115 protein-coding genes, 1 tRNA gene and 1 pseudogene (2 of these 117 only partly in view) are annotated in these 111,528 nt (G+C 60.6%); 56 read left to right on the top strand and 61 right to left on the bottom strand.

All coding sequences use genetic code 11. The annotated features are described in order from the left end of the window. The 4 genes from EDF70_RS09180 to EDF70_RS09170 all read left to right on the top strand — a co-directional run. A protein-coding gene (locus EDF70_RS09180; protein WP_132273041.1) for an Ig-like domain-containing protein crosses the window boundary here: on the top strand, positions 1-1,591 show its 3' portion. It extends 158 nt beyond the left edge of the window; only the last 1,591 of its 1,749 coding nucleotides appear in the window; its start codon lies off the left edge, out of view; the stop codon is at positions 1,589-1,591. A gap of 186 nt (positions 1,592-1,777) precedes the next feature. After that, positions 1,778-3,667 (top strand): ABC transporter ATP-binding protein/permease, encoded by a 1,890-nt coding sequence (locus tag EDF70_RS09175; protein WP_132273040.1) that lies wholly within the window; start codon positions 1,778-1,780, stop codon positions 3,665-3,667. A 21-nt stretch (positions 3,668-3,688) separates the two neighbouring features. Next, positions 3,689-3,829, top strand: a complete 141-nt coding sequence (locus tag EDF70_RS29960; protein ID WP_153353174.1) for a hypothetical protein — start codon at positions 3,689-3,691, stop codon at positions 3,827-3,829. Positions 3,830-3,980: 151 nt separating this feature from the next. After that, positions 3,981-5,003, top strand: coding sequence for an LLM class flavin-dependent oxidoreductase (locus EDF70_RS09170; RefSeq protein WP_132273039.1), 1,023 nt, complete (start codon positions 3,981-3,983; stop codon positions 5,001-5,003). A 45-nt stretch (positions 5,004-5,048) separates the two neighbouring features. Here the strand turns inward: EDF70_RS09170 and EDF70_RS09165 are convergent, their stop codons facing one another. After that, on the bottom strand, positions 5,049-5,342 hold the full coding sequence (locus tag EDF70_RS09165; RefSeq protein ID WP_132273038.1) for a hypothetical protein: 294 nt from the start codon (positions 5,340-5,342) through the stop codon (positions 5,049-5,051). 136 nt (positions 5,343-5,478) lie between these two features. On the opposite strand from EDF70_RS09165, the gene EDF70_RS09160 reads away from it, so the two are divergent. The 4 genes from EDF70_RS09160 to EDF70_RS30630 all read left to right on the top strand — a co-directional run bounded on the left by EDF70_RS09160 (position 5,479) and on the right by EDF70_RS30630 (position 7,888). Then, positions 5,479-5,733, top strand: coding sequence for a hypothetical protein (locus EDF70_RS09160; RefSeq protein ID WP_132273037.1), 255 nt, complete (start codon positions 5,479-5,481; stop codon positions 5,731-5,733). 265 nt (positions 5,734-5,998) lie between these two features. Continuing rightward, positions 5,999-6,697, top strand: a complete 699-nt coding sequence (locus tag EDF70_RS09155) for a phosphatidylserine decarboxylase (protein ID WP_132273707.1) — start codon at positions 5,999-6,001, stop codon at positions 6,695-6,697. Between the two features lie 45 nt (positions 6,698-6,742). Continuing rightward, positions 6,743-7,597: a CDP-diacylglycerol--serine O-phosphatidyltransferase gene (pssA, locus tag EDF70_RS09150; protein WP_132273036.1), complete on the top strand. Its 855-nt coding sequence runs from the start codon at positions 6,743-6,745 to the stop codon at positions 7,595-7,597. Between the two features lie 162 nt (positions 7,598-7,759). Beyond that, positions 7,760-7,888 (top strand): hypothetical protein, encoded by a 129-nt coding sequence (locus EDF70_RS30630; protein WP_281033560.1) that lies wholly within the window; start codon positions 7,760-7,762, stop codon positions 7,886-7,888. Between the two features lie 21 nt (positions 7,889-7,909). Here the strand turns inward: EDF70_RS30630 and EDF70_RS09145 are convergent, their stop codons facing one another. The 5 genes from EDF70_RS09145 to EDF70_RS09125 are packed head-to-tail and all read right to left on the bottom strand — an operon-like array spanning position 7,910 to position 10,282. Continuing rightward, positions 7,910-8,533 carry a LysE/ArgO family amino acid transporter gene (locus EDF70_RS09145; protein ID WP_132273035.1) on the bottom strand — a complete coding sequence of 208 codons (624 nt, stop codon included), beginning with the start codon at positions 8,531-8,533 and terminating at the stop codon, positions 7,910-7,912. Positions 8,534-8,585: 52 nt separating this feature from the next. After that, on the bottom strand, positions 8,586-9,353 hold the full coding sequence (locus tag EDF70_RS09140) for an SOS response-associated peptidase (protein ID WP_132273034.1): 768 nt from the start codon (positions 9,351-9,353) through the stop codon (positions 8,586-8,588). A gap of 44 nt (positions 9,354-9,397) precedes the next feature. Beyond that, entirely contained in the window at positions 9,398-9,724 is a 327-nt protein-coding gene (locus EDF70_RS09135; protein ID WP_132273705.1) for a YnfA family protein, read from the bottom strand. Next, the gene (locus EDF70_RS09130; RefSeq protein WP_132273033.1) at positions 9,724-10,038 is read right to left on the bottom strand and encodes a type II toxin-antitoxin system RelE/ParE family toxin; all 315 of its coding nucleotides are present in this window, start codon (positions 10,036-10,038) and stop codon (positions 9,724-9,726) included. The genes EDF70_RS09135 and EDF70_RS09130 overlap by 1 nt, the downstream gene beginning before the upstream one ends. Beyond that, on the bottom strand, positions 10,022-10,282 hold the full coding sequence (locus EDF70_RS09125; RefSeq protein WP_132273032.1) for a type II toxin-antitoxin system ParD family antitoxin: 261 nt from the start codon (positions 10,280-10,282) through the stop codon (positions 10,022-10,024). The genes EDF70_RS09130 and EDF70_RS09125 overlap by 17 nt, the downstream gene beginning before the upstream one ends. A gap of 83 nt (positions 10,283-10,365) precedes the next feature. Here EDF70_RS09125 and EDF70_RS09120 point away from each other — a divergent pair, with 83 nt between their 5' ends. From EDF70_RS09120 to EDF70_RS09055, 14 genes are all read left to right on the top strand, one after another. Beyond that, positions 10,366-10,791, top strand: a complete 426-nt coding sequence (locus EDF70_RS09120) for an NUDIX domain-containing protein (RefSeq protein ID WP_132273031.1) — start codon at positions 10,366-10,368, stop codon at positions 10,789-10,791. A gap of 56 nt (positions 10,792-10,847) precedes the next feature. Beyond that, positions 10,848-11,285 carry a TIGR02301 family protein gene (locus EDF70_RS09115; protein WP_132273030.1) on the top strand — a complete coding sequence of 146 codons (438 nt, stop codon included), beginning with the start codon at positions 10,848-10,850 and terminating at the stop codon, positions 11,283-11,285. 103 nt (positions 11,286-11,388) lie between these two features. Further along, positions 11,389-11,646 carry a hypothetical protein gene (locus EDF70_RS09110; protein ID WP_112732297.1) on the top strand — a complete coding sequence of 86 codons (258 nt, stop codon included), beginning with the start codon at positions 11,389-11,391 and terminating at the stop codon, positions 11,644-11,646. Positions 11,647-11,705: 59 nt separating this feature from the next. Continuing rightward, a complete protein-coding gene (locus tag EDF70_RS09105) occupies positions 11,706-12,440 on the top strand; it encodes a hypothetical protein (RefSeq protein ID WP_132273029.1) in 735 nt (244 codons plus the stop codon). Positions 12,441-12,576: 136 nt separating this feature from the next. Then, a complete protein-coding gene (locus tag EDF70_RS09100; RefSeq protein WP_132273028.1) occupies positions 12,577-13,419 on the top strand; it encodes a folate-binding protein YgfZ in 843 nt (280 codons plus the stop codon). Between the two features lie 44 nt (positions 13,420-13,463). Continuing rightward, on the top strand, positions 13,464-14,042 hold the full coding sequence (locus EDF70_RS09095) for an HD family hydrolase (protein WP_132273703.1): 579 nt from the start codon (positions 13,464-13,466) through the stop codon (positions 14,040-14,042). Continuing rightward, positions 14,039-14,575 (top strand): tyrosine phosphatase family protein, encoded by a 537-nt coding sequence (locus tag EDF70_RS09090; protein WP_132273027.1) that lies wholly within the window; start codon positions 14,039-14,041, stop codon positions 14,573-14,575. Before EDF70_RS09095 ends, EDF70_RS09090 begins: the two co-directional genes overlap by 4 nt. A gap of 158 nt (positions 14,576-14,733) precedes the next feature. Continuing rightward, on the top strand, positions 14,734-15,594 hold the full coding sequence (locus EDF70_RS09085; RefSeq protein ID WP_132273026.1) for a mechanosensitive ion channel domain-containing protein: 861 nt from the start codon (positions 14,734-14,736) through the stop codon (positions 15,592-15,594). A 360-nt stretch (positions 15,595-15,954) separates the two neighbouring features. After that, entirely contained in the window at positions 15,955-18,618 is a 2,664-nt protein-coding gene (locus EDF70_RS09080; RefSeq protein WP_132273701.1) for a DUF2339 domain-containing protein, read from the top strand. Beyond that, positions 18,615-19,271: an HD domain-containing protein gene (locus EDF70_RS09075; RefSeq protein WP_132273025.1), complete on the top strand. Its 657-nt coding sequence runs from the start codon at positions 18,615-18,617 to the stop codon at positions 19,269-19,271. The genes EDF70_RS09080 and EDF70_RS09075 overlap by 4 nt, the downstream gene beginning before the upstream one ends. Positions 19,272-19,274: 3 nt before the next feature. Next, entirely contained in the window at positions 19,275-20,132 is an 858-nt protein-coding gene (locus EDF70_RS09070) for an MOSC domain-containing protein (protein WP_132273024.1), read from the top strand. Between the two features lie 217 nt (positions 20,133-20,349). Further along, a complete protein-coding gene (locus EDF70_RS09065; protein WP_132273023.1) occupies positions 20,350-21,246 on the top strand; it encodes a DMT family transporter in 897 nt (298 codons plus the stop codon). Between the two features lie 212 nt (positions 21,247-21,458). Further along, positions 21,459-22,436 carry a flagellin gene (locus EDF70_RS09060; RefSeq protein WP_132273022.1) on the top strand — a complete coding sequence of 326 codons (978 nt, stop codon included), beginning with the start codon at positions 21,459-21,461 and terminating at the stop codon, positions 22,434-22,436. 115 nt (positions 22,437-22,551) lie between these two features. Further along, positions 22,552-23,778 carry an MFS transporter gene (locus EDF70_RS09055; RefSeq protein WP_132273021.1) on the top strand — a complete coding sequence of 409 codons (1,227 nt, stop codon included), beginning with the start codon at positions 22,552-22,554 and terminating at the stop codon, positions 23,776-23,778. Here the strand turns inward: EDF70_RS09055 and recO are convergent. Further along, entirely contained in the window at positions 23,766-24,527 is a 762-nt protein-coding gene (recO, locus tag EDF70_RS09050) for a DNA repair protein RecO (protein ID WP_132273020.1), read from the bottom strand. The genes EDF70_RS09055 and recO overlap by 13 nt on opposite strands. 195 nt (positions 24,528-24,722) lie before the next feature. On the opposite strand from recO, the gene EDF70_RS09045 reads away from it, so the two are divergent. Next, complete coding sequence (locus EDF70_RS09045) at positions 24,723-25,109, top strand: hypothetical protein (RefSeq protein WP_132273019.1); 387 nt, start codon at positions 24,723-24,725, stop codon at positions 25,107-25,109. A gap of 144 nt (positions 25,110-25,253) precedes the next feature. Here the strand turns inward: EDF70_RS09045 and era are convergent, their stop codons facing one another. The 8 genes from era to rpoZ form a co-directional block, all read right to left on the bottom strand. Next, positions 25,254-26,252, bottom strand: coding sequence for a GTPase Era (era, locus tag EDF70_RS09040; RefSeq protein WP_245519103.1), 999 nt, complete (start codon positions 26,250-26,252; stop codon positions 25,254-25,256). A gap of 6 nt (positions 26,253-26,258) precedes the next feature. After that, positions 26,259-26,978: a ribonuclease III gene (gene rnc / locus EDF70_RS09035; protein ID WP_132273697.1), complete on the bottom strand. Its 720-nt coding sequence runs from the start codon at positions 26,976-26,978 to the stop codon at positions 26,259-26,261. Continuing rightward, complete coding sequence (gene lepB / locus EDF70_RS09030) at positions 26,975-27,724, bottom strand: signal peptidase I (protein ID WP_132273018.1); 750 nt, start codon at positions 27,722-27,724, stop codon at positions 26,975-26,977. The genes rnc and lepB overlap by 4 nt, the downstream gene beginning before the upstream one ends. Before the next feature lie 98 nt (positions 27,725-27,822). Next, the gene (acpS, locus tag EDF70_RS09025; protein ID WP_132273017.1) at positions 27,823-28,227 is read right to left on the bottom strand and encodes a holo-ACP synthase; all 405 of its coding nucleotides are present in this window, start codon (positions 28,225-28,227) and stop codon (positions 27,823-27,825) included. 16 nt (positions 28,228-28,243) lie between these two features. Beyond that, a complete protein-coding gene (locus EDF70_RS09020; protein ID WP_132273016.1) occupies positions 28,244-28,825 on the bottom strand; it encodes a DUF2062 domain-containing protein in 582 nt (193 codons plus the stop codon). A gap of 72 nt (positions 28,826-28,897) precedes the next feature. Continuing rightward, positions 28,898-29,050: a DUF3563 family protein gene (locus tag EDF70_RS09015; protein WP_132273015.1), complete on the bottom strand. Its 153-nt coding sequence runs from the start codon at positions 29,048-29,050 to the stop codon at positions 28,898-28,900. A 183-nt stretch (positions 29,051-29,233) separates the two neighbouring features. Beyond that, positions 29,234-31,474: a bifunctional (p)ppGpp synthetase/guanosine-3',5'-bis(diphosphate) 3'-pyrophosphohydrolase gene (locus EDF70_RS09010; protein ID WP_132273014.1), complete on the bottom strand. Its 2,241-nt coding sequence runs from the start codon at positions 31,472-31,474 to the stop codon at positions 29,234-29,236. 150 nt (positions 31,475-31,624) lie between these two features. After that, a complete protein-coding gene (gene rpoZ / locus EDF70_RS09005) occupies positions 31,625-32,023 on the bottom strand; it encodes a DNA-directed RNA polymerase subunit omega (protein WP_132273013.1) in 399 nt (132 codons plus the stop codon). Positions 32,024-32,309: 286 nt separating this feature from the next. Here rpoZ and EDF70_RS09000 point away from each other — a divergent pair, with 286 nt between their 5' ends. Further along, on the top strand, positions 32,310-32,885 hold the full coding sequence (locus EDF70_RS09000; RefSeq protein WP_132273012.1) for an NYN domain-containing protein: 576 nt from the start codon (positions 32,310-32,312) through the stop codon (positions 32,883-32,885). A gap of 47 nt (positions 32,886-32,932) precedes the next feature. On the opposite strand, the pseudogene EDF70_RS30310 reads toward EDF70_RS09000, so the two are convergent. After that, a pseudogene (locus EDF70_RS30310) lies at positions 32,933-33,115 on the bottom strand (hypothetical protein). A 119-nt stretch (positions 33,116-33,234) separates the two neighbouring features. Between EDF70_RS30310 and EDF70_RS08995 the strand changes: the two are divergent. After that, positions 33,235-34,296 (top strand): trifunctional transcriptional activator/DNA repair protein Ada/methylated-DNA--[protein]-cysteine S-methyltransferase, encoded by a 1,062-nt coding sequence (locus tag EDF70_RS08995; protein WP_132273011.1) that lies wholly within the window; start codon positions 33,235-33,237, stop codon positions 34,294-34,296. Between the two features lie 35 nt (positions 34,297-34,331). Here the strand turns inward: EDF70_RS08995 and EDF70_RS08990 are convergent, their stop codons facing one another. The 4 genes from EDF70_RS08990 to dapA all read right to left on the bottom strand — a co-directional run bounded on the left by EDF70_RS08990 (position 34,332) and on the right by dapA (position 36,266). Beyond that, entirely contained in the window at positions 34,332-34,631 is a 300-nt protein-coding gene (locus EDF70_RS08990) for a VOC family protein (RefSeq protein WP_165931973.1), read from the bottom strand. Beyond that, positions 34,604-34,741 (bottom strand): hypothetical protein, encoded by a 138-nt coding sequence (locus EDF70_RS30305; protein ID WP_165931972.1) that lies wholly within the window; start codon positions 34,739-34,741, stop codon positions 34,604-34,606. Before EDF70_RS30305 ends, EDF70_RS08990 begins: the two co-directional genes overlap by 28 nt. A gap of 22 nt (positions 34,742-34,763) precedes the next feature. Then, positions 34,764-35,240 carry an SsrA-binding protein SmpB gene (gene smpB, locus EDF70_RS08985; RefSeq protein WP_132273010.1) on the bottom strand — a complete coding sequence of 159 codons (477 nt, stop codon included), beginning with the start codon at positions 35,238-35,240 and terminating at the stop codon, positions 34,764-34,766. A 141-nt stretch (positions 35,241-35,381) separates the two neighbouring features. Beyond that, complete coding sequence (gene dapA, locus EDF70_RS08980) at positions 35,382-36,266, bottom strand: 4-hydroxy-tetrahydrodipicolinate synthase (protein ID WP_132273009.1); 885 nt, start codon at positions 36,264-36,266, stop codon at positions 35,382-35,384. 395 nt (positions 36,267-36,661) lie between these two features. On the opposite strand from dapA, the gene EDF70_RS08975 reads away from it, so the two are divergent. Beyond that, positions 36,662-38,707 carry a lytic transglycosylase domain-containing protein gene (locus EDF70_RS08975; RefSeq protein WP_245519143.1) on the top strand — a complete coding sequence of 682 codons (2,046 nt, stop codon included), beginning with the start codon at positions 36,662-36,664 and terminating at the stop codon, positions 38,705-38,707. A gap of 241 nt (positions 38,708-38,948) precedes the next feature. On the opposite strand, the gene EDF70_RS08970 is transcribed toward EDF70_RS08975, so the two are convergent. The 6 genes from EDF70_RS08970 to EDF70_RS08945 all read right to left on the bottom strand — a co-directional run bounded on the left by EDF70_RS08970 (position 38,949) and on the right by EDF70_RS08945 (position 45,665). Then, a complete protein-coding gene (locus tag EDF70_RS08970) occupies positions 38,949-40,025 on the bottom strand; it encodes a porin (protein ID WP_132273007.1) in 1,077 nt (358 codons plus the stop codon). A 367-nt stretch (positions 40,026-40,392) separates the two neighbouring features. Next, positions 40,393-41,451, bottom strand: a complete 1,059-nt coding sequence (locus EDF70_RS08965) for a porin (protein WP_132273006.1) — start codon at positions 41,449-41,451, stop codon at positions 40,393-40,395. Between the two features lie 40 nt (positions 41,452-41,491). Next, complete coding sequence (locus EDF70_RS08960) at positions 41,492-42,418, bottom strand: site-specific integrase (RefSeq protein WP_132273005.1); 927 nt, start codon at positions 42,416-42,418, stop codon at positions 41,492-41,494. Positions 42,419-42,570: 152 nt separating this feature from the next. Next, a complete protein-coding gene (locus EDF70_RS08955) occupies positions 42,571-43,662 on the bottom strand; it encodes a porin (protein WP_132273004.1) in 1,092 nt (363 codons plus the stop codon). A gap of 586 nt (positions 43,663-44,248) precedes the next feature. After that, positions 44,249-44,338: transfer RNA gene (locus EDF70_RS08950), tRNA-Ser, on the bottom strand. Positions 44,339-44,444: 106 nt separating this feature from the next. Then, positions 44,445-45,665, bottom strand: a complete 1,221-nt coding sequence (locus EDF70_RS08945) for an FAD-dependent oxidoreductase (protein WP_245519102.1) — start codon at positions 45,663-45,665, stop codon at positions 44,445-44,447. Between the two features lie 248 nt (positions 45,666-45,913). On the opposite strand from EDF70_RS08945, the gene EDF70_RS08940 reads away from it, so the two are divergent. Both EDF70_RS08940 and EDF70_RS08935 read left to right on the top strand, forming a co-directional pair. Further along, positions 45,914-46,264, top strand: coding sequence for a hypothetical protein (locus EDF70_RS08940; RefSeq protein WP_132273002.1), 351 nt, complete (start codon positions 45,914-45,916; stop codon positions 46,262-46,264). Between the two features lie 99 nt (positions 46,265-46,363). Then, positions 46,364-47,485, top strand: a complete 1,122-nt coding sequence (locus EDF70_RS08935) for a pyridoxal phosphate-dependent aminotransferase (protein ID WP_132273001.1) — start codon at positions 46,364-46,366, stop codon at positions 47,483-47,485. Positions 47,486-47,748: 263 nt separating this feature from the next. Here EDF70_RS08935 and EDF70_RS08930 read toward each other — a convergent pair whose 3' ends face one another. Next, complete coding sequence (locus EDF70_RS08930; protein ID WP_132273000.1) at positions 47,749-48,024, bottom strand: sel1 repeat family protein; 276 nt, start codon at positions 48,022-48,024, stop codon at positions 47,749-47,751. Between the two features lie 523 nt (positions 48,025-48,547). Here EDF70_RS08930 and EDF70_RS08925 point away from each other — a divergent pair. Together EDF70_RS08925 and EDF70_RS29950 are read left to right on the top strand one after the other, a co-directional pair. Further along, a complete protein-coding gene (locus EDF70_RS08925) occupies positions 48,548-48,883 on the top strand; it encodes a DUF2147 domain-containing protein (protein WP_132272999.1) in 336 nt (111 codons plus the stop codon). 151 nt (positions 48,884-49,034) lie between these two features. Further along, positions 49,035-49,196, top strand: coding sequence for a hypothetical protein (locus EDF70_RS29950; RefSeq protein ID WP_165931971.1), 162 nt, complete (start codon positions 49,035-49,037; stop codon positions 49,194-49,196). A 6-nt stretch (positions 49,197-49,202) separates the two neighbouring features. Here the strand turns inward: EDF70_RS29950 and EDF70_RS08920 are convergent, their stop codons facing one another. After that, positions 49,203-49,517 (bottom strand): hypothetical protein, encoded by a 315-nt coding sequence (locus EDF70_RS08920; protein WP_132272998.1) that lies wholly within the window; start codon positions 49,515-49,517, stop codon positions 49,203-49,205. A 237-nt stretch (positions 49,518-49,754) separates the two neighbouring features. Between EDF70_RS08920 and amn the strand changes: the two genes are divergently transcribed. From amn to EDF70_RS08905, 3 genes are read left to right on the top strand one after another with little or no spacing between them, the layout of a single operon-like run. Continuing rightward, positions 49,755-51,254 (top strand): AMP nucleosidase, encoded by a 1,500-nt coding sequence (gene amn / locus EDF70_RS08915; protein ID WP_132272997.1) that lies wholly within the window; start codon positions 49,755-49,757, stop codon positions 51,252-51,254. A gap of 47 nt (positions 51,255-51,301) precedes the next feature. Further along, positions 51,302-51,580: a hypothetical protein gene (locus EDF70_RS08910; protein WP_132272996.1), complete on the top strand. Its 279-nt coding sequence runs from the start codon at positions 51,302-51,304 to the stop codon at positions 51,578-51,580. After that, entirely contained in the window at positions 51,577-52,005 is a 429-nt protein-coding gene (locus EDF70_RS08905; RefSeq protein ID WP_132272995.1) for a type II toxin-antitoxin system VapC family toxin, read from the top strand. The genes EDF70_RS08910 and EDF70_RS08905 overlap by 4 nt, the downstream gene beginning before the upstream one ends. Before the next feature lie 13 nt (positions 52,006-52,018). Here EDF70_RS08905 and EDF70_RS08900 read toward each other — a convergent pair whose 3' ends face one another. Next, the gene (locus EDF70_RS08900) at positions 52,019-53,011 is read right to left on the bottom strand and encodes a lysylphosphatidylglycerol synthase domain-containing protein (protein WP_132272994.1); all 993 of its coding nucleotides are present in this window, start codon (positions 53,009-53,011) and stop codon (positions 52,019-52,021) included. 80 nt (positions 53,012-53,091) lie between these two features. On the opposite strand from EDF70_RS08900, the gene EDF70_RS08895 reads away from it, so the two are divergent. Next, complete coding sequence (locus EDF70_RS08895) at positions 53,092-54,111, top strand: glycosyltransferase family 2 protein (protein WP_132272993.1); 1,020 nt, start codon at positions 53,092-53,094, stop codon at positions 54,109-54,111. Then, positions 54,086-55,612 carry a glycosyltransferase family 39 protein gene (locus EDF70_RS08890; RefSeq protein WP_132272992.1) on the top strand — a complete coding sequence of 509 codons (1,527 nt, stop codon included), beginning with the start codon at positions 54,086-54,088 and terminating at the stop codon, positions 55,610-55,612. The genes EDF70_RS08895 and EDF70_RS08890 overlap by 26 nt, the downstream gene beginning before the upstream one ends. A 21-nt stretch (positions 55,613-55,633) precedes the next feature. On the opposite strand, the gene EDF70_RS08885 is transcribed toward EDF70_RS08890, so the two are convergent. After that, positions 55,634-56,989 carry an aspartate aminotransferase family protein gene (locus tag EDF70_RS08885; protein ID WP_281033559.1) on the bottom strand — a complete coding sequence of 452 codons (1,356 nt, stop codon included), beginning with the start codon at positions 56,987-56,989 and terminating at the stop codon, positions 55,634-55,636. Positions 56,990-57,071: 82 nt separating this feature from the next. On the opposite strand from EDF70_RS08885, the gene EDF70_RS08880 reads away from it, so the two are divergent. Beyond that, positions 57,072-58,406, top strand: a complete 1,335-nt coding sequence (locus tag EDF70_RS08880; RefSeq protein WP_132272991.1) for a glutamine synthetase family protein — start codon at positions 57,072-57,074, stop codon at positions 58,404-58,406. Positions 58,407-58,422: 16 nt separating this feature from the next. Here EDF70_RS08880 and EDF70_RS08875 read toward each other — a convergent pair whose 3' ends face one another. From EDF70_RS08875 to EDF70_RS08865, 3 genes are all read right to left on the bottom strand, one after another. Then, the gene (locus EDF70_RS08875; RefSeq protein WP_132272990.1) at positions 58,423-58,809 is read right to left on the bottom strand and encodes a tautomerase family protein; all 387 of its coding nucleotides are present in this window, start codon (positions 58,807-58,809) and stop codon (positions 58,423-58,425) included. Between the two features lie 143 nt (positions 58,810-58,952). Beyond that, on the bottom strand, positions 58,953-59,438 hold the full coding sequence (locus EDF70_RS08870; protein ID WP_132272989.1) for a hypothetical protein: 486 nt from the start codon (positions 59,436-59,438) through the stop codon (positions 58,953-58,955). A gap of 160 nt (positions 59,439-59,598) precedes the next feature. Continuing rightward, positions 59,599-60,504, bottom strand: coding sequence for a diacylglycerol kinase family protein (locus EDF70_RS08865; RefSeq protein ID WP_132272988.1), 906 nt, complete (start codon positions 60,502-60,504; stop codon positions 59,599-59,601). Between the two features lie 291 nt (positions 60,505-60,795). Between EDF70_RS08865 and EDF70_RS08860 the strand changes: the two genes are divergently transcribed. From EDF70_RS08860 to EDF70_RS08850, 3 genes are all read left to right on the top strand, one after another. Then, positions 60,796-62,004 carry an MFS transporter gene (locus EDF70_RS08860; RefSeq protein WP_245519101.1) on the top strand — a complete coding sequence of 403 codons (1,209 nt, stop codon included), beginning with the start codon at positions 60,796-60,798 and terminating at the stop codon, positions 62,002-62,004. Between the two features lie 103 nt (positions 62,005-62,107). Then, positions 62,108-63,124, top strand: a complete 1,017-nt coding sequence (locus tag EDF70_RS08855) for a zinc-binding alcohol dehydrogenase family protein (RefSeq protein ID WP_132272986.1) — start codon at positions 62,108-62,110, stop codon at positions 63,122-63,124. Between the two features lie 96 nt (positions 63,125-63,220). Continuing rightward, positions 63,221-63,637 (top strand): DoxX family protein, encoded by a 417-nt coding sequence (locus EDF70_RS08850; protein WP_132272985.1) that lies wholly within the window; start codon positions 63,221-63,223, stop codon positions 63,635-63,637. A gap of 55 nt (positions 63,638-63,692) precedes the next feature. On the opposite strand, the gene EDF70_RS08845 is transcribed toward EDF70_RS08850, so the two are convergent. The 9 genes from EDF70_RS08845 to EDF70_RS08805 form a co-directional block, all read right to left on the bottom strand. Next, positions 63,693-64,313 (bottom strand): L,D-transpeptidase, encoded by a 621-nt coding sequence (locus tag EDF70_RS08845; RefSeq protein ID WP_132272984.1) that lies wholly within the window; start codon positions 64,311-64,313, stop codon positions 63,693-63,695. A 223-nt stretch (positions 64,314-64,536) separates the two neighbouring features. Further along, positions 64,537-65,631, bottom strand: a complete 1,095-nt coding sequence (locus tag EDF70_RS08840) for a hypothetical protein (RefSeq protein WP_132272983.1) — start codon at positions 65,629-65,631, stop codon at positions 64,537-64,539. A gap of 112 nt (positions 65,632-65,743) precedes the next feature. Continuing rightward, entirely contained in the window at positions 65,744-66,853 is a 1,110-nt protein-coding gene (pqqE, locus tag EDF70_RS08835) for a pyrroloquinoline quinone biosynthesis protein PqqE (RefSeq protein ID WP_132272982.1), read from the bottom strand. Continuing rightward, positions 66,850-67,182, bottom strand: coding sequence for a pyrroloquinoline quinone biosynthesis peptide chaperone PqqD (gene pqqD, locus EDF70_RS08830; protein WP_132272981.1), 333 nt, complete (start codon positions 67,180-67,182; stop codon positions 66,850-66,852). The genes pqqE and pqqD overlap by 4 nt, the downstream gene beginning before the upstream one ends. Beyond that, a complete protein-coding gene (gene pqqC, locus EDF70_RS08825; protein ID WP_132272980.1) occupies positions 67,179-67,961 on the bottom strand; it encodes a pyrroloquinoline-quinone synthase PqqC in 783 nt (260 codons plus the stop codon). The genes pqqD and pqqC overlap by 4 nt, the downstream gene beginning before the upstream one ends. Continuing rightward, on the bottom strand, positions 67,942-68,865 hold the full coding sequence (gene pqqB / locus EDF70_RS08820) for a pyrroloquinoline quinone biosynthesis protein PqqB (protein WP_132272979.1): 924 nt from the start codon (positions 68,863-68,865) through the stop codon (positions 67,942-67,944). The genes pqqC and pqqB overlap by 20 nt, the downstream gene beginning before the upstream one ends. 15 nt (positions 68,866-68,880) lie before the next feature. Further along, positions 68,881-68,976, bottom strand: coding sequence for a pyrroloquinoline quinone precursor peptide PqqA (gene pqqA / locus EDF70_RS08815; RefSeq protein ID WP_132272978.1), 96 nt, complete (start codon positions 68,974-68,976; stop codon positions 68,881-68,883). Then, on the bottom strand, positions 68,973-69,227 hold the full coding sequence (locus EDF70_RS08810) for a hypothetical protein (protein WP_132272977.1): 255 nt from the start codon (positions 69,225-69,227) through the stop codon (positions 68,973-68,975). The genes pqqA and EDF70_RS08810 overlap by 4 nt, the downstream gene beginning before the upstream one ends. A gap of 160 nt (positions 69,228-69,387) precedes the next feature. Next, positions 69,388-70,218 (bottom strand): oxidoreductase, encoded by an 831-nt coding sequence (locus tag EDF70_RS08805; protein WP_132272976.1) that lies wholly within the window; start codon positions 70,216-70,218, stop codon positions 69,388-69,390. Positions 70,219-70,331: 113 nt separating this feature from the next. On the opposite strand from EDF70_RS08805, the gene EDF70_RS08800 reads away from it, so the two are divergent. Next, a complete protein-coding gene (locus tag EDF70_RS08800; RefSeq protein WP_132272975.1) occupies positions 70,332-71,216 on the top strand; it encodes a LysR family transcriptional regulator in 885 nt (294 codons plus the stop codon). A 36-nt stretch (positions 71,217-71,252) separates the two neighbouring features. Here the strand turns inward: EDF70_RS08800 and EDF70_RS08795 are convergent, their stop codons facing one another. Further along, complete coding sequence (locus tag EDF70_RS08795; RefSeq protein ID WP_132272974.1) at positions 71,253-72,917, bottom strand: electron transfer flavoprotein-ubiquinone oxidoreductase; 1,665 nt, start codon at positions 72,915-72,917, stop codon at positions 71,253-71,255. A 249-nt stretch (positions 72,918-73,166) separates the two neighbouring features. On the opposite strand from EDF70_RS08795, the gene EDF70_RS08790 reads away from it, so the two are divergent. The 4 genes from EDF70_RS08790 to EDF70_RS08775 all read left to right on the top strand — a co-directional run bounded on the left by EDF70_RS08790 (position 73,167) and on the right by EDF70_RS08775 (position 75,596). After that, the gene (locus tag EDF70_RS08790; RefSeq protein ID WP_132272973.1) at positions 73,167-73,955 is read left to right on the top strand and encodes an SDR family oxidoreductase; all 789 of its coding nucleotides are present in this window, start codon (positions 73,167-73,169) and stop codon (positions 73,953-73,955) included. A gap of 193 nt (positions 73,956-74,148) precedes the next feature. Further along, positions 74,149-74,874, top strand: a complete 726-nt coding sequence (locus EDF70_RS08785; RefSeq protein ID WP_132272972.1) for a hypothetical protein — start codon at positions 74,149-74,151, stop codon at positions 74,872-74,874. A 73-nt stretch (positions 74,875-74,947) separates the two neighbouring features. Then, the gene (locus EDF70_RS08780) at positions 74,948-75,151 is read left to right on the top strand and encodes a hypothetical protein (RefSeq protein ID WP_132272971.1); all 204 of its coding nucleotides are present in this window, start codon (positions 74,948-74,950) and stop codon (positions 75,149-75,151) included. A 79-nt stretch (positions 75,152-75,230) separates the two neighbouring features. Further along, a complete protein-coding gene (locus EDF70_RS08775) occupies positions 75,231-75,596 on the top strand; it encodes an NINE protein (protein WP_132272970.1) in 366 nt (121 codons plus the stop codon). Between the two features lie 7 nt (positions 75,597-75,603). Here EDF70_RS08775 and blaOXA read toward each other — a convergent pair whose 3' ends face one another. Next, positions 75,604-76,428 (bottom strand): class D beta-lactamase, encoded by an 825-nt coding sequence (gene blaOXA, locus EDF70_RS08770; RefSeq protein ID WP_132272969.1) that lies wholly within the window; start codon positions 76,426-76,428, stop codon positions 75,604-75,606. 104 nt (positions 76,429-76,532) lie between these two features. Between blaOXA and EDF70_RS08765 the strand changes: the two genes are divergently transcribed. From EDF70_RS08765 to EDF70_RS29945, 7 genes are all read left to right on the top strand, one after another. Continuing rightward, positions 76,533-77,408 carry a LysR family transcriptional regulator gene (locus EDF70_RS08765; protein ID WP_132272968.1) on the top strand — a complete coding sequence of 292 codons (876 nt, stop codon included), beginning with the start codon at positions 76,533-76,535 and terminating at the stop codon, positions 77,406-77,408. Between the two features lie 149 nt (positions 77,409-77,557). Further along, on the top strand, positions 77,558-78,850 hold the full coding sequence (locus tag EDF70_RS08760) for an Hsp70 family protein (protein ID WP_132272967.1): 1,293 nt from the start codon (positions 77,558-77,560) through the stop codon (positions 78,848-78,850). A gap of 70 nt (positions 78,851-78,920) precedes the next feature. Then, on the top strand, positions 78,921-79,550 hold the full coding sequence (locus EDF70_RS08755; RefSeq protein ID WP_132272966.1) for a hypothetical protein: 630 nt from the start codon (positions 78,921-78,923) through the stop codon (positions 79,548-79,550). Further along, the gene (locus EDF70_RS08750; RefSeq protein WP_132272965.1) at positions 79,519-79,944 is read left to right on the top strand and encodes a hypothetical protein; all 426 of its coding nucleotides are present in this window, start codon (positions 79,519-79,521) and stop codon (positions 79,942-79,944) included. The genes EDF70_RS08755 and EDF70_RS08750 overlap by 32 nt, the downstream gene beginning before the upstream one ends. A gap of 70 nt (positions 79,945-80,014) precedes the next feature. Next, entirely contained in the window at positions 80,015-80,917 is a 903-nt protein-coding gene (locus EDF70_RS08745) for a uracil-DNA glycosylase (protein WP_132272964.1), read from the top strand. 149 nt (positions 80,918-81,066) lie between these two features. Further along, the gene (locus tag EDF70_RS08740) at positions 81,067-81,258 is read left to right on the top strand and encodes a hypothetical protein (protein WP_132272963.1); all 192 of its coding nucleotides are present in this window, start codon (positions 81,067-81,069) and stop codon (positions 81,256-81,258) included. Between the two features lie 236 nt (positions 81,259-81,494). Beyond that, positions 81,495-81,635, top strand: a complete 141-nt coding sequence (locus tag EDF70_RS29945) for a hypothetical protein (protein ID WP_165931970.1) — start codon at positions 81,495-81,497, stop codon at positions 81,633-81,635. Positions 81,636-81,651: 16 nt separating this feature from the next. On the opposite strand, the gene EDF70_RS08735 is transcribed toward EDF70_RS29945, so the two are convergent. Further along, on the bottom strand, positions 81,652-82,587 hold the full coding sequence (locus EDF70_RS08735; protein WP_132272962.1) for a DMT family transporter: 936 nt from the start codon (positions 82,585-82,587) through the stop codon (positions 81,652-81,654). 541 nt (positions 82,588-83,128) lie between these two features. Here EDF70_RS08735 and pepN point away from each other — a divergent pair. Next, positions 83,129-85,777, top strand: a complete 2,649-nt coding sequence (gene pepN / locus EDF70_RS08730; protein WP_132272961.1) for an aminopeptidase N — start codon at positions 83,129-83,131, stop codon at positions 85,775-85,777. 63 nt (positions 85,778-85,840) lie between these two features. On the opposite strand, the gene EDF70_RS08725 is transcribed toward pepN, so the two are convergent. Further along, the gene (locus EDF70_RS08725; RefSeq protein ID WP_132273693.1) at positions 85,841-86,392 is read right to left on the bottom strand and encodes a TetR/AcrR family transcriptional regulator; all 552 of its coding nucleotides are present in this window, start codon (positions 86,390-86,392) and stop codon (positions 85,841-85,843) included. A gap of 109 nt (positions 86,393-86,501) precedes the next feature. Between EDF70_RS08725 and EDF70_RS08720 the strand changes: the two genes are divergently transcribed. Both EDF70_RS08720 and EDF70_RS08715 read left to right on the top strand, forming a co-directional pair. Next, positions 86,502-87,689: an MFS transporter gene (locus EDF70_RS08720; protein ID WP_132272960.1), complete on the top strand. Its 1,188-nt coding sequence runs from the start codon at positions 86,502-86,504 to the stop codon at positions 87,687-87,689. A 162-nt stretch (positions 87,690-87,851) separates the two neighbouring features. Next, the gene (locus tag EDF70_RS08715; protein ID WP_132272959.1) at positions 87,852-90,200 is read left to right on the top strand and encodes a PAS domain-containing sensor histidine kinase; all 2,349 of its coding nucleotides are present in this window, start codon (positions 87,852-87,854) and stop codon (positions 90,198-90,200) included. A 235-nt stretch (positions 90,201-90,435) separates the two neighbouring features. Here the strand turns inward: EDF70_RS08715 and EDF70_RS08705 are convergent, their stop codons facing one another. Beyond that, on the bottom strand, positions 90,436-93,387 hold the full coding sequence (locus EDF70_RS08705; RefSeq protein WP_132272957.1) for a bifunctional [glutamine synthetase] adenylyltransferase/[glutamine synthetase]-adenylyl-L-tyrosine phosphorylase: 2,952 nt from the start codon (positions 93,385-93,387) through the stop codon (positions 90,436-90,438). A gap of 238 nt (positions 93,388-93,625) precedes the next feature. Here EDF70_RS08705 and EDF70_RS08700 point away from each other — a divergent pair, with 238 nt between their 5' ends. Then, a complete protein-coding gene (locus EDF70_RS08700) occupies positions 93,626-95,032 on the top strand; it encodes a gluconate:H+ symporter (protein WP_132272956.1) in 1,407 nt (468 codons plus the stop codon). Between the two features lie 238 nt (positions 95,033-95,270). Here EDF70_RS08700 and EDF70_RS08695 read toward each other — a convergent pair whose 3' ends face one another. The 4 genes from EDF70_RS08695 to EDF70_RS08680 all read right to left on the bottom strand — a co-directional run bounded on the left by EDF70_RS08695 (position 95,271) and on the right by EDF70_RS08680 (position 99,516). Continuing rightward, on the bottom strand, positions 95,271-96,662 hold the full coding sequence (locus tag EDF70_RS08695) for a HAMP domain-containing sensor histidine kinase (RefSeq protein WP_165932010.1): 1,392 nt from the start codon (positions 96,660-96,662) through the stop codon (positions 95,271-95,273). Between the two features lie 26 nt (positions 96,663-96,688). Next, positions 96,689-97,366, bottom strand: coding sequence for a response regulator transcription factor (locus EDF70_RS08690; RefSeq protein WP_165932009.1), 678 nt, complete (start codon positions 97,364-97,366; stop codon positions 96,689-96,691). Between the two features lie 162 nt (positions 97,367-97,528). Continuing rightward, the gene (locus EDF70_RS08685) at positions 97,529-99,109 is read right to left on the bottom strand and encodes a Do family serine endopeptidase (protein ID WP_132272955.1); all 1,581 of its coding nucleotides are present in this window, start codon (positions 99,107-99,109) and stop codon (positions 97,529-97,531) included. A 206-nt stretch (positions 99,110-99,315) separates the two neighbouring features. Further along, positions 99,316-99,516, bottom strand: coding sequence for a hypothetical protein (locus EDF70_RS08680; protein ID WP_112731693.1), 201 nt, complete (start codon positions 99,514-99,516; stop codon positions 99,316-99,318). A 389-nt stretch (positions 99,517-99,905) separates the two neighbouring features. Between EDF70_RS08680 and EDF70_RS08675 the strand changes: the two genes are divergently transcribed. Continuing rightward, complete coding sequence (locus EDF70_RS08675) at positions 99,906-101,687, top strand: PAS domain-containing methyl-accepting chemotaxis protein (RefSeq protein ID WP_165931969.1); 1,782 nt, start codon at positions 99,906-99,908, stop codon at positions 101,685-101,687. Positions 101,688-101,778: 91 nt separating this feature from the next. On the opposite strand, the gene EDF70_RS08670 is transcribed toward EDF70_RS08675, so the two are convergent. The 10 genes from EDF70_RS08670 to EDF70_RS08620 form a co-directional block, all read right to left on the bottom strand. Further along, positions 101,779-102,219 (bottom strand): cytochrome c-type biogenesis protein, encoded by a 441-nt coding sequence (locus EDF70_RS08670; RefSeq protein WP_245519141.1) that lies wholly within the window; start codon positions 102,217-102,219, stop codon positions 101,779-101,781. A 284-nt stretch (positions 102,220-102,503) separates the two neighbouring features. Further along, positions 102,504-104,501 (bottom strand): heme lyase CcmF/NrfE family subunit, encoded by a 1,998-nt coding sequence (locus EDF70_RS08660; protein ID WP_132272951.1) that lies wholly within the window; start codon positions 104,499-104,501, stop codon positions 102,504-102,506. Further along, the gene (gene ccmE / locus EDF70_RS08655) at positions 104,498-104,989 is read right to left on the bottom strand and encodes a cytochrome c maturation protein CcmE (RefSeq protein WP_132272950.1); all 492 of its coding nucleotides are present in this window, start codon (positions 104,987-104,989) and stop codon (positions 104,498-104,500) included. Before ccmE ends, EDF70_RS08660 begins: the two co-directional genes overlap by 4 nt. Continuing rightward, on the bottom strand, positions 104,986-106,158 hold the full coding sequence (ccmI, locus tag EDF70_RS08650) for a c-type cytochrome biogenesis protein CcmI (RefSeq protein WP_132272949.1): 1,173 nt from the start codon (positions 106,156-106,158) through the stop codon (positions 104,986-104,988). Before ccmI ends, ccmE begins: the two co-directional genes overlap by 4 nt. A 224-nt stretch (positions 106,159-106,382) precedes the next feature. Next, a complete protein-coding gene (locus EDF70_RS08645; RefSeq protein ID WP_132272948.1) occupies positions 106,383-106,787 on the bottom strand; it encodes a hypothetical protein in 405 nt (134 codons plus the stop codon). A gap of 213 nt (positions 106,788-107,000) precedes the next feature. Then, positions 107,001-108,398 carry a HAMP domain-containing sensor histidine kinase gene (locus EDF70_RS08640; RefSeq protein WP_132272947.1) on the bottom strand — a complete coding sequence of 466 codons (1,398 nt, stop codon included), beginning with the start codon at positions 108,396-108,398 and terminating at the stop codon, positions 107,001-107,003. Then, the gene (locus tag EDF70_RS08635) at positions 108,388-109,059 is read right to left on the bottom strand and encodes a response regulator transcription factor (RefSeq protein ID WP_132272946.1); all 672 of its coding nucleotides are present in this window, start codon (positions 109,057-109,059) and stop codon (positions 108,388-108,390) included. Before EDF70_RS08635 ends, EDF70_RS08640 begins: the two co-directional genes overlap by 11 nt. A gap of 63 nt (positions 109,060-109,122) precedes the next feature. After that, positions 109,123-109,320, bottom strand: a complete 198-nt coding sequence (locus EDF70_RS08630; protein WP_245519140.1) for a hypothetical protein — start codon at positions 109,318-109,320, stop codon at positions 109,123-109,125. Positions 109,321-109,742: 422 nt separating this feature from the next. Then, entirely contained in the window at positions 109,743-109,952 is a 210-nt protein-coding gene (locus EDF70_RS08625; protein ID WP_132272944.1) for a hypothetical protein, read from the bottom strand. A 15-nt stretch (positions 109,953-109,967) separates the two neighbouring features. Beyond that, positions 109,968-111,528: the 3' end of a glycoside hydrolase/phage tail family protein gene (locus EDF70_RS08620; protein ID WP_132272943.1), read on the bottom strand. The gene runs 2,246 nt beyond the window's last position; only the last 1,561 of its 3,807 coding nucleotides appear in the window; its start codon lies beyond the right edge, outside the window; the stop codon is at positions 109,968-109,970.

Raw genomic sequence — 111,528 nt, 5'->3', positions numbered from 1 at the left:
AGGCGGCAAGGCCGCTCAGGAACTTGTCGACCAGACGAAACCGCAGGAACAGCCCGCCCCGGCACAGACGGCGCAGGCACCGGCTGCCGCTTCCACGGCACCGGCTGCGACCGCCGCTCCGACCGTCGCCGGCAATGTCCCGACCTTCGACGTGTTGCGTGTCGAGCCCGACGGCTCCACCGTGATCGCCGGCCGCGCCGAACCGGGCACCACGCTCGAAGTGGCCGATAAAAATTCCGTACTCGCCAAGGCCGATGTCGCATCGGGTGGAGAGTTCGCTGCCATTCTCGACAAGCCGCTGCCGCCGGGCGACCATGAACTGGTTCTCAAGGTCACCGGCAAGGATGGCAAGACCGTCGTGTCCGAAGAAGTCGCCACGATTTCGGTTCCCGCCGTCAAGGGCGGCGAACTGCTCGCCATGGTCACCAAGCCGGGCGAAGCCAGCCGTCTGATCGCCACGCCGGCAACCGGCGGCGACAAGGCTGCCAAGACCGAACGGGTTGTTCTGCCGGTTGAAACCAAGACGCCTGAAACGACAAGCAAATCGGCAGCTCCCGAAGTTGCAACCGCAACACCCAATGCCGGTGGCACCGCGACCAAGGCCGATGGCGCCGGTCAGAAGCCGGACATTCAGGTGACCGCCGTCGAGATCGAGGGCGACCGCCTGTTCGTCGCCGGCATCGCCAAGCCACAGGCAAAACTGCGCGGTTATGCCGACGATGCCGTGATCGGCAACGCACAGGCTGCGGCCAACGGCCATTTCGTCATCGAGGGCAAACTGCCGCTTTCGGTTGGTGATCACCGCATCGCCGTCGATCAGATCGGCCCGGATGGCAAGGCGCTTTTGCGCGTCGCCGTTCCGTTCAACCGTCCTGCCGGTGATCAGGTCGCAGCCGTCGCCAGCCCGGCGATCTCGTCTGCCACCACCACACTGACGCCGATCGACGGTGGCGCATTCGACCGCCTGCGCAATCAGGTGGCGCGTGCCCACGAAATCCTGACAGGCCTCTACGCCAATGGTGCGACACCGACTGCCGAACAGCTGGCCGCTGCCCGCTCGGCCACCAGCATCGCGCTGAAGTCGCTGACGGAATATCGCCTGCCGGCCGATGCCAGTGCCGAAGCCCGTCGCATTGCAGAGATGACGATGGCCCAGGCCACTGCCGCGCTGAAAGCACTTGAAGCCCTGCCGCGCGATGTTGCCGATTTCGGCAAGGGCCTTGGCGAGATCCACATGATCATCGCCAGCGCAATCGGCCCTGTTGTCGATACACCGCCGAGCCAGCAGGCCACAGCGCCGGCCGAAGTGGCCGCCTCCACGCCTTCCAGCGAGGCACGTACGATCGAGCAGGCGCCGCTGACCAAGAGCGACAATGCATCGGTGATCATCCGCCGTGGCGATACGCTGTGGCAGATTTCCCGCCGCGTTTACGGTCAGGGCGTGCGCTACACGACGATCTACCTCGCCAACGAGGACCAGATCACCAACCCGGACCTGATCCAGCCCGGCCAGGTCTTTGGCGTGCCCGACAAGGCCCGCCCGGATGCCGAGGAACTGCACCGCAAGCGGCTGCAGCAGGAAAAATCCTGATAATCGCACCGGACTGACATCACATCCCCGCCTCCGTGGCGGGGATTTTTGTTTGTCTCGCAGTCGGTGGCGGATCGGCACCAGATGCCAAGTTTCACGCGGCTGTCATTGCATCCACCGGCCAACACGCCTATGTCGCGGACACAAGCGCTTCAGCGCCCCTTGTCTCCCAGGGACCAGCATTTCATGGCATCGAAGAAAAAGACCGTTTCGGCGGATAGCGGCAATCCGCTCGGCACACTCGTCAACCTTTGGCCCTACATGTGGCCGCAAGGTCGTGCCGACCTGAAGGCGCGTGTGCTGTGGGCGACCTTCTATCTGTTTCTGGCAAAGATTATTCTTCTGTCTGTGCCCTATTTCTTCAAATGGGCAACGGATGCGCTGAACGGCAAGCTCGACATGGTCGGTATCCTGCCCGCCTTCCTGCTCGGTGCGGTCGTTCTCGTCATCCTCTACAACTTCACCCGCCTCTTGCAGGTGGGCCTCAACCAGCTGCGCGACGCGCTGTTTGCCTCGGTCGGACAGCATGCGGTGCGCCAGCTCGCCTACAAGACGTTCGTGCACATGCACCAGCTGTCGCTGCGCTTCCATCTGGAGCGCAAGACCGGCGGCCTGTCGCGCATCATCGAACGCGGCACCAAGGGCATCGAAACGATCGTCCGTTTCACCATTCTCAACTCGGTGCCGACGCTGCTCGAGTTCGTACTGACGGCGATCATCTTCTGGGCCGCTTACGGCTTCTCCTACGTGGTCGTCACCGCCGTCACCGTCTCGGCCTATATCTGGTTCACCATCAAGGCCAGCGACTGGCGCATCGCCATCCGCCGTTCGATGAATGACAGCGACACCGAGGCCAATACCAAGGCGATCGATTCGCTCTTGAACTTCGAAACCGTCAAATATTTCGGCAACGAGGACATGGAAGCCAGGCGCTTCGATGCCTCGATGGCCAAGTATGAAAAATCGGCGACCGAAGTCTGGACCTCGCTCGGCTGGCTGAACTTTGGCCAGGGCGTCATTTTCGGCATCGGCCAGACTGTGATGATGGTGATGTCGGCAATGGCCGTGCAGCGCGGCGAACAGACGATCGGCGATTTCGTCTTCGTCAATGCGCTGCTGATGCAGCTGTCCATCCCGCTTAACTTCATCGGCTTCGTCTACCGCGAAATCCGCCAGGGCCTGACCGATATCGAGCAGATGTTCGACCTTCTCGAAGTCGAAGCCGAAGTGGTCGACTGTCCCGGCGCCAAGCCGCTGGCGGCGGGACCGGGCGCCATCGCTTTCAACAACGTGCACTTTGCCTACGATCCCGAACGGCCGATCCTCAAGGGCGTGTCCTTCGAAGTGCCGGCCGGCAAGACGGTGGCGATCGTCGGCCCGTCGGGCGCCGGAAAATCCACCATTTCCCGCCTGCTCTACCGCTTTTATGACGTGCAGGACGGGTCGGTAACGATCGACGGACAGGATGTGCGCGAGGTCACGCAAAAATCGCTGCGCTCGGTGATCGGCATGGTGCCGCAGGATACGGTCCTGTTCAACGATACGATCGCCTACAATATCCGTTACGGCCGCCCCGCCGCTTCCGACGAAGAGGTGAAGGCTGCATCCGACATCGCCCAGATCGGCACGTTCATCACCCACCTGCCGGAAGGTTTCGAGACCAAGGTCGGCGAGCGTGGCCTGAAACTTTCGGGTGGCGAAAAGCAGCGCGTTGCGATTGCCCGTACCGTGTTGAAAGGCCCGCCGATCCTCATTCTCGACGAGGCAACGTCTGCGCTCGACACAACGACCGAACACGAGATCCAGTCGGCGCTCGACGTGGTTTCGAAAAACCGCACGACGCTGGTGATCGCGCATCGCCTGTCGACCGTCATCAATGCCGACGAGATCATCGTGCTGCGTGCCGGCGAGATCGCCGAGCGCGGCACCCATTCGGCACTGATCGCCGCCGGCGGGCTTTACGCGTCGATGTGGAGCCGCCAGCGCGAGGCAACGCAGGCGGAAGAACATCTGCGCCAGGTGCGCGAAAAAGACGATCTCGGAGTCGTCATCCGCGGCAAGCCGGCTGGCGAATAAATTCTGGAGATGGGGAAAGACATGAAACGCAACAGAAAAACCCGCCTGATCGTGCTCGGCGCCGTCGGCATCGTTTACGCACTGGTGCTGATCTTCTGGGGTTCGCCGCTTCTGGCCTTTACCACCTGGATGGGCTGGGTCGATCCGCAAGCGGCACGCTGACGACGCACTGTTCACCGGTAGACGGCTGTGAATGTCTGGGGCCGCATGCCATCTGTGTCTCAACGTTCAAATGATGTGCTGCATCGGTGTGTTTGGATTTGAGGGCGCTAACCCGACCAATCCGCCATGTATGCCAACATAAGGCAAAGTCATGAAAAAGATCGGCTTTCTCTCCTTCGGCCACTGGTCTCCCTCGCCGCAATCCGGCACACGTTCGGCCGGTGATGCGCTGCTGCAATCGATCGATCTTGCGGTCGCGGCCGAAGAACTCGGTGCGGATGGCGCCTATTTCCGCGTCCACCATTTTGCCCGCCAGCTTGCCGCCCCCTTCCCGCTTCTGGCCGCTGTCGGCGCGCGGACGAAAAAGATCGAGATCGGCACCGGCGTCATCGACATGCGGTATGAAAACCCGCTCTACATGGCGGAAGACGCAGCCTCTGCCGACCTGATCTCCGGTGGCCGCCTGCAGCTCGGCATCAGCCGCGGTTCGCCGGAACAGGTGATCGATGGCTGGCGTTATTTCGGCTACCAGCCGGGCGAAGGCGAAAACGAAGCCGACATGGCCCGCCGCAACACCGAAATCCTGCTGGAAGTGTTGAAGGGCAACGGTTTTGCACAGCCCAACCCACGGCCGATGTTCCCCAACCCGCCCGGCATGCTGCGCCTCGAGCCGCATTCCGAAGGTCTGCGTGATCGCATCTGGTGGGGCGCCGGTTCGAATGCCACCGCACAATGGGCGGCAAAGCTCGGCATGAACCTGCAGAGCTCGACACTGAAGGACGACGAAACCGGCGAGGCTTTTCACATCCAGCAGGCCAAGCAGATCCGCGCCTATCGCGAGGCATGGAAGGAAGCCGGACACACGCACACTCCGCGGGTCTCGGTCAGCCGCAGCATTTTCGCGCTGGTGGATGATCGCGACCGTGCCTATTTCGGCAATGGGGCTAAGGAAGACGATTCGATCGGCTTCCTCGACGAAAAGACCCGCGCCATTTTTGGCCGCTCCTATGCCGGCGAGCCGGACAAGCTGGTCGAGGAGTTGAAAAAGGACGAGGCGATTGCCGAGGCCGATACGCTGCTCCTGACTGTGCCGAACCAGTTGGGCGTCGACTACAACGCCCATGTGATCGAGGCGATCTTGAAGCACGTGGCACCGGCCATGGGCTGGCGGTAAGATCTTAACCCTCAGTTCCGGCCTGGGATTAGACTTGGGCCGGGATCATTTTCCCGGATCGTTACCACGCTCCATCCTGTCGAAAACGAGTGGGGCGCTGGCCCCGAGCACGAAGGCGTTGTAGGCGTTGACCGCCTCAAGCATCACCGGCAGTGTGCCGGCGGCAAAAGCCATGGCGGTTCTTAGGAGCAGATAAGGCACGCTCCTGTAGCGCCTGGGGATTTTCCCCTCCGCCTTGCCCGTCGCGACGGCCACGGCACTGATCTCGACACAAAAGCTTCCCATCACACCGAGCCAATAGGGTCCGACCTCGCCAACCAGCGGAAAAACTGCAGCCATGGCTTAGCGGGCTCTGCCGCCGGAACCAGATCCGGAGCTGTCGCCCAAACGGAAATAGCGGGTATAGGGAGCAAGTTTTGCCGAAAGACGGTCCGCCAAATCACGGCGATGCGTAATGCGAAGGACCGTCAGAAAAATGTTCGTGGCGGCGAAAAAAGCGAATATGCCGACAAGCAATGAAAATGCGATTCTGGCAGCAACGTCTTCCATTATCCGCTCCCTCAGGCAAAAGCCGGATGTAAACATGGCGGCAGCAGCGACCGCCGTCAAACGCTATGGTTGCAACATCCAGATTTACGTTATTACGCGCTTGTCAGCCCGAAATCACATCGCCGCGCTGCAATTCATCTTTACCACAATTGCGCATGCACGGCGCAATCATCCGGGCTAGAAACGGTGAAAGTATAAAACTCAGCACCAACACGGCCAAATGAGATATTTGGCGTGTTCGGTGAGCTCCTGAACGGTCAGCACGATAATGATGCCGCCCCCCGAAAAGAACGGTATTGACCGTCATACCGCACATGATCGTCAGCCAGATGCCGTGCAATCGAGCTCTATCAACAAGGTGATCTTGCTCATTGCGGAACCACATTGCCGCAATCACGGTTTTTATGTAGTCAGTGAGCGCCGACAACGCAGGAGAACAACGGTTGATCAACCTACTCGACACCATTCGCAACACGCTCGTCCCCATCCACAAGGAGGGCTACCTGTTCGTGGCCGCATTCTTCGTGGTGTCGCTGGTTCTCGGCCTCATTGCCGAACCGCTGTTCTGGATCGGCCTGATCCTCACCGCATGGTGCGCCTATTTCTTCCGTGATCCCGAGCGCGTCGTGCCGCAGGACGAAGACCTCGTCATCAGCCCGGCAGACGGTCGCATCAGCCATGTCGTCATGGTCGTTCCGCCGGCCGAACTCGATCTCGGTTCGGAGCCGATGCTGCGCATTTCCGTGTTCATGAACGTGTTCGATTGCCACATCAACCGCGCACCGGTGCGTGGCCGCATTTCGCAGATCGCCTACCGTGCGGGCCAGTTCGTCAATGCCGAACTCGACAAGGCCTCGACCGATAACGAGCGCAACGGTCTCGTCATCGAAAGCAAGCATGGCAAGCTCGGCGTCGTGCAGATCGCCGGTCTCGTTGCCCGCCGCATTCTCTGCTTCGTGCAGCCGAACGAACCGCTGGAAGCCGGCGAGCGTTTTGGCCTGATCCGTTTCGGTTCGCGTCTCGACGTTTACGTGCCGGCCGGTGGTGAAGCCCGCGTTTCGATCGGCCAGCGCGCCATCGGTGGCGAAACGGTGCTTGCCGAATTCGGCTCGACCAAGGGCCCGGTCGTCAGCCGCCGCAACTGATACGGACCACATACCGCGTAACGGAGCCCCGTACGGAGAATGACAATGGAACAGCCAGCCGAGCCGCACACCAACGGACAGGAAGAAACGCATGAAAATGCGTCGACGGTCCGCAAGGACGACAGCGGCCGCGGCCCCCGTCTGCGGGAAATCCCGCTTCGGCTGATGATCCCCAATGTCATTACCGTGCTGGCCATCTGCGCGGGTCTGACCGGTATCCGGCTGGCCTTCGAAGGCCGGTTCGAACTGGCCGTCGGCATGGTTCTGCTGGCTGCCTTCCTCGACGGGATAGACGGGCGCATTGCCCGCCTCCTGAAGGCGACATCGAAATTCGGCGTGCAGATGGATAGTCTCGCCGACATCATCAATTTCGGCGTCGCCCCTGCCCTGGTGCTCTACGCCTATGTGCTGGATGGCGCCCGTTCGCTTGGCTGGATCGCAGCCCTGATCTACGCCATCGCGGCCGGCCTTCGCCTCGCCCGTTTCAACGTGATGGAAGAGCGGCCGGTCAAGGCGCAGTGGCAGTCGGAATTTTTCGTCGGCGTGCCGGCGCCGATGGGCGCCATGCTGGTCATGCTGCCGGTCTATCTCGGTTTTCTCGGCGTCCCGCTGGAGGGCTGGGTGGCTTATGCGGCCGGTGCCTATACCGTGTTGATGGGTTATCTTCTGGTCAGCCGCCTGCCGATCTGGTCCGGCAAATCGGAAACCCGCATCCGCCGCGATCTGATGCTGCCGGTCATTCTCGGCGTCGTCATTTATGTGGCGCTGCTGATGAGCTTCACCTGGGAAGTGCTGTCGGTGACGGTGATCGCCTATCTCTGCATGCTGCCGTTCAGTGCCCGTGCATGGCACCGTCGTTACGGTACGATCACCATCGAGGACGATCACGCTTCGCCGTGATCCCCTGCACTGCAAGGTGAATGCTGCATTGCAGCTACAGTCTGCGGCAAGATGACACCTTTATGAATATTCCTCCGGATCGCTATTACTTTCACCGTATTTCCGCCCGGATTTACGGTGAAAGCGGCGATTGATCACGAGATCGCTCCAGAGGAAAAGAAGATGAACAGCCCGAAGGCTCCGGCCGAAAAGACCCAGAACGACTTGCACGCCCCGTTGCGCCCGCTCGGCATCAAGGCCGTGGTTGCCGCAACGATGATGCTGAAGCGCAAGCCGGTCAAAAAATCCTGAGCTTGAACTTTCCAGCCGGTTTCAATTGCCGGCAAAAAAGCTGACCAGAAGGCCGATGGCGAGCATTGCCATGACGAGGCCGATCAACAGGTCCAGCACGCGCCAGGCCGATGGCCTGGCAAATAGCGGCGCCAGAAACCGTGCGCCATATCCCAGCCCGAAAAACCATGTGAACGACGCGACCACGGCACCAAGGCCGTAAGCCAGACGCGCCGCGCCCTCATGCGCCGCCGACAGGCTGCCTAGCAGCACGACCGTGTCGAGATAGACATGCGGGTTGAGGAAGGTGAAGGCAAGACAGGCCATGACCGCCGCTTTCAGCGGCATGCTCTGCGGCGCCCCCGCCACCATGGCCGACGGCACCCACGCGCGCTTGAACGCCATGAACGAATATGTCCCCAGAAACAACACGCCACCGATCGTCACCACGGCGATCAACATCGGCGACTGCGATACCAGCGTTCCGAGACCAGCGACGCCGGCGGCAATCAGCAGCGCATCCGATGCAGCGCAGATCAGGCACAGAATGAAGACATGGCTGCGGATCAGCCCCTGTCGCAGGATGAAAGCGTTTTGCGCGCCGATCGCGACGATCAGCGATCCACCGAGCGCGAAGCCGGAAAGAGCGGCGGGAAAAAGATCCATGGAGGGAAGTCCAGTCTGGGCATAGGGCGAGAAAGGGATCAGTACACGGAAATCAGAAAAGCGAAAGCTGGCTATCGTCAGGTTTCGGCTTCGGTTTGACCGCCGGCAGTGGCGCCACGTCCTGTGCCGGCAGTTGCAGATCGGCGCCCATGTTGGAGACCTTGTTGACGCGGTCTGATACCGGGATCGCCTCGAAAAAATCCTCGTCTGGCGCTGTCATCAGGTCTTTGACTTCGCGTGGTTCCTGCGTGCGGCAATCCAGCCAGCGGGTAAAATCCTCCGGGCCGATCGCCACCGGCATGCGGTCATGGATGCGCTTCAGCGAACGGTTGGCAGCAGTGGTCAGGATTGCCGCGGTATCGATTTCCGAACCATCGGCCGAGGCATAGGTTTCCATCAGCCCGGCAAAGGCGATCAGGCCGCCGTTTTTCGGGCGGATCCAGTAGGGTTGCGACTTTTCCTCGCCCGATGTTTCCGGCCGCCGCCATTCATAAAAGCCCGAGGCCGGCACCAGAATGCGGCGATGGCGCATGGCTGCACGAAACGAGGCCTTGCCGATTGCCGTCTCGGCGCGGGCATTGATCATCAGGCTCAGGTCTTTCGGATCCTTGGCCCAGCCGGGAATGAAACCCCAGCGCGCCAGAAAAGCGCGACGATCCGGCAGATTGCTGCCGGGATCAGGCCTTTCCGCCTGCATGACGACAAGAATAGGCTGCGTCGGCGCGATGTTGAAACGCGGCGGAAAATCCTCCACCAGCGCCACGCTGACGAAGTTCAGCACGTCATCGGGTGTCGATGTCAAAGCATAACGTCCGCACATGGTTTTTCATCGCATCGGCACGCAAGAGGGTCAAGCCGGCAGGCTCATGCACTGCGTGGCCCGAAGATGATGACGGCCGAGCCGATCAGGCAGAGAGCGGTACCGGCCTGATCCCAGCGATCCGGCATGCGACCTTCGACCGCCAGCAGCCAGAGGATGGAGGCGAGGATATAAATGCCGCCATAGGCCGCATAGGTGCGCCCCGCCGCCTCGCTTTCCACCAGCGCCAAAAGCCACGCGAACAGGACAAGGCTCGCCACACCCGGCGCCAGCCACCACACCGGCTTTTCCAGCCGCAGCCAACCCCAGACGGCAAAACATCCGGCGATCTCGAAGACGGCGGCGAACACGTAGAGGGTGTAGGTCTTGATCACTCGAAATCCTGTTTTTGCACGTCCTGCGCCATATGCATCACGCGCAGAATCACGATCCTGTCGGGATAGGTGCGATAATAGATGCAGCGTTGGCGATAGGGAAAGGCGCGCAGTCCCGGCGAGATGTGATCGCGGGGCGCCCCCGTGAAGTCCGCATAGGCAATCCAGATGATCTTGGCAGTGAGATCGGCGAGAAATTCCTGAGCGTAATGCGGGCTGTTTTCGGCAATGTATCGTCGAATACCGCGCAAATCCGCCTTGGCAAGCGGCGCAATGATCAGATGCTTTCGCGATCTACGGCCTGTCGTCATCTGTCATGACATCCGCAAGCAGGTCGGCAGCAGAGGTGTAATGCTGACCGAGCCCTGCTTCTATCTCCTGATCCGCGGCATCGATTGCCTGACGAAGAGATTGAATGCGCATTTCACGATCCGCAAGCATGCGAAGACCGGCCTTGACCGCTTCCGTTTCTGTCTCGAAATGCCCGTTGCTCACGAGATCCGAGAGGATGCCGTCATAGGTATCGCCAAGAGCGAAGGTTTTTGCGCGGGTCATCAAGAATGCTCCTTTGCCCAGACGCGAACCATAAATTACAACGGACTTGTAGTACAGATCACAGCTTGCCGCTCAGGAGCGCCATGTCCTCCACGCCCCACCCCGCCTCCTCCGCCATTCTCGAACGCGATGGCCGTTTTCTGCTGATCAGGCGAATCAATCCGCCATCGGCCGATCTGTTCGCCTTTCCGGGCGGACGCGGAGAACCGAGGGAAACACCGGCCGAAACTGCCGTGCGCGAGTTTTTCGAGGAAACCGGCATTTCCGTGCACGATCCCGAACTGTTTGCCACCTATGACCTGAAGAGCGAATCAGAAGACGGAGACCTGCTCAGCCACTTCTTCCTCTCCGTCTTTCTGGTCAAAAGCGACGAAACCATCGAGGCCATCGCCGCCGATGATGCCGCCGATCCCGGCTGGTACACGGCCGAGGAAATTCGCCATCTGCCGGTGCCGCCAAGCGTGCTCGAATGTGCCGAACGGCTGGCGGCGCGGGTTTCAAAAGGCTAAAAGAACGCTTAACGATGCCGGGCGATTCTCCGGCAGGACCGCCGTCTGGAATGCCGATGAAGTTTCGTAAACGCCTCGCATCTGTCTGCTTTGTCGCGCTGAGCCTTTCGCTCGCCGTGCAGCCGGCGCTGGCGCAGAAAAAGGCTGCAGCCCCTGCTGCGCCGACGGCCTCGACACCACCCGCGGAAAAGCCGACTCCCTATGACGACCGGCTGGCGCGGCTTTCGGAAATTCTCGGATCGGTGCATTACCTGCGCACGCTATGTGGAGAACGTCAGTCGAACTGGCGCGGCTCCATGCAGAAACTGATTGATTCCGAGACGGCGAATGAGCCAAAACGCCGCGAGAAACTGACGGCCGCCTTCAATCGCGGTTACCGGTCCTTCGCCTCCGTGCACACGACCTGCACGCCGGCTGCGCGCTCCGCTGAAGAGGCATACCGTGCCGAAGGAGCAACACTGGCTGCGGAAATCGCCGCACGCTACGGAAATTAAGTGTTTATTTACCTGTTTCGCTCGCAACCCGTGTCGTTTTGATAAAAGGCTGGTAATCTTGTTAACGCACCGGTAACAACCAGGTGCCGGAAAGAGGATCATTATGCAGACAGCCCGCAACGACATCGACGAGATGATTGTGCACGAAAAGATGCAGGTGGCGCTCGAATACCAGAACGAGGCCTGGGCCGACGGCCGCGCCGACGGTATCGAACCTGAAATCATCGCTGACGCTGCCATCGCTCTTGCCATGCGCGAAACCATTCGCATGCACGGCGAAGCTGGCGCAGAAGCCATGCTGCAATCGCTGCGCGAACGCATGCTGGCTGGCGAATTTTCTCCGCAGCGCATCATTCAGTAAGCGCGATTTTCAATAATCGTGTAAGATCGGGGCTTTCCAACAGGATCGCCAATAAAGCCATGCCCAATAGCCGTTTCCCCCGCATCCTGTTCGCCGCCGCGCTTTTCAGCGCGACAGCGCTGACGCAGGCACCCGTCGCCCTTGCCCTTTCCGGCATGGCGCAGAGTTCTTCCGTCGGGCATCAGGGCATACAGCCGGCAGACACGGCGCCCGGCAGCCACACGGGTACGGAAAACCAGCATAGTCAGGCGACCCCGCCGGCCGCCGACAAACCGGAAGCGCCGAAGCCTGACGCTGCGGCCGCCGCAGAGGCTGAAGCCGAACCGGCGATCAAGGCAGAAATCATTCACGATTTCAGCAAGTTGCCGGAACCGGTGCGCAAGCTACGCGAGGCGATCGTCGAGGCCGCTGCGTCCGGCGATGTCGAGCGCATGCGCCCGATCATGGATCCCGGCGCACAGAAAACCGATGGTCCCGACCAGAACGAAGACCCGATCGAAACGCTGAAAAGCTTTTCCGGTGATACCGAAGGTCTGGAAATCCTCGCCATCATGCTGGACCTGATGCAGACCGGCGTTGCCCGCATCGAGGCCGGCACGCCGGATGAGGTTTATGTCTGGCCCTATTTCGTCGGCAAGCCGCTCAACGAGCTGACCCCGCCGGAAAAGGTGGACCTGCTGCGCATCGTCACAGCCGGCGATCTTGCTGCCATGGACGAAGCGGGCGGTTACAATTTCTACCGCATCGGCATCTCACCCGACGGCAAGTGGAAGTTCATCGTCAGCGGCGACTGATTCTCGCGCTGTCGGCAGTACCCGGACACGGTGCGGCTTGCCGCGACCGTGTCAAAACCTTACCTCTATGACAGCCCATGACGCGCATTGATTTGCGCCGGGGATTTTCTGTTTCTGATCCGTGCGGGTGAAAATCATGCCGTTTGCCTTCCTTTCCGATCGTGCCCTGCTGTCCGTCACCGGCACTGATGCGCAGGATTTCCTGCACAATCTGATCACCACCGACATTGCCGGCCTGCCGGAAGAGGAAGCCCGCCCCGGCGCGCTTTTGACGCCGCAGGGAAAAATCCTGTTCGATTTCGTCATCTGGCGGATCGAGGGCGGTTTTGCCATCGAGATCGACCAGCCGCAGCGCGAGGCATTTGCGCGACGGCTGACCATGTACAAGCTGCGCGCCGCCGTGGAGATCACCCTTGTGGAAGAGATCGGCGTGACGGTTGCCTGGGGTGGCGAAACGCTGGTGGGCGGTATCACCGACGGCGCCTTCGCCAAATCCGGCATCGAGCTGCAACGTGCAGCGGGGAAACAGGCCGATGGCGAAGAGGCTGCCTATCAGGCGCTGCGCATCACTGCAGGACTGGCGCTGTCCGGCCACGATTTTGCACTGCAGGATGCGTTTCCGCATGATGTCCTGCTCGACAAGGATGGCGGGCTTTCATTCCGCAAGGGATGTTATGTCGGTCAGGAAGTGGTTTCCCGCATGCAGCACCGTGGCACCGCGCGTCGCCGCGTGGTGATCGTGTCCGCTGAGCAGGACCTGCCGGCGGCCGGCACCGAAATCATGGCGGGCGCCAAACCCGTCGGCACGCTGGGCTCCACCTCGGGCGGACAAGGCTTGGCAATCGTGCGCATCGACCGCGTCGGTGATGCGCTGGCAAGCGGCACACCGCTGACTGCCGCCGACATTGCCGTTTCGCTGACCTTGCCGGAATGGACCGGCCTCTCCTTCCCGACGGAGACCCAAGAGGCGGAAACGTGAGCGCTGGCGCTTCGACCACCAAGGCGACGCGCGCCTGGCAGCGCATGCTGTCCGGCCGCCGGCTCGATCTGCTCGATCCCTCGCCGCTCGACGTGGAAATTTCCGATATCGCCCACGGGCTTGCCCGCGTCGCCCGCTGGAACGGCCAAACACGCGGCGACCATGCCTTTTCGGTGGCGCAACATTCGCTAATCGTCGAGCAGGTGTTTTCGCTGGCCCAACCTGCGGCCACGCCGGAAGAACGGTTGATGACGCTTCTGCACGACGCACCGGAATATGTGATCGGCGACATGATCTCGCCGTTCAAATCGGTGGTCGGCGGCGGTTACAAGGCGGTCGAGGCGCGGCTGGAGGCGGCCATCCACCTGCGATTCGGCCTGCCCGCGCATCCGACGCGCGATCTGAAGATGCGGATCAAGCGTGCCGATACGGTTGCCGCCTTTTTCGAGGCGACCGAACTTGCCGGCTTTTCGCTGACCGAGGCGCGCAAGTTTTTCGGCGTGCCGAATGGCGTGACGAGAGAGATGCTGGAGATGGAGCCACTGCCGGCCATCCAGGCACAGCAGCGTTTTCAGGAACGTTTCGCCGAGATCGAACTTTTGCGCGGGAATACGGCGCGATGACTGCGATCATCGTCTGCCCGCTTGCCAAGATCGCCGAACTTGCGGTGCGCCACAAGGCGCGCGAAATGGTCAGCCTGATCGCCGAAAAGCAGGATTTTCACCGCCCGGCGGTAATCTCTGCCGACCGCCATCTGAAGCTCGCCATGAACGACATCGCCTTTGCCGGCACCGGCAATCTCATTGCCCCCAATGAGGCGCATGTGGAGCGGCTGATCGCCTTCATGGCCGGCTGGGACCGACAATTTCCGCTGGTTGTGCATTGCTGGATGGGCGTATCGCGTTCGCCTGCGGCGGCGCTGATTGCGGCACTCGCCATCCACCCCGAGGAAGACGATTTCGCGCTTGCTGCCCGGCTGCGACAAGTCGCCCCGCATGCGACGCCGAACACCCGTCTGGTGGAAATCGGCGACCGGCTTTTGAAGCGCGACGGACGCCTGATCGCCGCCGTCAAAGGGATCGGCCGTGGTGCGGACACAGACGGCACCGTGTCCTTCGTTCTACCGCTCAACCCTTCCTTGAGTACCGCTGCGTAATCCTGAAAACCGAGCATTTATTTGTTTTCATTTAATATTCCTAAAAATGAATAGGATGGTTGACGCGCGTCGATTTTGACCCAATTAAGCAGACCACAGCAATGCTGCGACATGGTTGCGCATTGCAGGTCAGCTCAGAGAAGGAGACTATCGCCGATATGGATCAGGCATCGGAACTCGTCGTCGCAACGCGGGCGGCACTCGCTCAGTTAAGCGCGCTTGCCGTGCAATATTCCTTTTCCGTCGTCGGTGCCGTCATTCTGCTTGTCATCGGCTGGCTGGCAGCCGGTCTGTTCAGCCGCTGGGCGCGCAATGGTCTTGGCCGTATTCACGGCATCGATGCGACGCTGGCGCAGTTCTTTTCCAACATCATCCGTTACGCGATCCTGGTCATCGTCGTCGTCATGGTGCTCGGCCAGTTCGGCGTGCAGACGGCATCGGTACTTGCCGCTCTCGGCGCCATCGGCCTTGCCGTCGGTCTGGCGCTTCAGGGCACGCTGCAGAATATCGCTGCCGGCATCATGCTGCTGGTGCTGCGCCCGTTCCGCGTCGGCGAATCGATCGAGACCGGTAGTGTCAGCGGTACGGTGATCGATGTCGGCCTGTTTGCCACCGAACTTCGTACCGCAGAAGGTGTCTATCGCCTCGCGCCGAATTCGACGCTGTGGAACGTGCCGATCACCAATTACAGCCGCCTCGACAAGCGCCGCAACGATATCAGCGTTTCGACCAGCGAAAAGATCGATATCGCGCGCGCTGAAAAGCTGCTGCACGATCTCGTCGCTGCCGATGGCCGCGTGCTGAAAGCCCCTGCCCCCACCACGTTCGTATCCGATTTCAGCGATGGCTCCGCCACCGTGACGGTGCGTTACTGGGCGAAAAGCGGCGAATGGTTCAATGTCAGCCGTGACCTCTCCAAAAAGGTCAAACTGACATTCGATGAACAGAAAACAAAAGAGCTTCCGTCCCAGACTGATAAACATGCGCCGGATGGCGAGAGCGGACCTTCGGCGGTCTGACCGCCGGACAAGCCCTCGGGCGCGTGCAGTCTTAAGGAAAGAAGCAAAGGGCGGGTTTCGCGAGGAAACCCGCCCTTTGCCGTTTTTCCACCCTCAACAGCCACGGTTGATAATTCGCAATTCCTTCACAATCGCGCATCGTTCGCCTTGCTCCTGCCGCAACATATGCGATTAAAAGACTGCTGCGCTTTCTGATTGGCGCCCGTCCGAACGCATCGAGGTGACCACATCGTGCTGCCCCTGTTCCCCTTCGTTATTTTTATCCTGATCATCGTCGGCCTTGTCTGGCAGCGGAACATAGCCAAACGCGTCGACCGGATGGAGAAGGAAATCAAGGCGCTGCAGGCGCGCATTACCGGCATGACGCTGGCAGCCCCTGTCTCCGATGCAGTCACGGAAACCGCGCCGGCCGAACCTGTCGTGACAGCGCAAACCGCGATCGACGCGCCGCAGGATGAGACGATCGCGGAACCACAGATCGCCGCGATGGCCTCTGAAGCCGAAACACCGGTTGTGCAGGAAGCCATTCTGCCCGCGCCGGAAACGGCACCCGTTGTCGCGACAGTTCAGGCACAGGAAGAGCGCGAAAGCCTCGAAAGCTGGCTCGGCGCCCGCTGGGCGGTCTGGGTTGGCGGTGTCGCCTTGGCCTTTGGCGGCCTCTTCCTCGTCAAATACACGATCGAAGCCGGCCTGCTCGGTCCCGCCGCCCGCCTCAGCCTTGCCGCCCTGTTCGGTCTCGTGCTGATCGCCGCCGGTGAACTGATCCGCCGCCGCGCCATGCCGGAACTCTCCGACCGTTTCGGCAATGCGATGATCCCCGGCGCGCTGACCGCCGCAGGCTCGGTGACGCTGATGGGCGCGGTCTGGGCCTCCTATGCCGTTTATGAATTCATCGGCCCGACGCCCGCCTTCATTGCTCTGGCGCTGGTGTCGTTTGCGACGATCGCGCTGTCGCTGCTGCATGGTCAGGCGCTTGCCGGTCTCGGCCTGCTCGCCTCGCTGGTGACGCCCGCGCTGGTCGCGACGGAGAACCCGAACGCCAACGCTCTCTTCGGTTTTCTGGCGCTCGTCTGGCTGGCCGTCAATGCCGCCTCGCGTTTCCGCCAGTGGACCGTGGTGCCGACGCTTGCCAATGTCGGGCTGGGCCTTTGGTCTTTCCTCTATCTTGTCGGCTCCGGGCACGATGCCAGCATGCTGCCGGCGGTCCTGGCACTGCTGGTCATGCTGGCCGGCACCTGCTTTTATTGGCCGGGCCGTTACGCCAGCCTGATCGGGCCGGAAAAAGCCGGCATATCGACATTGCTTGGCCGCATGCCTTTGCAGACCACGCTGTCCGTTTCGCTGGTCACCATGTTGTTTTCGCTTGGCATGCTCGGTTCGGAGCCGATGGGCGCCTTCGATCTTCTGGCCTGCGCATCCATTCTTCTGGCGGCGCTTGCCGCATTCGGCGCACTGCGCGCCTATGCCGTCTGGCCGGCCATTCTTGCGGCAATCGGTGCGGTGCTCGGCATGGCCATCATCGCCATCAACTGGCTGGACACCGTTTCCACCCTGCTCGATGGTCAGCTGACAACGACCACGGCAGCGCCGGTGGAGCCGCATGTCTGGGTCTATCTGCTGCTCGGCGCCGTCTTCCCCGCGCTCGGCTTTGTCTTCCTCAAGCGTTTCCGCCAAAGCGAGCCGGATTTCTCCATCATCTGGGCATTCCTGATGCCGGCCGTGCCGGTAGCGATCGCGACCATAAGCTTCCTCAATTTCGGAAATCTCAACCGCGACTGGACACATGGTCTTTACGGCATCGTGCTCGGTCTCTCGCTTCTCGCCGGTGCCGACTGGCTGTTCCGCCGCGGCGAACAGACGGAAGACGCCAAGATCGACTGGCCGGCCAATCTTCTGGTCGCCGGATCGTTTGCAGGTTTCACGCTGGCGCTGCACACACTGACCAACGGCATCGTCACCACCATCGCGCTGTCCGCACTCGGTTTCCTGTATGTGCTCGCCATGCGCATCCGGTCTTGGCCGGCCCTGCCCTGGATGATGGCCGCCGCCACGCTCATCGTGTTCGGCCGTATCGCCTGGGAACCGACCGTCATCGGCGCCAACAGCCTCGGCACGACACCGTTCTTCAATGCGCTTCTGCCTGGCTACGGCATTCCGACACTGCTCGCCATCGCTTCGGCATGGATGCTGCGCAACGCCACCGATTTCCGCATCCGCAACATCATGCAGGCGCTGGCCTCACTGTCGGCGCTGATCACGGTTGCGGTTCTGGTGCGCCATGCCATGAATGGCGGCACGCTGGAAACCACGGTGCCGACGCTGGGCGAGCAATCGATCTACACGCTGATAACCGTCGGTTTCTCCGGCATCCTGATGATGCTGGATCTGAAATCGCCAAGCCCTGTTTTCCGCTTCGGCTCGATGATCGCAGGCGTGCTTGCCACCGCCAACGTGCTGTCGCTGCATCTTCTGGGCCTCAACCCCTATATCACCGGCGAAGGCACCGGCCCCTGGCCGTTCTTCAACCTTCTGCTGCTCGGCTATCTGATGCCGGCACTCGCTTACGCGCTCGTCGCCTATCTCGCCCGCGAACGCCGGCCGATGCCTTATGTGCTGATGCTGGCGATCTCCGGCGGCATACTCGGTTTCGCATGGGCAACGCTGTCCGTTCGACGGTTCTGGCAGGGCGAAAACATCGCCGACTGGAAGGGTTTTGTGGCAGCCGAAACCTATACCTATTCGGTGGTCTGGCTGCTGATCGGCATCGTCCTTCTGGTCCTCGGTTCGCGCTTCAACCAGCGTTCGCTGCGGCTTGCGTCGGCAGCACTGGTGCTGATTGCCGTGCTGAAAGTGTTCCTGATCGACATGTCCAACCTCGAAGGCATTTTGCGGGCGCTATCGTTCATGGGTCTGGGCGGGGTGCTGATCGGCATCGGGCTTTTCTACCAGCGCATTCTGGTGAAGAAGGATGGCAACAAACGCCCCGGCGATTCTGCCGCAACACCTGAAGGAACCGTTTCGTGACCCACTCGCTCAGCGCGGCATTTGCGCCCCATGAGGCGCTTGCCGCCCGGCTGATCCCGCACGCCACCGATAGCGACGACGGTTCGCATGACATCGCCCATATCCTGCGCGTCTTCAAAAACGCCATGCGCATCCATGCCAGGGAAGGCGGTAATGCCAGCGTGCTGGCGGCCGCCGTGCTGCTGCATGATTGCGTGGCAGTGGAAAAGAACTCGCCGCTGAGAGCACAGGCATCCCGGCTTGCGGCGGAAAAGGCCGCAAAAATTCTGACCGAGCTTGGCTGGAGCGAAAACGAGATCGACGCCGTCGCCCACGCCATCACCACGCACAGCTTTTCCGCAAATATCGAACCGCAAACGCTGGAGGCAAAAATCCTGCAGGATGCCGACCGGCTGGATGCGATCGGCATGGTGGGTGCCGCCCGCTGTTTCTATATTGCCGGCCGCATGGCATCGGGTCTCTACGACCCGGTCGATCCGCTGGCCAAAGAACGCCCGCTGGACGACAAGAGCTATGCAATCGATCATTTCGAAGTCAAACTGCTCAAGCTCGCCGATGGTTTTCAGACCGCAGCGGGACGTGAACTGGCGTCGGAACGGCATCAGCGGCTAGTGAGAATCCGTGAGATGTTTCTGGATGAAATCGAGGGGTAAGACATGCGTATCAGTGAACTCAATCATTACCCTCTCAAGAGCGGGCGCGGCATCGCGCTGACCGAAGCCGAGATCACCGCCACCGGCATTCCCGGCGACCGGGTGATGATGGTAACAGGCCCGGACGGCCACTTTTTCACCCAGCGCGATCTGCAAGCGCTGGCACAGGTGAAGGCATCGCCGGTCGATGCAGCAGGCGCGACCCGGCTTGCCATCGACGGCAAGGGTGAGATCGACATCACCTTCAACGATCCGGCTCGCCGCCTCGACGTCGTGGTGTGGAAATCCAACGTCTCCGCCGCGATGGCCGACGATGCCGTCAACACCACCCTCTCCACCTGGCTGGAGCGCGATGTGCGCCTCGTCTTCTTCGACGCCCAGGCCCGCCGCACCGCATCGCCGGAATGGGCCGGTGACGATTCGCCGGTCACCTTTGCCGACGGCTATCAGGTTCTCGTCACCACCACCGGTTCGCTGGCAGCGCTTAACGCCAACATGGTCGCGAATGGCGAAGAGCCGGTCGGCATGGAGCGCTTTCGTCCCAATATCGTCATCGATCACGACGAGGCATGGGCCGAAGACAACTGGGCGGCCATCGAGATCGGCGGCATCCGCTTCGATCTCGTCAAACCCTGTGCCCGCTGCATCATGACCACACAGGACCAGCAGACCGGCTCGCGCGACGTGCCGAGCCCGATGAAGGCGATGGGCCGTATCCGCATGTCGGGAGATCGTCGCGTGCCCGGCCCGCTGTTCGGCTGGAACGCTGTGCCGCGCAGCACCGGCAAGCTGAGCCTTGGCGATACGGTGAAGATCATCGAGGAGCGCTCGGAAGGCTGGGCCATCAAGCGCCGCGCCTGACGCAGCCTGCCTGCCCGAAGCGGCAAAACCGCGCAATATCGAAATTTCTGCGCAGAGCCGTACCGTTATCGGTGCGGCTCGCTTGACGTATGGCCGGCATTCCTCAAGAACACATAGGTCAGGTGGATTGATCAGCCGCCGACACGGGAGGGAATGATCTTCGCCCTGCCCGCATGCCCGGACTTGAAGAAACGTCCGAAGCCCAGAGATTATCCGAATGACACCTCGCACCACCGGCCTGCTCTTCGCCCTTCTGGCGGTGAGCATTTTTGCAGTTCAGGATGGCATTTCGAAACATCTGGGCACCGCCTATCCGCCAATCTTCATCACCATGATCCGTTTCTGGGCTTTCGGCGGATTTGCGCTTTTTCTGGCGAGCCGCGCCACCGGCGGGCTGAAACAGACCGCCTATGCAAACAGCCCCGTCCTTCAGATCATCCGCGGCATTCTGCTTGTGTCGCAGATCGTCATTTCCGTTTTTGCCTTTTCCCGCGTCGGACTGGCGCAGAGCCACACGATATTCGCCGCCGCCCCTCTTGTCGTTGCCTGTCTGTCGGTACCGATCCTCGGCGAGACAGTCGGCTGGCGGCGCTGGACGGCGATCGGCGTCGGATTTGTCGGCATCCTGATCATCATCAATCCGCTGCATGCGAGCTTCGACGTCAAGATCGTCATTCCGATGATCAGCACGATCATGTTCGCACTCTATTCGGTGCTGACGCGGCTCGGCAGCCGCTCCGACACATCTGAAACCGCGTTTTTCTACACGGGCGTCGCAGGCGCCGTCGCCATCACCTTCATTGGCCCGTTCTACTGGACGCATATCACGCTGGGCGACTGGTTCTGGATGATCGTGCTGTGCATTACCGGCATGAGCGGCCATTACCTTCTGATCCGCGCCTACTCCATGCTAGACGCCGTGGCCGTGCAACCGATCTTTTATGTTCAGACAGTTCTGGTCTGCCTGATCGGCGTGTTCATCTTCAACGAGGTGATGACGCTCAACATGATCGCCGGCAGCTGCATCGTCATTGGCGCGGGTGGTTTTACGCTGTGGCGCGAAAGCAGGCTGGGCAAGAAGCTGGCACAGGTCGACCCGCCAGCCTCGCCGTAAGCAACCATTCATTAACCACGAAGAATAACCAATATTTCTATTTGGTTACGCGCAAAATTTCGCGTTAACCATAAATGATACTTGCGCACTTAAGAACACGTTAAGGTTAGTGACCCATAAATATTCACGTCGGAAGCTACTTTGCCGGTAACCATGTTCGGTTCCGCAGATATGCCTTTCGGCGTGATTATCGGTTTCGTGTAGAGCGTAGTATGTACAGTATAATCACCAATTCGGCCGCGATGTCGGCCCTCGGCACTCTGCGTTCGATCAGTCAGGATCTGGACCAGACACAGGGCCGTGTGACCACCGGTTACCGTGTAGGAAGCGCATCGGACGATGCCGCCTATTGGTCGATCGCCCGAACGATGAAATCCGATGACAAGGCGTTGTCAGCCGTTCAGGATGCGCTGAACCTTGGCGCCGCCACCATCGATATCGCCTATACGGGGTTGAATTCATCCATCGAAGTGGTGGACGAGATCAAGGCCAAGCTTGTCGCCGCCACTGAGCCGGGCGTGGACAAGGAAAAGGTCAACAAGGAAATCACCCAGCTGAAGGATCAGCTGGAGGCGATTGCCAAGTCGTCTACCTTCAATGACGTCAACTGGCTGAATATCAGTGACAACACGGATTCCAGCGTGCAGGTGGTCGGCTCGTTTACACGCGACACCGACCGCAGCGTCTCCATGCAGACGATCGATTTCGATATCTATGGCAATGCCGGCACAGGCAACATGTTGGGTCTGATCGATGACCGGACGTCATCGACCGGCGGTGAAGCGGGCATTCTGACCAGCACCTGGTTCGCCGAAACGGCCAGCGCCGGCAGCAACTGGGTGCTGCATGTCAACGACAGCAACTCCGCCACGGCCGTGGAGATCGAGCTTTCAGACTCGACCACCAATGACGACCTCGACGAGATGATCTCGACCGTCGACAAGATGCTGCTGCAACTGACCAATGCAGGGGCGGATTACGGTGCCCTCAAAATGCGGGTTGATCTGCAGACCGACTTCGTCGGCGCGCTCCGCGACTGGACGACGACGGGCGTCAGCAAGCTCATCGATGCCGATATGGACGAGGAAGCGACCCGCCTGAAGGCTTTGCAGGCGCGCGAGCAACTGACGACGCAGGCGCTGTCTATCGCCAACTCGACACCCAGCGCATTGCTGCAATTATTCCAGTAACATCGAAAACCGTAGCAACGCATCATCAATTGTGGTGATGCGTTGCGTCAGCAAAACTCGCTTTTGCAAAGTCGCAGGCAGCGCTATTGTCACCTCCTTATCCGGAGGACCTGTCATGGCGCCTGTTGCCCGCCCGCACCTGCCCTATCTCATCATCGCAGCCGGCTCGCTGATCGCCGTGCTGACTTTTGGCCCGCGTTCGGCCATGGGCTTTTTCCAGTTGCCCATGCTGACCGATACCGGCTGGGACCGGACGACCTTCGGCCTTGCCATGGCGCTGCAGAACCTGTGCTGGGGCCTCAGCCAACCGTTCTTCGGTGCTGCCGCCGACAAATACGGCACCGGCCGCGTCCTCATTCTCTCTGGCCTGCTTTACGCGCTCGGCCTTCTGGTCATGTCGCATGCCGCCTCCCCTGCCTGGCTGCATATCGGCGGCGGTGTGCTGGTGGGTCTGGCGGTCGGCGCCGGCTCGTTCGGCACCATCCTGTCGGCCTTTGCCCGCAACGTCACGCCGCAGCAACGCTCGATGGCGTTCGGCATCGGCACGGCGGCGGGTTCTGCCGGCATGTTCCTGTTTGCACCGCTCAGCCAGGCGCTGATCACCAATTACGGCTGGTCGGACAGTCTGGTGATCATGGGCGCGATGATGCTGCTGGTGCCGCTGCTCGCCTATCCCCTGCGCGGCAATTCCACATCCGGCAGCCAGTCGCAGGTGCATTTCAAGCAGAGCGCCGGCGAGGCACTGCGCGAAGCCTTTGGCCACAGAAGCTACCTGCTTCTCACCAGCGGCTTTTTCGTCTGCGGTTTTCAGGTGGCCTTCATCACCGCACACTTTCCGGCCTATCTCGGCGATATCGGCATCGATGCGAAATATGCGGTCATCGCCATGGCGCTGATCGGCTTTTTCAACGTCATCGGCTCGCTGGCAGCAGGCGTTATCGGCCAGCGTTATTCAAAACCCTACTTCCTCGCATATATCTATATCGGCCGCTCGATCGCCGTGACGGCGTTTCTGCTTCTGCCGCAGTCACCGACCTCGGTGATCATCTTTGCGATCGTCATGGGGCTTCTGTGGCTCTCTACCGTGCCGCCGACCAATGGTCTCGTCGCCATCATGTTCGGCACCCGCCATCTCGGCATGCTGGGCGGCATCGTGTTCCTGTCGCACCAAGTCGGCTCGTTCCTGGGCGTATGGATGGGCGGCGCGCTTTATGACCGCTTCGGCTCCTATGACGTCGTCTGGTGGCTGGGTGTGGTGATGGGCCTCGCTGCCGCCGTCGTGCATTGGCCGATCCGCGAAAAGCCGGTGGATCGCCCGACCGCGGCCGCTCAGCCGGCCTGACGCTCGGCGTCTTCCCGCGCTTTTACGATCGCCTTCAACGCCGCCTGCACGAAACCGTCGCGGGCGGCGTTTTCCGTCAAGCCGCGCGGTTCATAGACATGGCGGTGGAGAAAGAAGCCGGTCATGCGAAAGGCTGCGGCCATGCTGTCGCGGTCGGCGGATTTTTCCGTTCCCTGCGCCAGAAAGGCGGGCAGAGCCAGCATGCGGTCGGCATAGGGCGCGCCGGCTTCGCGGCTGACTGCCTTGCCGCTTTTCGGCGATACATAGACGAGCTCGTCACGGCGGCCGGTGGCTGCGCATTCGGAAAGGTCGAGCCCATAACCGAGGTCGTTCAGCACCGCCAGTTCGAACCGCACGAAAAGCTCGCCGGCATCGACCGGATCATCCATGTGTTCGAGAATGACGTCGAGCGCCTCGTAAAGATGCGGATGCGGATCGCGCTCGGGCAGCAGCCGCAACAGCGCGCCCATGGCCTGCACGCCGTAGACGGCGGTTGCCGTCTCCATCAATCGCGCGGCGCGCAGGCGCACCGGCTCCAGCTTGAATTCACCCAGATGTTCATCCAGCCGCGCCCGCCAGACCGCCTCGACACGGTTTCCCGGCTGCAGCACCGGCTGCATGCTGCGCGAGCGTCCACCCCGTACCATGCCGAGATGGCGGCCGCGATCGCGTGTCATCACCTCGACGAGAACGCTGCTCTCGCCGTGTCGCCTGACACCCAGAATGATCGCTTCGCCTTGCCACTGCATGAATTTTTTGTCTCGGTCCTTGCGACGCCGATTCCAGTTTAGGCGATAACCGCCTCGAATTGAATCGTTTTCGGGTGGGCGGTGTGGCGCTGCTGCCGCGCTGAAAATGTTGCGACGGTCTGACGGAACCAATTGCCATGCTGGAGTGTTCCAGCGGAAACAGAAGTCCCAAACAGAATTTCCAGGGGAGATTACATGAAATACGCTCTCGCCGCCGCAATCATGCTGGTTCCGTCGGTCATGCTGGCATCATCGCCAGCGGTGGCGCAATCCAAGGAATTGGAAAACGCCTGCGTCAATGTCGCCAAGAATTTTCTGATGACGCCGGTTCTGGCCACCGGCACGGTACAGTCTTTTCCTGAACTCGATCCGCCGGGTGCGCGCCTGACCTATTCGACGCGCGACAACCCCAAGCCGAACGATTTTACCACGACGATCGACTGCCAGTTCGACAAGGCCACCGCACCGTTCGGCCTGACCAAGTTCTGCATCTCCACGACCTGCTATTCGGCGGACGAACAGGACCCGGACAATCGCCGGCGTTATCTGGAAATCAAGGCGCTGATGGACCGGAAGAAGTAAAGGCGGAGGCGCGCTACACATACCTGCGTCATCCTCGGGCTTGTCCCGAGGATCTGCTGAGCTTCATTATCTGCGTGGTTAGATCCTCGGGTCAAGCCCCAGGATGACGACCGTGGGAGCAGTCATCTGCCGGTCCGTCGCTTCTCACCCTCTCGGGAACTCAAGCCCCATTTCGCGAAAACGTTCCGGGTCATCGCCCCAGTTCTCGCGCACTTTCACAAACAGAAAGAGATGCACGGTTTGCTCGAGGATTTCCGACAGTTCCTTGCGGGATGCGCTGGAAATCGACTTGATGGCCTCACCGTTCTTGCCGAGCGCGATCTTCTTCTGGCTGTCGCGCTCCACATAGATGACCTGTTCGATACGCACCGAACCGTCCTTCTTCTCTTCCCACTTTTCCGTCTCGACGTGAGAGGCGTAAGGCAGTTCCTGATGCAGGCGCAGGAAGAGTTTTTCGCGGGTGATTTCGGCCGCGAGCTGGCGCATCGGCAGGTCGGAAATCTGGTCCTCCGGGTAATACCAAGGACCTTCCGGCAGGCGCTTGGCCAGGAAGTTCATAAGATGATTACAGCCCGAACCGCCGGTGGCGGACACCATGAAGGTCTGCTCGAAATCGACGACCTCGTTGGCCTTGGCGGCCAGCGCCAGAAGGTCTTCGTGGCGCACGCGGTCGATCTTGTTGAGCACCAGGATCTTTGGCTGCTTCACGTCCTTGAGGCCTTCAAGGATCGTTTCGGCGTCGCCGCGGATGCCGCGCTCGCTGTCGATCAGGAGAAGGATCAGGTCGGCATCCTTGGCGCCGCCCCAGGCGGACGTCACCATGGCGCGGTCGAGACGGCGGCGCGGCTTGAAGATGCCGGGCGTGTCCATGAACACGATCTGGGCATTGTCGTGAATGGCGATGCCGCGCACGATGGCGCGCGTCGTCTGCACCTTGTGGCTGACAATCGATACCTTTGCGCCGACGAGGCGGTTCAGAAGCGTCGATTTGCCGGCATTGGTGGCGCCGATCAGCGCCACGAAGCCTGAATGGGTCGGGCCGGCAGGCACGGCTTCGGCCTGCGCTTCATCACCCTGCACTTCGCTGGCATGCGCGTCATCGGCCGGCTCGTGGCCGGTGGTGTTGTCTTCGTGTTCGGTCATCGGTCCTCAGCCTTCGGCAGGGTTCTTCTGCCAGACGCCTTCGCGTTCGAGCATTTTCGTGGCTGCCACCTGTTCGGCAGCGCGTTTGGAACGGTCTACGCCTGTTTCGGGCGCAACGCCATTCACTTCGACAGTCACGGTAAAGCGCGGGTCGTGATCCGGCCCGGAACGGTCGTCGATACGGTAGGCGGGCGTCAGCGCAAATTTCGCATGCGCCCATTCCTGCAATTCGGTCTTGGCGTCACGGCGGGCAGCATCGGCGCGGGTGGCGCGCTCGCCCCAGTGACGTTCGATAAAGCTGCGTGCCGCTTCCAGCCCGCCATCGAGATAAAGCGCTGCGATCAGGCTCTCGACCACGTCGGCGCGCACGTTCAGCATGCGCTTGCCGGTCAGCTTCTTCACATCGGCGCCGGTGCGCACGAAACGGTGCAGATCGAGTTCGTCGGCAACGGCGGCGCAGCTGTCGGCACTGACCAGCTGGTTCAGGCGCACCGAAAGCTCACCCTCGGTGGCGTTCTTGAAGGTGCGGAACAGCAGTTCGGCAACACACAGGCCAAGCACGCGGTCGCCGAGAAACTCCAGGCGCTCGTAATTGGCATTCTTGGCGGTGCCGGTGCTGGCATGCGTCAGCGCCCGGTCTACCCACTGTTTTTCGACAAAGACATGGCCAACGATGCTTTCCAGCTTCGCGCGCTCATCTCCCGAAAGCGTCGTCGCCTTCATCAGTTGACGACCTTGAACAGACGGTCCCAACGCATGTTGGCCGGCCATTTCCAGAATTCGCGGAACGACGTGTCGTTGCCGAGCGAGAAGAAGATCACGCTGGCGCGGCCGACAAGGTTTTCAGCCGGCACGTAACCGACGTCGAAACGGCTGTCGAGCGAGTTGTCACGGTTGTCGCCCATGAAGAAATAATGGCCTTCCGGCACCACGAATTCGCGGGTGTTGTCGCCACGCGAAACCGGCGACTGGTCAAGCGTGTCGAACGAGACGCCATTGTCGAAGGTTTCGCGGAAGACCGGCACGTCGGAACCGGGATCCAGACGGTAATCGGAGGTGAACGTGCCGTCCTGCACTTTTGGCACCGGCTGGCCGTTCAGCAGAAGCACGCCATTCGTCACCTGAACACGATCACCCGGCAGGCCGACGAGGCGCTTGATGTAATCGATCTCGGGCTGCTGCGGCAGGCGGAAAACGATGACGTCGCCACGCTTCGGCTCATTGAACTCAAGAATACGGCCATCGAACAGGTCGGGCGAGAACGGCAGCGAATATTTCGAATAACCGTAAGCGAACTTGTTGACGAAGATATAGTCGCCGACCAGCAGCGTCGGCATCATCGAGCCCGACGGGATGGTAAAAGGCTGGAACAGGACGGTCCGTATAACCATGGCAAGCAACAGGGCCTGGATGATGACCTTGATGTTTTCCCAAAGAGCATTCTGCGGCTTTGCTTCGGCGGTGTTCGACACTGAGGACGTCTTTCTTCTATGACTTTCCGGCGCGCCCGTTAGGCGTAGCCGCTTTCTCTAAACCCTTCGCCAATCGGCGGCAATGGCTCAAATCGGCTTCAATCGGCTGCGGGCAAGGCCTCGATGATCACGAAAGCCTGTGCGTAGGGATATTCGTCGGTGATGGTGATGTGGATGACGGGCTTGTGACCGGCAGGCAACATGGCCGCCAGTCGTTCGCCCGCACCATTGGTCAGCTTCATGGTGGGCTTGCCGCCGGGCAGGTTGATGACGCCCATATCGCGCCAGAACACACCATGCGCAATGCCGGTGCCAAGCGCCTTGGAGCAGGCTTCCTTGGCGGCAAAACGCTTGGCATAGGACGCGGCGCGGTTCTTGCGGCCGTCCGACTTCGCACGCTCGACTTCGGTAAAGACCCGATGGGTGAAACGCTCGCCAAAACGCTCGATGGATTTTTCCACGCGCCTGATGTCGATAAGGTCACTGCCCATGCCGATGATCATGTTTTGTCGTCTCCTGTCAGGTGCCTGCCTTGGCCATGGCATGCAATTTCGCCGCCATGCGCTCGCGCCTGCGGGCGCGAAACCTTCTCACACCCATATAGGTCGCGACGTAAACGACAAGCCCGCAGAAAAGTGCGGGCGGAAGACAACCGATCAGCATGGGTTTCAGCACCGGCTGCCAAAGCTCGGCAAAATGCAGCGTGCGCACAAGCTGGGCCAGATCGAGTTGGCTGCCCGCCACCTGCCCTGTCGCGGCATCAGGGTGGCCGAGCATGAAATGCCCGATCTCCCAGCTGGCCGACCAGATGAGCGGAAATGTGAGGGGATTGGCAACAAGCGTGCCGAGAGCAGCGGCGACGAGGCTGCCGCGCAGAAGGAAGGCGAGCGCGATGGCGAGCGGAATGTGAAAACCGAGAAACGGCGTCCAGCCGATCATCACACCGGCAGCGATACCTGCCGCAACCGCATAGGGCGAAGCGCTGATGCGTGCGGCGCGCAATCCGTAATAACGGACATTTCTGGTCACTCCCTTGCGGGGCCAGGCGGCGTTGCGGATCTTTTCAGCCCATCCGGCAGGGCTTCGGCGACGAAAGGGCATATATCAGCATCTAGAACGATCACTGACAAAAGCCAAGAGCGGCGCAGTGACGCGCCGCCACGATCGTATCAATCAGAGGCCCTTGCGGAACATGCCGCGGTCGACCTGACGCATGCGATACTCAAGTTCGATCGCATCGTTGGATTCATTGAGGTATGCCATTTCACGCTCCTGTACCGACGGGGCGCGAAGGGCGCGGGCAAACTGGCGAAGTGGCTTGAACATCTCTTTAGTCCCTTGGTTTGGATGTCCATTAGATATTGCAATTCAATCGATTTGACCAACGCTACGGCGCTGCGGCAGCCATGCGTTTAATGCATAACGGCTTAATGCGACGTTTTGACGTGCGCACGAAATAGGCAAAAAGCATGCAGTTTGATGCGGGCGGCGACACCGCCCGCCGAAACTCTAATCGTAGATGCGTCGAACGCTCGAAACGACGTCGAGATCCTTCACCTGCGTCAGCAACTGGTTCAGCTGACGCACATCCCACACCTCGACTTCCATCTCGATCTCGGAAAAATCGGCAGCGCGACTGCTGCCCATTTTCAGGGTGCGGATATTGATATCGAGATTGGCCACCGCCTGCGCGACGGTTGCCAGCGTTCCCGGCTCGTTGATCGTGTTGAAGAACACACGCGCAAGGAAACGCGACTTGTTGGCCTCGTCGATATCCCAGCGCACATCGATCCAGCTTTCCGGCTGGTCGTCGAAACGCTGCAGGGCAGACGCCTGGATCGGGTAGATGGTGATCCCCTTGCCCTTTTCCATGATGCCGACGATGCGGTCACCCGGCACGGCACCCGCGGGCGCGAACTGGACAGGCAGATTGCCGGAAAGGCCGCGGATCGGCAGCGGATCGGGACCGGAGCCATCCTGCACGCTGGCAGCAGCCGATTGTTCCGGGGTATGCGGCATGCCGGGCAGCTTGAACATCATGCCCTGGGCGCTTTGCATGTTGAACCAGCCCTGATCGGCGGATGGTTTGACCGTTGTGCGCTCGTCCTTGTAATCGGGGAAAACGGCGCGCACGACATCGAGCGACGACAGTTCGCCGCGACCGACGGCGGCAATGGCATCCTCGACATCCTTGTGACCAAGGCGGAACAGTGCGGGTTTCAGGCCATCCTTGGAAAAGGTTTTTCCGGCGCGCTCGAATGTGCGCTCCAGAATGCGATGACCGAGACCGGAATATTGCTTGCGGATGGCCATGCGGGTGGCGCGGCGGATGGCGGCGCGCGCCTTGCCGGTGACGACGATCTCTTCCCATGCGGCCGGCGGCACCTGCACGCCCGAACGGATGACTTCCACCTCGTCACCGTTCGACAGGCGGGTGACGAGCGGCATGATGCGACCGTTGATCTTGGCGCCGACCGTGGTGTCGCCGATATCGGTGTGGACGGCATAGGCAAAGTCGATCGGGGTTGCGCCGCGCGGCAGCGCGATCAGCTTGCCCTTGGGCGTGAAGCAGAACACCTGATCCTGAAACAGTTCGAGCTTGGTGTGCTCGAGGAATTCTTCCGGGTTGTCGCCTTCGGCCAGTTGCTCGATGGTGCGGCGCAGCCAGGAATAGGCGTTAGACTCCTTGGAGAGCAGTTCGCCTTCGCTGCTGACGCCATCCTTGTAGAGCGCATGTGCCGCGATACCGAATTCGGCGATCTCGTGCATACGCCTTGTGCGGATCTGCAGCTCGATGCGCTGGCGCGACGGGCCGACGATGGTGGTGTGCAGCGAACGGTAGTCGTTCTGCTTCGGCGTCGAGATATAATCCTTGAAGCGGCCAGGCACGACGCGCCAGCGCGTATGGACGATGCCGAGCGCACGATAACAATCAGGCAGTTCGGACACGAAGACGCGAAAACCGTAGACGTCGGAAAGCTGTTCGAAGGACAGCGACTTCGACTGCATCTTGCGGAAGACGGAATACGGCTTCTTCTGCCGGCCCTTGACGGTTGCGTCCTTCAGCCCCTGAGCGACCAGAAGCTCACGCAACTCGTCCTCGATCTTGGTGACGATGCCCTCGTTGCGGCCGGAAAGCTCCGCCAGCCGCTTGGTGACAGTCTCATAGGCCTCCGGATTGATATGGCGGAAGGACAGGTCCTCCAGCTCCTCGCGCATGTCCTGCATGCCCATGCGGCCGGCGAGCGGCGCATAGATATCCATCGTCTCTTCGGAGATGCGGGCGCGCTTGTCGGCTGCCATATGGTCGAGCGTGCGCATGTTGTGCAGGCGGTCGGCCAGCTTGACCAGCAGAACGCGGACGTCATCGGAAATGGCGAGCAGAAGTTTTCGCAGGTTTTCTGCCTGCTTGGCCTTCTTGGTAACGAGATCGAGCCGTTTGAGCTTGGTCAGACCTTCTACGAGCCGGCCGATATCCTCGCCAAACAGTTCGTCGATCTCGGCGCGGGTCGCCGTGGTGTCCTCGATCGTGTCGTGCAGGAGGGCAACCGCGATGGTCGACTCATCGAGATGCATGTCGGTGAGGATGGCGGCAACTTCCAGCGGATGCGAGATATAGGGGTCGCCGCTGGCGCGCTTCTGCAGGCCATGCTTCTGCATGGCATAAACATAGGCCTTGTTGAGAAGAGCTTCGTTCGCATCGGGCTTGTATCTCTGGACCCGCTCGACGAGCTCGTATTGCCGCATCATCCTGAAACTGGCCCTCGATATGCCCCAAGAGAACTGAAGGGGGGAAACGAAAAATGGCGCGCCGATCTAAAGACCGACGCAGCCATCACAGAGAAGATATTCAGATTGGGGCAAGAGGATGAACACATCTTGCCCCTGATCCGGTCAATCTTAGTAATCGTCGCTCTTTTCCGGCGGCACGAGGCCTTCGATGCCGGCAAGCAGCTCTTCTTCCGACATCTGGTCGAAGTTGACGGTTTCCGGTGCGTCTTCTTCCTCGGCGCCATCGGCGGAAGCGCTGGCGGCGATGAAGCTGGCCGGATCGGGCTCGGGCTCGTCCACTTCCACATGCTTCTGCAGCGAGTGGATCAGGTCTTCCTTCAGGTCGTCCGGCGACAGTGTTTCGTCGGCGATTTCGCGCAGAGCCACGACCGGGTTCTTGTCGTTGTCGCGATCGATGGTGATCGACGCGCCCTGCGAGATCTGACGGGCACGGTGGCTGGCGAGCAGGACGAGCTCGAAGCGGTTGTCAACTTTGTCGATGCAATCTTCTACGGTGACGCGGGCCATTGCCTGTCCTTCTTGCTTAGGTCTTTCAGGGATTGACACGCCCGATACAGGCATTGCCGGCAAAATTCAAGTTTTTGTTGACAGCGGTGGTACGCGGCGAGGCCGCAACTCACGACAATTATCTTAGGACCATAAAAGGTGCTTGGATTCAGGGGTTCGCTATCATAAATGACTTTTATATCAAAATAACGTAATGTAACGGTTATTCTTGGCGATCCAGCTACAAAATGCGTAGCGAGACGCCTTGGCCGGCAGGCCTACGTATTTTTAAGGGAGTGGAGGATTAATGTTCGACCCTAGGGAGAAGATTGCGCTTTTTATAGATGGCGCAAATCTTTACGCGGCTTCCAAAAGCCTCGGCTTCGATATTGACTATCGCAAGCTGCTGAAGGCTTTTCAGAAGCGCGGCTATCTCCTGCGCGCCTATTATTACACAGCTCTGATAGAAGATCAGGAATACTCGTCCATCCGCCCGTTGATCGATTGGCTCGACTATAACGGTTACAAGGTCATCACCAAACCGGCCAAGGAATTCACGGATTCCATGGGCCGCCGCAAGGTGAAGGGCAATATGGACATAGAGCTGGCAATCGACGCCATGGAGCAATCGGAAACCGTGGACCATCTTGTCCTGTTTTCCGGAGACGGCGATTTCACGACGCTGGTGGAGGCTCTTCAACGCAAGGGCCGCAAGGTTTCCGTCGTTTCGACGATGGCAACCCAGCCACCGATGATCGCCGACGACCTGCGCCGCCAGGCCGACCACTTCATCGACCTCTCGACGCTGCGCGCCGAAGTCGGACGCGACCCGTCCGAACGGCTACAGCGCCCGGTCGAACCGGTGGAAACTGCCGAACTTTGATGAGTTGGGCATGAACAATAAAATAGGCGCCCGTTTTTCGGCGGCGCCTATTTTCGTTTCGGGGTAGAGCGGCTCATTGCTAAATGGAACCAGTTCTGCCGGAGCAGGTTTTCGTCGGGGCAGTGGCGATTGGCGAAGTGCATACCCGAAGGTACGTGCGAGCCGATCGCCGCTGATCCCGGCGCAAAGATGCCCGGCCCTTACGGGTTGGCTGAAACGGGCCGGCTGATCGCATGGCCGGCTTGGACGTATGCTTTGGCTACGACGCGCGCCAGCCATGCGACCATCCGACTCCGTTTGAGCCAACAGAACCGGTTCCATTTAGCAATGAGCCGCTCTGGAAAACATCATGCTTTTCGAACGCCCCACCGATGACATTCTCTACGACGCGCTGATTTCCCGCGATGCAGCCTATGAAGGTTTTGCCTGGGCAGCGGTGAAAACGACCGGCGTCTTCTGCCGGCTCACCTGCCCTGCCCGCAAGCCAAAACGCGAGAACACCACATTTTACGGCACGATCGCCGAATGTATGGAGGCAGGCTTTCGACCCTGCAGCCGTTGCCGGCCGCTGATGAAATTCGGCGAAACCGATCCCGTCGTCACAAAACTGGTGGAAGCCCTCGACGCCGATCCGTACCGGCGCTGGAGCGAGGATGACGTCATTGCCGCCGGCTTCGATCCGTCCACCGCGCGGCGTGCCTTCAAGCGCCAGTTCGGGTTGAGTTTTCTCGAGATGGCGCGGCTGCGGCGGATGGGCAAAGCAGCAGATGTGCTGAACGAAGGCGCAAGCGTGATCGACGCCCAGCTCGATGCCGGGTTCGAATCCGGCAGCGGTTTTCGCAGTGCCGTCACAAAATTGTTCGGGGACGCACCGGCCAGGTTACGGGGCAAAAACCTGTTGCGCGCCGACTGGATCGAAACACCGATCGGCCCGATGATCGCCATTGCCGACAGCCACGCGCTGCATATTCTGGAATTTGCCGAACGCAAGGCATTGCCGACTGAGGTCCGCCGCCTGCAGGCCGCGACCGGCAGTGGTATCGCCATGGGCCGGCATCCACCGATCGACGAGATGGAGGCGGAACTGGGCGCCTATTTCGCTGGCGAGAACAGAGGTTTTGCCACGCGCATCGCAGACCACGGCACATCCTTTCAACGCCAGGTCTGGGATGCCCTGCGCAAAATTCCAGCCGGAGAAATCCGCTCCTACGGCGCGCTGGCGACAGACATGAACCTGCCCTCCTCCACCCGCGCGGTTGCCGGTGCCAACGGCGCCAACCAGATTGCCATCGTCATTCCCTGCCACCGGGTGATCGCCGCCGACGGCAGCCTGACCGGGTATGGCGGAGGCCTATGGCGCAAGCGCTGGCTGCTGGAGCATGAAAGGCGGATGGCGACGGCGGGTGAATGATTGGCGAAGGGAGGTTCGGTCAGCATGCCAGCCTCTCAGATCTCGGCGTAGATCTCCAAGACATTGCCATCTGGATCGCGGAAGAAGATGGTCCGATGCCCAAAAGCGTCGTCTGTCAGAGGAGATATCAAGCTGATGCCTTTGGCTTCGAGCTGCGCGGCACAAGAGGCCACTATGTCGGGCGGTACGCGAAAGGCTAGTTGCAGCGAAAGCGCTCCGGCTGCCGGCGGCGGATCATCGAAGCGCCGTCCGTATTTCGTCAGCGCAAGTGCGGTCGATCCGATCCGGCATTCGAACCATCGCTCACTCAGGGTCCGCGTGACCGGGAATTCCATGATCTTTTCGTAAAAATGCGCATGGCGTCGAGATCACGGGCAAAGATCACCGTGTAATCGATCTGGCCGATATGGCCGAGTGCGGAAAGGGGAGCCTCTTGATCAGGCATGCCTGCACTCCCCTTTTGAACCTCACCCCGTCTTCAGCAGCCGCGACTTCTGCCGGTTCCAGTCGCGTTCCTTCTCGGTCTCGCGCTTGTCGTGCAGCTTCTTGCCCTTGGCGAGCGCCAGTTCCAGCTTGGCCCGGCCCTTCTCGTTGAAATAGATCTTGAGCGGCACCAGCGTCATGCCTTCGCGGTTGATGCCGACGCGCATGCGACCGATCTCGCGCTTCGACAGCAGCAGCTTGCGGCGGCGGCGCGGCTCGTGGTTGAAGCGGTTGGCCTGCAGATATTCCGGCAGATGGCTGTTGATCAGCCAGATCTCGTTACCCTCGTCCGAGGCATAGGATTCGGCGATATTGGCCTTGCCCTCGCGCAGAGACTTGACCTCGGTGCCGGTCAGCACGATGCCTGCCTCGTATGTGTCGAGGATCTCGTAGTTGAAGCGGGCCTTGCGGTTTTCCGCGACTATCTTGTTGACCGTACGCTGGCTGCCTCTGGGGGCCATGGGACTTCTTCCGTCTCGCCATCTGAAACAATATTCCCCGGCCATGGCGAGGACCGGGGTTCTGTTGTCTTATCTAGTGTCTGGCGGCCCAAAAGTGAAGCGCCGCCGAGACGGCGCCTGTAACGACGTCATTAACGGGCGTCAGTTCAGCAGGCCGGCGTGGCGCAAAGCCGCATCGATCGCCGCTTCCGTTGCCGGCTCCAGCGTCGACATCAGGGGCGAGCGTACCGTACGGTTCATGCCGCGCGTGCGGTGCAGGCCATACTTGGCGCCGCACAGGCCCGGCTCCAGGAAGATTGCCTTGTGCAGCGGCATCAGGCGATCCTGATAGTCGAGCGCCTTGGCATAATCGCCGGCAGCGGTTGCCGCCTGGAATTCGGCGCACAGACGCGGTGCGACGTTTGCCGTCACCGAAATGCAGCCGACGCCACCATGGGCGTTGAAACCGAGTGCCGTCGCATCCTCACCCGAAAGCTGCACGAAATCCGTGCCGCACGTGATGCGCTGCTCCGAGACGCGCTCGATCTTGCCGGTCGCATCCTTGACGCCAACGATGTTCTTGTGCGCCTTCACCAGCGCGCCCATGGTTTCCGGGCTCATGTCGATGACTGAACGCGGCGGGATGTTGTAGATGATGATCGGCAGCTTCGTCGCCTCGGCAATCGCCGAAAAATGCGCAAACAGGCCCTTTTGGGTGGGCTTATTGTAATAGGGCGTGACCACGAGAACGGCATCCGCACCAGCCTTTTCGGCATGCACGGCAAGCTCGATCGATTCACGCGTATTGTTGGAACCGGCACCGGCGATGACCGGCACACGTCCTGCCGCAGCTTCGATACAGAGCTCGACGACACGGTTGTGTTCGGCATGCGACAGTGTCGGCGATTCGCCCGTGGTGCCGACCGGAACGAGACCGGAGCTGCCTTCCGTGATCTGCCACTCCACATGGTCCGCAAAGGCCTGCTCGTCGACCGCGCCCTCCGTCGTGAACGGGGTAACAAGCGCGGGCATCGATCCCTTGAACATGCAAAAACTCTCCTCGTCGGCCCCAGAATCCTTGACGATCCACGCTTCAGCCGCAATCCATTTTTATAGGTAAAATCCTATTCGGCGGGCACCATAGATCGCTGTCGATCCGCCGACAAGCGCAGCCATGACGCTTTCGTGACGCAAGTCCGGGAGAAAAGCGGGCATTTGCTGAAATGCGGTAAGGAATCGTTAATCGGCGTGATTGCTAATCAATGTTATATGGTCGCATTCGAGAGTAAATCGACCAGAGCGGAAAGAGGATTGCCAAGGCCGCCGGACACGCTGTCCCACAGGCTTTCAGGCATTGACGTCGTGGACGGTGAATGAAGAAGAACGTTCTGATCCTGGCAGGCCTTGGCCTCGGATTGACCGCCGGCCTTTTCGACCTGCGCATGGGCATGGCCGCGCCCTTGCCGGAGGGCACCGTTCCGCTACCCGTCGTCCGGCCGCTCCCCTTCGTCAAGCCGAATGCGCCGGTTCCGGCCGCCATGCCTTCGCCCGACATTACCGGCTCCATCCCCTCGCCTTCACTGCCGCAGCGCGGTGATCGCCTCGGCGTCGTCAGCCAGCTGAAAACCGGGCTGGATGCGCTTTCCGCCCGCGATGCCGGCACGGCGATCGCCACCCGCAACACGCTGCCGGCCGGATCACTCGACCGCCAGATTCTGACATGGGCGATCGCAACCTCCGGCCTCAACGGTGTGCCGTCATCCGAGATCGCCTCGGCGCAGCGCGAATTGCGTGGCTGGCCGGGTCTCACCCGCCTGCGCGCCAATTCGGAACGTGCGCTTTACCGCGAAAACCCGCCTGCAGCTTCCGTCATAGCAGCCTTCGGAAACAGCGCTGCCGAAACGCCGGAAGGCGCAATGATTCTCGCCCGCGCCCTCGTGGCCTCTGGTGATACCGGACGCGCCGCCACTGCGCTGCGTAAAATCTGGACCGGCGAAGCGCTCGACAAGGGCATGGAAGACCGAATTATCAAGGAGTTTTCGGGCCTCCTGACCACTGCGGACCACAAGGCCCGCATGGATTACCTGATGTATCGCAACCGCACGGCGCAGGCCGAACGGTTCGGCGATCTCGGCAAGGCGCAATCGCTCTACAAGGCATGGGCCGCGGTGGCCGGCAAAGCCACCAATGCTCCGCAACTGCTGCAGGCGGCATCGGCAAACTGGAGCAAGGACCCGGCCTATCTGTTCGCGACGATCGAACATCTGCGCCAGCAGGACAAATATCGCGAAGCCGCCACCCTGCTCGACAAGGCGCCGCGCGACGCAACTCGCCTCATCAATGGCGGCGAGTGGTGGAACGAGCGCCGCATCATTGCCCGCGGCCTTGCCGACAAGGGCGATTATGCCGAGGCCTACCGCGTCTCCGCGCATCACACGGCGACCGCCGCCACCGATATCGTCGATGCGGAATTCCATGCCGGCTGGTATGCGCTGCGGGCGCTCAACAACCCGGCAGTGGCGGAAAAACATTTTCGCGCCATCCTCACCGCCTCGACTCGGCCGCTTTCCGCCTCGCGCGCGCTCTACTGGCTCGGTCGCGCTGCCGAAGCCGGTGGGCCTGGAAAACCTGCCGATTTCTATCGTCAGGCCGCGCAATATTCCGGCACGTTTTATGGTCAGCTGGCGGCAGCCAAACTCGGCACGAAAGTGCTGAACGTTTCCTATCCCTCGCCATCCGAAACCGATCGCCGCAATTTCGAAAACCGCGAAGTGGTGCGCGCCATAGACCGGCTGGATGCCGCCGGCCATGATTCGCGCGCCAATGCGCTGTACCGCGCGCTTGCCGACGAAATCACCAGCCCCGGCGAACTGGCGATCCTGACGGCCCGCGCCGAGCGCAATGGCGACCACGCGCTATCGCTGCAGATTGGCAAATCCGCTTTTGCGCGCGGCATCGAGGTGGCGGCTCTCGCCTACCCGACCGGCGTGATCCCTTCGTCGGCAAATATCGCCGGCTCCGGCAAAGCGCTCGCCTATGCCATCGCGCGCCAGGAAAGCGCCTTCAACCCGGCTGCGATTTCGCCCGCCGATGCGCGCGGCCTGCTGCAGATCCTGCCCGGCACGGCAAAAGGCGTCGCCGGCCGCCACGGCATCACCTATACGGCCGCCAAGCTGACGACCGACGCCGGCTACAATGCCACGCTCGGTGCGCATTATCTCGGCGAACAGATCGACAGTTTTGGCGGCTCCTACATCCTCACCTTCATCGCCTACAATGCCGGCCCGCGCCGTGTGCCGGACTGGATCACCCGCTACGGCGACCCTCGCGGCAAATCGCTGGACGAGGTGGTGGACTGGATCGAGCGTATCCCCTTCCCCGAAACCCGCAATTACGTGCAGCGGGTGATGGAGAATTATCAGGTCTACAAGACAAGACTTGGCCAGACGGCGGATATCGAAGACGATCTGCGGTTCGGGCGGCGGTAAGCGGATTTCGCGGCGGATGGCAAAATCGGCGACGCCGATCGCCTTGGCGCGGCACGAACATGAAAACCTGACCGGCAAACAATGCGAGCCGACAATAGGCCACAGGTTTGCCGAAAATGACCGCCTCCTCGACATTGCTTCAGACCTGCAAGCCCGGTGCACTGATTGCCGCGCTGGAAGCCAGACACGAAAAAGCCCGCGGAGATGATCCGCGGGCTCACTTGTCTCTTGCGAGATCAGATTAGAACGAACGCTGCAGACGTACGAAGCCGTCCCAACGATCGCCGCCACCGACGCCACCGAAGTCAACGTCAACGTCGGTATAGTTGACGGTTGCCTTGGCAGTCAGGTTGGTGGTGATCGTGTAGTCAGCCGTTACGCCAACGCGCCACGCAGAACCACCTTCGTAGTCGCTGCCGATCGGCAGGATGTTATCCCAGTACTGCGCACCGGGGGTGATCTTCAGCTTGTCGGATACAGCAATCGCGTATTCTGCACCGATGCTCCACTCGGAGAAGTCCCAGTAACGGGAAGGACCGAAGGAGTATACGCCGAAGACGCCAAGCGTGCCCGGGCCGATTTCAGCAGCCAGCGTCGAAGCGATGACGCCGTCTTCGTTGTCGAACTCGTAAGCGCCGAACAGATCGATGGCAACGCCACCGAACTTGCCAGCGATCATGGCGTTGATGCCGATTTCTTCATCGTTTACGTCGGTCTTCCAGCCGTCCTGCGAGTCGAAAAAGTCACCCTGGATGTAGGCCTGGAAGGCGCCGCCATCGAATGTGTAGCGGATGGAGTTGTTCAGCGTGTCGCCGCCAATGTAGTTGGCACCAGCGATCGGGCCGCCGTCGGAGAGGACAGTTTCGCCCGGAAGGCCGTTATCGAAGTAGTTATAGAAATAACCGACCTGAAGACCGCCGAGGGTGATGATGGCTTCATCGACGAAGAAGTCCTGGCTGCCGCCGTTGGTGTCGGCTTCCATGCTGATCGACGAACCAAGCGTACCGAGTTCAGTGTCGGACTTTGCGCTGATGGTCAGATAACCACGGGTGTTGGTGATGTAACCACCATCCTGAACGCGGCCAACGCCATCGATGTCGAAGTCGCTACGACCACCAATCTGAGTACGAACGTAACCACCGATCTTGAGGCAGGTTTCGGTACCCGGGATATAGAAGTATCCGGTGCCGAACGCGTCGCAGACGCGAACGTATTCCATGGGTTCCGGTTCGGCAGCGACGATAGCGTCAGCCGCCTGGGCGCCGGAAACGGCTGCGAGGGCAGCTGCGGAGCCGAGAAGAAGGCTTTTGATGTTCATAGGTCATTCCCCGTTTGGCGATTCATTCTTACCGGGACAACGTACATGTGCATATTTTGCTTTCAAGCAAATCAAACAGCAGAGAACACCTTCGCCACATAGTTGCGCGCGTTGAGTCACTTTTATGTCACAACTTATTGCAGCATACACACGACCAAACGCTCACCGACATCCACCTTCCCGCGGCATATGTGTCCGGCGAAAATCTGAAGCACTTCATTTTTAATGGATTCGAATCACTTGGCCGAAACGGCTTCAGATATTCGCGGCTTGGCGCATCTCGCAGCCAAAACACACAGCTTAACCAACCCCAAACAGAAAAGCCCGGCCAAAGGCCGGGCTCTCCGATCAAACCTGAAAGGTCAGATTAGAACGAACGCTGCAGACGGAAGAAGCCGTCCCAACGGTCGTCAGAACCGGCGCCCGAGTCAACGTCGGTGTAGTTGACGGTTGCCTTGGCGGTCAGGCCCTGGGTGATCTTGTAGTCAGCCGTTACACCAGCGCGCCATGCATCACCAGCCTCAGGCTGGCCACCGACGAATACGATGTTGTCCCAGTACTGTGCGCCAGGAGTGATCGACAGCTTGTCGGTTACAGCGATAGCGTATTCTGCACCAACGGTCCACTCAGCAGCGTCGAAGTAGCTGTTCGAGCCGGTTGCGTAGGCAGCGAAGACGCCGAGCTTGCCCGGGCCGAGTTCAGCGGTCAGCGTAGAAGCGAAAGCTGCTTCTTCGGTGCCGAAATCGTAACCAGCGAAGAAGTCGATCGATACTGCGCCGAGCTTGCCAGCGATAACGCCGTTGACGCCGATTTCGTCGTCGTTACCAGCGAGGTCGGTCTTCCAACCAGCTTCCGAGTTGAACGCGTCAGCCTGGATGTAGGCCTGGAAAGCGCCGCCATCGAAGGTATAACGGATCGAGTTGTTCAGCGTGTTGGCGCCGAAACCACCACCGAATACGTCGCCAGGACGGCCGTCAGCGAGAACGGTTTCGCCCGGAAGACCGGTATCGAAGTAGTTGAAGAAGTAACCGACGCGCAGGCCGCCGAGTTCAATGAAGGTGTCCTTCAGAACGAAGTCCTGGCTGAGACCGTTGGTGTTGGCTTCCATGTTGATGATAGAAGCCAGCGTGCCGAGTTCGGTGTCCGACTTGGCAGAGATCTGCAGCTTGCCGCGGGTGTTGGTGCGGTAGCCGCCATCAATGCCAGCAAATTCCGAACGACCGTCGATCTGCGTACGAACGTAACCACCGATCTTGAGGCAGGTTTCGGTGCCCGGGATGTAGAAGTAGCCGGTGCCGAAAGCGTCGCAAACGCGGACGTATTCCATGGGCTCAGGTTCAGCAGCAACGATAGCGTCGGCAGCCTGTGCGCCAGATACAGCAGCGAGAGCTGCTGCGGAGCCGAGAAGAAGGCTCTTGATGTTCATGTTTGACCTCCAGTCAAAATTGGAGCATCAAATTTGTGGTTTACGGTCGCCGCTCCAGGATTGGCACGCAGACGTCAAGATCGTGAGAAGCTAGATGGGCGTATCGCATCGTCATCTGAAGCGTCTGATGTCCCAGCCACATCTGAACACGGCGTATATCTATGCCTCCCCTGACAAGACGCGAGGCACATGTATGTCTTAGAACGTGCGGCACTACATTTTCGTCGGTACCGAGCCCAACGTCTGCCTTGGCGGAGTTCCACACGCTTCGAAAGCGTTGCTGGTCGACGGAAGCAAAAGGTCCATCTTTCGCGCCAGCCTGTTGGCCGACAACATGGACTGCTCGCGGTGTTAGCGGAACAGTCCTGCTTCTGCCCGACTTGGTAATCCAGAAGGTGGCTCGATTTTCATAAATGTCGTTCCAGTGTAACCCGATCCCCTCTCCCAAACGCGCTCCTGTATCAACGAGGAACACACAGAGGGCGTAATACAGCTCATCTTTTGCTTTTATCGCCGCGAACAGTCGATCCTCCTCTTCGTATTCGAGGAATCGAATCCGGCCAGCCTTTTCTTTCTGGCGCCGGAATTCTGGAAGGCTGTGTATATCGCCCATTTTGAACGCTTTCCGCAGCAGCTTGCTCAGCGCCGCCATCTTTCTATTGATGGTCGCGTTGCTGTTGCCACGTTTGCGTAATTCGCCAATGAGCCGATCTACCATTTCATCCGTGAAAGCGTCGAACGAGTGACCTAACAAGATCTCGTCCAGCTCCCCGACGAAGGCTCGGACATTGGCTTTATGACTGCCTGTTTCCCAGAGGATATCTGCGTACTGTTCCAGGAGCCGAATAAGACTGGTGGACGCTACGACTTTCGGACCGCTGGCATTGAACTGATAGTTGACAGCGTAGGGCTTGCCGAAGGAAGGGAACGCTGAAAGCTCCCCTTTATGTCCGGTTTCTTTGCCCATTTCGCTCTCCCGATGCGGTTAGCATCGTCGGAATGCATTCAACTACAACAGGCAGCGCTCCAGAGCATGAGGGCCCTAGAGTATTTAAAGAATGCTTGTGGCAAAACAGCAACGGCCCGCAGTCATTAGGCTGCGGGCCATCGGATCAGGTATTAGAACGAACGCTGCAGACGGAAGAAGCCGTCCCAACGGTCGCCATCAACGCCGTTACCGAGGTCAACGTCGGTGTAGTTGACGGTTGCCTTGGCAGTCAGGCCCTGCGTGATCTTGTAGTCAGCCGTTACGCCAACGCGCCATGCCTCACCACCGGTGTAGCTACCGCTTGCGTCATAATCGATGTTATCCCAGTACTGAGCGCCCGGGGTGATCGAGAACTTTTCGGTTACAGCGATCGCGTATTCTGCACCGATGCTCCATTCTGCGAAGTCCCAATAGCGGGAAGCGCCGAAGGAGTATACGCCGAAGACGCCGAGCTTGCCCGGGCCGATTTCAGCCGACAGAGTCGAAGCAAGAACAGCTTCTTCAGCGTCGAAATCGTAAGCAGCGAACAGGTCAGCAGATACGCCGCCGAACTTGCCAGCGATCAAGCCGTTGATACCGACTTCGCCGTCGTTGGCGCGAACGTAGTCGCCATCAGCGTTAACGAAACCATCGGTCTTCCAACCAGCCTGCGAGTTGAAGGCGTCGGCCTGAACGTAAGCCGTGAAAGCGCCGCCATCGAAGGTGTAACGAATGGAGTTGTTCAGGGTGTCGCCACCGATGTAACCGCCGCCGAGAGGACCACCGTCGGAAAGAACGGTTTCGCCCGGAAGACCGTTATCGAAGTAGTTGTAGAACTGACCAACGCGAAGGCCACCGATTTCCAGGTAGGTTTCTTCGAGGTAGAAGTCGCTCGAAGCAGAGTTAGTGTTGGCGCGCAGCGTGATCTTGGAACCAAGCGTACCGAGTTCCGTGTCCGACTTGGCTTCAACAGTCAACTGACCGCGGGTGTTGGTGCGGTAACCACCGAGCTGACCGGTCACGTCGAAGTCCGAACGACCGTCAACCTGTACACGAACGTAACCACCAATCTTGAGGCAGGTTTCGGTGCCCGGGATGTAGAAGTAGCCGGTGCCGAAAGCGTCGCAAACGCGGACGTATTCCATGGGCTCAGGTTCAGCAGCAACGATAGCGTCGGCAGCCTGTGCGCCAGATACAGCAGCGAGAGCTGCTGCGGAGCCGAGAAGAAGGCTCTTGATGTTCATGTTTGACCTCCAGTCAAAGTTACATAAGGGTCTGGGTTCTTATAGCTGAAGGACAGCATTCCCTGCCCCATCCCCGTCGGTATTCGAAAACGTGCGATCCACCGCCGCGCTTCCGAGATTGAAAATACTCGACCAGCCACTGCACGCAATCTTGAACTGGGAGATTTGCGGTTCATCACCCCCGCTTCCAATCACGCTGTTGCGCAAAGGACACAAAACGCCTGTTGAGGATCGTTCAATTTTTACAAATCCTTAACAATTGCATTGGGAAGCAGCCACTTAGCGGCGGCAATGCGGGATTTTACCCTGTGGACGGCCATGAGAATCGGACGGAAAGACGGAATGCGCCATGATTCCCGGCCGCAACGCCGACCCCTGAATTTATAGGGGATCCGTCCATCGCCGCGCGGAAGGGGTCGCGTTGTGGAAAATGCGCCACCGAATGTCATGGCAAGACAGAGGGGCGCGATATCCTGATCGCTAGAACGCGGCGACCCATGCATCCGGCGCAACGTGCCATCGGAACAAAACGGCCGATTGCTGGCTGTCTGTGTCTGACGTCATCTTTTATGGGAAAATCGTTTGATGGCGGAGAGGATGGGATTCGAACCCACGATACCCTCTCGGGTATACTCCCTTAGCAGGGGAGCGCCTTCGACCACTCGGCCACCTCTCCGGTGCCGTGGTGATTATTCGGGAAGAATCGCGATTGCAAGGTCTTTTGTGACGTTGCGCGACATTTCCTTATTATAGGGGCGCTTTTCCACGCCCCTGACGAAACTTCAGCCGAGAAGAAGCTTCAGGTCGGCAGCGGAATCAGCCAGCACATCGCGATTCGGTTCGCGGCCCTGATCGAGCAGGCGTTTGCCGGTGGCATAGGCCTTGGCATCGTTGATGGCATCGACCGCCACAAACCGCCCCTCTTTGAAGTACCAGACGGAAACACTGCCCGGACGCGCACCCTCGCGCACCACGGTCTCGTCGAAACCGAGGTTGAAGCCGGCGATCTGCAGTTTCACATCATACTGATCCGACCAGAACCACGGCTTTGCATCATAGGCGATCTCCTCGCCCGTCATAACCACGGCCGCGGCTTCCGCCTGGTCGATGGCGTTCTGGACCGATTCCAGCCGCACGCGGGCGCCGCGCCAGGGCAGGCTTGTGCAATCGCCGACCGCATAGATGGAGCGATCGGATGTGCGGGCGAATTCGTCGACGATGATGCCATTGCCGACATCCAGCCCGCAATCACCGGCCAGCTGGTCATTGGCGGACACGCCGATGCCGACGATGACGGCATCCACATCGATCACCGTGCCGTTTGACAGTTCGGCCGCAGCCACCCGGCCATCCTTGCCGATCAGCCGCTTCAGGCCGGTGTTTTCGAGAATGGCGACACCATGCTCCTTATGTATGGCGCGCATGATGGCGGCAGTCTCTGTGGAGGCGACGCGTTTGAGAATACGGTCGGCCATTTCGATCAGCGTCACGTCCAGCCCGAATTTCTTCGCAACGGCCGCAGCCTCCAGCCCGATGTAACCGCCACCGATCACCAGCAGGCGACGGCCCTCCTTCATTTCCTTTTCCAGAAGGTCGGCATCGCGCTTGGCGCGCATCACATAAACGCCCTCGAGATCGCCGCCGATCTCGGCCGGCAGCGTGCGGGGCGTTGCACCGGTCGCCAGCGCCAGCGTGTCGTAGGCGATTGTCGATCCGTCCTGCAGCGTCACGGTTTTGGCATCGCGGTCGATCTCCTCCACAAAGGCGGAAAGACGCAGGTCAACATCGTTCTCGGCAAACCATTCGGGCACGCGCAGCAGCAGGCGGTCGAATTCCATTTCGCCGGACAGGTATTTCTTTGAGAGCGGCGGCCGCTGGTAGGGCGCCACATCTTCCGCGCCGAGCATGGTGATCGGCCGCATGTCCTTCAGCGCTCTCAGCTTGGCCGCGAGCGCCAGTCCGGCCTGCCCTGCCCCGACGATTACCAGTCTGCCTGCACTCACGTCATGCCCTCTATATATATGCCCGCCATGTGCGAACGGATGACAGGGGTAAAGCCGCACCGCCAAGGCGTCAACAGACGCTCCGGCCTCAATAGCCATTCAAGACCGCTCACGTGCAGTTACGCGAGGATTCGCGTCGCTCATTCAAATTTTACCGATGCGTTTCAATATGCATCAGCGGAAACGCCGTAGACTATAGTCAAAAGACAGGGCCCAGGGAGGGTCTCATGCCGCCGAGCGCGACGAACATGACGAAAACGAGCACGCCGAATGCGGGCATTCCGCGCGACAAGATCTACGAGCAGTTCGATATCGACCGGCCCGGCAAGATCATTTTCGTCGAGCATCACCTTTCGACCAAGCAGAACCTGCGCTGCCTGATCCGCAAGATGTCCATTTATGGCGCCGAGCTCGAAGTCAGCCCCTGTATAAAGGTATCGGGTCATTTCTTCCTGGAAATTCTCGGCATCCGCGACGAGATCGGCTGCACGCTGATCCGCCGCGAGGAAGAAAAGCTGACGGTCGGTTTCAACATGCTGATCGACCCGGAATTTCTCCATCACGTCATCCGGCTGGGGTTTGACGCCGACCACGGGTGATTCTGTCGGCAGAACAGGTCGTCGCAGCGGGTGAATGCGCTTGCGCACGCACGAATTGGACCTATTGTGTGCCGGTTTTTGCCAAACCGGAATGCGTATATGTCTGACCAGTCATCCTTTTCCCGCTTTACCCCGCTGATCCAGAGCCTGCCCGCCACCGTGCCTTTTATCGGGCCGGAAGCGATCGAGCGCAATCGCGGACTGATGGTGAAGGCGCGTATCGGCGCCAATGAGAACGGTTTTGGCCCTGCCCCCTCCGTAATCACGGCGATTGCGGAAGCGGCAACCGATACCTGGAAATACAACGACCCGGAAAATTTCGAGCTTAAGCAGGCTCTCGCAGCGCATCTGCACATCCGCCCGGAGAATATCGCTGTCGGTGAAGGCATCGACGATCTGCTTGGCCTGATCGTGCGCATGGTGATCGAACCCGGCTTTCCGGTCGTCACCTCGTTCGGCGCCTATCCGACCTTCAACTTCCATGTCGCAGGTTTTGGCGGCCGGCTGGTAACGACGCCTTATGTCGATGACCGCGAGGACCTGAACGGGTTGCTGGACCTGGTGCGTCGCGAAAACGCGCCGCTGGTCTATTTCGCCAATCCCGACAATCCGATGGGCAGCTGGCACACGGCAGACGATATCGTCGCATTCGCCAAAGCGCTGCCCGAAACCTGCCTGATGATTCTCGATGAGGCCTATTGCGAGACCGGGCCATCCGATGCCACGCCCGCCATGGCAGCTCTTATCGATATGCCCAACATCATCCGCACCCGCACCTTTTCCAAGGCATATGGTCTGGCCGGCGCGCGTATCGGTTATGCCATCTCGACGCCCGGCACAGCGCAGGCCTTTGACAAGATCCGCAACCATTTCGGCATGGCGCGCATCAGCACGGCAGCAGCCTTGGCGGCGCTCAAGGATCAGACATATCTGACAAAGGTGATCGGCGAGATTTCGGCCTCACGCGACCGGATCGGCAAGATTGCTCGCGACAATGGGTTGCTGCCGCTCGCCTCCGCCACCAATTTCGTTGCCATCGATTGCGGTCGCGATGGTGTCTATGCCCGCGCCATCGTTGATGGCCTGATGGATCATGGTGTGTTCATCCGCATGCCGGGCGTGGCGCCGCTCAACCGCTGCATTCGCATAAGCGCCGGTACGGAAAAGGATATGGCGCTTCTGGAAGCGGCATTGCCGCAGGTCCTCAAGACGCTGGCATAAAGCCAAATCACAGCAAAAGACCGTGCCGGCCTTGTTCCTGCCGGTCACGGTCTCAAATGGGTGACGTCAATCCGGTTCTTGGGCGACCAGTTGGTGACGTCGAAAGTTTGTTATTCTCTGCTTTTGATCGTGAAATGCGATGCCCTGCGGCGTCCTTGTGCGTCCTTCATGGCGAACAAGGACGCCGCAGCATTCTAGAATTTGCACATCATACTCTCAGAGAGCCGGGTCCGGTCTGAAGCGTCATGCGACAGACGGGTGCATCAGTGCATGGTCATCCAGTCGCGAGCGGCGCGCAGGGCAAGCGCGATTTCCGTCTTGCTCATCTGGTGGGTGAGATCGGCGCGCAGTTCGGCGGCACGGTCGGAGCCCTTGATGGCGGCGATGTTGAGCCACTTGTGGGCAGCGACCAGATCGACCGGGCAACCGCGGCCGGTCGCATACATCAGGCCCATGTCGCAAAAGGTTTCGGCGCGGTCGGCACCACCCGCATGGGCGGCGCCGGCCAGTTCGGTATCATGCATTTCAAAACGTGCCATCTGACTTAATCCCTGTTTCGGTCGTCGTTGTTGCAGTCCCTGTTTTATCTGCCCTCGTGGGGCCCCGACGATCACCGTTCGAGCGGCTTTTCGATCTCTCGGGCGGCAGGTTTTCCCTGCTCGTTTGATGACCCCAATATGCCTGCCGGGTTTCAAAATTCGCCTAAAATGCATGATTAATTCGATGCAAACAAAGTCCAAACGCTTGGTAAACTTGGCTTTTTGTTAAACATCGCATCCCTTGACAGACAGGCGATCCGCATAAAAATTTACGAAAATTTCACAGGCCGAAATTGACTCTTCGTTCACCAAGGATTCCGTTGCGAAATTCTTCATCTACGAAAAACGTCGAAAATCCGCGGCTTCCGGCGCGCCAAATCGGGCCGCCAAACCCACCGATCCTCACAGTTTACCTTTACGTACGCGTAAGCTAAATTGATCGTGCCTGCGGTTTATCAATCGCCGGCTGGGAGGAACACGTCGCCAGCGCCCTGTCGCCGGCGGCTCTGAGGAGGAGATTTGCATGAAACGTTTCTTGGTTCTGGCCGGGCTGATGCTCGGCGCATCCGGCGCATTGGCTGCCGAACCGATCGAGGGCAACTGGAAAACCGCGAGCGGCGAGACCGCACAGATCGCCAAATGCGGCGGCGCTTTCTGCGTGACGCTGAAAACCGGCAAACATGCCGGCAAGCAGATCGGCAAGATGGATGGCAAGGGCGACGCGTATAGCGGCGAAATCACCGATCCGGCCAATGACAAGACCTATAGCGGCTCCGGCGCCGTCACCGGCAATTCGCTGAGGATGAAGGGCTGCGTGATGAAAATCCTCTGCAAGACGCAGACCTGGACGCGGATCTGACCTGATCCGGCGGGCGCTGTGGAGGCGGTGCCCGCCAAACTCTAGGCAAATCGCGTTAACGCTTGTGAATGCCGGATGAACCCGCATCTCAGTGACCATTCAGCCTGATGGCGACACTATGGCTTCACTTTGGCGCGTAAGGGGTAACAAAATGACCATCATTGCAAGACGCATGACGATCCTGGCCTTCATCATGGCCATTTTTGCCCTGTCCTTTTCGGCGCTGGTTACCCATCACGGCAAGGGGGCGACATCGCGGCTGAACGCGCAGGCTTTCTGCACCCAGCCCTACGGATGCACGGCCTCGCTCTGAGCCGGATCAGCCGACATAGATGATACTACCGCCATCCTCGACGCGATCGATGGCGACAACGTCATCGAGGTTGATCGAGCGGTTTTCCAAGGACTTCAGCAGATCGGCGTCATTAGCGATCTGTTTCTGTGCCGCCGCCATAGCCTCCGGGGTCTGGTCCGGAAAACGCGGAAGCTGCGGATCAGCACTGGATGACAGCGCGACATGAACGACGGTGACGCCATCACCAGCGGCTGCGGCCCCCAAGGGCACCAGTGCTTCGGCGGTGGACGGTGCCTTGGGCGCGAGAGCGGCCATGGAAACGGATGATACAAATTTCATCGGCTTGTTCCTCTTCAATCGCCCCGGACGTCACTGTCATGGACTGTGAAGATCGAACGAAGGAAAACGCCGGCCGTTCCGGTGCAGCGCCGAGGTTTTCGCTGCCCTGACGCAGACTTGATGTTCCATCACGCGGGCGTCATTCCAACCGATGGTCCCGAAGCCGCTTCGGATTCATGTCACAAACCATGAAACAGATGTCTTTCGCTTGTGACGCGCAGCGTATTATAGTGCTGCATGAACAAACGGATAAAGACGATCACCCCCATGACCTGCATCTCCCCCGCTGCCGCCGAACGGCAGGTTTTCGACGATGCCGAACAGGCCGTCGATGCCCTCATCGCCCTTTATGAACGCAACACGGCCTTCCTGATCGACGCGTTTCAGTCGCTCGCCCACGGCGCACCGGTTGCCGGGCGTTACCGGGCCTTCTATCCGCAGGTCAGCATCGAAACCACGAGTTTCGGCCATATCGATTCGCGCATCTCCTATGGCCATGTTTCGGCACCGGGCGTCTATACGACCACGGTCACCCGCCCAAAGCTGTTCCGGCACTATCTCGTCGAACAGCTCGACCTTCTGATGCGCAACCATCATGTGCCGGTCATCGTCTCGGAATCGACCACGCCGATCCCGCTGCATTTCGCCTTTGGTGAAGGCGCTTATGTCGAAGCTTCGGGCAACAGCGCCTTGGCCGACCATCCGCTTCGCGACCTGTTCGACACGCCGGATCTCAACAATACGGACGACCTGATCGCCAATGGCGAATACGAGGCGCTGCCGGGCGAACCGGCGCCGCTTGCCCCGTTCACCGCCCAGCGTATCGATTATTCGCTGGCCCGCCTTGCACACTACACCGCAACCGGCGCCGACCACTTTCAGAACTTCGTGCTGTTCACGAACTACCAGTTCTATATCGACGAGTTCACCGCCTGGGCGCGGGACATGATGGCCAATGGTGGCGAAGGTTACACGGCCTTTGTCGAACCGGGCAACATCATCACCCCGGCCGGCGCTGCCTCCGCTCCGGAAGCGGTCGGCCGCCTGCCGCAAATGCCGGCCTATCACCTCAAGAAGGACGATCATTCCGGTATCACGCTGGTCAATATCGGCGTCGGCCCCTCCAATGCGAAGACGATCACCGACCATATCGCCGTGCTGCGCCCGCATGCCTGGCTGATGGTCGGCCACTGCGCGGGCTTACGCAACAGCCAGCGTCTGGGCGATTACGTTCTGGCGCATGCCTATATGCGCGAGGACCACGTGCTCGACGACGACCTGCCGGTCTGGGTGCCGATCCCGGCACTCGCCGAAGTGCAGCAGGCGCTGGAAGATGCGGTGGAAGAGATCACCGGCTTCGAGGGTTTTGAGCTGAAGCGGATCATGCGCACCGGCACCGTCGCCACCATCGACAACCGCAACTGGGAACTGCGCGACCAGGCCGGCCCGGTCAAACGCCTGAGCCAAGCCCGCGCCATCGCGCTCGACATGGAATCGGCCACCATCGCCGCGAACGGTTTCCGCTTCCGTGTACCCTACGGCACGCTGCTCTGCGTTTCCGACAAGCCGCTGCATGGCGAGCTGAAACTGCCGGGCATGGCGACGGCCTTCTACAAGACGCAGGTCAGCCAGCATCTGAAGATCGGCATCCGTGCGGTGCAGAAACTGGCGGAAATGCCGACGGAGACCCTGCATTCGCGCAAGCTGAGAAGCTTCTACGAGACGGCGTTCCAGTGACATTGTCCTGATTGCGGCGTATCATCTGGAGCCTATGGAGGCTCCAGATGACCCGATCCGTGAAACTTGACGATGAATTGGTCAGAAACGCCGAAGAAATCACCGGCTTTTCCGATGCTGCCGCCGTAGAAGAAGCGTTGCGCATTCTGGCCAAGAACCATGCGCGCATGCAGGCAATTGAAGACATGCGCGGCATGGGCTGGCATGGCCGACATCAAAGCAGTCCGACATTCGAAACATTGGCGGAGGAATTTAGGGCGCTGACGGCCGGACGAAAGCACACACCTTCCGAAGTGCTGATGCGAGAGGGACGCGATGAGCGATGACGCCCTTCGTTGTGGACGCCAGCGTTGCCATCAAATGGGTCGTTAACGAGGCGGGCACGGACAAGGCCTTGGCCCTTCGCCGCAACTCAAGGCTGATGGCACCCGAACTGATGCTGGCCGAATGCGCAAATATCCTATGGAAAAAGGTACGCCGCAGTGAACTCTCGGCCCTCGAAGGCCGGTTTGCAGCCATGCTCATCGAAAGCACCGGCATAGAGTTCGTTGAAATGAGGTCGCTGATTACAGAGGCAGCAGAACTAGCATTCGCGCTGGATCATCCCGCTTACGACTGTATGTATCTGGCCTTGGCGCGACAGGAGGAATGCCAGTTCGTGACAGCTGATGAACGTCTGGTTCGAAAGCTTCGACAGACTACAGCCACAGACCTTCGCAATATCGCGATCCTGCTCGACGATTGCGTATAAACAACTCGCCTGATCAGCCGCCTGCTTTGGCTCCACGCGCCACCAGGAGTGACAGCGCCGTACCGATCAGCGAGGACATGATGATCAGCAGGTGGGCGTTGACCGCAGCCTGCCCCAGAGTTTCCAGCGCCGCCTTTGTGGTCGGCGCCCCAAAGGCGATGGCGCCGGCGGTGATGCCGGCCGGATAGGTGCCGACACCGGCCGGCGCATGCACGGGCAGCACGGAAGACAGCTCGCCACCCAGCCCGCCGCCGAAGGCCGCACCGAGGTCAAGCCCGCATAGCAACACGAGAACCCAGGCAAGAACCGCCACCTTGACGAACCAGTTGACCAGCGTCGCGCCCCAGGCGCGGGCGAAGGCAGCGTTGTTGGCAGGCAGGCCGGCGGCAGCTTCTTCGACAAGCCGCTCCAGTTTGGCGCCCTTGCCGCTCGATGGCAGGATTTTTGCCAGCATCTCGACCGCCCGGCCGCGCAACGCAAAGGCAATCGCCGGCAGCACCAGAAAGGTCAGCCACAGCAGCCACACCCAGCCGCCATAACCTTGCGAATACATGGAAAGGGCTTTGCCGACGGCGGCGGCGGCCAGCAGCGCATGCAGGTCGAACAGCCGCATCACCAGAAGCGCAGAGGTGGAGCGCGCCAGCGGCACGTCGAATTCACGCCGCATCAGCAGCGGAAAGCTCGCCTCCCCTGTGCGAAACGGCATCATCACGTTCAGAAGGTTGTGGACCTGCACCAACCGCAACAACACGCCGAAACGCCCCATCGTTTCGGCCGGGAAATAATCGTAGATACGCCAGGTGCGCAGAACATAGGTGGTCAGCAGCAGCACGATGGCCAGCACCGCCGCACCCCAGCCGGCCTTCTGCCAACGCTCGACGATCACCAGCCAGCCCCAGAACCATTCGATGAACAGCGCGTAGGCAAGGATGATCGCCACCGTACCGAGCCACATGGCGTTGCGGATTATCCACGGGCCTTGGCTGGCAACCGGATCGTTCTTCATATAGAGGATGCCTCATGTTTCGGCTTTTGCGGCGTCTTTCGCAATCATGCCCGAAAGCCGAGCTTTAGGAGAAAGACAGAGTGGCGACAACAGCAGAATCGATCCAGTCCCGGCTAACCTCGGCTGAACCGGTCGAACTGTCGCTGGTGGTGCCGATCTTCAACGAAGAGGAAAGCGTCGGCCCGCTGATTGCCCGCGTGCGCGAAGCGATGACCGCGTATGACTGTCCGTGGGAACTCATTCTCGTTGACGACGGCTCGACCGATGCGACGCTGGCGAACGCCCGTCTTTCTGTCGGGCAGCCCGGTCTCGATCTGAAGATCGTCGCGCTGCAACGCAATTTCGGCCAGACGGCCGCCATGCAGGCCGGTATCAACCAGGCCGCCGGCCGTCTGATCGCCACGCTCGATGGCGATCTTCAGAACGATCCGAAGGACATTCCGCAGATGGTGTCGGAACTGGAGCGCCGCGAACTCGACCTTCTGGTCGGCTGGCGCAAGAACCGGCAGGACGGTCTGGTGCTGCGAAAAATCCCGTCATGGATCGCCAACCGGCTGATCGGCCGCATCACCGGCGTGCGCCTGCACGACTATGGCTGTTCGCTGAAAATCTACCGCGCCTCGATCATCAAGCAGGTGCAGCTGATGGGCGAAATGCACCGTTTCATACCGGCCTGGGTGGCCGGCGTGGTGCCGAGCTCGCGCATCGGCGAGATGCCGGTGACCCACCATGCCCGCGAACATGGCGCCTCCAAATACGGCATTTCGCGCACTTTTCGCGTGATCCTCGATCTGTTGTCGGTGATGTTCTTCATGCGCTTCAAGGCGCGGCCGGGGCATTTCTTCGGTTCGCTGGGTCTTGGGCTGGGCGCCATTTCGGCGATCATCCTTGCCTATCTCGGCTTCGACAAGTTCATCCTCGGCAACGATATCGGCACGCGGCCGCTGTTCCTCATTGGCGTCATGCTGTTCCTGTCTTCGGTACAGATGATCACCACCGGCATTCTCGCCGAGATGATGGCACGTGTTTATTATCGTGACGACAGCACGCTCAGCTATATCGTCAGGGAAGTTTATGGCAGCGACCAGCGCAACGGCTAAACCCTCATCTTTCCTCGCGCGACCATCGGTCATCCTGTGGCTGATCCTCGGTTATTTCGCGCTTTCGGTGATCCTGCGCCTCGTGCGCTCGGACGCGCTTCAACCGGATGAGGCAGAGCAGGTCTTTCAGTCGCAATACCTGCTGATGGGTTACAGCCGCCAGCCGCCCTTCTACAACTGGCTGCAGATCGGCATGTTCGAGCTGCTGGGGCCCTCCATCCTCGGCCTGTCGCTGCTGAAGAACCTGCTGCTTGCGCTGACCTGCATCATCTTCGGACTTGCTGCGCGCACGCTGCTGAAGGATCGCGACATGGCGACCGCCGCCATGCTTGGTGTGCTGACCATGCCGGCGATCATCGTGATGGTGCAGCGTGACCTGACGCATGCCGTCGCGCTCTTCTGTTTCGTCGCGCTGTTCCTGCTGACCTTTTTCCGCACGCTGACGCGGCCGAGCCTCATCGCCTATCTGGCCACAGGCGTGGTCGTCGGGCTTGGTATCATCACCAAATACAATTTTGTGGTCCTGCCTACCGCGGCCATCATTGCAGCGCTTGCGGATGCAGACCTGCGCAAGCGCGTGCTCGACTGGCGCCTTGTCCCGGCGCTGGTCATCGCCGGGCTGATCTGTCTGCCGCACATGGTGTGGGTTCTGAATAATGTCGATACCGCCACCGCCGGCACGATCTCGGCCATGCGCGAAGATGGCAATGGCAACGCCCTGCTGGATCGCGTCGAAGGCCTGCTCTCCATCATCACTTCGGCGCTTCAGGGCGCCGTGCCCACGCTGATCTTCTTCGCCATCGCCTTTCCCGGCCAGATTCGCTCCGCATCGCAGGCGGAAAACCGCTGGACCCGGCTGACGGGCATCACGCTTCTTGCCTGTCTTGCGATCGTTGCGCTTATTGCACTTGGCTTCGGCGCCAGCAGCATCCGCCAGAAATGGCTCGCACCCTTCCTCATGCTGTTTCCGCTTTATGTCTGCCTGAAACTCGATGCGGCTGGCGTCGAGGCGCGGACAGGCCTGAAAAGGCTGACGATTGCCGTCATGAGCGTTGCCACCCTGTTCATCATCTATCTGGCGGCGGCCAACATTGTCGCGCCGTATTTCGGCAAATATGGCAGGGAAACGATCCCCTACCGCGCTTTCGTCGAACGGGTTCTGGCCGAAAACGGCAATCAGCGACCGACCGTCATACTGACCGACAGCACGGCTCTCGGCGGTGCCGCACGCATTCTCCTGCCGGACGCGTTACTGCGTCTGCCGGAAGACGCAGCGTTGAGAAAAGGCGCGGTGGCACCCGCAGCCGGCAGCACGCTGGTGCTCTGGACCGGCGAAGACCCGGACGCGGCGACACAGTCAGCACCATCAGCCGTGCTGAACGTGCTTCGAGAAAGCGGCAATGCGCTCACCGCGCCGGGCAGAACCATGACCGTGCCCTATCAGTTTTCCGGCGGCGGCAAGACCGCAACTTTCGGCTATATGTGGGTGCCGGCTCAATAGGTTTTCGAGGCCGGCTCTCCCTCACCCCATTCTTGCTTCGCGCAAATGGTCCAACCCGCCGCGCAGCTTGTCGATCATCTCGTCCACTTCCGAATGGCTGATCACCAGCGGCGGTGAAGCCAGCATGCGATCCGAGGTGGCGCGCATCACCAGACCGTTTTCCAGGCAATGGTTGCGCACCAGCACGCCGGCATCGTCCGGTTTGGCGTAACGGGCGCGAACGGTCTTGTCGGGCGAAAGCTGCAGCCCGCCCATCAGACCCGCCACCTGCGCCTCGCCGACCACGTCGTGATCCTCGAGGCTTTTCCAGGCTTTTGCGAAATAGGGGCCGATATCGTCGCGCACCCGTTCCACCAGCCCCTCGTTTTCGAGAATGGCGAGATTGGCGAGCGCAGCAGACGCCGCCACCGGATGGCCGGAATAGGTATAGCCGTGATGGATTTCTTCCTGCGCCAGAACATCGGCCACGCGGTCGCTGATCAGAACACCGCCGATCGGCAGATAACCGGAGGACAGGCCCTTGGCGATCGGCGCCATGTCCGGCTCGACGCCGAAATACTGGTGGCCGAACCATTCACCGAGACGCCCGAAACCGCAGATCACCTCGTCGACGATCAGTAGAATGTTGCGCGCCTTGCAGATGCGGGCAATCTCCGGCCAATAGGTGCTTGGCGGCACGATGACGCCGCCCGCCCCCTGCACCGGTTCGGCGACGAAAGCGGCCACCTTGTCCTCGCCGAGTTCGTCGATCTTTGCTTCCAGTTCGCGGGCCATCTTCAACCCGAAATCCTCGGGCGAAAGATCGCCGCCCTCGGCATACCAGTAGGGCTGGCCGATATGGTGGATGCCTTCGATGGGCAGATTGCCCTGTTCGTGCATCAGCTTCATGCCGCCGAGCGAGGCACCGGCAACCGTCGAGCCATGGTAACCGTTGCGACGGGCAATCACCTGCACCTTTTCGGCTTTCCCCTGCGCCTTCCAGTAGACGCGCGCGAGACGAAACCATGTGTCGGTCGCCTCGGAGCCGGAATTGGTGAAGAACACGCGGTTGAGGTTCGGCCCGGCATGTTCGGTGACCTTCTGGGCAAGCAGCGTCGCCGGTTCGGTCGTGGTGCCGAAGAAGGTGTTGTAATAGGGCAGTTCCTGCATCTGCCGCGCCACCGCATCGGTGATCTCGCGGCGGCCATACCCGACATTGACGCACCACAGGCCGGCAAAGGCATCCAGATATTTCTTCCCCGTACCATCAAAGATATAGACGCCCTCGCCGCGGGCGATCACCCGCGCGCCCTTCTCGTTCAGCTCAGTCATTTTATTGAACGGATGCATATGGTGGGCGGCATCGATGGCGGCGAGATTGGACAGTTTTGCGGTCACGGCGGACTCCGTCTCATGATTGTGCAGAGGATTCTTAATTGCTACCAACGGGTCTCCGCAACAGTTGACTGACGGTTTTCGCATGGCTTCCGATACCCAGAATTCCCGCATCGAGATTTTGATCGTCGGCATGAACGGCGATCTGCGCGGCAAACGCATTCCGACTGACGCCGCCGACAAGGTGTGGGCCGGAGCGGTGCGGCTGCCGGCCTCGACGCAATCGCTGGATATTTGGGGCGATGACAATGACGACATCACCCAACTGTCGCTGGCGCTGGGCGATCCTGATGGCACCTGCATTCCCGACAAACGCAGCCATGTGCCCATGCCATGGGCGCCGGAAGGCTCGAGCCAAGTGCTTGCGACCATGCATGAACTCAGCGGCGAGCCCAGCTTCATGGATCCGCGCGCCATCCTCGCCTCGGTCGTTGCGAAATACGAGGCACGCGGCCTGAAACCGGTCGTTGCCACCGAGCTGGAATTTTACGTGGTCGAGGATGACTGGCGCGAGACCGGCAAACCGCAGCCGCCAAAGAGCCTGCAATACCGCGAGGAGCCGAACGGCTTTCAGCTCTACGACATGCGCGCAACTGATGCGCTCGACGATTATCTGCAAACCGTGCGCTCATACATCGAGGCCATGAAGCTTCCGGGTGATGCCACCACTGCCGAATTCGGCCCCGGCCAGTTCGAGATCAACCTGAAACACCGCGCCGATGCGCTGGCCGCCGCCGACGACTGCCTTTACCTGAAACGCATCGCCGAACAGGCCGCCAAAAAACACGGACTGAAATCCACCTGCATGGCCAAGCCCTATGGCGAGCACGCCGGCTCCGGCCTGCACGTCCACGCCAGCATTCTCGACGCAGACGGCAACAACATCCTCGATGCCAAAGGCGGCGATCCGGCGCTTTTGAAATCGATCACCGCCGGCATGCTCGACACGATGCGCGATGCGCAGCTGATCTTTGCGCCCTTTGCCAATTCCTACCGGCGTTTTCAGCCGGGTTCGTTCGCGCCGGTCGATATCGACTGGGGCATCGGCCATCGCGGCACGGCCATCCGTCTGCCGGAAACCGATGGACCGGGCGCCCGTATCGAACACCGCGTCGCCGGCGCCGATGCCAATCCCTATCTGCTGCTGGCGGCCATATTGGGCGGCATGCTGCTGGGCCTCGAAAACACGCTCGATCCCGGCCCGATGACCGAACCGGGGAAAGATGTACCCGAAGGCACGAAAAGGCTGACCCACGACTTTCTCACCGCCGTCGAGGATTTTTCCGCCTCGCCGTTCATCCGCGATGTGTTTGGCGAGCGCTATCAGAAGCTTTATGGCGATACGAAGCGCAAGGAGGCGATCGCCTATCTGCGCACGGTGAGCGACTTCGATTACCGGACTTATCTGCCGCGGGTGTGACAAGCAGGTACTTTTATCAGACGTCTATCTTGTAACCGAGATCAAGCTCGCTGGCAGGAAGCCCTTTGAGGCCCCAGCTCTCGGCAGGGACTTCGACAAGAATGGTCTTGATGTCACCGGCTGGAACGCCAAATGCGGCGAGTTCTTCGACAAGTGTCGTGTAAAGCCGGCGTTTGGCGTCCGTCGTGCGTCCTGAAAAAAGCGTCACTTCCACCACAAGATAGGACGGCCCCCTGCCCGGCGGCGTTATGATCGAATCCTCATCATATTCCAGCAGACGCACGCAGCGGTCATGCTCAGGAATTTTCAGGGCTGAAACCAGTGCTCTCTGCACAGCTTCTATCAGATCCTGCTTGCGCTCGCCTATCCACCCGCTACGGGTCTCGATACGTGTAGAAGGCATTCCCGCATATCTCCTGAAAAATCAGGATATACTATCATATAGGGCTAAAAACGGAGCAAGCACGGTTTATCGCTTGATATACCTGCGCGGGAAACCTCTTTCCATACAATCTCGGAAAAAGCGCAGTTGTTTGCGGCCCCCGCTCACTCCCGCCCAAACAACAGCGCCGACACGATCTGCCCATGCGCCCTTACCGTAAACGCATCCGTCCGCGCCTCGCGCACGGCCAGCCGTTCCGCGGTTTCCGCCGGTGTTTCCATCATCTCCGCCAGCAGACGTTTGGCACGCAGTTTTTCGGCGGATGCGATCGTATCGATGGCAATTGCGCCATCGCCGAGATCGGTCTGGAGAACGAATTCCTGCGGCGGAAAGCAGTCCCGTTCCTCGGTGATCAGCTCCACGAGCGCCAGATGCGACACCTGCCGTTTCGGCATGCGCGGGTTGCGGCGCTTGAGGTCGCGAACCTTCAGCTCCAGCTTGCTGCAGAGATCGCTGCGCACTGAAAAGACGGTGGCAATGCCGGCCCTGGCATCCTCGCAGCTCGCGGTAAAATCGGGAAGTTCAAAGATAAAATCAGGTTCGACTGCCGTCGTGCCCGATGAAAACATCGAATTATACGCAATACCCATCGTGCTCGCCCGTTAACATCCGGACAGGAAAAAGAGGCGGTCATGCCTCCTGCCTGATCAAAATATCCCCGTGAGGATGGGGAAAGGCTAGGCTCGCGTGCTTAAGGCAGGCTTAAAGTCGACTACAAGTTTTCATCTGGCGCAAAGTGAGCACAGCCGTTCACACCGTCTGCGGAGCCACCAGAACCTTCAATTCGCCGGCATGGATCTTCAGATGCACGTCGCGCGCCATCGGCAGAAGTTCGCCATCGATAACGCAGCGCACGTCATGGCGGCTTTTGGGAAAATGCAGTTCGATCGAGGTCGCCGTCATCGCCGTCACCGCCGGGTTTTCCTTCAGCCGGCCGCGCAGAATGTCGAGAAACAGCTTCATGGCCGTCGGCGGCGTCAGCGGTTCGGCGAGGTAAAAACCCAGCTTGCCGCCGGTCAGGTCGTCGGCATACATCAGCGCATCACGGCCGAACTCGTTGTTGGACACGGAGATTGCCGAAACCTTGTGCTTGCCGTCCTGCCCTTCCGTCTTGAACTCCATCTCGAACACTGGCGGATTGAAGACGACACCCATGGCAGCACGCGTGCTTGCCCTGATCTTGCCCAGTCGCGAGGCGAAATTCATCGAATTGCGGTAACGCACCATGCGCGCATGCATGCCGGCGGAAAACTGGTGGATGAAGGTGCGGTCGTTGGCGCTGGCGATATCGACATGCAGAACTTCGCCATTCGCCAGCACGTCGAGCACCGAAAAGATGTCGAGCGGCAGTTTCAGCGAGCGGGCAAACAGGTTCATCGTGCCGGCCGGCACCACGCCGAGCGCCAGACCATGCCGCCATGCAATCGCCGCCGCCGCCGAAATGGTGCCGTCGCCGCCGCCGGCGATCAGGCCCTCGACGCCGGGTTCATCCGCCGCCCTTTCCATCGCATCGATAATCTCCTTGCCGGCCACCACGCGGCAATCGATCTCGTGCCCCGCATCGCGAAAGATCTTTTCCGCGCGTTCGGCATAGGCCACCATGTCGGTGGTTCGAAAGGTGCCGCCGTCGCGGTTGAAGATGGCTACGAGTTTCATGAATTTCTTTCAGGTGGACAGGCTGCCGATAACGGCTCAGCAGGAAATTGGTTGCGAGGCATGCACTTAGCAAGATCAACGCTGACAAAAAGCTGACTTGCAAAGAAGTCACACAATTGCGTGATTGCAAAAACTCATTTCGTTCTGCTCTACCGCAACGCGAAATCCTATGTTAGCTTTACATCAAGATCATCTTGATGATCTACACCTCCAGCGCGGGCAAGCCGGTTTCCGGTTTCGCCCGTTCTTTTTGCGTTTCGCAATCACCTTAAAAACATGACCGATATTTCCATGCATAAACCCGAATCTGTTCGCGGCGAAGCCTTGGCCTTGTCGCCGCTCGCCATCATCCTCATCGAAATTGCCCTTGCCGTGGGAGGGTTCGGCATCGGTACCGGTGAGTTTGTCATCATGGGCCTGCTGCCGGACGTCGCAAAAACATACGGCGTCAGCGTTCCCGTTTCCGGCCATGTGATCAGCGCCTATGCGCTGGGTGTCGTCGTCGGTGCACCGATCATTGCCGTGGCTGCCGCCAAGATGACCCGGCGCAGCCTGCTTCTGTCGCTGATGAGCGTGTTTGCCATCGGCAACATTCTGAGCGCCATGGCGCCGGATTTCTACAGTTTTACCGCGCTGCGTTTCATCACCGGCCTGCCGCATGGTGCCTATTTTGGCGTGGCCGCACTGGTGGCCGCCTCCATGGTGCCGCCCAACAAACGGGCCCGCGCCGTCGGCCGCGTCATGCTCGGCCTCACCATCGCCACGCTGGTCGGCACGCCGATCGCCAATATTCTCGGCCAGTGGCTGAACTGGCGCGCCGCCTTCTATCTGGTCGGCTTCATCGGCGCATTGACCGTTGCGCTCCTGTGGTATTTTCAGCCGCGCGACAAAGTCTCGGAAGGTGCCAGCATCAAGCGCGAACTTTCGGCCTTTGCGCGTGGCCAGGTGTGGCTGACGCTCGGCATCGCCGCGGTCGGCTTCGGCGGCATGTTCTCGGTGTTTTCCTACATCGCCTCGACCACGACAGAAACGGCCGGCATGCCGGTCGCCATGGTATCGGTCGTGCTCGCGCTGTTCGGCATCGGCATGAATGTCGGCAATATCGTCGGCTCGCGCATGGCCGATGTGTCGCTTACCGGCACGATCGGCGGCACGATGCTGTTCAACATCGTTGTCATGAGCGTGTTCGGTTTTGCCGCGCAATATCCGGTCGTCCTGTGCATCTGCGTATTCCTGATCGGCTGCGGTTTTGCCGCAGGCCCTGCCCTGCAGACGCGGCTGATGGATGTCGCCGCCGACGCGCAGACGCTGGCTGCCGCCTCCAACCACTCCGCCTTCAACATTGCCAACGCGCTCGGCGCCTGGCTGGGCGGTTCGGTGATTGCGCTCGGCTGGGGTTTTGCCGCCACCGGTTATGTCGGCGCCTTCCTGTCGGCCGGCGGTTTTGCCGTCTTCCTGGCCTCCATGGCTTTGGAAAAGAAAACGGCAACGGCCGCCTGAGATGAATAGCCGCGTATGGCAGGACCGATAGTCCTGCCATACGCCTTGCAGCCTAATGAACCAGACGCCATGTTCTTCTCCACACCAGATGCAGGAGACAGCAATGCGCGCCGTCGGTTTCAACCAGAACCAGCCCATCACATCGGACACTGCCCTTCTCGACATCGAGCTGCCGGTGCCGGAACCACAGGATCGCGACCTGCTGGTCGAAATCCGCGCCGTTTCCGTCAATCCCGTCGATACCAAGACCCGCAAGAATGCCGTGGTCGAACCCGGCCAGTACAAGGTGCTCGGTTATGATGCGGCCGGCGTGGTGAAAGCCGTCGGCCCCGGCGTCAAACTGTTCCAGCCCGGCGACGAGGTCTATTATGCCGGCGCGATCAACCGGCAGGGCACCAATGCGGAATTCCATCTGGTCGATGAGCGCATCGTCGGCCTGAAACCGAAAACGCTGAGTTTCGAGCAAGCCGCCGCCCTGCCGCTGACGGCGATCACCGCTTATGAAGCGCTGTTCCACCGCATGAAGGTTCAGGACAAGGTGGCAGGCGCATGGAACGCCGTGCTTCTGATCGGCGGCGCCGGTGGGGTCGGCTCGATCGCCATCCAGCTTTTGCGCGAATTGTCCGACGTCACCGTGATCGCCACCGCCTCGCGGCCGGAAACACAGGACTGGGTGCGCGAACTCGGCGCCCACCATGTCATCGACCATTCAAAACCGCTTGCGCCCCAGATTGCCGAAATGGCGATCGGCCAGCCGGGTTTTGTCTTTTCCATCACTCAGACCGACCAGCACCTTTCCAACGCGCTGGAACTGATTGCGCCGCAGGGCCGCTTTACGCTGATCGACGACAGCGCCGATGTCATCGACCTGCGCCCGTTCAAGCGCAAATGCCTGTCGGTGCATTGGGAGATGATGTTCGCAAGGCCGGTTTTCCAGACCGCAGACATGATCGAACAGCACAAGCTGCTGACCCATGTGGCCGAACTGGTGGATGCCGGAAAAATCCGCACCACCCTCTCGGATGTGCTCGGGCCTATCAACGCGGAAAACCTGAAAAAGGCGCATGCGCTGCTCGAAAGTGGCACGACCCGCGGCAAGCTGGTACTGTCGGGTTTCTGATACAACACACGATTAAGGTGCATCTTTCAAAAGTACACTTTATCATTTGTCGGTAGCGAGTCATATTTCCCCGTCACTGTCTGAGGGGGAAATATCATGGCAACGACACAGACCAACAATTTTGGCAATCCGATCAACGCGCTGACCGGCGCGACGTGGTTCGGTTATCTGGCGCGCACCCTGCTCACCTTCGCCTTCTGGGGCAGTGGGCTTTCCAAGCTGATCGATTTCCCGGCCGGCGTGGCGGAGATGGCGCATTTCGGGCTGGAGCCGGCGGTCGCCTTCAACATCGCCACCATCATCGTGCAGATCGGCGGCTCGCTTCTGGTGATCCTCAACCGCTGGACATGGCTGGGTGCGGGTGCGCTCGGCGTCTTTACGGCGCTCACCATTCCGCTCGTCCATCACTTCTGGACGATGGAGGAGCCGATGCGCACGATGGAATTCCATGTTGTCGCCGAACATATCACCGTCATCGGCGGCCTGATGGTGGTTGCCTGGAAATTACGCTGAAACGCAAAAAGCCCGCCGGGGTGCCGACGGGCCTCTCATCAGGAATTGCCAAAGATCAGGCGGTCGCCTGCAGCACAACGACCTTGGCACCGGTATTGATGCGGGCATAGAGATCGATGACGTCGTGGTTCATCATGCGGATGCAACCACTCGACATGGCATGACCGATCGATTCCGGCTGGTTGGTGCCATGGATACGGAAATGCGTGTCGTTGCCACCGCGATAGAGATAGATCGCGCGGGCGCCGAGCGGGTTGTTGGGGCCACCCGGCATGCCACCGGCGAGCTTGCGGTAACGCTCTTCGCGGCGCTGCATGTTGGCGGTCGGGGTCCATGTCGGCCACTCGGCCTTGCGCCCGACATAGGCATCGCCTGCCAGCGCCAGACCGGCGCGACCGACACCGACGCCGTAACGGATCGCCCGGCCACCGCCGAGAATGAAATAGGCGCGGCGTGCCGGCGTATCGACGACGACGGTGCCCGGCGCATAGGCGGACGCATAAGCGACTTCCTGACGGCGCAGGTCCGGATTGATCTTGTCGATCGGCACCTGCTTCATCGGGAACTGTTCGTTCGGCAGCGCGGCATAGTTCGTCTGGGCATTGTAGGTCGTGGCGCTGCATCCGGCGAGGAACAGCGGCAGGCCGAACATCAGGCCGCGGCGGGAGATCGACATGAATTGTGTCCTTGGTGAGTCGAGAAGATGGCCAAGGATTAGGAATTCATGGTTAATGAACCGCTAAGGAAAACTACCCTGTCAGTGGTTTGTTAAGGTGTGGGGCGGACGGAACCCACCATTCCTGATGGCGGTCAATCCGGCGACGAACAATATGGCAGAACCGTCATCGGTATCATTTTCGCGATCTGCATGACTGCGATCGCCGTTGCGCCGGCAGGGATCAAGCTCTTGCAGGCGCGGCACCTGCGACTTTGAATACATTACCATTGCGCAAGCCAAGTATGGTCAGCGTAACTGCGATCAGATCCATTCCGCTCACTGAAATTCCCCAGTTCCAAGCCAGAGCCTCCGAAGCGACCAAAAATGCGATGTGGATCAACGCGATGATGGTCGCGATCAGCGTCACCGGCGCACCGGAGCGGATCACGCTTCTGTTATGTCGGACATAGGCGAAGACAAGGAAAGGGATTAGGAGCGACGACAGGGCCATTTGCGCCATTCCAAAATAGACAGGACGCAACTGGGCGAGAAAGATCCATAGACCGGCAAACCTCAACCCGATCAGATCGGCCAGCAAAGACAGGACTTCGTCCGTGGCCAAGACAAGAACGTTCATCGCCATCGGCGCGATCCAGGTTGCCAGAAAGAAAGGCCAGATCAGGATCTCGAGCGGCGCACTGGTCTCACCGTCTTTACCTTCACCTTGCGGGATGCAGGCAGATCGCCAGAGCGCCACCATGACGATCGCCACCACCACGCAGACGAGATGGGCTCCGCAAAAAATCAACCAGCCTGTCGGCGCAACCGCGCCTGTTCTGACCAGATCGAACTGCCCACCGAACTGTCTCGGCATCGCTACGAGCGGCCCCACAGCCCACAACAGCCAGAAACCGTTGCGAAAGCCCGGCATGCGGATCTGAAAACACAGGATCACCGTCAGTGCCGTCATGCCGAGAAAGGTGGCCGTCGTCAGCCACAAGAAACTGTCGCCCTCAAGAGCGACAAGATCGCCTGCTCTCAGGGCATTCGCGATATCCCCGGCATCAAGAACGGTCATGACGATAACGATCAGCCCGACCGCAACCGTCTCCACGACTCCGACCGGTTGTCCCGGGCGCGGGCGACCCGTCACCAGACGCAGGATCTCGACCAGCGCCAAGGCCGTAAACAGTGGCATCACCCAGATTGCGAAAATCGAGAAACGGCCCACACCACTGCTGCTGCCGGTTTGATCAGCGACAGCAGCCATGTCGAGACCCGGCAACGGAATATTCCACGCAATGATCAGGACAAGCCCCACCAGCGCCGCCGTCATCGCCCGCCGCATATCCATCCTGTCATTCCCTTCATCAACAAAACCGGTCCCGTCGGGCGCTTATCTCTGCCCGACGCAGCCAAAGTCAATGAAGGGAAAAATACCGGCGGTCTCAGCCGCGATAGACAAAATCCGTCTCGAGGCTCTCGGCATCCCGCGTTGCCTGTTCAGCCAGTGCGGCGTGATGCGGCGAAAATACGCAGACCGGATCGGTCGCCGCCGGGTCGCCCGCCAGCGCCATCGCCTGACAGCGGCAGCCGCCGTGGTCGATATGCTTGCGGTCGCAGCTGCGGCAAGGTTCCTGCATCCAGTCGTCGCCACGATAGGCGTTGAAGGCGCTGCTGTCGTACCAGATATGCGACAGAGACGCGTCGCGCACGCTCTCGAAATGGAGCGACGGAATGCTTTCGGCCGCATGGCAGGGCAGAACACGGCCGGATGGCGTGACGTTGAGGCCGCTGGAGCCCCAGCCGCCCATACAGGCCTTCGGGTAACGCGCATGGTGGTCGGCAGCGACGTAATCGATGACCAGCACGCCTTCCAGCCGTTTGCGCGCCTCTTCCACCAGCGCCGTTGTGCGCTCCACCTGCTCGCGGGTCGGCATCAGGGCCGCGCGGTTTCTTTCCGCCCAGCCGTGAAACTGCACGGTCGCCACCTCGATGCGGCGGGCGCCGAGCTGGACGGCCAGATCGAGCATGTCGCCGATCTGATCCATGTTCTGCTTGTGACAGACGGCGTTGACGGTCAGCGGCATGCCGGTGGCAGCCACCCAGCCGGCCACCGCCATCTTGCGGGCATAACCGCCGCGATAATTGCCGACACGATCGGCCATCGCATCGGTCGAGCCCTGGATCGACAATTGCACATGATCGAGCCCGGCTTCGGCCAGTTCGTTCAGCCGCTTTTCGGTGAGCCCGATGCCGGATGTAATGAGATTGGTATAAAGCCCGAGATCGGCGGCCGCCTTGGTCAGTTCGGTCAGGTCGCGGCGTGCCGCCGGTTCACCACCGGAGAGATGCAGGTGCAGAACGCCGAGTTCGGCGGCCTGCCGAAACGTCTCGATCCATTCGGCGGTGGAAAGCTCGTCACTCCCCTTCACCAGTTCCAGCGGGTTTGAACAGTAAGGACAGCCCAGCGGGCAGCGATGCGTCAGCTCCGCCAGCATGGCGATCGGCGGAGATGGGCGCACGCGGGTCACAGGCGCTTTGACAACCATGTTCATCGCGCGATCTCCAGCATACGACGGTTGGAGAATTCGCGGATGAAGGCAATCATGTCGGCAAGGATGTCATCCTTCGGCGCACCGAACAGTTCGGAAAACTCGGCGGCGATGATGTCGAGCGTCTTCACCCCATCCAGCGCCTTGACGATGGCAACAGCGATATCATCCAGCGCCAGTGCCCGTTCCGGTGCCAGAAGTACGGTCTGGCCACGCACGGGGTCCTCGCGCAGTTTTACGCCACGGGCAAGTTTCGCCACCGTCGCGCCATCGATGACGATGTCCGGCGTGCTCGCATTCCCGCCGGTCTCGACTGCGGTGTCCTCGGTCATTCTCCGGCCCTCAATCGCTGCGGTTCGGCATCGAGATCACCGGTTACGCCTTCGCGTCCGTCCCAGCCACCCGGAGGCAGCAGAGCCGGGCTGACATAGGCGTAGGCCAACGCATCCAGCTGCGACCACAGAACGTCTGTCTTGAAGGTCAGCGCCGCCGCCGCTGCATCCTGCTTTTCCAACGTATCGGCGTGGTCGAGCACGTATTTCAGCCCGAACTCGACATCCTTGGGCGCCTCGTTCAAACGCTGGCGGAAATAAGCGAGCGCCCGGTCGTCGGCAAACGCATAATGTTCCAGCAGGCCGGCAATGCGGTTGGCATGAATGGCCGGCGCGAACAGTTCGGTCAGCGACGAGGCAACCGCCTCCAGCATCGGCTTGTCACGCACGAAGCGGACATAGGCATCGACGGCAAAACGCGTACCGGCCAGAACGCCGCGCGTCGAGGCGACGTAATCGGGATCGAGGCCGACCGCTTCCGCCAGTTTCAGCCAGCGACGGATGCCGCCGCCTTCTTCCACGCCGCCATCGTGATCCTCGATACGGCTGCGCCAGGCGCGGCGCAGGTCCGGATCCTCGCAGCGCGACATGAAGGCGGCATCCTTCAAGGGAATGCGGCTCTGGTAATAATAACGGTTGATCACCCAGGCACGCACCTGAACCATGTTCGCACCGCCGCCATGCAGCAGGTGGTGAAACGGATGTTTGTCGTGATAGCGGGCCGCGCCGATGGCGCGCAGGCGGGCCTCGAAGGCGGTTCTATCGGCAGCGTTCTGCAAGGCGGATCTCCATCTCGTCATGGCCCACTTCAAAGCCTTTCGCTTCAAGTGCGGCCCGTTCCGGCCCGGCGCGCCAGATCGGATTGGTATTGTTGATATGCACAAAGACCCGTCGCCGGATAGACAGTGCCGACAGCGCGTCCAGGCTACCGCCCTCGCCGCTGATCGGCACATGGCCCATGCGCCGGCCGGTCTTGATGCCGACGCCCAGCTGGATCATCTCGTCGTCCTGCCAGACCGTGCCGTCGAACAACAGCAGGTCGGCACCGTCGATGCGCTGTACCAGAGCCGGCGTCACCTCGCCGCAGCCCGGAATGTAATAGGCGCGCAGGTCGCCGACGCGAAATTCGACGCCAATCGTCTGCTCGCCTTCGGTGCCCAGTTGCGGCTCGCCCTTTTCGAGGTAGAGCGGCACTTTTCCGGGCACGGCAAACAGCCGCGTTTCCAGCTGCGGCAGCGGGAAAAATGGCTGATCGAGCGCAATCTTCCGCTGTGTCACGCATGCCGGATCCAGCACGTTGAAAATCGGGTTGTCCGACAATGTCTGCAACAGCGCCGAGGTGGCGTAGAGCGAAAATTCCTGTTTTTCGCGCAGCGTCAAAAGCCCGGCGATATGGTCGACATCGCCATTGGTCGCCAGCACGCCGGCAATCGGGCTGCCACGCAGACCAGCCGGCCAAAGTGCGGAGTTCCGCTCCATCTGGGCGCGGATATCCGGCGATGCGTTCAGAACCAGCCAGGAGACGCCATCGACGCTGACAGCCAGCGAGGATTGCGTTTGGGGTGCGATTTCGCCTCGGCGTGCCGCCGCGCAGTTGGGGCAACCACAATTCCATTGTGGCAACCCTCCCCCCGCGGCAGCACCGAGAACGAGAAAGCGTAGAGATGCGGTATTCCCGTTCAAATCCGTGTCCTGCAATTAGAACAGGACCGGTTCTTCGCCATCCGGCTGCGCATAACGGTTGATTTCCATGCCGCAGGTGACTTCCTTGAACTTAGGAGCATGCCACTTCATGATTTTACCTCTTCTGATGATCCGAAAGGGCAACGCCTTCGGACTGTTTCTGAGACACCACAGTGTTGCCGGTGCTGGAAACGACGTTCGAAAGCGCCGTTTCCGGAAAGCTGATTCCGCAGTGCAATATCAGTAAATTTAGGATTGGGAATTCCTAAAAGAAGCGCGGCGACGATGAAATTAAAGTGAAGCCATTCGCTTGCGGCGGCCGGCATCGCCATGAACACGTTGATCTCACCGACAGAAGCCATTTTCCGGGTGCCACCGGCCGTTCAATCTGATGATCAAAGACTGCACCCGTGCAGCACATCAGTAAAGGCTGGGCTCACCAATATTTGCAGGGCATGCGCACGCTCTCGCCACGGGCCGCATCGATTGCTGCAGCCCATGGCATATAGGCATTGTCCGATGTCAGTCGCGGAAGTCCGTCGAGGTGGAAATCTCCCGCCATGTCGCGACGATTGCGGCGTCGGAAACATGCTTTTCCTCGATGGCGCGCACCGTGTCGCTGCCCAGCGGCAGGCGCACCGGCGGGTTGTCCGCATCGGCAAAATCGATCAGCACATCGGCCAGTTTCTGCGGATCACCCGGCTGGTTATGGCTGACTTTCGCCGCCAGACGACGCATGGCTCCGGCGGTCTCGTCGTAATCGGCGATGATGTGCTCGCTGACCGACAGCGATGCCGCATCAAGGAAATCGGTGCGGAAATAACCGGGTTCGACGGCGGTGACATGGATGCCGAGGGGAGCGAGTTCCGCGCTCAGCGATTCCGTCAGCCCTTCGACGGCGAATTTTGCCGAGGAATAGACCCCGAAACCGGGACCGGCGCGATAACCGCCAATCGACGACAGGTTGAGGATGCGGCCCGAACGCTGGCGGCGCATATGCGGCAGCACAGCGCGGGTGACGGAGAGAAGACCAAAAACGTTGGTGCGGTAGATCGCCTCCACTTCCGATGCCGTGGCTTCCTCGACAGCGCCCAGCAGGCCGAAACCGGCATTGTTGAGCAGCACGTCGATGCGGCCGAAACGTTCGACAGCGGCCGCTGCTGCGGCAATCGCCTGCGCCTCGTCAGTGACATCCAGTGCCACGGCCAGAAGGTTGGGATGATCGCCGAACCGCTCGATGACGGTTTTGGGATTGCGGGCGGTGGCGACGACGTTGTCGCCCTTGGCGAGAGCGCGTTCGGTGATGAGGGCGCCAAATCCGCGCGAGGCGCCGGTGATGAACCAGGTTTTCATGACTATGTCCCTTTCTAATGATGGTTGTTTCGTTTGCAGGGACAGAATTAGGCCTTTTCGATTTCCGTGATTAGCGGCATAGTTTTCCTGACAATCATGAATATGGCTCAGCAATGCGCACAACCGACCTTTCCGAACTGGCGGCTTTCGAAGCCGTTGCCCGCCATCGCAGCTTCCGCAAGGCGAGCGAGGAGCGCGGCGTCACGGCTTCGGCCATCAGCCATGCGGTCAGCAATCTGGAGGCGCGGGTCGGCATCCGGCTTTTGCATCGGACCACCCGTAGCGTGTCGCTCACCGATGCCGGCGCCATGCTGCTCGCCCAGCTTTCACCGGCCTTCGGCGAGATCGGCTCGGCGCTCGATGGTCTGAACCAGTATCGCGAAACGCCATTCGGCAAGGTGCGCATCAATGCGCCGAGCTCAATCGCTCCCTTCGTGCTCGGGCCGATCATGGCAAAACTGATCCGCGAAAACCCCAGCCTTCAGCTGGAGATCGTCGCCACCGACCGCCTGGAGGATATCGTCGAGGGCGGGTTCGATGCCGGGATCCGGCTGGGCGAAAGCCTGCGCGACGGCATGACGGCGGTCAGGATCAATCCGCGCCTGCGTTTTGCCGTGGTCGGCTCACCCGAATATTTTGACAAGCACACGATACCGAAAACGCCTGCGGACCTGAAAGGCCATGCCTGCATCCGCAATATCTATCCAAGCGGCACGCCGTATGCGTGGTCGTTCGGCCGGGAAACGGAAGTGGTCGATTTCGAACCGACCGGGCCTCTGACACTGCATGACCACGAGCTGATGATCGAGGCGGCATTGGCCGGCATCGCGCTCGCCTATGTCTGGGAAAACCGGGCAGAACCGTTTTTGCGCGATGGCAGGCTGGTTCGTTGTCTTGATGCGTGGTGCCCGCCGGAGGACTGGCTGTATCTCTATTATCCGACCCGAAAATACATGTCGGCCGGTTTGCGCGCGGTGATCGACGCCATGCGTGTGTAACGAAAGAGGCGGGCCATGACACCCGCCTCATCCGTCTTACATATTCTGGTAAACCGGGCCCTCTGCCCCCTGCGGCGGTACCCAGTTGATGTTCTGGTTGGGGTCCTTGATGTCGCAGGTCTTGCAGTGGACGCAGTTCTGCGCGTTGATCACGTAAACCTCCTCGCCGTCCTTCTCCACCCATTCATACACCCCGGCCGGACAGTAACGCGTCGAAGGGCCGGCATAGACGTCATGCTCGGAGCGCTTCTGAAGCTCCATATCCTTCACCTGAAGGTGGACCGGCTGGTCTTCCTCGTGGTTGGTGTTGGACAGGAACACCGATGACAGACGGTCAAAGGTCAGCACGCCATCCGGCTTCGGGTAATCGATCTTCTTGTGCAGCTTTGCCGGCTCAAGCGACTGCGCATCCGTCTTGCCGTGTTTGAGCGTGCCGAAGAAAGAGAAGCCAAACAGCTGGTTGGTCCACATGTCGAGACCGCCGAGCGACACGCCGAGTACGGTGCCGAGCTTCGACCACAGCGGCTTGACGTTGCGCACCCGCTTCAGGTCCTTGCCGATGGCGGTGTCGCGCCATTCGTTTTCGATCTCGACGACCTCGTCATTGGCACGACCGGCCGCGATCGCTTCCGCCAGCTTGTCGGCCGCCAGCATGCCGGAGAGAACGGCGTTATGGCTGCCCTTGATGCGCGGCACGTTGACGAGACCGGCGGAACAGCCAATCAGCGCGCCGCCCGGAAATGTCAGTTTCGGCACCGACTGGTAGCCGCCCTCGGTGATGGCGCGGGCACCGTAGGAAAGCCGTTTGCCGCCTTCGAAGGTTGGCGCAATGGCCGGATGCGTCTTGAAACGCTGGAATTCCTCGAACGGGTAGAGGTACGGGTTTTTGTAATTGAGATGCACGACGAAACCGACCGCCACCTGGTTGTCTTCCAGATGGTAGAGGAAGGAACCGCCGCCGGTCTTCATGTCGAGTGGCCAGCCGAACGAGTGCTGCACGAGGCCGAGTTTGTGGTTCTCCGGCTTGACCTGCCAGAGTTCCTTGATGCCGATGCCGAACTTCTGGACGTCGCGATCCTTCGACAGCTCGAATTTGGCGATCAGCTGCTTGGCCAGCGACCCGCGCACGCCCTCGCCGATCAGCGTGTATTTGCCCAGCAGCTCCATGCCGCGGGTAAAGGCGGGGCCGGGTTCGCCGTTCTTCTCGATGCCCATATCGCCGGTGGCGACACCGCGCACCGCGCCGTTTTCATCGTAGAGCACTTCCGAGCCGGCAAAGCCGGGATAGATCTCGACGCCAAGGGCTTCCGCCTTTTCGCCGAGCCAGCGACAGACGTTTCCGAGCGAGACGATGTAGTTGCCGTGATTGTTCATCAGCGGCGGCATCAGGATGTTGGGCAGGCGCACGGAGCCGGCAGGACCGAGCAGCATGAAATGGTCGGCGGTGACTTCGGTCTTGAAGGGATGCCCCTCCTCTTCCCGCCAGCCGGGCAAAAGCGCATCGATGCCGACAGGATCGACAACCGCGCCGGACAGGATATGCGCACCGACTTCCGCGCCCTTTTCCAAAACGACGACCGAAAGGTCCGGGTTGATCTGTTTCAGCCGGATCGCAGCGGACAAACCGGCAGGACCGGCGCCGACGATTACCACGTCGAATTCCATCGATTCCCGCTCGGGAAGCTCCATCGCTTCGGTCATAGTTGCGCTCCCTTGCTGCACACTGCCCACCTTATGTGATCGTTTTCTTTGACAAAAGCGGCACGGCTTGTCGACTCAGGAAAGCGACTTCGGCCATGCGTTTTCCGGCATGCGGCATCACACCGCCTTACGTTTACGTTCACGTAATACAAAACTCAAGACACTGCCGCCAAGTTCCCTTTGCCTGATTTGATTGCCTGCCTATAAGTGCTTCACGCTTTTCAAAGGCGCAATGAAAGGAACAGCGAAATGGATCTCGGAATTTCCGGCAAGCGCGCGCTCGTGCTCGCCTCCTCGCGCGGCCTCGGCCTCGGCCTCGCAACGGCTCTGGCACGCGAAGGCGCAAATGTGCTTCTCGTCGGTCGCTCGGGCGACAAGCTGGCGGAGAACTGCAAGGCCATCAATGCCGAAGGAAAAGGCAAGGCCGACTGGGTCTGGGGCGATCTTTCCGACGAAAATTTCGTGGAAGCCATGCAGGCCGCCGTCAAGGAAAAGCTCGGCGGCATCGATATCCTCGTCAACAATACCGGTGGCCCAACGCCGGGCGCCACCACCGACATGAGTATCGAAAAGCTTTCCACCTTCTTCGAGACCATGGTTCTGAAGGTGATTGCGCTCACAAATGCGCTTCTGCCGCAGATGAAGGAACAGGGCTGGGGCCGCATCCTCACCGTCGGTTCCTCCGGCGTGCTCGAGCCGATCCCCAACCTCGCCTTGTCCAACACCCTGCGCGCCGCGCTGGTCGGCTGGAACAAGACGCTCGCCACCGAAGTCGCCAATGCCGGCGTCACCGTCAACATGCTTCTGCCGGGCCGCATTCACACCGATCGCATCGATGAACTGGACGGCGCCAATGCCAAGCGTCAGGACAAGTCGGTGGAGGAAATCCGCGCCGCATCGCTGAAAACCATCCCGGCCGGCCGCCTTGGCAAGGTCGAGGAATTTGCCGCCGCCGGCGCCTTCCTGTGCTCTGAACAGGCCAGCTACATCACCGGCTCGATGCTGCGGGTGGATGGCGGCGCTGCGAAGTCAGTCTGACCTAAAAGCTGAATATCTGTCGGAATAAAATCCCGATAGACTTCCAAACCCTGCAGCGTCGCGGCGAAAATGCGTTCGCGACGCTGCAACGCCAAAAAACTTCTCAAGTTTTACTTTAATTGCACTTCGTCAATTGATGATAGCTAAATGCGCATAATCTAATGGCTTTCCGATTATTCGATCGGAGACCTTTATGCTCGAAGAAATCTTAGGAGGGGGACATTCCTCCCCTCCTTCCAACAATAACAATACCCAACCGACGACCTCGCCGTCTTCGCCTGCCGCGTCCCAGCCAACAACCGGCACGAACGAACCTGTCGAAGACGATACGGCGGAAGACGACATGCCGGTCGATCATGATGACGGCACCTATTCTCCGGCACCGGTAGCGGGCGACAGCGGCCCGGAAGAGGTCGAGCCGCAAGAACCGACAGCGGACCCCGTTGCTTCCGAACCGGTCGCATCGGACGAGGATAGCGAAACCGTTGCCCCTGCGCCCGTCGCCGCCGATCCTTCGGAAAACGGTGACGCAGACGAGGAAAACGAAAGCGAGGCGCCCGCGACACAGCCACCTGTGGCGACAACACCTTCGCAGCCCGCTCCCTCCGCCGGCACAACACAGCCGGATGAGGTCGTGGACGACGTCGCGACCCTGCCTGCAGCATCCGCAACGAAGAGCGATCCGGTGACGCGCATTACCGACCTCGTCGCCAGCTATGAAAAGCTGCTGTCGGAAGCACCTGTAGATCAAAATGAACAGGCACGCACGCGAGCGATGGAACTGGCGCAAAACCGCGTCCTCACAAGCCTGCTCGGCGACCTGTCGACCTCGGATGCGCGCCTTGCGATTCTCGACGATGACAATGCCCAGTCGGGCGAGGTTTCGCTGATCAACAAATATTATGCCGAGGCTGGCTGATAACGCCCCTTTCAGCATGACGGGAACAGGGCCGCACGATAGGATGCGGCCCTGTTCCCGTTTGGAGAAAGCCATGCGCCTTGCCAGAATAATGCTGACGATCATCGGTTTGGCGGCGGCGCTGATCGGCCTCGTCTGGATCGGTCAGGGAACGGGCATGTTCCCCTACCCGGCCTCCAGTTTCATGATCAACCAGACGCCGTGGATCTTGCGCGGCACGATCGTCACCATCATCGGAGTGGCACTTGTGTGGGCGGCGCGGCGTTTCCTGCGCTGACAGACAAACTTTCGGCACAGCCGCTTGAAATCGGGACTGCGGCGATATTTTTTCGCCGGGAAAACATCACGAGAAAATCATGCGCGACGAGAACATGGATCGAGGCACGGGACCCGACGGTCCGCAGCAAATGCCGCGCGGACTGATTTACCGCCATGCCAGCAAATCGATGCTGATCGCTTACGTGCTGGCACTGCTTGGTGGTGCCGGCTGCCTCGGCCTGCATCGTTTCTATCTCGGCTACAAGCGTTCGGCCCTGATGATGCTGGCGCTGACGCTCGGGGCGATCTTCCTGCCAATGGTCGGCATTTACAGCGTAACCCTGACCTGGTGGGTCATCACACTCTGGGTGCTCGTCGACCTGTTTCTCATTCCAAAAATGACACGAGACCGAAACGCGGAAATCGCGGCCGAAATTGACCGCGATCTCGCCAACAGAACCTGAACTGTGCTTAGCGCGTGCCGACAATCTTTGGCAGATCCGCAATCAGGCTGTCACGCACCGTGTAGCTGATCGGCGTGTCGGTATGGCGCCTGGTATCGACCAGCAGCCGCGCGAAGATCACCTCGCGGCCTTCACGCCGGGCCCAGCCAACGAACCAGCCGATCGGCCGGCTGGCATCCGCCTTGCCGGCTTTGTTGCGCATGCTGCCGGACCCGGTCTTGCCCTGAATATGCCAATCGGCAATGCCCTTGAAGGCCGGCACGATCTGTTTCGTCTTCTCCACCGCTTCCGCCGAGATCGGCAGCTTGCCATCGAGGAAACGTTTCAGAAACGCCACCTGCTCGTCCGGCGAAATTTTTAAGGACGACATCAGCCAGGATTCGGTCAGGCCATCCGTGCCGCCCGGTCCACCGGTCACATCGCGATTGCCATAACCGAAACCGCGCACGTAATCGCCAAACGCCTTCTTTCCGAGCTTGCGGGTAATCTCCTGCGAATACCAGACGATGGAATCGCCTTCCCAGATGGTCGGGTCGGTGTCCTTCTGCTCACGCTTGGAGCGATTGAATTTTTGCTGATAGGGCCAGCGCGGGTTTTGCGCATCGGTCAGAATACCCGCATCATAACCCATCATGGCCAAAGGCAGTTTGAAGGTCGATTGCGGATAAAAGCCCTGATCGCAGGTGCCTTTTCGAAAAATCGTCTCGCCGCTCTTGGCGTCGATGATGACTGTGCATTCCACTTTTTCGGCCGCAGATGCATTGGAAACAGTAGTTAGAACAGTCGCAATGCCCAGGGACAAAGCTGCGAGACAGGATCGTTTGAAGGTCATGAAAAACACGCTCCGGGTTGTTTTCAGGCTTTGTACGATCCGTTGCCAGCCCCAATCAAACGATGATATCTGCGGCGAGCCATAAATTAAACTAGGCCTTCACCATGGTTCGCCCGCATCTGCCGCTCAATGCCCTGCGCGCCTTCGAGGCCGCCGCCCGTCATCTCAGCTTTACCCGCGCTGCGATCGAACTGCATGTGACGCAGGCCGCCGTCAGCCATCAGGTGAAACTGCTGGAGGAACGTATCGGCGTCACGCTGTTCCGCCGTCTGCCGCGCGGGTTGATGATCACCGAGGAAGGGTTGGCGATGCTGCCGATCCTGCAGGAATCCTTTGATCGCATGGCCGGCGTGCTGGATCGTTTTGAGGGCGGCCATCTGCGCGAAGTGCTGACCGTCGGTGCCGTCGGCACGTTCACCATCGGCTGGCTCCTGCCCCGGCTCGACGATTTTGCCGAGCGGCATCCCTTCATCGACATCAGGCTTTCCACCAACAACAACCGGGTCGATATCGCCGCCGAGGGCCTCGATTACAGCGTTCGGTTCGGCAATGGCGCCTGGCACGATATCGATGCAGAACCGCTGTTCGAAACGCCGCTGTCGGCGCTGTGCATTCCATCGGTCGCAAGGCAGCTGAAAAGCCCGGAAGACATTATCCACCAGCGCCTGCTGCGCTCCTACCGCATGGATGAATGGCCGGGCTGGTTCGAACAGGCGGGCGTTGCCGCACCACCGATCCGCGGCCCGGTCTTCGACAGTTCGGTGCTGATGGTGGAAGCGGCCATGCAGGGTTTTGGCGTGGCGCTGGCACCGCCCCTGATGTTTTCCCGCCAGATCTCGTCGGGCACGCTCGAGCAGCCGTTCGACATCACGGTATCGCGTGGACAATATTGGCTGACGCGGTTGAAGTCGCGCAGCGTCACCCCCGCCATGCAGGCTTTTCGCGGGTGGCTGCTGGAACAGGCTGCTGCGACCAACTGACAACCGTCAAACTTCCATCCGCGACTTGCCATCCGCCCGCCCCTATGGCATCAGGCCCGCTCTCGATTTCCGGGCAGCTTTCGCATGCCCCTTTCGTTCGGGGAAAATCCCCGTCCCAACCATTTCTGACGGTTTTAAGGAGCACGACCATGTCACGGGCGCTCGGGCTTGATTTCGGCACGACCAATACTGTTCTCGCGCTGTCGCAGGACGGCAGCACCACCAATTCCATGTCGTTCACCAGCAGCGCCGGCACGACTGATTCCATGCGCACGGCGCTCTCCTTCATGAAGGATGCGCAGCTTGGCGCGCAGGCGCTCAAGGTGGAAGCCGGACAGGCGGCCATCCGCCAGTTCATCGACAATCCGGGTGACGCGCGTTTCCTGCAGTCGATCAAGACCTTTGCGGCAAGCCCGCTTTTCCAGGGCACGCAGGTTTTTGCCCGCCGCCACACGTTTGAAGACCTGATGGAAATTTTCCTGAAGCGCCTGAAGACCTATGCGGAAGGTCACTGGCCGGCCGATGTGTCGCGCCTTGTCGCCGGCCGCCCGGTGCATTTTGCCGGCGCCAGCCCGGATCCGGCACTGGCCACGCAGCGGTACAATGAAGCGCTGACCCGCCTCGGCTTCCCGGAAATCCACTATGTCTATGAGCCCGTCGCGGCCGCCTATTACTTTGCGCAGACGCTCAAAAGCGACGCCAATGTTCTGGTCGCCGATTTTGGCGGCGGCACCACCGACTATTCGCTGATCCGTTTCGAACGCGTCGCCGGCAAGCTGAAGGCCACCCCGATCGGCCATTCCGGCGTCGGCATCGCCGGCGATCATTTTGACGCGAAGATGGTCGATCATCTGGTCGCGCCGGAAATCGGCAAGGGCACGCATTTCAGAAGCTTCGACAAGGTTCTGGACGTGCCGGCCGGCTATTACGCCAATTTCTCGCGCTGGAATCAGTTGTCGATCTTCAAGACCACCCGCGAATTCACCGACCTGAAATCGCTGGTGCGTTCAGCCACCGATCCCGACAAGCTGGAACTGTTCATCGAACTGGTCGAACACGACGAGGGTTACCCGCTCTATCAGGCGATCTCGGCCACCAAGATGGCGCTGTCTGCCGCCGAAGAAGCCGAGTTCCACTTCTCGCCGCTCGGCAAGGCCGGCCGCAAGACGGTGAAGCGCAGTGATTTCGAAAGCTGGATCGCCGGTGATCTGGCCAAGATCGAAGGTGCGCTCGACGACGTGCTGACCAAAACCAACACGTCTGCCGATCAGGTCGACAAGGTGTTTCTGACCGGCGGCACCTCGTTTGTGCCGGCCGTGCGCAAGATTTTCACCGAGCGCTTCGATGTCTCCAAGATCGAGACCGGCGGCGAACTGCTGTCGATCGCCCACGGATTGGCACTGATCGGCGAAAGCGGCGATGTGGCGGAATGGGCGGCGTAAAGGCCGTCCTTCACCTGCAATTTCCGAATGCCCATGTTAATGTCGCTCCATGAACCCGGCGAGCGCTTTGATGGATGGGCATAAGGACATAGACCGCAGCATGCTTCTCGAGGCATTCGACCGTCTCGGCATGGCTGCGGCGCAACATGGCACGATGATCGATATCGTCGTCTATGGCGGCTCCGCGCTCATGTTCGCAAGCAATTTCCGCTTTGCCACCGGCGATGTCGACATCGCACCTCTGGGTGAGGACAAGCCCAGCTGGTTCGACAGCGCGGTTGCAAAGATCGCTGTGGAACTGGGGTTTCGGGAAGGCGAAAACTGGCTGAACGATGCCGTCGCCTTTCATCTCAGCCGGCTCGCCACGAAGGAAGCCGATCATTGGGAATACGGCACGTTTCCGCGTGCAGGCGAGATGGCCGGATTGCGAGTCTACGTGCCGACCGCGGAATACATGCTAGCCCTCAAGCTGAAAGCCATGCGTGTGCTCGACCCATCGAAGGGCGAGCAGGAAAAGAACGACATTCAGAACCTTTTGGCTGTCAACAATGTGGTAGATATTGATGCGGCCATGGATATTCTTGTCAAATATTTTCCGATGTCTGCCGGCCACGATGACAAACGGTTTCTGCTGAAGACGATGTTCCACTTCGACAGGGAGGAAGACAATGCGCCCGTCTACCCTGCACGAAGTCTCTGAACGCGTTGCAGCCGGCGCCGATCCGGTCAAACAGTTTTCCGAATTCCTCGATCATTTCTACGACCGCGCGGATCAGAGGCAGATGCTGGATTGTCTCTGCGACGCACCGCCCATGCTTGCCGACATACATTTGAACGCCTTTTACGCCGCGGCTGCCGACTACCTGTCGAAACGCTACCGACTGAGCGCAATCCCGGCCTGGGTATCCAGCCCGGATCGTCGCCTCGACTCACCATGGTTCACGCAGGCCGACGAGGCTTTGCGTGGCTACCTCACGTTCTCTTCGCCAGCCGAATTCCGCTCCCGCAATATTTTTACGGAAGCTGTCCCGCTCCGTCGCGCGAGGACGTGGCAGGCAGAACAACGATTGCTGCAGCGTCTTGCAGCGGCGTAAGCCGCACATTCCACACATGGCAGCGCCGAGGCGGTTTCCACCCGCAGCCATCGTGCTATAGGGTAAACCCATGAACCCCAGCGCCAGCCATCTCGACCCAGCGGAACTTGCCGCCCTTATGCATTTTTATGCGGATGCCGGCGTCGAATGGATGCTGGAAGACGCGCCGGTGGATCGCATTGCCGAATTCGCCGAGCAGCAGGCAGCGTGGGCAAACCGGGCGCCGCAACAGGCGCCTGGTCAGCAGGCGCCCGTTCAGCAGGACCGCCAGCAACAGACAGGCGATGCCCCTTCCCCGCAGGGAAAGGTCTTGCCCGGCCGTGCATCGCCACCGCCGCGCCCCTCCAGCACGCCGGTCGCCATTCCCGACGATCAGGCGATCGCTGCCGCCCGCCTTGCCGCCGACAGCGCCCGCTCGCTCGATGAGCTGAAGACGGCAATGGAGGCTTTTGGCAGCTGCAATCTCAAGCACGGCGCCCGCTCCACTGTATTTGCCAGCGGCAATCCCGCTTCTGGCATCATGGTCATCGGCCCGATGCCCAATGCCGATGATGACCGCGACGGCATGCCGTTTTCCGGCCGTCAGGGCCAGATGCTCGATCGCATGCTCGCGGCCATCGGCCTGTCGCGCGAAACGGTGCTGCTTGCCAATACCGTGCCATGGCGCCCGCCGGGCAACCGCACGCCTTCGCCCGTCGAAATGGAAATCTGCCGTCCGTTCATCGAACGCCAGATCGCGCTTGTCGAACCTAAGCTGATGCTTTTGCTCGGCAACTTTACCGCTAAATGCCTGATCGGCAGCGATGCCTCGATCTTCTCGATGCGCGGCGCGTGGCGGGATGTGACGATCGGAAACATGACGGTTCCGACACTTGCCAGTCTGCACCCGCAGGATCTCATGGCAGCGCCTGCAAACAAGGCACTTGCGTGGCAGGACCTGCTTGTTTTCAAGGCAAGACTGACCAGCATCTAGTCAAAAATACAATCGATTAAGGAAATATGACAAAAGCCATGCAGAACCCGCATGGCTGCACGGCTTTTGCGTGCATTGCGAAAATCACGCTGCACTGCGATATGTCACATCATGTCTTGGGAGGAATTCTGGTTTAAGGAACCAAGGCAATGACCACGAACACCCGCCCGATCCATTCGGGTTTTGAAAGCCTCCAGTTTGCCGGCCTGTCCGCGCGCACGACCGAGGGCTATCACCATTTCGCTTCTGCGACGAACGAACAGCTGACGGCAGCCGGTTTCGCCCGCCGTGGCATGCTGACCCGTCCGACCGCCGTTTTCGCAGATTTTCGCGAGCGTTGATCTTCTGGCGGCTGTAAACCGCCAGCAATCGAGATCTGCAGAACACGGCGTCAGATTATTTTGATCTGGCGCATGTCGCGTTTTCAAAACCGCGGCATAGTCCCGATCACATACCCTTACCCGCATCCGCCCTGCGAGCGGTTAAACCCCTCCCCGGCTTGATGCGTATCGATCAAGCATCAGCGCGTTCAGCCTGCGCCCTTCGGACGCCGACGCGCTGCAAGGGAGTGACGACAATGAAGATAAGCATCCATCCCCTGCGCGCCCTTCGCGAAAACCTGCGTGACATCGGCACGGCCATCAATGCGTCGCGCCAGTACACACGCTCGACCCGCAGCCACAAAGCGCCGCAGTCCGACGCGGGCATCCATTTCTAAACGATGACCCTGCCGATCACGCTGGCGGCGTCGCCTTGCGGGCAGCCTTGCGCTCCAGCCCCAGCTGGTGTTCGCGGTAGATGATGAAGATGCCGGCGGACACCGTGATCGCCGTGCCGATCAGCATCGTCACAGTCGGGATATCGCCGAACAGGATGAAGGCGATGGCAATGCCGAGCAGGATCGACGTGTAGTCGAACGGCGCCACCGTCGAAACGTCTGCATTACGATAGGCCTCTGTCAGCAGCAACTGCCCCATTCCACCGCAGAAACCCGAAGCGATCAGAAAAAATGCCTGCCAGAAGCTTAGCTGCGACCAGCCGAACGGGATGGTGACGAGCGCAAAGATCGCGCCAGACAGCGAGAAATACAGCACGATCGTCGAGGTCTTTTCGGTGCTGACCAATTGCCGGGTCTGGATCATCGCGAAACCGGCCAGGAAAGACGACATCAGGACTGATGCGGCGCCGATCGCCTGAGCGTTGCCAAAACTGCCATCGTCGAACATGGTCAGCTTCGGCCATGAAATGATCATCACCCCGAAAATGCCGATCGCCACCGCCGACCAACGGTAGATACGCACCTTCTCCTTGAGGAAGATGGCGGCGCAGATGACCCCCATCAGCGGCGAAGCATAACCGATGGCAATCGCGTCCGGCAGCGGCAGCAGCACCAGACCGTAAAAGCCAAAGCCCATCGAGGCGATACCAAGGAAACCGCGCTTGAAATGGCCGAACAGGTTGTTGGTGTGGAAAGCGGCGCGCAGATCGCTACGGAAGGCGAGATAGGCCATGATCGGCACCAGCGCGAAAGCGGAGCGAAAAAACGTCACCTGCCCTGCTTCGACTTCGGGGCCGGCCGCCTTGATGCATGTCTGCATGCCAAGAAACGCGACGACGGAAAAGAGTTTCAACGCGATCCCCTTGAGGGGATTGACCGCTTCGGGCGCCATTTCGGACTCGTTGTGAAGGCAGGCGGGAGAAACCACCTGCAGGAAATTGATATATCAGTTGGTATGCCAATCAATGTGGCCAAAAAGAGTTCACATCCTCTTACGAAGACGTGATTTGTCCGATTATCTCGTCGCGATGAAAAATGCCTGACATGCGGGCTGCGGCCATGCGTCCCACCGCAGGCGGTACGCGACAAACCAAGTATTAATGATAAAAATCAAAATGCCTGCACCGATAGTGTATCCGATACTTGAAACCGGCTGATCCTGCCCTGTGTTGCGCCAGCGGCCGTGCCAAATCGGCACACCGCAGTTGGTGGCGCCACGCAAGCAGAACACCAACATCTAGCCACCCAAAAAGGTGGTTTGCCATCAATACCATCATTGATTAGTAAGTTGTATTCTTCACACGCTGCTGCAACATTTTGGCACTGTGTTCCAGAACTTTAGCAATCGTTCAGCTTTGGCTGCCATTATCCCGGCAACTCTTGGCTAACATCAAGAAACCCGCCTTTATTATTTGCTATTTCCAGGAAAGATCATGCGCACAGATACGGGTCAGATCGTCAATCTGGCAGATTACCGCCCCACTGACTTTGTTCTTGAACGCGTCGACCTGACATTTGAACTCGACCCGACCAATACAAAAGTCGATGCCCGCCTGATCTTTCATCGCCGTGAAGGCGTCGATCTCAAGGCACCGCTCGTGCTTGATGGTGACGAACTGAAGCTCTCCGGCCTGCTGTTCGACCAGCGCGAAGTGCCGGCCAGCCAGTATGACGCCACGCCGGAACTGCTGACGATCCGTGACCTGCCGGCCGAGGCGCCGTTCGAGATCACCGTCACCACCTTCATAAACCCGGAAGCCAATACGCAGCTGATGGGCCTTTACCGCACCAACGGCATCTATTGCACGCAGTGCGAGGCCGAAGGTTTCCGTCGCATCACCTATTTCCCCGACCGTCCGGATGTTCTGGCGCCCTATACGATCACCATCATCGGTGACAAGGCTGCCAACCCGGTCATGCTGTCCAACGGCAACTTCCTCGGCGGCGCCGGGTATGACGAAGGCCGTGCCTTTGCCGCATGGTTCGATCCGCATCCGAAACCGAGCTATCTCTTCGCGCTGGTCGCCGGTGATCTCGGCCTCATCGAAGACACGTTCGAGACTATGTCCGGCCGCGAAGTCGCGCTGAAGATCTATGTCGAGCACGGCAAGGAAGCCCGCGCCGCTTACGCCATGGATGCGCTCAAGCGTTCCATGAAGTGGGACGAGGAACGCTTTGGCCGCGAATACGATCTCAACATTTTCCAGATCGTCGCGGTGTCCGATTTCAACATGGGCGCCATGGAGAACAAAGGCCTCAACGTCTTCAACGACAAGTATGTTCTGGCCGACCCGGAAACAGCGACCGATCAGGATTACGCGAATATCGAGGCGATCATCGCCCACGAATATTTTCACAACTGGACCGGCAACCGCATCACCTGCCGTGACTGGTTCCAGCTGTGCCTGAAGGAAGGCCTCACGGTCTATCGCGACCACGAGTTTTCCGCCGACGAGCGTTCGCGCCCGGTCAAGCGCATTGCCGAAGTGCGCCACCTGAAGTCGGAACAGTTCCCGGAAGATGCAGGTCCCCTCGCTCACCCGGTGCGCCCGACCATCTATCGCGAGATCAACAACTTCTACACGACGACCGTCTATGAAAAGGGATCGGAAGTCACCCGCATGATCGCCACCCTGCTCGGTCAGGATGGCTTCAAGAAGGGCATGGATCTCTATTTCGAACGTCATGACGGCGATGCCGCCACGGTCGAAGATTTTGTCAAATGCTTCGAGGATTCAAGCGGTCGCGATCTTTCGCAGTTCTCGCGCTGGTATCATCAGGCCGGCACGCCGCTCGTTACCGTTTCCACCGCCTATGACGCGGCTGCCGCCACCTTCACGCTGACGCTCGAGCAGACCATCCCGGCAACACCCGGTCAGGCGACCAAGGAGCCGATGCATATCCCGCTCTCGTTTGCGCTGATCCTCGACAATGGTTCGATCGCCGAACCGGCATCGGTTTCCGGCGGCGAAGTCACGGGCGACGTTCTGCATCTCACCGAACGCAGCCAGACCTTTGTGTTCTCCGGCATTTCCTCGCGTCCGGTGCTGTCGCTCAACCGCTCATTCTCGGCACCGATCAACCTGTCCTTCGATCAGGCGACCGAAGACCTCGTTCATATTGCCCGCCACGACACCGACCTGTTCTCTCGCTGGCAGGCACTGACCGATCTGGCCGTGCCGAACCTCATCCAGGCCGCCCGCGATGCCCGTGAAGGCAAGCCGGTCACCGCCGACAAGGCTTTTGTCGCAGCCCTTCTCGAAGCCGCTGCCGACACCAAGCTGGAACCGGCTTTCCGTGCGCAGGCACTGGCATTGCCGAGCGAAGCCGATATTGCCCGCGAACTCGGCGGCAACAACGATCCCGACGCCATCCATGCCGGTCGTCAGGCCGTGCTGGCGCTGATCGCCGAAGCCGGCCGCGACACGTTCCTTTCGCTCGCGGAAGAGATGCGCGTCGAAGGCACCTTCACGCCGGATGCGGCCAGTGCCGGCAAGCGCTCATTGCGCAATGCCGCACTCGGTTATCTGGCGATTGTCGAAAACGCCCCCGCGCGCGGCGCCGAAGCTTTTGCCAAGGCCGACAACATGACGGACCTGAGCCAGGCGCTGACGCTCCTCGCCCACCGCTTTCCGGCATCGGCCGAAGCCAAGGATGCGCTCGAAACCTTCGCCAAGCGTTTTGCCGACAACCCTCTCGTCATCGACAAGTGGTTCCTGATCCAGGCGACCATTCCCGGCGAGGATGCGCTGGCCCGTGTCAAGGCGCTGATGGAAGACGAAAAGTTCAACGCCAGCAACCCGAACCGGGTGCGCTCGCTGGTCGGCGCGTTTGCCTTTGCCAATGCCACCGGCTTCAACCGCGCCGATGGCGAAGGCTATCGTTTCCTCGCCGCCCAGATCCTCGCGATCGATCCGAAGAACCCGCAGCTGGCGGCCCGCATCCTCACCTCGATGCGTTCCTGGCGCTCGCTGGAATCGGTTCGCGCCGATCATGCCCGCGCAGCACTGATGGAAATCGAACGCGCGCCGCAGCTTTCGACCGACGTCCGCGACATCGTCGAGCGCATGCTGAAGGCCTGATCGACCGACAGGACAAAACGAAATCGACGCCGGGGCAAAACCCCGGCGTTTTTCGTTTGTGCGTTACGTCTTGAGAAAACGCGCAATCAGGCCGCGGCAATAATCCGCTGACGGTTCGCGGTCGCCGAACAGGATGTGGTAGACGATCGGCGCGATGATCAGGTCGATCGCCCGCTCCACGTCGAGATCACCCTCGCCGCGAGCCAGTGCTCTTGCGCGCAGGGTTTCCAGATGCTGGTTGGTAAAACCGCAGCATTTGATGGCCGCCGTGTTGCCGCCGGACAGGACATCCGTCAGCATTTGCCGCCCCACCTTGGACGACATCTCCTCGGCATATTGCAGGATGAAGGCTTCGAGGTCGCTTTCCATCGCACCGGTGTCTTCCGGATCCGCGATCGGTCGCATATGCGCCACCGCCACATCCGCAAGCAGATCGGAAAGATCGCCCCAGCGCCGATAGATGGTCGAGGGCGTCACTCCCGCCTTCTCGGCAATCATCGGCACGGTGATCTCGGCGCGGTCCATGCCCTTCAACAAAGCCTGCACGGCGCTGTGCACCTCTGCCTGAATACGGGCGCTGCGCCCACCCTGCCGGATCATTTCCTTCGCCATCACACTCTCCGCCACACACGGCAGCATTTTCCACTAACGCAAATATATTGCATTAAGGCCAAAAATCCACTACATCACCTTAAAGCTAATGTTTTGCATTAAGGCAACCCACATGACCAACCTGCTCCCAGCCTCGGCCCGCATGACGGCTTACGGCTTTGTTTTCAGCGTGCTGATTTCGGCAACCAGCAGTGCGCCGACCCCGCTTTATCATCTCTATCAGGATCTTTTCCATCTTTCCTCGGGCATGGTGACGCTGATCTTCGGATCCTATGCCTTTGCGCTTCTGGCCGCTCTGCTGGTATTCGGCAGCCTGTCGGATTATCTCGGCCGGCGCCCTCTGATCCTGCTGGCGCTTGCACTCAACGCGGCAGCGCTGGCCATCTTCATCACTGCCGACAGTGCCGGCATGCTGATTGCCGCCCGCATGCTCCAGGGCGTCGCCACCGGCATCGCCCTGCCCACGTTCGGCGCCACCATTCTCGACAGCGGCTCGAAACATGGCCCGCTGCTCAACAGCGTCACCGCCTTTATCGGCCTGTTTCTCGGCACGCTTGCCGGTGGCGCGCTGGCCGCCTATGCGCCCTATCCGACGCAGGCCATCTATGTTCTGCTGCTTGCCCTCACGCTTTCGGGCATCGCCGCGCTGCCGCTGATGCCCGAAACGACCCAGCGCCGGCCGGGCGCCATGGCGGCGCTGAAGCCCAATGTGCATGTGCCGCACAATGCGCGCGCCGCCCTGTTGCGTCTCAGCCCGGTCAACATCGCCTGCTGGTCGCTCGGCGGGTTTTACCTCTCGCTGATGCCGTCGCTGGTCGCCACGGTTACCGGCATCCACTCGCCTTTTGTCGGCGCCGCTGTCGTCTCCACGCTGATGCTCAGCGCCACGGCATCGGTCTTCGCATTCCGCGCCTTGGCTCCGGCTCGGGCGCTGCTTGCCGGCACGAGCGGTCTGATTGCCGGCGTTATCGTCACGCTCATCGGCATCGAGCAACAGGCGGTCATCGTGCTTTTCCTCGGTACGGCCATTGCCGGCCTCGGTTTCGGCTCGATCTTTTCCAATGTGCTGAAAATCGTCATGCCACTGGCGCAGGCGCATGAACGCGCCGGCCTGTTTGCCGCCTTCCTGGTGGAAAGCTATCTGGCCTTCGCACTGCCGGCGATCCTGGCGGGTCTTGCCGCACCGGTTTTCGGCCTGCCAGCCACCGCCTATTTCTACGGCGCAGCCATCCTCATCCTTGCGGTGATCTCTATTGCCGCGATGCGTGGTGAAGCACGGCGGCAGACAGCCGCTTCATGAGCAGGCCGTCGACCATTCTGGCGAGTCGGTAATAATCATAACGGAATCAATTCGTTAAAAAATTGTTACCGCCCCTCTGGACATGAAGAATCACTAATGATTCACTGGCTCCAGTTCGCAAGCGGCATTGCGAATCACCACGAGATCAAACGAACGGTCACTATGGCGAACGTGCAGCGGGCAACCGCAGCCGATGAACGGCTGCGTCTCAAATTTCCTGTCTTCACTGCCCTCCGCAGCGCGCTGTCCGGCGGCGGCCTGTCCTTGCGCCCGATTCTGTCCAGCCGCATCCCCCGAGCCGAGCTTTTCCTGAAGCGCTCCATCCCGCTTTTGATCATGGCCTTCCTGATGGTCATCGCCGCCTCGCGTCTGCTGGCGCTGGTGTCGGAACATGACCGCCTGCAGGGCGCCTCGCGCGAAACCACACGCCTTGTCGCCGCAACCGCCAGTGCCGCCTTTTCCGGCAACGCCCAGAGTTTTGTCGGAAGCGACCGCGCTGCGGCCGAGGCACGCCTGTTCGCGTTCCTGCCAAAATACCGGTTCGAGCCAGGCGCGTTCATCATGTTCGTCAATGCATCGGGCTCCATCTTCGGTGGTTCACCCGGCGCATCCGCCTATATTGGCCGCCGTCTCGATGCGCTTTTGCCGGAAACCGCCACCGTCCGCCGTTTCGATGATCAGGATGGCATCATCGAGACCGTCTTCGACGACATGCCGCTTTACGCCGCCATCCGTCCGGTCGGCACCGATGGCGGTCTGATCATCTCTGCCCAGTCGCTGGTCGAGGCCAATGCATTGTGGCGCCAGCAGGTGTCGCTCAACGTCACGCTGTTTGCCGGCATCTCCGCCATCCTGCTGATCGTGCTTTATGCCTATTACATGCAGGTGAAGCGCGCCCGCGATGCCGACGAGATCTTTCTCGAGTCCAATCTGCGCGTCGAAACCGCGCTGTCGCGCGGCCGCTGCGGCCTCTGGGATTTCGACCTGCCGAACCGCCGGCTCTACTGGTCGCGCTCGATGTACGAAATGCTCGGCCTGCCGCCGGGCGACAACATGCTCACCTTTTCCGATGCCGCCCGCATGATGCACCCCGCCGATGGTAACCTGTTCGCGCTGGCCCGCGCCGTCGGTCGCGGCAATGCCAAGCAGATCGATCAGGTTTTTCGCATGCGCCATGCGGCTGGCCATTACGTCTGGATGCGTGCCCGCGCGCAGGTGATGGAAACCGGATATGGCAAGACCCATGTCATCGGCATCGCCATGGACGTCACCGAACAGCATCGTCTCGCCCAGCGTTACGCCGAGGCCGACCAGCGTCTTGCCGATGCAATCGAATGCACCTCGGAAGCCTTTGTGCTGTGGGACAAGAACGACCGGCTGGTGATGTGCAACGAGCACTACCAGCAGGCCTACGGACTTCCCGACAATGTTCTCGTGCCCGGCACCGAGCGCAACAAGCTGATGCTGGCCGCTGCCCGCCCCGTCGTTGAACGCCGTGTTGCCGATCCCGATATCAGCGGCTTTTCGCGCACGACCGAAGTCCAGCTTGCCGATGGCCGCTGGCTGCAGATCAACGAGCGCCGCACCCGTGATGGCGGCATGGTTTCTGTCGGCACGGATATCTCGCTTCTCAAACGCAACCAGGAGCGCCTGCGCGAAAGCGAACGCCGCCTGATGGCGACGATCGGCGATCTGTCCTCCTCGCAGAAGAAGCTGGAGCGCCAGAAGGCCGAGCTTTCCATGGCCAACAGCAACTACCAGGCGGAAAAGGAACGCGCCGAGGCCGCCAACAAGGCGAAATCGGAATTCCTCGCCAATATGAGCCACGAGCTGCGCACGCCGCTCAACGCCATTCTCGGTTTCTCCGAGGTTCTGGTAAACGGCATGTTCGGCCCGGTCGGTTCGCCGAAATACAGCGAATACGCCCGCGACATCCACGACAGCGGCAAACATCTGTTGAACGTCATCAACGACATTCTCGACATGTCGAAGATCGAGGCCGGCCATATGATGGTACAGGCCGAGCGGATGGATCTGACGCCGCTGATCGAGGAAAGCCTGCGTCTCACCGCCATTCTCGCCCAGGAAAAGGGCGTCAGCGTCAACCACCGCCTCGCCGAAAGCCTGTCCATGGTCGGCGATCGCCGCGCCATGAAACAGATCCTGCTCAACATCCTGTCCAATGCGGTCAAATTCACCGACAAGGGCGGCCATGTGGAACTGCGCGCGCATCGTTCGGAAAAGGGCCTGATGCTGACCATCGCCGATACCGGCATCGGCATTCCCAAGGCAGCGATGAGCAAGATCGGCCAGCCGTTCGAACAGGTGCAGAGCCAATATGCCAAGAGCAAGGGCGGCTCCGGCCTCGGCCTTGCCATCTCCCGCTCGTTGGTCAAACTGCATGGCGGCCGCATGCGCATCCGCTCCTCTATGGGCAAGGGCACCGTGGTGTCGCTGTTCATCCCGCATCAGCAACTGCCGGCGCTGACGATGCGCAGGCGGGCGGGCTGAGGCTCGGACACATCAGAATACTCGGCCGGTCCGGCTTGCTCCCTTCGATCTCCCCCCATGTGGGGGAGATGTCACCGAAAGGTGACAGAGGGGGGTAAGCAACAGTGCGGCAGGTGAATCCAATTCGGCGTTTGCGCCTAGATCACCCCCCTCTGCCCTGCCGGGCATCTCCCCCACATGGGGGGAGATCGGCTGAGCGGCACCGTCCGTCCAAAAAATCAAACAGCCATGCAGCTTAAACCCGCACCACCCGTCCAAAAATCTCCCGCCCCGCCTTCGACAGCCGCTTCACCTCGCCCTCAAGCGATTTCAAATCGGGGCAATCCCCCACCCGGCACAGCAGCTCGACCAGCCCCTGCGGCGCCTCGCGCGGATCGAAATCGCCGTCGATGCACAACCGCACGGTCTGCGACAGCGCCGTAAACAGTTTCAGGGCCTCCAGCGCGGTATCGAGATCGCCCGGCACCATCATCCGCTCGCCCAATGCTGCCAAAGCCTCGGCCGTACTCATCCCGCCCATATCGATATCTTCTCCCCGAGCCGGCGCAATCAGCTGCAGATACTGGGCGATGAACTCGATATCGACCAGACCGCCAGCGATAAGCTTGAAATCCCAGATATCCTTGGGCGGCTTTTCCTGCGCGATCAATGCCCGCATTTCCGCCACTTCCGCCGTCACCTTGGCCACGTCGCGTTTCTGCGCCAGCACCTCGTCGATGATCGCGTCCGCCTCATTGCGCAAACTGTCATCGCCGCAAATCACCCGCGCCCGCGTCAGCGCCAGATGTTCCCAGGTCCAGGCCTCTTCCCGCTGATATTTGCCGAACGCATTGATGCGCGTCGCCACCGGCCCCTTGTTGCCGGAGGGGCGCAGGCGCAGGTCCACTTCGAAAATAACACCTTCCGCCGTCGGCGCAGACAGCGCTGCGATCAGGCGCTGCGTCAGCCGCGAAAAATAGCGCATCGAGTCGAGCCGCTTTGGCCCATCGGATTCGTCGGCGCTGTCGTCATAGTCATAGAGCAGGATCAGATCGACATCCGAACCCGCCGTCAGTTCATAGCTGCCAAGCTTGCCCATGCCGAGCACGATCACCCGCCCGCCCGGATATTTTCCGTGCGCCGTCTCCATGTCGCGAATGACGGCGGCCAGCGCCTGTTCGATCAGCAGATCGGCCAGTTCGGTAAAGGCACGCGCCGCGACATCCGCGGCAATCGCCCCGGTCAGAAACCGCACACCGATCAGAAACCGCTGTTCGGCGGCAAAGATGCGCAGCCGGTCCAGCACGTCCTCATGGTGGCCAGCGTTCTGAAGGAAATTGCCAAGCCGCCCCTTCATCTCGGCCTTAGTCGGCATTTCCGCCATCAGCCGCGGATCGAGCAACCCGTCGAACACATGCGGACGCGACGCGATGATATCCGCCAAACGTGGTGCCGAGGAGAGGATGGTGACCAGCAGCGTCAGGATCGCCGGATTGCTGCCCAGCAGCGAAAACAGCTGGATGCCGGCCGGAAGACCGGACAGAAAACTGTCGAAACGCAAAAGCACGTCGTCCGGTCGCTTGCCGGCGGCAAAGGCGCTCAGAAGGTCCGGCATCAGCGCCGTCAGCCGCTCGCGTGCCTCGGCGGATTGCATGGCGCGGTAGCGCCCCGCATGCCAGGCCCGAATGACGCGCGACATGTCGGAGGGCCGCTCAAACCCGACCTTGGACAGCCATTCCAGCGTCTTCGGATCGTCCTGGCCGCCAGCAAACACCAGCGAAACCTTTGCCTCGCCGCCTTCGGTCTCCTTTTCGAACAGCCGCGCATAACAGCGCTCCACCGTCCGCAGCACCGTATCGACACGGCCTGAAAAACCGGCCACGTCGTCAAAGCCCATCATCAACGCGATGCGCTTCAGCTCGGTCTCGGTGGTCGGCAGTTTGTGGCTCTGCTCGTCGCGCACCATCTGGATACGGTGCTCGACATCGCGCAGGAACCAGTAGGCAGCCGTCAGTTGGCGTTCCACCACGGGCGTGATCCAGCGTGCTTCCGCCAGCGCCGCCAGCGTCTCGTCGGTGCGGCGCGAACGCAGCGCCGTCATCCGCCCGCCGGCAATCAGCTGCTGCGTCTGCACGAAAAACTCGATTTCGCGGATGCCGCCGCGCCCGAGCTTCACGTCATGGCCTTTGACCGCAATGTCGCCATACCCCTTGTGCGCATGGATCTGCCGCTTGATGCCGTGAATGTCGGCAATCGCCGCATAATCGAGATATTTGCGAAACACGAAAGGCTGCAGCTGTTTCAGGAACAGCGTGCCGGCCGCGATATCACCGGCCACCGGCCGCGCCTTGATATAGGCGGCGCGCTCCCAGTTTTGGCCCCTGCCCTCGTAATAGATCATCGCCGCGTCCATGGAGACGGCAAGCGGCGTCGATCCGGGGTCGGGACGAAGCCTGAGATCCGTGCGGAACACATAACCCTCACCGGTGCGCTCCTGCAGGATCCGCACCAGCCGGCGCATCAACCGCCCATAGGTTTCCGAGGCATCCAGCGGATCGGGCAGCGTGCCGGTATCGATCTCGTAAAACACGACGATATCGATATCGGAAGAATAGTTGAGCTCGCCGGCGCCATGTTTGCCCATGCCGATCACGGCAAGCCCGCTGCCGAGGCTCGGCTGGTCGGGAACGGCCAGTGTCAGCTTGCCGGCACCATGGGCATTGAGCAGAAGATGATCGATCGAGGCGGCAACGGCCGCATCCGCCAGTGCCGTCAGCCAGCGCGTGGTGTCGAAAGCGGTAAAGATGCGCGCCAGATCAGCCATGGCGATCACGAAGGCCGCCTCGCGCTTGGCACGCCTCAGTGCCATCATCACCTCGGCTTCGGAAGGGATTGCGCCATCACCACCCGGCTTCCAGCAGTTTCTCGCCCGCGCGACAATACTGTCCAGCAGCGGCTCCAGCGGTTGCGTGATCGCGGCGGCAAGAATGGAGGGCGTTATCGTCGCCGTCTCGCGCAGATAGGGCGACAGGCTGAAGGCAGCGGTGACAAAATCCCTGAGCGGGCTTTCGTCGGCCAAAAGCGCCGCGATGGCCGGCTCTTGGCCCGCCATCTCCTTCAGCGCCACCAGTGCCGCCCTGGCTTCGGTCTTGTTGAACGGGCGTATGGCATCCGCCTTCACCGTATCGAGCCGGTTTCCGCTGTTCATGACCGATCTTCCTCCCTCTGCTTTTCGCCAGTTCTAACCCGGCAAGCACGCTTGAGGAAGCGACCGAAATATTGCATTGCACACCAACTATTGACGAACCACATATTTTAACGATCTAACTGCAGTTCTGCGTCCTCGGAGTTTTTCAACTCCACCCCCTGCAGCCTTCCACCATCGCCCCGGCAAAGGAGTCACCGGGAATGGTCGACGCCCGCAGGTCATATCTTCGGGAGAGATTATGAGTTCCTCAGACTATGCGCTGCTCGCGACCGCTGTCGGCGGCGTGGTTTTCCTTGTGCTGCTGATCGTTTCGAAGATCAGGCTGCATCCCCTGCTCGCGCTGATCATCACATCGATCGCCGTCGGGCTGATTGCCGGCATGCCGCTCGACAAGCTGATCAAGTCGATCGAAAGTGGTGCCGGCGGCACGCTCGGGGCGGTCGGCCTCGTGGTCGCGCTCGGCGCCATGCTCGGCAAGATCCTTGCCGAAGGCGGTGTCACCGAGGGCATTTCCAACCTCATCATCGCAAAAACCTCGACGCGCATGTTGCCCTGGGCCATGGCCGGCGCCGCCTTCGTCATCGGCATCCCGATGTTCTTCGAAGTCGGCCTCGTCGTGCTTCTGCCGTTGATCTTCAGCGTTGCGCGCAAGCTTGAGGCGACAAAAGCCATCAAGGGCTCGGCCTATGTCTATGTCGGCGTGCCGGTGATTGCAGCACTTGCCGCCATGCACGGCATGGTGCCGCCGCATCCGGGCCCGCTGACGGCGATTGCCTCGCTGAAGGCCAATATCGGCGCCACCATGCTTTACGGGTTCATCGCCGCAATTCCGGCGATCATCCTTGCCGGACCCGTTTATGGCGCCATTGTCACCCCGCGCCTGAAGGTCAGGCCGGACCAGGCGCTGATCGACCAGTTTTCCGTCAAGGCTGCCAACGAGGCCGAACCGGACGCCAGACCGGCGCAAACCCCGCCAAGCCTTGGCATCAGCCTGCTCACGGCGCTGCTGCCCGCCGTGCTGATGCTTTTTCATGCCGTCGCCGAACTGATCTTCGCAAAAGATTCGGCAATCCTCACCGTCACCGATTTCCTCGGCGATCCGGCGATTGCCATGCTGATCGGCGTGCTGTTTGCGGCGTCCGTGCTGATCTGGGGTCGCGGCGGCGATACGGAAGAGTTGCGCAATTCAATGTCGGCCAGCGTCAAGCCGATCGCCAACGTGTTGCTGATCATCGCCGGCGGCGGTGCCTTCCAGCATGTGCTGACCGATGCCAAGGTCGGCGATGCGATCATGCATATGAGCCAGCAGTTCTCGCTGTCGCCTCTGGCGCTCGGCTGGTCGATCGCCATGCTCCTGTCGGTCTCGACCGGTTCGGCCACGGTCGGCATCGTCGGCGCCTCGGGCCTGCTTGCGCCACTCGCCGGTGGCGATCCGGCACTCAACACCTCGCTTCTGGCGCTGTCGATCGGCTGCGGCTCGCTGTTCTTCAACTATGCCAACCATGCCGGCTTCTGGCTGGTGAAGGAAAGTTTTGGCATGTCGATGGGAGAAGCGACCGCGACCATTTCGGTCATCCAGTCGATCGTCTCACTGGTGGGACTGGTGATGGTCCTGCTGATGAACCTGGCGCCGCCTCTGGTGTGAGAAGGCCGCGCCAATCAAGGGAAACCGAGACGCCCCTCGTGAAGCAAGTCCCCCTCTGGCCTGCCGGCGTCCTTCGGACCCCGCCACAAAGGGGGAGAAAATTTGCCGCAACGGTCCGCCTCAATTCACTTCGGCGGATCGGCTGGGTTAAGCCCCTCCCCCTTGTAGGGGTCCGAAGGACGGGCGAGACACGTGGCTCGCCCCGGTCGGGTTTGGGGCGGGGTCTTTTATCAGCCCCTCACCCCTTCACCACCGGAAACACCATCGTCACCGTGAGACCCGGAACATCCGCATCGTCGCCATTGGTCGCGGAAAGCTCCAGCCCGCCGCCATGCAGTTCCATCACCGCCTCGACCAGCGAAAGCCCAAGCCCCGTCCCCGGCTTCGAACGACTTTCATCCAGCCGCACGAACCGTTTTTTGACCGCATCGCGCTTGTTGGCTGGAATACCCGGCCCGTTGTCGCACACGGAAAGCCGCAGACCATCGGCCGCCTTGACCAGCTTCACGACGATCTTCTTTTCGCCCTCGGCTTCCGCGGCATATTTGATGGCATTGTCGATCAGGTTGAAGATTGCCTGGCCGATCAGTTCGCGATTGCCGTTGACGGTCAGGCCCGGCTCGATCTCCGTCGTCAACTCCAGCCCCGCCTCGTCGGCCACCGGTTCGTAAAGCTCGGCGCTATCGGCCGAAATGGCGGAAAGATCGACCGGCGTCATTTCCGCCGCAATCGACCCCGCCTCGACACGCGAAATCATCAAAAGCGCGTTGAAGGTGCGGATCAGCTGGTCGGATTCGCCGATAATCCCTTCCAGCGCATTGCGGCGCACCGTGTCGTCGCTTTCGCCCAGCGCATCGGCCGCCTTGTTGCGCAGCCGCGTCAACGGCGTCTTCAGGTCATGGGCGATGTTATCGGAAACCTGCCGCAGGCCCTCGTTCAGCTTTTCGATCCGCTCCAGCATGGCATTGAGATTGGCCGACAAGCGGTCGAACTCGTCGCCGGAACGCCCCACAGGCAGCCGCTGCGAAAGATCACCCGCCATGATCTTCTGGCTCGCCGCAGACATCCGGTCGATGCGCTTCAGGGCATTGCGGCCGATGCCGAACCAGATGATCAGCGCGCCGACGCCCATGATGGTCAGCGCCACCATCAATGCCTGCCGCACGATATAACGAAAACGGCTGGGATCGCCGAGGTCGCGGCCCACCATCATGCGCAGACCGTTATCCAGCTGCTGCACATTGGCAATGGCGAAATGGCGCCCCGGCCGGGTCGATTCCGAATAGGGTTCATAGGTGAACGGCCGTTCCGTCCAGCCAGCCGTCTCCAATATGCCCGGCTGCACCGAAGCGACATTGCCGGCCAGCATTTCGCCATTCGGCCCGGCAATGACATAAAGATTGGCGCCCGGCTGGCGGGCACGCCGTTCCATGATGCGCAAAAGCAGGTTGACGCCGCCTCGTTCATAGGCGCGCTGAATATCGGCGATTTCTTCCTGCACCGTCTGCCGGGTCTGCTGCACCAGCAGCCGTTCCGACATTGCCGTGACATAAAAGACGAGAAACGCGGCGCAGAGCGCAAACAGCACGATATAGAGGCCGGACAGCCGCACGGCCGTCGAACGGAACATCAGCCGAAGCCGGGTCAAAAAGCGGTTCACGCCTCGTCCTTGATCATATAGCCGGCGCCGCGAATGGTCTTGAGCAGGGGTCTGTCAAAATCCTTCTCGATTTTCGAGCGCAGCCGCGACACATGCACGTCGATGACGTTGGTCTGCGGGTCAAAATGATAGTCCCAGACGTTCTCGAGCAGCATGGTGCGGGTCACCACCTGGCCGGCATTTTTCATCAGATATTCGAGCAGGCGGAATTCGCGCGGCTGCAGCAGGATTTCCTTGCCCGCCCGCTTCACCTCATGGCTCAGACGATCCAGTTCGAGATCGCCGACGCGGTAGGCCATGTCCTGTTCCGGCGTACCCTTGCGGCGCCCCAGCACTTCCACGCGGGCAAGAAGCTCGGAAAAAGCATAGGGTTTTGGCAGATAATCATCGCCGCCGGCGCGCAGGCCGGTCACGCGGTCATCCACCTGTCCAAGAGCGGAAAGGATCAGCACCGGCGTGTTGATGCCGCGTTTGCGCAGTTCGGAAATCACCGAAAGCCCGTCGCGACGTGGCAACATGCGGTCAATGACCATCACGTCATAGGCGTTTTCCGTGCCCATGAACAAACCGCTATCACCATCGCTGGCGTGATCCGCCACGATGCCGGTTTCGCGAAAAGCCTTCGTCATATAGGCGGCGGCTTCCAGATCGTCTTCAATCACCAGAATCTTCATGTGCGGGACAATAACCTCGCCCGAGGCTTCGGTAAAACCGGATTTCTCTGTCCCCACATCCTGATCGCGATTGATGTCCATCGGCACGGCTCCCTTGAACATGAAAGGCGCCCGAACCACTCCGTTCGGACGCCTCCGTTTCACTTAAGGTCTGACGAGAGATCAGCCTTCGTTGATCGGCAGCGCCACGAAACGGCTCGATCCGTTGGCCTCGACCTGGAACAGCGCGCGGGTGCGGCCGTCCTTCTTGGCCTGGGCGATCACCTTGTTGAGCGCCGCGGCGGTCGAAACTTCCTGGTTGTTCACCGAGGTAATCGTCTCGCCTTCCTTGATGCCGCGCGAGGCAGCCTCGGAGTCCGGATCAACGTCGGTAATCGTCAGGCCAGTCCCCTCTACCGAAGGCTGCACGCTGATGCCGAGGCTTGCCAGCGCCTGTTCGGTCGAAGGCTTGGTGTCTTCCTCGGTGGAGTTGTCGGCCTTGACTGCTTCGTCAGCCGCCATGTTACCCAGCGTCACCGGAACGGACTGCGCCTTGCCGTCACGCCAGATCGAAACATCAATCTTGGTGTTCGGCGCAAAGGCGGCAACCTTCTTGGCCAGATCGCGGGCGTCGTTGATCGGGTCGCCATTGACGGCGGTGATCACGTCACCCTGCTTGATGCCGGCCTTCAGGCCCGGAGAGCCTTCCTGCGGGGCAACAACCAGCGCGCCCTTGGGCTCGGACAGGCCGAGGCTTTCAGCGATATCCTTGTTGACCGGCTGGATCTGCACACCGAGCCAGCCGCGCTCTACCTTGCCGTCCTTCATCAGGTCGGCGACCACATCCTTGGCGGTCGAGGCAGGGATCGCGAAGGCAATGCCGACATTGCCACCGGACGGCGAGAAGATCGCGGTGTTGATGCCGACCACTTCGCCATTGAGGTTGAAGGTCGGGCCACCCGAATTGCCGCGGTTGACGGCGGCATCCACCTGAATGAAATCGTCATAAGGACCGGAGCCGATGTCGCGGCCACGGGCAGACACGATACCGGCGGTAACAGTGCCACCGAGGCCGAACGGGTTGCCGACGGCCACCACCCAGTCACCGACGCGCGTCTTGTTGTCGTCGGCGAAGTTGACATAGGTGAACTTGCGGCTGGAAGCGTCGACCTTCAGCACGGCGAGATCGGTGCGGCTGTCCTTGCCGATCAGCTTGGCATCCAGCTCGGTGCCGTCATTCAGCACGACCGTATAGGCCGAACCGTCGGACACGACGTGGTTGTTGGTGACGACATAACCGTCTTCGGAGATGAAGAAGCCGGAGCCCTGTGCGGTCGGACGCAGGTGATGCGGACGCTGCGGGCCACCACGCTCGGCGCGATCACGGCCACGCGGGCCAGCCTGCGGACCACCAGGTCCCTGCTCGCCACCGAATTCGCGGAAGAAGCGCTTCAGCGGATGGTCTTCCGGGAGATTTTCAAAACCGCGGCCGCCAAAGGAAAAACCGTTGCCACCGCCACGCTCATCGTTGGATGCGGTTTCCGTGTCGGACTGGACACGAACGGAAACGACGGCGGGAGAAACTGCCGATACGACATCAGCGAAGCTTGGAACCTGCGGCGCGGTGACGGAAACCGGGGCTGCGAAGGACTGGACGACCTGGGCAGGGATACCGGTCGAAAGCATGACCGCGGCAAGGCCTGCGACGGTCGTGGTCTGGAGGACAGTCTTCAGCGAGGGGCGGCCGATTTTGCTCTTGAGCATGTTGGTACCTTCTTCTCTTCAAATGGTGCGCCGGAGGGGACGGCTGCGGTGGATGAGAAGAGATATAGGAAGGCGCAACTTAACTGCACGTGTCCGCGACATGAATTGTTGGTAATGTTTGGAAACCGGACATTCCCCGTCCGTTGCCAGAATCAAAAAGAGCGAGCCAATGGCCCGCCCTTTCGAAATTCATCGGCGGCGCCTGATCAGGCAGCAGCACCTTCTTCGTCGAACTGGCCGCACCAGTCATTGGCGGCAACGACCGGCCACAGGCCACGGGCGTTGGCATCCGGCTGCGAAACCGGCGGGTTGAAACGACAGAGACCAGCGTCCTCGGCAGCAGCGCCAGCGTTTACGATGTGATCTTCATAAAAAGAGCAGGCCTTGCAAGCAGCAGTGTTCGACATAATGCTTTTCCTCTTTGTTATCGGGCTCAAAACCTGACACCCGCATTCATGATATTAGAATTATTCTAAACTTCTATGCCGTTGTTTGGCAAGGGGGATTCAGGATAATTTTTCGAGAAGGCATTTTTTGCGGCGGTTTCTTGCCAGAGGCCAGGCAGCACGCGGAAGGCGATATTCAAGGCCGCGGCAAAGCGAATGAAGACAGGCGGCCGCAGGCGATCTCACCCGTCATCGTGATAAACGCCACCATACCTGACAGACACACACATTTTTCTGACGTAAGTAGCCGAAATATAACGATAAATTACCTGATCAAAGGCACTATTCGTAACTTCGAATTAATGACTTTTATCAATATTCTCAGAAAATTTTATTTGTCGGAGATTTTCGTGAGCCTCAGGTCTTTTATTGGCGGTGATGCGTCGGATGTTCTGGACGCATTCAATCGTTCGCAAGCTATTATTTCATTCAAGCCGGATGGCACAATCCTTGATGCCAACGACAATTTCTGTGCCGCCGTCGGTTACGCCCGCGAGGAAATCGTCGGCAAGCACCACCGCATTTTCGTAGATCCGCGCGAAGCACAATCCTCGGATTACACTGAGTTCTGGAAAAAGCTCGCCTCCGGCAGGTTTGATCGCGGCCAGTACAAGCGCTTCTCCAAAACCGGCCAGGAAATCTGGATCGAAGCCTCTTACAATCCGGTCATGCGCGGCAGCAAAGTCGTCAAGATCGTCAAGATCGCCAGCGACATTACCGCCTCGAAGGTTCATAGCCTTGAAAGCGACGGCAAGCTCGTTGCACTCGAACGCGCGCAGGCGATGATCGAGTTCACACCCGACGGCAAGATCCTCAATGCCAACGAAAATTTCCTCGGCGCACTCGGCTACACGCTGGAAGAGATCGTTGGCAAGCATCACAGCATGTTCTGTGAGCCGGCCTATGTCGCCACGCAGCAATATGCGGAATTCTGGCCGCGACTGGCCGCCGGCGAGTTTTTCAACGATGAGTTCAAGCGCTTCGACAAGTCGGGCAACGCCATCTTCATCCAGGCGACCTACAACCCCATTCTCGATGATGACGGCAAGGTCTTCAAGGTCGTGAAATTCGCGACCGACGTGACCGGCCGCGTGCGCGCCCTTCAGGAAATCGGCGCCGGCCTGCAGCGTCTGGCCGAATGCAATATCCGCTTCACCATCGATGACCCGTTCGTGCCGGAATTCGATCACCTGCGTCACGATTTCAACGAATCGCTGGCAAAATTCCAGCAGACGCTGGAGCAGGTTCTCGGTCAGACGACGATGCTGTCGGCCAAGAGCGGCGAAATGAGCGAAAGCGCCAATGGCATTGCCCATCGTTCCGAACAGCAGGCAGCGGCGCTGGAACAGACATCGGCAGCGCTGGAACAGATCACCGTCACGGTCGGCCAATCGTCGGAACGCACGGCCGAAGCCCGCAAACTGGTCGTCGAAGCCCGCTCCGCTGCCACGAAATCCGTGCAGGTCGTCACATCCACCGTCAACGCCATGGACCGCATCGAAGCGGCATCCAAGGAAATCTCCAACATCATCGGCGTGATCGACGAGATCGCCTTCCAGACCAACCTGCTGGCGCTGAATGCCGGCGTCGAGGCCGCGCGTGCCGGTGAAGCCGGCAAGGGTTTTGCCGTCGTGGCCCAGGAAGTGCGCGAACTCGCCCAGCGTTCGGCATCAGCCGCCAAGGAAATTTCCGGCCTGATCCTCAATTCCTCCCGCGAGGTGCAGGAGGGCGTGCGCCTCGTCGGCGCCACCGGCGAATCGCTTAAGGATATCGAGCGTTACGTCCAGTCGATCGACACCAATATCGAAGCGATCGCGGTTGCCGCCTCGGAACAGTCGACAAGCCTCGGCGAGATCAACTCCGCCGTCTCCTCGCTCGACAAGATGACGCAGGAAAACGCCGCCATGGTCAGCAACATGAGCGCCATTGCCGGTGCGCTTGCCAATGGCGCCAGCGAACTGGAACAGCTCGTCAAGCGCTTCAAGCTCAACCGTCGCAAATGGGTGCGCGAACCCGGCTCGGATGCCGCCACCCGCGGCACGGATGCGCGCGGTTACGGCCGGCAGTCGCTCTATCTGCCCGCCACCCAGGTTCCGGGCGCCGCCGCCTCGATGCTGAAAGCGGTTGCCTGATCAGTCCCTGAAACGATCACAAACGAAAACAACGCCGCGAGCCTGAAGCTCGCGGCGTTGTTGTTTCGAACCTCGTGTTGATGGGGCTTTGTTACCCCTTCGACAATTCGTCGATCCGCGCCTTCTCTTCATCCGAGAGCGGCGTCACCGTCTTCAACGGCGGACGGCTGCGCACGAACAGGATCATCGTCAGCGCACCGATCAGCAGGAGCGCGATCGGCGCTGACCACAAGGCGATCGTCTTGGCGCTGAGGCGCGGTTTCAGCAGCACGAACTCGCCATAGCGCGACACGACATAATCCAGCACCTGCTCGTCCGTATCGCCATCGGTCAGGCGTTCGCGCACCAGCACGCGCAGGTCCTTGGCAAGCTCGGCATTACTGTCGTCGATCGACTGGTTCTGGCAGACCATGCAGCGCAGATGCGCCGAAAGATTTCTGGCACGCTGTTCCAGCACCGGGTTTTTCAACACCTCGTCCGGGTTGACCGCCAAGGCGGGAAGCGGCGCGAGGAAGGCGAAAGCGAGAAGGATGAGGGCGAGAACACCCCCTCTGGCCTGCCGGCCATTTCTTATGGCAGGAACGGAGCCGCGCGCTCCCAACGATCTCCCCCCTTGAGGGGGAGATGTCACGATAGTGACAGAGGGGGGTAGCGAGGGTGCGGCACATGCATTGGAATCGGCAAAATCGCCGGGACTACCCCCCTCTGCCCTGCCGGGCATCTCCCCCTCAAGGGGGGAGATCGGCTGGACGCAAGCTCCCGGTGCAAACACAATCCAATTGCCCTCATGGGAGGTCGAAGGGTATTGTCCGCCCATCATTCCGCAGGCTCCATCACAGGCTTCACCGGCTTGGCCACCTTGACCTTGCGGCTCGGTGCGCCAACCCGCAAGCGGCGATCGGAGAGCGACACGAAGCCGCCCAGCATCATGATCAGGCAACCACCCCAGATGCACAGGATGAACGGCTTCCACCAGATGCGCACGACGATGCCGCCATCGGCCATCGGATCACCCAGCGACACATACAGCTGGCTCAGCCAGAAGGTGACGATGCCCGCTTCCGTGGTCGGCATACGGCGCGCCGTATAAAGCCGTTTTGACGACCACGTATCGGCAACCACGACGCCAGCCTTGCTGATCGAGAAATGGCCCTGATCGTCGGTATAGTTCGGCCCCACCGCATGGCGCATGCCGTCGAACACGAGGCTGTAACCGCCGGCTTCCGCCGTGGAACCCTGCTTCATCTCAACCACCGTTTCGGTCTGGTAGGTGGAAACGATGATGATGCCGAGCACCGTCACGCCAAGCCCGAAATGCGCCAGCGCCGTGCCGAAGGCCGAACGCGGCAGGCCGATGAGACGCCGCCATGCCACGTTGAAGGCAAGTTTGCCGAAATTGGCGCGGTACCAGAGATCGGCCAGCGCGCCGAGCATCAGATAACAGGCAAGCGCCAGCCCCAGAGCGGCCATCACCGGCCCGCCATTCTCGATGTAATAGAGAACCAGTCCGGCCACGAATGCCGCGCCGATCACCAGATAAAGCCGCTGCATGGCGCCGAGCAGATCACCGCGCTTCCAGGCCAAAAGCGGCCCGAACGGCACGGCCAGCAGAAGCGGGATCATCAGCAGGCCAAAGCTCAGGTTGAAGAACGGCGCACCGACGGAAATCTTTTCACCGGTGATCGTCTCCAGCACCAGCGGATAAAGCGTCCCGGTCAGAACGGTAGCACAGCACACCGTCAGGATCAGGTTGTTGAGAACCAGCGCGCCCTCGCGCGAGATCGGCTGGAACAGGCCACCGCTTTTCAGCCGTGGTGCTCGCCATGCAAACAGCACGAAGGCACCGCCGATGAACAACGTCAGAATGCCGAGAATGAAGATGCCGCGTGTCGGATCGGTGGCGAACGCATGCACCGATGTGAGAACGCCCGAGCGCACCAGAAACGTGCCGAGCAGCGACAGCGAAAAGGTCATGATCGCCAGAAGCACGGTCCAGATCTTCAGCGCCTCGCGCTTTTCCATGACCAGTGCCGAATGCAGCAGCGCCGTCCCCGCAAGCCACGGCATGAAGGAGGCGTTTTCGACCGGATCCCAGAACCACCAGCCGCCCCAGCCTAGTTCGTAATAGGCCCAGTAGGAACCCATGGCGATGCCGGCGGTGAGAAACGTCCAGGCCGCCAGCGTCCACGGACGCACCCAGCGCGCCCAGGCGGCGTCGATACGCCCTTCGATCAGCGCCGCGACGGCAAAGGAGAAACAGACGGAGAAGCCGACATAACCGAGATAGAGAAGCGGCGGATGGATGGCGAGACCAAAGTCCTGCAGGATCGGGTTCAAGTCCTGCCCTTCCGCCGGGGCCGGATCGAGCCGGATGAACGGATTGGATGTCAGCAGGATAAAAAACAGGAAAGCCGAGGCGATCCATGACTGCACGGCCAGAACATTGGCTTTCAACGTCTCCGGCAGGTTCTTGCCGAACACCACGACCAGTGCGCTGAACAGGACCACGATCAGCAGCCACAGCATCATCGAGCCTTCGTGATTGCCCCAGACACCGGTGTATTTGTAGAGGAGCGGCATCAGCGAATGCGAGTTTTCCCAGACGTTCTTCACCGAGAAGTCGGAAACCACATAGGCCCAGGTCAAAACGCCGAACGAAAACGCCACCAGCGCAAACAGGACAAGCGAGCCGACCGGCGCCAGCGCCATCATCGCCGCATCCCGTCGGGCAGCACCGATGACCGGCACGACCGACACGATCAGCGCCACGGCAAGCGCCAGCACAAGAGCAAAATGACCGATCTCGATGATCATGGTTTGATCGCTCCCGCTGCTTCACCCTTGGGCTGCGCCATACCCTTGCCGCTGCCATCTTCCCAGACACCGTCCTTCTTCAGACGGTCGGCAACTTCCTTGGGCATATAGTTCTCGTCATGTTTGGCCAGAACCGAGTCGGCCACAAAGGCATGGCTGGCGGCATCGAAGGACCCTTCGGTCACCACGCCCTGCCCCTCGCGAAAAAGATCGGGCAGAATGCCGGTATAACTCACCGGCACGGTGTTCGTCCCATCCGTCACCACAAAGGTCACGGTCGATCCGGCATCGCGTTTCACCGATCCGGCCTCGACAAGCCCGCCGAGACGGATGCGTGTGCCCGGAGAAATCTGCGCCGTCTTCAGATCACCCGGCATGAAGAAATAGGCAACCGACTGGCTGAAGGCGAACATCACCAGAAGCACCGCCACCATGATGAAGGAGACACCGCCGGCAATCACCGCCATACGTTTCTGTTTGCGGGTCATGGTTTTGCTCCTTCGCCGACCGGCGCCTGCGGCTCGATGCCCATTTCGGCAGCCAATGCCACCAATTGCCGCCCCTCGCCTGTCGTCGGCGCAAAAGTCTTCAGGCCCTTGTCGAGCGCCTGTTGCGCCCTCAGCCGATCGCCGAGCACGCCGTAAGAGCGCACCAGCCGCAGCCAGCCCTCGATATTGTTCGGTTCTTCCTCCAGCCGCGCCGCCAGCGTATCGACCATGCCGCGGATCGCTGCCTGCCGGTCGGGTGCCGCCATGCCGCCGATCGCCGCCACGTCCGCGTCGGTCGGGTTGCCCGGCGGACGGCCCGCACCCGAAACAACACCCTGATTGGATTGCATCTGCCCGCCGGTCTTGACGATATGCTCGTTGACCAGCGCCAGCCACGGCGCACCGGGCGGCGTGTCATTGGCAAGCTGCTCGAAGGCTACGCGTGCCTCGTCGTTGCGGCCGGCCTGTTCCAGCGCCAGCGCCAGATAGAAACGCACACGCGCATCGCCCGGCCGCAGCTTGATCGCCGCCTCGAAGGCGGTACGGGCATCCTCGATGACGATACCGTCATTGGCCGCCACCAGCGTTTCGCCCAGCCCCGCCAGCCGCTCCGGGCTTTCGCCGAGAAAACGGATGGCATTGCGATAGGCCATCTCGGCATCACCGAGACGCTGGGTGCGAAAATAGATCGGTGCAAGCAAGTCCCAGCCGGCCCCGTCCTGCGGGTTCTGCGCCAGATGCCGCTCGGCCTTGGCCACCAGCAGTTCGAGATTGTTGCCGGGATTTTCCAGCCTTGCCGCCAAAGGCTGCGCCGGCAGCCACGGGCTGCCCAGCGCCACGTAAAGACAGAGCCCGATGGCAGGAATGAATAAGGTCACACCCATGACGGCCAGCGAAACGCGGCGTTTTGCCGGCGAAACCGCGGCCTTGGCGCCCTTGTCGGCCGTGGCGATCAGCCGTCGACCGATTTCGGCGCGGGCATATTCGGCTTCCTCGTCACCGATCAGCCCCAGCCCCTTGTCGCGCTCGAGTTCGCGCAACTGGTCACGATAGACCGCCGCTTCCCCTTGCGTGGAATCGTCAGCCGCCTCGGCGGGACGCGCTAAGGGCAGAATAAGAAGGGCGGCAACAGCCGCCGTCAGACAGGCAAAAATAATCCAAAGCAACATATGCGCCCATTACCGCAAGCGGCCAGGCAATAAAACAGCATGGCACGCAGTGACGGGAATTTGAGACCTCGTGCCCCAGCTTCCACGCCCTTTATAGAATGGTTCGAATATACCCGCCTTTGACCTGGGACAAACGAAATTGACAGCCGACAATCGCGATTGCCGCCATTATCGGGTTTTGCACGAGAATTTGAATGGATGGGACCGCTAAGCCGCCAAAGCGATCAGAGCAACGGCGTCCACGTGCCATCGGCATTGCGGCAGGCGGTTCCGCGCGCCTTCACCTCGGCGCGACCCTCGGGCGTGATCGTGTGGGTATATTGGCGGCAATTCTGCGCACCCACCTGGAAGGGTGCATTGGCAACGACCTGCCCCTTGATGCCGCTGCCGGCCCAGGCCACCGGCTGGCCGCCCGGCGAACCTTCAAGCGCGCGATATTCGGCTTCCAGCCCGCGCTGCTTGTCGCTGTTATCGACCTCGACGCCGCTGCGGGAAATCACACCGCCCTGCAATGCCGCGATATAGGATGCCGAAGACACCTTTGCGCCGCCGCCCGTCGTCGTGCAGCCTGCCAGCATACCAGCCGAAAAAAGCGATGAAACGGCAATTCGGGCAAAATGAAAGCGCATGCGTCTCCAACCGGTTAGGCAATCGTCAAATGGCCTGCCGCATCTCACCGGGATTTTTCCCGATGTCAGAATGGGACAGCTGTAACCTTCCCATCATTTAGCGCTTTATCCTCGCCGGTCGAGGTGGAAAATCAGAAGATTTACCCTTTTCCATCTCACTTTCACGACAGGCGCGGGGATCGCGCAACACATGCTGATAAGACCTGCGTTTTATCAGACGGCATCCTTGACCACGGACGGCAACACCAGCCGCGCCCGCAACCCGCCGCGCGCGCCACGCGTCAGCTCGATCTGCCCCTGATATTCCGAGGTGATCTCACGCACGATCGAAAGGCCCAGCCCGGTGCCGGGCTTGCTTTCGTCCAGCCGGCGGCCGCGCTTCATCGCTTCCTTGATCTCGTCCGGTTCCAGCCCCGGCCCGTCATCCTCGACGATGATCTCGATCCAGGTCTTCTTGGCAGCTTCCGCCCCCTCCGGCGCCTCGCCCACCGCCGCCGTCAGCGTCACCGCCAGTTGCGAATGGCGTGCGGCATTTTCCAGAAGATTGCCGATCGTCTCCTCAACATCCTGCTGTTCCATCGCAAGCGCCAGCCCGCCCGGCGCCACCGTCAGCGCAAAACTCTTTTCCGGGTTGAGGCGGCGCATCACCCGCACCAGACGTTCCAGCACAGGTTCCACCTCGGTGCGCGCCAAAAGCGATTCCCGCTGCGCGGCAATGCGGGCGCGGTTGAGATAGGATTGCACCTGTCCCTGCATGGCTTCCGCCTGCCCGCGCACCAGTTCCGAATGGCCCTTGTCCAGCAGCCGCGATTCGTTCAGCAGCACGGCGATCGGCGTTTTCAGCGAATGCGCGAGATTGCCCACCTGCATGCGCGCCCGCTCGACGATACGGCGGTTGCTTTCGATCAGCGCATTGGTCTCGACCGCCAGCGGCCGGATCTCGCGCGGAAACTCGCCTTCCAGCCGCTCCGCCTGTCCGCGCCGTACTTTTTCCAGCGCGCGCCGCGCCTCATCGAGCGGTCGCAGACCGAACAGAATGGCGGCACCGTTGACGATCAGGCTGCAGACGCCAAAAATCACCAGCGCGATATAAAGGCTGCGGTTGAAGGCGGACGTGTCTTCCTCGACGACATTCAGATTGCCCGACACACGAAACCGCGCCGCCCTGCCCTCGCCATCAAGCACGACCTCGGTTTCCGCCACCAGAACATTGTTCCCATAGGCATCCGTGGTCGGATAAAAACGTTCATAACGGTTGTTGAACGGCACTTTCAGGATCGTCGGCACGGCGATGTTGGACGCACCGAGCGAGGAAGACGATAGCGGCTGCGAGGCAAATGTGCCGAGCGGCTCGATGATCCAGTACCAGCCGGTCTCCGGTTGCGAGAAGCGCAGGTCACCCAGTTGCGGGCTGCCGGTGATGTTGTTGTCGTCGCCGATCGCGACCGAATTGATGACGTTGTAAAGCTGCGCGCGCAACAGATCGGTAAAGGCGCGCTCTGCCGATTGCCGGTAAAGCGCGGTGATAACGATCGAGATCACCACAAGCGCAACGGCCGACCACAATGTGGCGAGCAGCAGAACGCGGGCGGTGACAGATCTAATGAGCATCGGTTGGCGCTTGCATCCGGTAGCCGAGGCCACGCACGGTTTCGATCAGGTCGACGCCGATCTTCTTGCGAAGACGGCCGACGAAAACCTCGATCGTATTTGAGTCGCGGTCAAAATCCTGGTCGTACATGTGCTCGATCAGCTCGGTGCGCGACACGACCTCACCCATGTGATGCATGAGATAGGAGAGAAGACGGAATTCGTGCGAGGTCAGCTTCATCGCCACGCCGTTGACGGTCGCCTTCGACGCCTTGGTATCGAGCCGCACCGGCCCGCAGGCGATTTCGGAGGACGCATGTCCCGCCGCGCGGCGTATCAGCGCGCGAACCCGCGCGAGCACTTCCTCGACGTGGAAGGGTTTTGCCACATAGTCGTCGGCACCAGCATCGATACCCGCCACCTTGTCGCTCCAGCGGTCACGCGCCGTCAGCATGATCACCGGCATGACCTTGCCGTTGCTGCGCCATTTTTCGACGACGCTGATACCATCCAGTTCCGGCAGGCCGATATCGAGGATCACGGCATCATAAGGCTCGGTATCACCAAGGAAGTGACCTTCCTCGCCGTCGAAGGCCTGATCGACGACATAGCCGACTTCCTTCAGCGCATCAGCAAGCTGCCGGTTGAGATTGACGTCGTCCTCGACCACGAGAATGCGCATGTCGGTCCTTTGAAAGCAATTTGGCCTGGAATATCCCGGCGCTGAAGAGCACCGGACAGAGAATTACATCGGTACCCTTACGGTAACCTTGCGCGGACGCTCGCCGCTGCCCTGAACCAGCACGGTGATGATGCAGGTCCGGCCATCATTGGAAGGCTGGGCCGACAAAAGCTGCCCGCCGGTATCGCGTACGACCTTGTTTGCGGCATCGCCACAGTCGCTCGCCACCAGCAGCAAATAATCGCGCGCGGTCGCCTGCATCGGCACCAGGCCGAACAGAAAGCAGGTCGCAATCGCACCGATCATCGATTTCTTCATAGCCACCATTTCCACCCGTAAGAGGGACAGAGTGAGTTCCAATCGTTGAGGAACTATGTATCGAACAGCGGCTGAATGGCAAATGAATGGGGAAGATGGCTTTCGTACAGTCCATGTTTTGCACGCTTTTGGTGCAACAAACGCTTCATGCGCGGCCGATGGGATTGCGACGGCACCGCTCGCTCCTTCGATCTCCCCCCTTGTGGGGGAGATGTCACCGAAAGGTGACAGAGGGGGGTGGACGACGGTGCGGCAAAGGAAACGAAATTGGCATTCGCGCCAGTCCTACCCCCCTCTGCCCTGCCGGGCATCTCCCCCACATGGGGGGAGATCGGCTGAACGGCTTGCTTGCCATTCCCGATGTTTCACCCGCCAATCTCGCTCTTCGCCGAAATCCGGCCATAGATGGCAATCAGCCCACCGACGGCCCCCACCGTCGTCACAGCAAGGTCGGCAAGCTCGACTTGCGTGCCCGCATCCACCTCCGCGCCCATGATCTGCAACAGCGACGCGCCGACTGCGATCAGCGCGCCCCATACCGTTTTCGACTGATACCACGCCTTCATGCCATCCATGACTTTTCTCCTTCGTCACGCTTCGAAATCAAGGTTGACAATGGCCGCGACACCCAGCGGCACCGCCCGCCCGATCTGGCGCAGGCGCAGCACAAAACCGCCCGGCAAACTCCCGAAATCGGCAATCTGCTCAGCCGCGCCATAACGATAAGCCGGCACCGCCACCTCGACGCTGCGCACCACCACCTCACCGCTCATAATTTCCAGAAAATACCGCTCATCCGGCTCGTCGAGCGGTATCTCCGCCGCCTCCCAGCTGTCGGCATCCACGCGTCCGCGCCGCACCCATGACATGGCGATCGCACCATCCGCCTGCCGCGCACCGACCACATGCACCGGCGCCAGCGGCATTTCCGACCGCAAACCGCCGGCAAACACAAACGGCCCGGCCCGGCCACCGGCGGAACCGCCCGCTTCCACCAGCCAGTTCATCTCGACACCACGCTCTTCCGACGCCAGACCCAGCGGCACCACCGCCGCATCCAGAACCACCACCGCCGCGCCCGTATCTGCCCCGGCCAGCATCGCATCCTCGCTGCCACCAAGACCGCGCAAAAGCTCCGTCAGCCGCCAGCGCCCCTCCGCGATCTCTTCCGCGCTGGCAAAACCGATCACCTCCCAGCCGCCCAGAACACTCTTCACCGCCAGCCGGTTGTCATCATTCAGCACCGACAACGTTTCCGCCGAGGACACGCCATCAAAAAACAGCGCGCATTCCAGCACGCCGGCGCGGTCGAACCGCCCGCTCACACCGGGCCCAAGCGCCGCCGTCAGCCGCCCCACCCGTGCCGGCCGCTCGATCGGCGCGCGCGCCCGAAAACCCTCGGCTGTTGCCGAAGACGACACCACTATGCGCCGCCACGGCCGGCAGAACGCCGCCACCCGCGCAAAATTCCGGGCTTCACCCGGCTCGAAACGCGGCAGGTCGAGGAAATGCACCACCGGCGCAAACGACGCCGACGGCTGTCCGGCAACGGCGCGCCCACCGCCCTCGTGCGGCAGAACGGCAACCGTTGCCGCCGGCATATGCCGCCGCGCCTCGATCCGCCGCACCGCCCCGTCTTCGATCCGCTCGATGAGAAAGACACCATCCGGCCCGCCAGCAATCCGCACGGCATCGCCGGTTTCCAGTGCCAGTTCGGCCGGCGACAGCGCGAACGAAACGCTGCGCCGCGCCAGCCGGTTGTCGCGCAAAAGATCTTCCGCCGCCGTCTGCGCCGTCTCTTCCGCCAGCACCGCCGGCAGGTCACAACGCAGGATCCGCTGGCTCTGCGCCTTCGCCCGGCGTGAGCGCGCGCTCGCCTGTTCATAATCCAGAACCGGATTGAACGAGGCCAGGATCGCTTCGGCGGCAAAATCGCTGTCATGCCCACGCGTCTCCGACCACAGTGGCTGATCGTCGAGGTCGGCCAGCACATCGATATCGGCGGGCACAAGGCTCACCCTGCCGCGCGAGCGAAATCGCAAACGCCCGCCATCCTCGGTCACATCGACGCGAAACGCCAGCAATAGCGGCTCGATCAGCGTTCGCGCCGAAGCCAGTTCCCCCTGCACATAGCCGGTCAGGTCGCCGCTC

This window comes from Neorhizobium sp. JUb45 (assembly GCF_004343585.1).
In the GTDB taxonomy this organism is placed as follows: domain Bacteria; phylum Pseudomonadota; class Alphaproteobacteria; order Rhizobiales; family Rhizobiaceae; genus Neorhizobium.
Note: the sequence above shows the minus strand (reverse complement) of the source record. Positions and strands in the feature narration are given on the sequence as shown.

What these genes read in the sequence shown, in the direction of transcription:
- EDF70_RS09175 (WP_132273040.1), top strand. Translation starts at nt 1,778, where the DNA reads ATGGCATCGAAGAAAAAGACCGTTTCGGCGGATAGCGGCAATCCGCTC.
- EDF70_RS29960 (WP_153353174.1), top strand. Translation starts at nt 3,689, where the DNA reads ATGAAACGCAACAGAAAAACCCGCCTGATCGTGCTCGGCGCCGTCGGC.
- EDF70_RS09170 (WP_132273039.1), top strand. Translation starts at nt 3,981, where the DNA reads ATGAAAAAGATCGGCTTTCTCTCCTTCGGCCACTGGTCTCCCTCGCCG.
- EDF70_RS09165 (WP_132273038.1), bottom strand. Translation starts at nt 5,342, where the DNA reads ATGGCTGCAGTTTTTCCGCTGGTTGGCGAGGTCGGACCCTATTGGCTC.
- EDF70_RS09160 (WP_132273037.1), top strand. Translation starts at nt 5,479, where the DNA reads ATGTTCGTGGCGGCGAAAAAAGCGAATATGCCGACAAGCAATGAAAAT.
- pssA (WP_132273036.1), top strand. Translation starts at nt 6,743, where the DNA reads ATGGAACAGCCAGCCGAGCCGCACACCAACGGACAGGAAGAAACGCAT.
- EDF70_RS30630 (WP_281033560.1), top strand. Translation starts at nt 7,760, where the DNA reads ATGAACAGCCCGAAGGCTCCGGCCGAAAAGACCCAGAACGACTTGCAC.
- EDF70_RS09145 (WP_132273035.1), bottom strand. Translation starts at nt 8,533, where the DNA reads ATGGATCTTTTTCCCGCCGCTCTTTCCGGCTTCGCGCTCGGTGGATCG.
- EDF70_RS09140 (WP_132273034.1), bottom strand. Translation starts at nt 9,353, where the DNA reads ATGTGCGGACGTTATGCTTTGACATCGACACCCGATGACGTGCTGAAC.
- EDF70_RS09130 (WP_132273033.1), bottom strand. Translation starts at nt 10,038, where the DNA reads ATGACGACAGGCCGTAGATCGCGAAAGCATCTGATCATTGCGCCGCTT.
- EDF70_RS09125 (WP_132273032.1), bottom strand. Translation starts at nt 10,282, where the DNA reads ATGACCCGCGCAAAAACCTTCGCTCTTGGCGATACCTATGACGGCATC.
- EDF70_RS09120 (WP_132273031.1), top strand. Translation starts at nt 10,366, where the DNA reads ATGTCCTCCACGCCCCACCCCGCCTCCTCCGCCATTCTCGAACGCGAT.
- EDF70_RS09115 (WP_132273030.1), top strand. Translation starts at nt 10,848, where the DNA reads ATGAAGTTTCGTAAACGCCTCGCATCTGTCTGCTTTGTCGCGCTGAGC.
- EDF70_RS09110 (WP_112732297.1), top strand. Translation starts at nt 11,389, where the DNA reads ATGCAGACAGCCCGCAACGACATCGACGAGATGATTGTGCACGAAAAG.
- EDF70_RS09105 (WP_132273029.1), top strand. Translation starts at nt 11,706, where the DNA reads ATGCCCAATAGCCGTTTCCCCCGCATCCTGTTCGCCGCCGCGCTTTTC.
- EDF70_RS09100 (WP_132273028.1), top strand. Translation starts at nt 12,577, where the DNA reads ATGCCGTTTGCCTTCCTTTCCGATCGTGCCCTGCTGTCCGTCACCGGC.
- EDF70_RS09095 (WP_132273703.1), top strand. Translation starts at nt 13,464, where the DNA reads ATGCTGTCCGGCCGCCGGCTCGATCTGCTCGATCCCTCGCCGCTCGAC.
- EDF70_RS09090 (WP_132273027.1), top strand. Translation starts at nt 14,039, where the DNA reads ATGACTGCGATCATCGTCTGCCCGCTTGCCAAGATCGCCGAACTTGCG.
- EDF70_RS09085 (WP_132273026.1), top strand. Translation starts at nt 14,734, where the DNA reads ATGGATCAGGCATCGGAACTCGTCGTCGCAACGCGGGCGGCACTCGCT.
- EDF70_RS09080 (WP_132273701.1), top strand. Translation starts at nt 15,955, where the DNA reads ATGACGCTGGCAGCCCCTGTCTCCGATGCAGTCACGGAAACCGCGCCG.
- EDF70_RS09070 (WP_132273024.1), top strand. Translation starts at nt 19,275, where the DNA reads ATGCGTATCAGTGAACTCAATCATTACCCTCTCAAGAGCGGGCGCGGC.
- EDF70_RS09065 (WP_132273023.1), top strand. Translation starts at nt 20,350, where the DNA reads ATGACACCTCGCACCACCGGCCTGCTCTTCGCCCTTCTGGCGGTGAGC.
- EDF70_RS09060 (WP_132273022.1), top strand. Translation starts at nt 21,459, where the DNA reads ATGTACAGTATAATCACCAATTCGGCCGCGATGTCGGCCCTCGGCACT.
- EDF70_RS09055 (WP_132273021.1), top strand. Translation starts at nt 22,552, where the DNA reads ATGGCGCCTGTTGCCCGCCCGCACCTGCCCTATCTCATCATCGCAGCC.
- recO (WP_132273020.1), bottom strand. Translation starts at nt 24,527, where the DNA reads ATGCAGTGGCAAGGCGAAGCGATCATTCTGGGTGTCAGGCGACACGGC.
- EDF70_RS09045 (WP_132273019.1), top strand. Translation starts at nt 24,723, where the DNA reads ATGAAATACGCTCTCGCCGCCGCAATCATGCTGGTTCCGTCGGTCATG.
- era (WP_245519103.1), bottom strand. Translation starts at nt 26,252, where the DNA reads ATGACCGAACACGAAGACAACACCACCGGCCACGAGCCGGCCGATGAC.
- acpS (WP_132273017.1), bottom strand. Translation starts at nt 28,227, where the DNA reads ATGATCATCGGCATGGGCAGTGACCTTATCGACATCAGGCGCGTGGAA.
- EDF70_RS09020 (WP_132273016.1), bottom strand. Translation starts at nt 28,825, where the DNA reads ATGCCCTTTCGTCGCCGAAGCCCTGCCGGATGGGCTGAAAAGATCCGC.
- EDF70_RS09015 (WP_132273015.1), bottom strand. Translation starts at nt 29,050, where the DNA reads ATGTTCAAGCCACTTCGCCAGTTTGCCCGCGCCCTTCGCGCCCCGTCG.
- EDF70_RS09010 (WP_132273014.1), bottom strand. Translation starts at nt 31,474, where the DNA reads ATGATGCGGCAATACGAGCTCGTCGAGCGGGTCCAGAGATACAAGCCC.
- rpoZ (WP_132273013.1), bottom strand. Translation starts at nt 32,023, where the DNA reads ATGGCCCGCGTCACCGTAGAAGATTGCATCGACAAAGTTGACAACCGC.
- EDF70_RS09000 (WP_132273012.1), top strand. Translation starts at nt 32,310, where the DNA reads ATGTTCGACCCTAGGGAGAAGATTGCGCTTTTTATAGATGGCGCAAAT.
- EDF70_RS08995 (WP_132273011.1), top strand. Translation starts at nt 33,235, where the DNA reads ATGCTTTTCGAACGCCCCACCGATGACATTCTCTACGACGCGCTGATT.
- EDF70_RS08990 (WP_165931973.1), bottom strand. Translation starts at nt 34,631, where the DNA reads ATGGAATTCCCGGTCACGCGGACCCTGAGTGAGCGATGGTTCGAATGC.
- EDF70_RS30305 (WP_165931972.1), bottom strand. Translation starts at nt 34,741, where the DNA reads ATGCCTGATCAAGAGGCTCCCCTTTCCGCACTCGGCCATATCGGCCAG.
- smpB (WP_132273010.1), bottom strand. Translation starts at nt 35,240, where the DNA reads ATGGCCCCCAGAGGCAGCCAGCGTACGGTCAACAAGATAGTCGCGGAA.
- dapA (WP_132273009.1), bottom strand. Translation starts at nt 36,266, where the DNA reads ATGTTCAAGGGATCGATGCCCGCGCTTGTTACCCCGTTCACGACGGAG.
- EDF70_RS08975 (WP_245519143.1), top strand. Translation starts at nt 36,662, where the DNA reads ATGGGCATGGCCGCGCCCTTGCCGGAGGGCACCGTTCCGCTACCCGTC.
- EDF70_RS08970 (WP_132273007.1), bottom strand. Translation starts at nt 40,025, where the DNA reads ATGAACATCAAAAGCCTTCTTCTCGGCTCCGCAGCTGCCCTCGCAGCC.
- EDF70_RS08965 (WP_132273006.1), bottom strand. Translation starts at nt 41,451, where the DNA reads ATGAACATCAAGAGCCTTCTTCTCGGCTCCGCAGCAGCTCTCGCTGCT.
- EDF70_RS08960 (WP_132273005.1), bottom strand. Translation starts at nt 42,418, where the DNA reads ATGGGCAAAGAAACCGGACATAAAGGGGAGCTTTCAGCGTTCCCTTCC.
- EDF70_RS08955 (WP_132273004.1), bottom strand. Translation starts at nt 43,662, where the DNA reads ATGAACATCAAGAGCCTTCTTCTCGGCTCCGCAGCAGCTCTCGCTGCT.
- EDF70_RS08940 (WP_132273002.1), top strand. Translation starts at nt 45,914, where the DNA reads ATGACGAAAACGAGCACGCCGAATGCGGGCATTCCGCGCGACAAGATC.
- EDF70_RS08935 (WP_132273001.1), top strand. Translation starts at nt 46,364, where the DNA reads ATGTCTGACCAGTCATCCTTTTCCCGCTTTACCCCGCTGATCCAGAGC.
- EDF70_RS08930 (WP_132273000.1), bottom strand. Translation starts at nt 48,024, where the DNA reads ATGGCACGTTTTGAAATGCATGATACCGAACTGGCCGGCGCCGCCCAT.
- EDF70_RS08925 (WP_132272999.1), top strand. Translation starts at nt 48,548, where the DNA reads ATGAAACGTTTCTTGGTTCTGGCCGGGCTGATGCTCGGCGCATCCGGC.
- EDF70_RS29950 (WP_165931971.1), top strand. Translation starts at nt 49,035, where the DNA reads ATGACCATCATTGCAAGACGCATGACGATCCTGGCCTTCATCATGGCC.
- EDF70_RS08920 (WP_132272998.1), bottom strand. Translation starts at nt 49,517, where the DNA reads ATGAAATTTGTATCATCCGTTTCCATGGCCGCTCTCGCGCCCAAGGCA.
- amn (WP_132272997.1), top strand. Translation starts at nt 49,755, where the DNA reads ATGAACAAACGGATAAAGACGATCACCCCCATGACCTGCATCTCCCCC.
- EDF70_RS08910 (WP_132272996.1), top strand. Translation starts at nt 51,302, where the DNA reads ATGACCCGATCCGTGAAACTTGACGATGAATTGGTCAGAAACGCCGAA.
- EDF70_RS08905 (WP_132272995.1), top strand. Translation starts at nt 51,577, where the DNA reads ATGACGCCCTTCGTTGTGGACGCCAGCGTTGCCATCAAATGGGTCGTT.
- EDF70_RS08900 (WP_132272994.1), bottom strand. Translation starts at nt 53,011, where the DNA reads ATGAAGAACGATCCGGTTGCCAGCCAAGGCCCGTGGATAATCCGCAAC.
- EDF70_RS08890 (WP_132272992.1), top strand. Translation starts at nt 54,086, where the DNA reads ATGGCAGCGACCAGCGCAACGGCTAAACCCTCATCTTTCCTCGCGCGA.
- EDF70_RS08880 (WP_132272991.1), top strand. Translation starts at nt 57,072, where the DNA reads ATGGCTTCCGATACCCAGAATTCCCGCATCGAGATTTTGATCGTCGGC.
- EDF70_RS08875 (WP_132272990.1), bottom strand. Translation starts at nt 58,809, where the DNA reads ATGCCTTCTACACGTATCGAGACCCGTAGCGGGTGGATAGGCGAGCGC.
- EDF70_RS08870 (WP_132272989.1), bottom strand. Translation starts at nt 59,438, where the DNA reads ATGGGTATTGCGTATAATTCGATGTTTTCATCGGGCACGACGGCAGTC.
- EDF70_RS08865 (WP_132272988.1), bottom strand. Translation starts at nt 60,504, where the DNA reads ATGAAACTCGTAGCCATCTTCAACCGCGACGGCGGCACCTTTCGAACC.
- EDF70_RS08860 (WP_245519101.1), top strand. Translation starts at nt 60,796, where the DNA reads ATGCATAAACCCGAATCTGTTCGCGGCGAAGCCTTGGCCTTGTCGCCG.
- EDF70_RS08855 (WP_132272986.1), top strand. Translation starts at nt 62,108, where the DNA reads ATGCGCGCCGTCGGTTTCAACCAGAACCAGCCCATCACATCGGACACT.
- EDF70_RS08850 (WP_132272985.1), top strand. Translation starts at nt 63,221, where the DNA reads ATGGCAACGACACAGACCAACAATTTTGGCAATCCGATCAACGCGCTG.
- EDF70_RS08845 (WP_132272984.1), bottom strand. Translation starts at nt 64,313, where the DNA reads ATGTCGATCTCCCGCCGCGGCCTGATGTTCGGCCTGCCGCTGTTCCTC.
- EDF70_RS08840 (WP_132272983.1), bottom strand. Translation starts at nt 65,631, where the DNA reads ATGACGGCGGCGCTGGTGGGGCTTGTCCTGATCATTGCGTGGAATATT.
- pqqE (WP_132272982.1), bottom strand. Translation starts at nt 66,853, where the DNA reads ATGAACATGGTTGTCAAAGCGCCTGTGACCCGCGTGCGCCCATCTCCG.
- pqqD (WP_132272981.1), bottom strand. Translation starts at nt 67,182, where the DNA reads ATGACCGAGGACACCGCAGTCGAGACCGGCGGGAATGCGAGCACGCCG.
- pqqA (WP_132272978.1), bottom strand. Translation starts at nt 68,976, where the DNA reads ATGAAGTGGCATGCTCCTAAGTTCAAGGAAGTCACCTGCGGCATGGAA.
- EDF70_RS08810 (WP_132272977.1), bottom strand. Translation starts at nt 69,227, where the DNA reads ATGGCTTCTGTCGGTGAGATCAACGTGTTCATGGCGATGCCGGCCGCC.
- EDF70_RS08805 (WP_132272976.1), bottom strand. Translation starts at nt 70,218, where the DNA reads ATGAAAACCTGGTTCATCACCGGCGCCTCGCGCGGATTTGGCGCCCTC.
- EDF70_RS08800 (WP_132272975.1), top strand. Translation starts at nt 70,332, where the DNA reads ATGCGCACAACCGACCTTTCCGAACTGGCGGCTTTCGAAGCCGTTGCC.
- EDF70_RS08795 (WP_132272974.1), bottom strand. Translation starts at nt 72,917, where the DNA reads ATGACCGAAGCGATGGAGCTTCCCGAGCGGGAATCGATGGAATTCGAC.
- EDF70_RS08790 (WP_132272973.1), top strand. Translation starts at nt 73,167, where the DNA reads ATGGATCTCGGAATTTCCGGCAAGCGCGCGCTCGTGCTCGCCTCCTCG.
- EDF70_RS08785 (WP_132272972.1), top strand. Translation starts at nt 74,149, where the DNA reads ATGCTCGAAGAAATCTTAGGAGGGGGACATTCCTCCCCTCCTTCCAAC.
- EDF70_RS08780 (WP_132272971.1), top strand. Translation starts at nt 74,948, where the DNA reads ATGCGCCTTGCCAGAATAATGCTGACGATCATCGGTTTGGCGGCGGCG.
- EDF70_RS08775 (WP_132272970.1), top strand. Translation starts at nt 75,231, where the DNA reads ATGCGCGACGAGAACATGGATCGAGGCACGGGACCCGACGGTCCGCAG.
- blaOXA (WP_132272969.1), bottom strand. Translation starts at nt 76,428, where the DNA reads ATGACCTTCAAACGATCCTGTCTCGCAGCTTTGTCCCTGGGCATTGCG.
- EDF70_RS08765 (WP_132272968.1), top strand. Translation starts at nt 76,533, where the DNA reads ATGGTTCGCCCGCATCTGCCGCTCAATGCCCTGCGCGCCTTCGAGGCC.
- EDF70_RS08760 (WP_132272967.1), top strand. Translation starts at nt 77,558, where the DNA reads ATGTCACGGGCGCTCGGGCTTGATTTCGGCACGACCAATACTGTTCTC.
- EDF70_RS08755 (WP_132272966.1), top strand. Translation starts at nt 78,921, where the DNA reads ATGGATGGGCATAAGGACATAGACCGCAGCATGCTTCTCGAGGCATTC.
- EDF70_RS08750 (WP_132272965.1), top strand. Translation starts at nt 79,519, where the DNA reads ATGCGCCCGTCTACCCTGCACGAAGTCTCTGAACGCGTTGCAGCCGGC.
- EDF70_RS08745 (WP_132272964.1), top strand. Translation starts at nt 80,015, where the DNA reads ATGAACCCCAGCGCCAGCCATCTCGACCCAGCGGAACTTGCCGCCCTT.
- EDF70_RS08740 (WP_132272963.1), top strand. Translation starts at nt 81,067, where the DNA reads ATGACCACGAACACCCGCCCGATCCATTCGGGTTTTGAAAGCCTCCAG.
- EDF70_RS29945 (WP_165931970.1), top strand. Translation starts at nt 81,495, where the DNA reads ATGAAGATAAGCATCCATCCCCTGCGCGCCCTTCGCGAAAACCTGCGT.
- EDF70_RS08735 (WP_132272962.1), bottom strand. Translation starts at nt 82,587, where the DNA reads ATGGCGCCCGAAGCGGTCAATCCCCTCAAGGGGATCGCGTTGAAACTC.
- pepN (WP_132272961.1), top strand. Translation starts at nt 83,129, where the DNA reads ATGCGCACAGATACGGGTCAGATCGTCAATCTGGCAGATTACCGCCCC.
- EDF70_RS08720 (WP_132272960.1), top strand. Translation starts at nt 86,502, where the DNA reads ATGACCAACCTGCTCCCAGCCTCGGCCCGCATGACGGCTTACGGCTTT.
- EDF70_RS08715 (WP_132272959.1), top strand. Translation starts at nt 87,852, where the DNA reads ATGGCGAACGTGCAGCGGGCAACCGCAGCCGATGAACGGCTGCGTCTC.
- EDF70_RS08705 (WP_132272957.1), bottom strand. Translation starts at nt 93,387, where the DNA reads ATGAACAGCGGAAACCGGCTCGATACGGTGAAGGCGGATGCCATACGC.
- EDF70_RS08700 (WP_132272956.1), top strand. Translation starts at nt 93,626, where the DNA reads ATGAGTTCCTCAGACTATGCGCTGCTCGCGACCGCTGTCGGCGGCGTG.
- EDF70_RS08695 (WP_165932010.1), bottom strand. Translation starts at nt 96,662, where the DNA reads ATGTTCCGTTCGACGGCCGTGCGGCTGTCCGGCCTCTATATCGTGCTG.
- EDF70_RS08690 (WP_165932009.1), bottom strand. Translation starts at nt 97,366, where the DNA reads ATGAAGATTCTGGTGATTGAAGACGATCTGGAAGCCGCCGCCTATATG.
- EDF70_RS08685 (WP_132272955.1), bottom strand. Translation starts at nt 99,109, where the DNA reads ATGCTCAAGAGCAAAATCGGCCGCCCCTCGCTGAAGACTGTCCTCCAG.
- EDF70_RS08680 (WP_112731693.1), bottom strand. Translation starts at nt 99,516, where the DNA reads ATGTCGAACACTGCTGCTTGCAAGGCCTGCTCTTTTTATGAAGATCAC.
- EDF70_RS08660 (WP_132272951.1), bottom strand. Translation starts at nt 104,501, where the DNA reads ATGATCATCGAGATCGGTCATTTTGCTCTTGTGCTGGCGCTTGCCGTG.
- ccmE (WP_132272950.1), bottom strand. Translation starts at nt 104,989, where the DNA reads ATGACCCGCAAACAGAAACGTATGGCGGTGATTGCCGGCGGTGTCTCC.
- ccmI (WP_132272949.1), bottom strand. Translation starts at nt 106,158, where the DNA reads ATGTTGCTTTGGATTATTTTTGCCTGTCTGACGGCGGCTGTTGCCGCC.
- EDF70_RS08645 (WP_132272948.1), bottom strand. Translation starts at nt 106,787, where the DNA reads ATGCGCTTTCATTTTGCCCGAATTGCCGTTTCATCGCTTTTTTCGGCT.
- EDF70_RS08640 (WP_132272947.1), bottom strand. Translation starts at nt 108,398, where the DNA reads ATGCTCATTAGATCTGTCACCGCCCGCGTTCTGCTGCTCGCCACATTG.
- EDF70_RS08635 (WP_132272946.1), bottom strand. Translation starts at nt 109,059, where the DNA reads ATGCGCATTCTCGTGGTCGAGGACGACGTCAATCTCAACCGGCAGCTT.
- EDF70_RS08630 (WP_245519140.1), bottom strand. Translation starts at nt 109,320, where the DNA reads ATGCAGGCGACCGCGCGCGATTATTTGCTGCTGGTGGCGAGCGACTGT.
- EDF70_RS08625 (WP_132272944.1), bottom strand. Translation starts at nt 109,952, where the DNA reads ATGGATGGCATGAAGGCGTGGTATCAGTCGAAAACGGTATGGGGCGCG.